Source organism: Paenibacillus solani, from assembly GCF_050475945.1.
In the GTDB taxonomy this organism is placed as follows: Bacteria; Bacillota; Bacilli; order Paenibacillales; family Paenibacillaceae; genus Paenibacillus_AQ; species Paenibacillus_AQ solani_A.
The window spans coordinates 230,687-346,029 of sequence record NZ_JBCMXJ010000010.1 but is presented as its reverse complement, the minus strand read 5'-3'; the positions used below and the strand labels follow the sequence as shown (position 1 = coordinate 346,029).

Annotated in this window: 102 protein-coding genes, 6 pseudogenes and 1 other annotated feature (2 of these 109 running past the window's edge); of the genes and pseudogenes, 17 read left to right on the top strand and 91 right to left on the bottom strand. The window is 45.2% G+C overall.

What is annotated here, in order from left to right; translation table 11 throughout:
* Together ABEQ74_RS12690 and ABEQ74_RS12685 are read left to right on the top strand one after the other, a co-directional pair.
* Positions 1 to 230 carry the 3' portion of a heme-binding protein gene (locus ABEQ74_RS12690; protein WP_430122535.1) on the top strand. The gene continues 229 nt to the left of window position 1, outside the view, so the window shows 230 of its 459 coding nt (coding positions 230-459); its start codon lies off the left edge, out of view; its stop codon occupies positions 228 to 230.
* A gap of 328 nt (positions 231 to 558) precedes the next feature.
* A complete protein-coding gene (locus ABEQ74_RS12685; RefSeq protein ID WP_430122534.1) occupies positions 559 to 1,293 on the top strand; it encodes an IclR family transcriptional regulator in 735 nt (244 codons plus the stop codon).
* Between the two features lie 441 nt (positions 1,294 to 1,734).
* Here ABEQ74_RS12685 and ABEQ74_RS12680 read toward each other — a convergent pair.
* Positions 1,735 to 1,893, bottom strand: a pseudogene (locus tag ABEQ74_RS12680) (tRNA-binding protein); the annotation flags it as partial.
* A gap of 37 nt (positions 1,894 to 1,930) precedes the next feature.
* The gene (locus tag ABEQ74_RS12675) at positions 1,931 to 2,842 is read right to left on the bottom strand and encodes a DMT family transporter (protein ID WP_430122533.1); all 912 of its coding nucleotides are present in this window, start codon (positions 2,840 to 2,842) and stop codon (positions 1,931 to 1,933) included.
* Positions 2,843 to 2,997: 155 nt separating this feature from the next.
* On the opposite strand from ABEQ74_RS12675, the gene ABEQ74_RS12670 reads away from it, so the two are divergent.
* Positions 2,998 to 3,891, top strand: coding sequence for an AraC family transcriptional regulator (locus ABEQ74_RS12670; protein WP_430122532.1), 894 nt, complete (start codon positions 2,998 to 3,000; stop codon positions 3,889 to 3,891).
* A gap of 510 nt (positions 3,892 to 4,401) precedes the next feature.
* Here the strand turns inward: ABEQ74_RS12670 and ABEQ74_RS12665 are convergent.
* The 6 genes from ABEQ74_RS12665 to ABEQ74_RS12640 form a co-directional block, all read right to left on the bottom strand.
* On the bottom strand, positions 4,402 to 5,733 hold the full coding sequence (locus ABEQ74_RS12665; protein WP_430122531.1) for a sensor histidine kinase: 1,332 nt from the start codon (positions 5,731 to 5,733) through the stop codon (positions 4,402 to 4,404).
* Positions 5,709 to 6,383, bottom strand: a complete 675-nt coding sequence (locus tag ABEQ74_RS12660; RefSeq protein WP_430122530.1) for a response regulator transcription factor — start codon at positions 6,381 to 6,383, stop codon at positions 5,709 to 5,711. The genes ABEQ74_RS12665 and ABEQ74_RS12660 overlap by 25 nt, the downstream gene beginning before the upstream one ends.
* Before the next feature lie 17 nt (positions 6,384 to 6,400).
* Positions 6,401 to 7,126: a lantibiotic immunity ABC transporter MutG family permease subunit gene (locus tag ABEQ74_RS12655; RefSeq protein WP_430122576.1), complete on the bottom strand. Its 726-nt coding sequence runs from the start codon at positions 7,124 to 7,126 to the stop codon at positions 6,401 to 6,403.
* Positions 7,127 to 7,128: 2 nt separating this feature from the next.
* Positions 7,129 to 7,905, bottom strand: coding sequence for a lantibiotic immunity ABC transporter MutE/EpiE family permease subunit (locus ABEQ74_RS12650; RefSeq protein ID WP_430122529.1), 777 nt, complete (start codon positions 7,903 to 7,905; stop codon positions 7,129 to 7,131).
* Positions 7,905 to 8,606 (bottom strand): lantibiotic protection ABC transporter ATP-binding protein, encoded by a 702-nt coding sequence (locus ABEQ74_RS12645; protein WP_430122575.1) that lies wholly within the window; start codon positions 8,604 to 8,606, stop codon positions 7,905 to 7,907. Before ABEQ74_RS12645 ends, ABEQ74_RS12650 begins: the two co-directional genes overlap by 1 nt.
* A 406-nt stretch (positions 8,607 to 9,012) precedes the next feature.
* Positions 9,013 to 10,884, bottom strand: coding sequence for an alanine--tRNA ligase (locus ABEQ74_RS12640; protein ID WP_430122528.1), 1,872 nt, complete (start codon positions 10,882 to 10,884; stop codon positions 9,013 to 9,015).
* Positions 10,885 to 10,981: 97 nt separating this feature from the next.
* Positions 10,982 to 11,225: a binding site (T-box leader), on the bottom strand.
* Positions 11,226 to 11,391: 166 nt separating this feature from the next.
* On the opposite strand from ABEQ74_RS12640, the gene ABEQ74_RS12635 reads away from it, so the two are divergent.
* From ABEQ74_RS12635 to ABEQ74_RS12615, 5 genes are read left to right on the top strand one after another with little or no spacing between them, the layout of a single operon-like run.
* Positions 11,392 to 11,634, top strand: coding sequence for a spore gernimation protein GerQ (locus ABEQ74_RS12635; RefSeq protein ID WP_430122527.1), 243 nt, complete (start codon positions 11,392 to 11,394; stop codon positions 11,632 to 11,634).
* Between the two features lie 11 nt (positions 11,635 to 11,645).
* Positions 11,646 to 12,032: a spore coat protein gene (locus ABEQ74_RS12630; RefSeq protein ID WP_430122526.1), complete on the top strand. Its 387-nt coding sequence runs from the start codon at positions 11,646 to 11,648 to the stop codon at positions 12,030 to 12,032.
* Positions 12,029 to 13,165 carry a zinc-dependent alcohol dehydrogenase gene (locus ABEQ74_RS12625; RefSeq protein ID WP_430122525.1) on the top strand — a complete coding sequence of 379 codons (1,137 nt, stop codon included), beginning with the start codon at positions 12,029 to 12,031 and terminating at the stop codon, positions 13,163 to 13,165. Before ABEQ74_RS12630 ends, ABEQ74_RS12625 begins: the two co-directional genes overlap by 4 nt.
* 32 nt (positions 13,166 to 13,197) lie before the next feature.
* On the top strand, positions 13,198 to 13,398 hold the full coding sequence (locus ABEQ74_RS12620) for a hypothetical protein (protein WP_430122524.1): 201 nt from the start codon (positions 13,198 to 13,200) through the stop codon (positions 13,396 to 13,398).
* Between the two features lie 10 nt (positions 13,399 to 13,408).
* Positions 13,409 to 13,705, top strand: a complete 297-nt coding sequence (locus tag ABEQ74_RS12615) for a spore coat protein (protein WP_430122523.1) — start codon at positions 13,409 to 13,411, stop codon at positions 13,703 to 13,705.
* A 152-nt stretch (positions 13,706 to 13,857) separates the two neighbouring features.
* On the opposite strand, the gene ABEQ74_RS12610 is transcribed toward ABEQ74_RS12615, so the two are convergent.
* The 6 genes from ABEQ74_RS12610 to ABEQ74_RS12585 form a co-directional block, all read right to left on the bottom strand.
* Positions 13,858 to 14,955, bottom strand: coding sequence for an L-dopachrome tautomerase-related protein (locus ABEQ74_RS12610; protein WP_430122522.1), 1,098 nt, complete (start codon positions 14,953 to 14,955; stop codon positions 13,858 to 13,860).
* Positions 14,956 to 15,350: 395 nt separating this feature from the next.
* On the bottom strand, positions 15,351 to 15,701 hold the full coding sequence (locus tag ABEQ74_RS12605; RefSeq protein WP_053493432.1) for a hypothetical protein: 351 nt from the start codon (positions 15,699 to 15,701) through the stop codon (positions 15,351 to 15,353).
* Between the two features lie 398 nt (positions 15,702 to 16,099).
* The gene (locus ABEQ74_RS12600) at positions 16,100 to 17,095 is read right to left on the bottom strand and encodes a LacI family DNA-binding transcriptional regulator (RefSeq protein WP_430122521.1); all 996 of its coding nucleotides are present in this window, start codon (positions 17,093 to 17,095) and stop codon (positions 16,100 to 16,102) included.
* 132 nt (positions 17,096 to 17,227) lie between these two features.
* Positions 17,228 to 18,613 (bottom strand): ABC transporter substrate-binding protein, encoded by a 1,386-nt coding sequence (locus ABEQ74_RS12595; RefSeq protein ID WP_430122520.1) that lies wholly within the window; start codon positions 18,611 to 18,613, stop codon positions 17,228 to 17,230.
* Positions 18,614 to 18,667: 54 nt separating this feature from the next.
* The gene (locus tag ABEQ74_RS12590; RefSeq protein WP_430122519.1) at positions 18,668 to 19,552 is read right to left on the bottom strand and encodes a carbohydrate ABC transporter permease; all 885 of its coding nucleotides are present in this window, start codon (positions 19,550 to 19,552) and stop codon (positions 18,668 to 18,670) included.
* A complete protein-coding gene (locus ABEQ74_RS12585; protein WP_076326042.1) occupies positions 19,549 to 20,406 on the bottom strand; it encodes a carbohydrate ABC transporter permease in 858 nt (285 codons plus the stop codon). The genes ABEQ74_RS12590 and ABEQ74_RS12585 overlap by 4 nt, the downstream gene beginning before the upstream one ends.
* Before the next feature lie 423 nt (positions 20,407 to 20,829).
* Here ABEQ74_RS12585 and ABEQ74_RS12580 point away from each other — a divergent pair.
* Positions 20,830 to 20,990, top strand: a pseudogene (locus tag ABEQ74_RS12580) (IS3 family transposase); the annotation flags it as partial.
* 145 nt (positions 20,991 to 21,135) lie between these two features.
* On the opposite strand, the gene ABEQ74_RS12575 reads toward ABEQ74_RS12580, so the two are convergent.
* The 18 genes from ABEQ74_RS12575 to ABEQ74_RS12490 form a co-directional block, all read right to left on the bottom strand.
* A complete protein-coding gene (locus ABEQ74_RS12575; RefSeq protein ID WP_430122518.1) occupies positions 21,136 to 22,839 on the bottom strand; it encodes an ABC transporter ATP-binding protein in 1,704 nt (567 codons plus the stop codon).
* Entirely contained in the window at positions 22,826 to 24,604 is a 1,779-nt protein-coding gene (locus ABEQ74_RS12570) for an ABC transporter ATP-binding protein (protein WP_430122517.1), read from the bottom strand. The genes ABEQ74_RS12575 and ABEQ74_RS12570 overlap by 14 nt, the downstream gene beginning before the upstream one ends.
* Before the next feature lie 88 nt (positions 24,605 to 24,692).
* Positions 24,693 to 25,976 carry a diaminobutyrate--2-oxoglutarate transaminase gene (ectB, locus tag ABEQ74_RS12565; protein ID WP_430122516.1) on the bottom strand — a complete coding sequence of 428 codons (1,284 nt, stop codon included), beginning with the start codon at positions 25,974 to 25,976 and terminating at the stop codon, positions 24,693 to 24,695.
* Positions 25,977 to 26,053: 77 nt separating this feature from the next.
* Entirely contained in the window at positions 26,054 to 26,557 is a 504-nt protein-coding gene (gene ectA, locus ABEQ74_RS12560; protein WP_430122515.1) for a diaminobutyrate acetyltransferase, read from the bottom strand.
* On the bottom strand, positions 26,550 to 26,978 hold the full coding sequence (locus ABEQ74_RS12555; RefSeq protein WP_430122514.1) for an ectoine synthase: 429 nt from the start codon (positions 26,976 to 26,978) through the stop codon (positions 26,550 to 26,552). The genes ectA and ABEQ74_RS12555 overlap by 8 nt, the downstream gene beginning before the upstream one ends.
* A gap of 63 nt (positions 26,979 to 27,041) precedes the next feature.
* A complete protein-coding gene (gene cysQ / locus ABEQ74_RS12550; protein ID WP_430122513.1) occupies positions 27,042 to 27,854 on the bottom strand; it encodes a 3'(2'),5'-bisphosphate nucleotidase CysQ in 813 nt (270 codons plus the stop codon).
* Positions 27,855 to 27,877: 23 nt separating this feature from the next.
* Positions 27,878 to 28,525 carry an adenylyl-sulfate kinase gene (gene cysC / locus ABEQ74_RS12545; protein WP_430122512.1) on the bottom strand — a complete coding sequence of 216 codons (648 nt, stop codon included), beginning with the start codon at positions 28,523 to 28,525 and terminating at the stop codon, positions 27,878 to 27,880.
* A gap of 67 nt (positions 28,526 to 28,592) precedes the next feature.
* The gene (locus tag ABEQ74_RS12540; RefSeq protein ID WP_430122511.1) at positions 28,593 to 29,120 is read right to left on the bottom strand and encodes a DinB family protein; all 528 of its coding nucleotides are present in this window, start codon (positions 29,118 to 29,120) and stop codon (positions 28,593 to 28,595) included.
* A gap of 49 nt (positions 29,121 to 29,169) precedes the next feature.
* Complete coding sequence (locus ABEQ74_RS12535) at positions 29,170 to 30,348, bottom strand: DUF4915 domain-containing protein (protein WP_430122510.1); 1,179 nt, start codon at positions 30,346 to 30,348, stop codon at positions 29,170 to 29,172.
* A 24-nt stretch (positions 30,349 to 30,372) separates the two neighbouring features.
* On the bottom strand, positions 30,373 to 31,116 hold the full coding sequence (locus tag ABEQ74_RS12530; RefSeq protein ID WP_430122509.1) for a YqcI/YcgG family protein: 744 nt from the start codon (positions 31,114 to 31,116) through the stop codon (positions 30,373 to 30,375).
* 48 nt (positions 31,117 to 31,164) lie between these two features.
* On the bottom strand, positions 31,165 to 32,052 hold the full coding sequence (locus ABEQ74_RS12525) for a phytanoyl-CoA dioxygenase family protein (protein ID WP_430122508.1): 888 nt from the start codon (positions 32,050 to 32,052) through the stop codon (positions 31,165 to 31,167).
* 19 nt (positions 32,053 to 32,071) lie between these two features.
* Entirely contained in the window at positions 32,072 to 33,118 is a 1,047-nt protein-coding gene (locus ABEQ74_RS12520) for a hypothetical protein (RefSeq protein WP_430122507.1), read from the bottom strand.
* 18 nt (positions 33,119 to 33,136) lie between these two features.
* Positions 33,137 to 33,397: a phosphopantetheine-binding protein gene (locus ABEQ74_RS12515; RefSeq protein WP_430122506.1), complete on the bottom strand. Its 261-nt coding sequence runs from the start codon at positions 33,395 to 33,397 to the stop codon at positions 33,137 to 33,139.
* Positions 33,398 to 33,443: 46 nt separating this feature from the next.
* Positions 33,444 to 34,976 (bottom strand): amino acid adenylation domain-containing protein, encoded by a 1,533-nt coding sequence (locus ABEQ74_RS12510; protein WP_430122505.1) that lies wholly within the window; start codon positions 34,974 to 34,976, stop codon positions 33,444 to 33,446.
* A gap of 51 nt (positions 34,977 to 35,027) precedes the next feature.
* Positions 35,028 to 36,605, bottom strand: coding sequence for a discoidin domain-containing protein (locus ABEQ74_RS12505; RefSeq protein WP_430122504.1), 1,578 nt, complete (start codon positions 36,603 to 36,605; stop codon positions 35,028 to 35,030).
* Between the two features lie 1,342 nt (positions 36,606 to 37,947).
* Complete coding sequence (locus ABEQ74_RS12500) at positions 37,948 to 38,664, bottom strand: hypothetical protein (protein WP_430122503.1); 717 nt, start codon at positions 38,662 to 38,664, stop codon at positions 37,948 to 37,950.
* 116 nt (positions 38,665 to 38,780) lie between these two features.
* Entirely contained in the window at positions 38,781 to 40,133 is a 1,353-nt protein-coding gene (locus ABEQ74_RS12495; RefSeq protein ID WP_430122502.1) for a sensor histidine kinase, read from the bottom strand.
* Between the two features lie 71 nt (positions 40,134 to 40,204).
* Entirely contained in the window at positions 40,205 to 40,912 is a 708-nt protein-coding gene (locus ABEQ74_RS12490; protein WP_430122501.1) for a response regulator transcription factor, read from the bottom strand.
* 155 nt (positions 40,913 to 41,067) lie between these two features.
* Between ABEQ74_RS12490 and ABEQ74_RS12485 the strand changes: the two are divergent.
* Positions 41,068 to 41,343: pseudogene (locus tag ABEQ74_RS12485) on the top strand (GlsB/YeaQ/YmgE family stress response membrane protein).
* 269 nt (positions 41,344 to 41,612) lie between these two features.
* Here ABEQ74_RS12485 and ABEQ74_RS12480 read toward each other — a convergent pair.
* The 18 genes and pseudogenes from ABEQ74_RS12480 to ABEQ74_RS12395 all read right to left on the bottom strand — a co-directional run bounded on the left by ABEQ74_RS12480 (position 41,613) and on the right by ABEQ74_RS12395 (position 61,403).
* The gene (locus ABEQ74_RS12480) at positions 41,613 to 43,352 is read right to left on the bottom strand and encodes an ABC-F family ATP-binding cassette domain-containing protein (RefSeq protein WP_430122500.1); all 1,740 of its coding nucleotides are present in this window, start codon (positions 43,350 to 43,352) and stop codon (positions 41,613 to 41,615) included.
* Positions 43,353 to 43,718: 366 nt separating this feature from the next.
* Positions 43,719 to 44,594 carry an aldose 1-epimerase family protein gene (locus tag ABEQ74_RS12475; RefSeq protein ID WP_430122499.1) on the bottom strand — a complete coding sequence of 292 codons (876 nt, stop codon included), beginning with the start codon at positions 44,592 to 44,594 and terminating at the stop codon, positions 43,719 to 43,721.
* 166 nt (positions 44,595 to 44,760) lie between these two features.
* Positions 44,761 to 46,488, bottom strand: a complete 1,728-nt coding sequence (cydC, locus tag ABEQ74_RS12470; protein WP_430122498.1) for a thiol reductant ABC exporter subunit CydC — start codon at positions 46,486 to 46,488, stop codon at positions 44,761 to 44,763.
* A complete protein-coding gene (gene cydD / locus ABEQ74_RS12465) occupies positions 46,485 to 48,260 on the bottom strand; it encodes a thiol reductant ABC exporter subunit CydD (protein ID WP_430122497.1) in 1,776 nt (591 codons plus the stop codon). Before cydD ends, cydC begins: the two co-directional genes overlap by 4 nt.
* 68 nt (positions 48,261 to 48,328) lie before the next feature.
* Positions 48,329 to 49,342, bottom strand: coding sequence for a cytochrome d ubiquinol oxidase subunit II (locus ABEQ74_RS12460; RefSeq protein ID WP_430122496.1), 1,014 nt, complete (start codon positions 49,340 to 49,342; stop codon positions 48,329 to 48,331).
* Positions 49,339 to 50,706, bottom strand: a complete 1,368-nt coding sequence (locus ABEQ74_RS12455) for a cytochrome ubiquinol oxidase subunit I (protein ID WP_430122495.1) — start codon at positions 50,704 to 50,706, stop codon at positions 49,339 to 49,341. Before ABEQ74_RS12455 ends, ABEQ74_RS12460 begins: the two co-directional genes overlap by 4 nt.
* 528 nt (positions 50,707 to 51,234) lie before the next feature.
* Positions 51,235 to 51,339: pseudogene (locus ABEQ74_RS12450) on the bottom strand (3-hydroxyacyl-ACP dehydratase FabZ); the annotation flags it as partial.
* Positions 51,340 to 52,035: 696 nt separating this feature from the next.
* Entirely contained in the window at positions 52,036 to 52,605 is a 570-nt protein-coding gene (gene ssuE, locus ABEQ74_RS12445) for an NADPH-dependent FMN reductase (protein ID WP_430122494.1), read from the bottom strand.
* Between the two features lie 75 nt (positions 52,606 to 52,680).
* Complete coding sequence (locus ABEQ74_RS12440) at positions 52,681 to 52,902, bottom strand: hypothetical protein (RefSeq protein ID WP_430122493.1); 222 nt, start codon at positions 52,900 to 52,902, stop codon at positions 52,681 to 52,683.
* Positions 52,903 to 53,022: 120 nt separating this feature from the next.
* Positions 53,023 to 54,360, bottom strand: a complete 1,338-nt coding sequence (locus ABEQ74_RS12435; protein ID WP_430122492.1) for an LLM class flavin-dependent oxidoreductase — start codon at positions 54,358 to 54,360, stop codon at positions 53,023 to 53,025.
* A gap of 36 nt (positions 54,361 to 54,396) precedes the next feature.
* Complete coding sequence (locus ABEQ74_RS12430) at positions 54,397 to 54,864, bottom strand: DinB family protein (RefSeq protein ID WP_430122491.1); 468 nt, start codon at positions 54,862 to 54,864, stop codon at positions 54,397 to 54,399.
* Between the two features lie 160 nt (positions 54,865 to 55,024).
* Complete coding sequence (locus ABEQ74_RS12425; RefSeq protein WP_430122490.1) at positions 55,025 to 56,200, bottom strand: M20 peptidase aminoacylase family protein; 1,176 nt, start codon at positions 56,198 to 56,200, stop codon at positions 55,025 to 55,027.
* Between the two features lie 43 nt (positions 56,201 to 56,243).
* On the bottom strand, positions 56,244 to 57,260 hold the full coding sequence (locus ABEQ74_RS12420) for an LLM class flavin-dependent oxidoreductase (RefSeq protein ID WP_430122489.1): 1,017 nt from the start codon (positions 57,258 to 57,260) through the stop codon (positions 56,244 to 56,246).
* A gap of 13 nt (positions 57,261 to 57,273) precedes the next feature.
* Positions 57,274 to 58,026 carry an amino acid ABC transporter ATP-binding protein gene (locus ABEQ74_RS12415; RefSeq protein WP_430122488.1) on the bottom strand — a complete coding sequence of 251 codons (753 nt, stop codon included), beginning with the start codon at positions 58,024 to 58,026 and terminating at the stop codon, positions 57,274 to 57,276.
* Entirely contained in the window at positions 58,023 to 58,733 is a 711-nt protein-coding gene (locus tag ABEQ74_RS12410; protein ID WP_430122487.1) for an amino acid ABC transporter permease, read from the bottom strand. The genes ABEQ74_RS12415 and ABEQ74_RS12410 overlap by 4 nt, the downstream gene beginning before the upstream one ends.
* A complete protein-coding gene (locus ABEQ74_RS12405; RefSeq protein ID WP_430122486.1) occupies positions 58,730 to 59,515 on the bottom strand; it encodes an amino acid ABC transporter permease in 786 nt (261 codons plus the stop codon). Before ABEQ74_RS12405 ends, ABEQ74_RS12410 begins: the two co-directional genes overlap by 4 nt.
* A gap of 33 nt (positions 59,516 to 59,548) precedes the next feature.
* Positions 59,549 to 60,385: a transporter substrate-binding domain-containing protein gene (locus ABEQ74_RS12400; RefSeq protein ID WP_430122485.1), complete on the bottom strand. Its 837-nt coding sequence runs from the start codon at positions 60,383 to 60,385 to the stop codon at positions 59,549 to 59,551.
* Between the two features lie 139 nt (positions 60,386 to 60,524).
* Positions 60,525 to 61,403, bottom strand: coding sequence for a LysR family transcriptional regulator (locus tag ABEQ74_RS12395; RefSeq protein ID WP_430122484.1), 879 nt, complete (start codon positions 61,401 to 61,403; stop codon positions 60,525 to 60,527).
* Between the two features lie 268 nt (positions 61,404 to 61,671).
* Here ABEQ74_RS12395 and ABEQ74_RS12390 point away from each other — a divergent pair, with 268 nt between their 5' ends.
* On the top strand, positions 61,672 to 62,214 hold the full coding sequence (locus tag ABEQ74_RS12390) for a GNAT family N-acetyltransferase (RefSeq protein WP_430122483.1): 543 nt from the start codon (positions 61,672 to 61,674) through the stop codon (positions 62,212 to 62,214).
* A gap of 291 nt (positions 62,215 to 62,505) precedes the next feature.
* Here the strand turns inward: ABEQ74_RS12390 and ABEQ74_RS12385 are convergent, their stop codons facing one another.
* The 8 genes from ABEQ74_RS12385 to ABEQ74_RS12350 are packed head-to-tail and all read right to left on the bottom strand — an operon-like array spanning position 62,506 to position 71,006.
* On the bottom strand, positions 62,506 to 63,072 hold the full coding sequence (locus ABEQ74_RS12385) for a GNAT family N-acetyltransferase (protein ID WP_430122482.1): 567 nt from the start codon (positions 63,070 to 63,072) through the stop codon (positions 62,506 to 62,508).
* A gap of 23 nt (positions 63,073 to 63,095) precedes the next feature.
* Complete coding sequence (locus tag ABEQ74_RS12380) at positions 63,096 to 64,109, bottom strand: ABC transporter ATP-binding protein (RefSeq protein ID WP_430122481.1); 1,014 nt, start codon at positions 64,107 to 64,109, stop codon at positions 63,096 to 63,098.
* Positions 64,096 to 65,109 (bottom strand): ABC transporter ATP-binding protein, encoded by a 1,014-nt coding sequence (locus ABEQ74_RS12375; RefSeq protein WP_430122480.1) that lies wholly within the window; start codon positions 65,107 to 65,109, stop codon positions 64,096 to 64,098. Before ABEQ74_RS12375 ends, ABEQ74_RS12380 begins: the two co-directional genes overlap by 14 nt.
* An 11-nt stretch (positions 65,110 to 65,120) precedes the next feature.
* Entirely contained in the window at positions 65,121 to 65,930 is an 810-nt protein-coding gene (locus ABEQ74_RS12370; protein WP_430122573.1) for an ABC transporter permease, read from the bottom strand.
* Between the two features lie 13 nt (positions 65,931 to 65,943).
* Complete coding sequence (locus ABEQ74_RS12365) at positions 65,944 to 66,885, bottom strand: ABC transporter permease (protein WP_430122479.1); 942 nt, start codon at positions 66,883 to 66,885, stop codon at positions 65,944 to 65,946.
* A gap of 18 nt (positions 66,886 to 66,903) precedes the next feature.
* Complete coding sequence (locus ABEQ74_RS12360; RefSeq protein ID WP_430122478.1) at positions 66,904 to 68,529, bottom strand: ABC transporter substrate-binding protein; 1,626 nt, start codon at positions 68,527 to 68,529, stop codon at positions 66,904 to 66,906.
* A 24-nt stretch (positions 68,530 to 68,553) separates the two neighbouring features.
* Positions 68,554 to 69,267, bottom strand: coding sequence for an HAD family hydrolase (locus tag ABEQ74_RS12355; protein ID WP_430122477.1), 714 nt, complete (start codon positions 69,265 to 69,267; stop codon positions 68,554 to 68,556).
* A gap of 20 nt (positions 69,268 to 69,287) precedes the next feature.
* The gene (locus ABEQ74_RS12350) at positions 69,288 to 71,006 is read right to left on the bottom strand and encodes a CocE/NonD family hydrolase (RefSeq protein WP_430122476.1); all 1,719 of its coding nucleotides are present in this window, start codon (positions 71,004 to 71,006) and stop codon (positions 69,288 to 69,290) included.
* A gap of 387 nt (positions 71,007 to 71,393) precedes the next feature.
* On the opposite strand from ABEQ74_RS12350, the gene ABEQ74_RS12345 reads away from it, so the two are divergent.
* Positions 71,394 to 72,749 carry an LLM class flavin-dependent oxidoreductase gene (locus ABEQ74_RS12345; protein WP_430122475.1) on the top strand — a complete coding sequence of 452 codons (1,356 nt, stop codon included), beginning with the start codon at positions 71,394 to 71,396 and terminating at the stop codon, positions 72,747 to 72,749.
* Between the two features lie 266 nt (positions 72,750 to 73,015).
* Here ABEQ74_RS12345 and ABEQ74_RS12340 read toward each other — a convergent pair whose 3' ends face one another.
* The gene (locus tag ABEQ74_RS12340; protein ID WP_430122474.1) at positions 73,016 to 74,359 is read right to left on the bottom strand and encodes an O-acetylhomoserine aminocarboxypropyltransferase/cysteine synthase family protein; all 1,344 of its coding nucleotides are present in this window, start codon (positions 74,357 to 74,359) and stop codon (positions 73,016 to 73,018) included.
* 474 nt (positions 74,360 to 74,833) lie between these two features.
* The gene (locus ABEQ74_RS12335) at positions 74,834 to 75,580 is read right to left on the bottom strand and encodes a hypothetical protein (RefSeq protein WP_430122473.1); all 747 of its coding nucleotides are present in this window, start codon (positions 75,578 to 75,580) and stop codon (positions 74,834 to 74,836) included.
* A gap of 119 nt (positions 75,581 to 75,699) precedes the next feature.
* Here ABEQ74_RS12335 and ABEQ74_RS12330 point away from each other — a divergent pair, with 119 nt between their 5' ends.
* The gene (locus ABEQ74_RS12330) at positions 75,700 to 76,074 is read left to right on the top strand and encodes a winged helix-turn-helix transcriptional regulator (RefSeq protein WP_430122472.1); all 375 of its coding nucleotides are present in this window, start codon (positions 75,700 to 75,702) and stop codon (positions 76,072 to 76,074) included.
* 4 nt (positions 76,075 to 76,078) lie between these two features.
* On the opposite strand, the gene ABEQ74_RS12325 is transcribed toward ABEQ74_RS12330, so the two are convergent.
* The 3 genes from ABEQ74_RS12325 to ABEQ74_RS12315 all read right to left on the bottom strand — a co-directional run bounded on the left by ABEQ74_RS12325 (position 76,079) and on the right by ABEQ74_RS12315 (position 81,252).
* Positions 76,079 to 77,485 carry a hypothetical protein gene (locus ABEQ74_RS12325; protein ID WP_430122471.1) on the bottom strand — a complete coding sequence of 469 codons (1,407 nt, stop codon included), beginning with the start codon at positions 77,483 to 77,485 and terminating at the stop codon, positions 76,079 to 76,081.
* An 816-nt stretch (positions 77,486 to 78,301) separates the two neighbouring features.
* Positions 78,302 to 80,428 (bottom strand): exosporium glycoprotein BclB-related protein, encoded by a 2,127-nt coding sequence (locus ABEQ74_RS12320; RefSeq protein ID WP_430122470.1) that lies wholly within the window; start codon positions 80,426 to 80,428, stop codon positions 78,302 to 78,304.
* A gap of 548 nt (positions 80,429 to 80,976) precedes the next feature.
* Positions 80,977 to 81,252 (bottom strand): YolD-like family protein, encoded by a 276-nt coding sequence (locus ABEQ74_RS12315; protein ID WP_430122469.1) that lies wholly within the window; start codon positions 81,250 to 81,252, stop codon positions 80,977 to 80,979.
* 163 nt (positions 81,253 to 81,415) lie between these two features.
* Here ABEQ74_RS12315 and ABEQ74_RS12310 point away from each other — a divergent pair.
* Positions 81,416 to 82,618 (top strand): annotated as a pseudogene (locus ABEQ74_RS12310) (IS3 family transposase).
* A gap of 142 nt (positions 82,619 to 82,760) precedes the next feature.
* Here ABEQ74_RS12310 and ABEQ74_RS12305 read toward each other — a convergent pair.
* The 4 genes from ABEQ74_RS12305 to ABEQ74_RS12290 form a co-directional block, all read right to left on the bottom strand.
* Positions 82,761 to 83,048: a hypothetical protein gene (locus ABEQ74_RS12305; protein ID WP_430122468.1), complete on the bottom strand. Its 288-nt coding sequence runs from the start codon at positions 83,046 to 83,048 to the stop codon at positions 82,761 to 82,763.
* A gap of 152 nt (positions 83,049 to 83,200) precedes the next feature.
* A complete protein-coding gene (locus ABEQ74_RS12300) occupies positions 83,201 to 84,196 on the bottom strand; it encodes a hypothetical protein (RefSeq protein WP_430122467.1) in 996 nt (331 codons plus the stop codon).
* Between the two features lie 66 nt (positions 84,197 to 84,262).
* Entirely contained in the window at positions 84,263 to 84,805 is a 543-nt protein-coding gene (locus tag ABEQ74_RS12295; protein ID WP_430122466.1) for an RNA polymerase sigma factor, read from the bottom strand.
* 493 nt (positions 84,806 to 85,298) lie between these two features.
* Positions 85,299 to 85,622: a hypothetical protein gene (locus tag ABEQ74_RS12290; protein WP_430122465.1), complete on the bottom strand. Its 324-nt coding sequence runs from the start codon at positions 85,620 to 85,622 to the stop codon at positions 85,299 to 85,301.
* Between the two features lie 67 nt (positions 85,623 to 85,689).
* On the opposite strand from ABEQ74_RS12290, the pseudogene ABEQ74_RS12285 reads away from it, so the two are divergent.
* Positions 85,690 to 86,001, top strand: a pseudogene (locus ABEQ74_RS12285) (TetR-like C-terminal domain-containing protein); the annotation flags it as partial.
* A gap of 269 nt (positions 86,002 to 86,270) precedes the next feature.
* On the opposite strand, the gene ppsA reads toward ABEQ74_RS12285, so the two are convergent.
* The 16 genes from ppsA to ABEQ74_RS12205 form a co-directional block, all read right to left on the bottom strand.
* Positions 86,271 to 88,889, bottom strand: coding sequence for a phosphoenolpyruvate synthase (gene ppsA, locus ABEQ74_RS12280; RefSeq protein ID WP_430122464.1), 2,619 nt, complete (start codon positions 88,887 to 88,889; stop codon positions 86,271 to 86,273).
* Positions 88,890 to 89,234: 345 nt separating this feature from the next.
* Positions 89,235 to 91,640, bottom strand: coding sequence for an RNA polymerase recycling motor HelD (gene helD / locus ABEQ74_RS12275; protein WP_430122463.1), 2,406 nt, complete (start codon positions 91,638 to 91,640; stop codon positions 89,235 to 89,237).
* Positions 91,641 to 91,907: 267 nt separating this feature from the next.
* The gene (locus tag ABEQ74_RS12270; protein WP_430122462.1) at positions 91,908 to 92,075 is read right to left on the bottom strand and encodes a hypothetical protein; all 168 of its coding nucleotides are present in this window, start codon (positions 92,073 to 92,075) and stop codon (positions 91,908 to 91,910) included.
* A 1,657-nt stretch (positions 92,076 to 93,732) separates the two neighbouring features.
* Complete coding sequence (locus tag ABEQ74_RS12265) at positions 93,733 to 93,942, bottom strand: hypothetical protein (RefSeq protein WP_430122461.1); 210 nt, start codon at positions 93,940 to 93,942, stop codon at positions 93,733 to 93,735.
* Positions 93,943 to 94,184: 242 nt separating this feature from the next.
* Positions 94,185 to 94,289, bottom strand: coding sequence for a hypothetical protein (locus tag ABEQ74_RS12260; protein WP_430122460.1), 105 nt, complete (start codon positions 94,287 to 94,289; stop codon positions 94,185 to 94,187).
* Positions 94,290 to 94,444: 155 nt separating this feature from the next.
* Positions 94,445 to 94,603, bottom strand: a complete 159-nt coding sequence (locus ABEQ74_RS12255) for a hypothetical protein (protein WP_430122459.1) — start codon at positions 94,601 to 94,603, stop codon at positions 94,445 to 94,447.
* Between the two features lie 230 nt (positions 94,604 to 94,833).
* Positions 94,834 to 95,448, bottom strand: coding sequence for a DUF1349 domain-containing protein (locus tag ABEQ74_RS12250; RefSeq protein WP_430122458.1), 615 nt, complete (start codon positions 95,446 to 95,448; stop codon positions 94,834 to 94,836).
* A gap of 571 nt (positions 95,449 to 96,019) precedes the next feature.
* Positions 96,020 to 96,247, bottom strand: coding sequence for a hypothetical protein (locus ABEQ74_RS12245; RefSeq protein ID WP_430122457.1), 228 nt, complete (start codon positions 96,245 to 96,247; stop codon positions 96,020 to 96,022).
* 509 nt (positions 96,248 to 96,756) lie between these two features.
* Positions 96,757 to 97,854 carry a PLP-dependent cysteine synthase family protein gene (locus tag ABEQ74_RS12240; RefSeq protein ID WP_430122456.1) on the bottom strand — a complete coding sequence of 366 codons (1,098 nt, stop codon included), beginning with the start codon at positions 97,852 to 97,854 and terminating at the stop codon, positions 96,757 to 96,759.
* Positions 97,855 to 97,945: 91 nt separating this feature from the next.
* The gene (cntE, locus tag ABEQ74_RS12235; RefSeq protein WP_430122455.1) at positions 97,946 to 99,172 is read right to left on the bottom strand and encodes a staphylopine family metallophore export MFS transporter CntE; all 1,227 of its coding nucleotides are present in this window, start codon (positions 99,170 to 99,172) and stop codon (positions 97,946 to 97,948) included.
* Entirely contained in the window at positions 99,163 to 100,812 is a 1,650-nt protein-coding gene (locus tag ABEQ74_RS12230; protein WP_430122454.1) for an ABC transporter ATP-binding protein, read from the bottom strand. Before ABEQ74_RS12230 ends, cntE begins: the two co-directional genes overlap by 10 nt.
* An 11-nt stretch (positions 100,813 to 100,823) precedes the next feature.
* Positions 100,824 to 101,660: an ABC transporter permease gene (locus ABEQ74_RS12225; RefSeq protein WP_430122453.1), complete on the bottom strand. Its 837-nt coding sequence runs from the start codon at positions 101,658 to 101,660 to the stop codon at positions 100,824 to 100,826.
* Complete coding sequence (locus ABEQ74_RS12220; RefSeq protein WP_430122452.1) at positions 101,644 to 102,615, bottom strand: ABC transporter permease; 972 nt, start codon at positions 102,613 to 102,615, stop codon at positions 101,644 to 101,646. The genes ABEQ74_RS12225 and ABEQ74_RS12220 overlap by 17 nt, the downstream gene beginning before the upstream one ends.
* Before the next feature lie 9 nt (positions 102,616 to 102,624).
* Positions 102,625 to 104,181 (bottom strand): ABC transporter substrate-binding protein, encoded by a 1,557-nt coding sequence (locus ABEQ74_RS12215; protein ID WP_430122451.1) that lies wholly within the window; start codon positions 104,179 to 104,181, stop codon positions 102,625 to 102,627.
* Between the two features lie 38 nt (positions 104,182 to 104,219).
* Complete coding sequence (locus ABEQ74_RS12210; protein ID WP_430122450.1) at positions 104,220 to 105,047, bottom strand: Rossmann-like domain-containing protein; 828 nt, start codon at positions 105,045 to 105,047, stop codon at positions 104,220 to 104,222.
* On the bottom strand, positions 105,047 to 106,309 hold the full coding sequence (locus tag ABEQ74_RS12205) for an ATP-grasp domain-containing protein (RefSeq protein ID WP_430122449.1): 1,263 nt from the start codon (positions 106,307 to 106,309) through the stop codon (positions 105,047 to 105,049). Before ABEQ74_RS12205 ends, ABEQ74_RS12210 begins: the two co-directional genes overlap by 1 nt.
* 1,174 nt (positions 106,310 to 107,483) lie before the next feature.
* On the opposite strand from ABEQ74_RS12205, the gene ABEQ74_RS12200 reads away from it, so the two are divergent.
* Both ABEQ74_RS12200 and ABEQ74_RS12195 read left to right on the top strand, forming a co-directional pair.
* Positions 107,484 to 108,851: a PepSY-associated TM helix domain-containing protein gene (locus tag ABEQ74_RS12200; protein WP_430122448.1), complete on the top strand. Its 1,368-nt coding sequence runs from the start codon at positions 107,484 to 107,486 to the stop codon at positions 108,849 to 108,851.
* Between the two features lie 415 nt (positions 108,852 to 109,266).
* Positions 109,267 to 109,935 (top strand): phosphatase PAP2 family protein, encoded by a 669-nt coding sequence (locus ABEQ74_RS12195; protein WP_430122447.1) that lies wholly within the window; start codon positions 109,267 to 109,269, stop codon positions 109,933 to 109,935.
* Positions 109,936 to 110,002: 67 nt separating this feature from the next.
* Here ABEQ74_RS12195 and ABEQ74_RS12190 read toward each other — a convergent pair whose 3' ends face one another.
* The 8 genes from ABEQ74_RS12190 to ABEQ74_RS12155 form a co-directional block, all read right to left on the bottom strand.
* Positions 110,003 to 110,335 (bottom strand): IS3 family transposase, encoded by a 333-nt coding sequence (locus tag ABEQ74_RS12190; protein WP_430122446.1) that lies wholly within the window; start codon positions 110,333 to 110,335, stop codon positions 110,003 to 110,005.
* Positions 110,336 to 110,680: 345 nt separating this feature from the next.
* The gene (locus ABEQ74_RS12185; protein ID WP_430122445.1) at positions 110,681 to 111,085 is read right to left on the bottom strand and encodes a hypothetical protein; all 405 of its coding nucleotides are present in this window, start codon (positions 111,083 to 111,085) and stop codon (positions 110,681 to 110,683) included.
* 105 nt (positions 111,086 to 111,190) lie between these two features.
* Positions 111,191 to 111,469, bottom strand: a complete 279-nt coding sequence (locus tag ABEQ74_RS12180) for a MerR family transcriptional regulator (RefSeq protein WP_430122444.1) — start codon at positions 111,467 to 111,469, stop codon at positions 111,191 to 111,193.
* A 27-nt stretch (positions 111,470 to 111,496) separates the two neighbouring features.
* Positions 111,497 to 112,804: an alpha/beta hydrolase family protein gene (locus tag ABEQ74_RS12175; protein ID WP_430122443.1), complete on the bottom strand. Its 1,308-nt coding sequence runs from the start codon at positions 112,802 to 112,804 to the stop codon at positions 111,497 to 111,499.
* Positions 112,805 to 112,982: 178 nt separating this feature from the next.
* Positions 112,983 to 113,411 carry a DUF3021 family protein gene (locus ABEQ74_RS12170; protein ID WP_430122442.1) on the bottom strand — a complete coding sequence of 143 codons (429 nt, stop codon included), beginning with the start codon at positions 113,409 to 113,411 and terminating at the stop codon, positions 112,983 to 112,985.
* A 14-nt stretch (positions 113,412 to 113,425) separates the two neighbouring features.
* Positions 113,426 to 113,872 carry a LytTR family DNA-binding domain-containing protein gene (locus tag ABEQ74_RS12165; RefSeq protein WP_430122441.1) on the bottom strand — a complete coding sequence of 149 codons (447 nt, stop codon included), beginning with the start codon at positions 113,870 to 113,872 and terminating at the stop codon, positions 113,426 to 113,428.
* Between the two features lie 326 nt (positions 113,873 to 114,198).
* On the bottom strand, positions 114,199 to 114,465 hold the full coding sequence (locus ABEQ74_RS12160) for a hypothetical protein (RefSeq protein ID WP_430122440.1): 267 nt from the start codon (positions 114,463 to 114,465) through the stop codon (positions 114,199 to 114,201).
* A gap of 93 nt (positions 114,466 to 114,558) precedes the next feature.
* Positions 114,559 to 115,343: the 3' portion of an alpha/beta hydrolase gene (locus ABEQ74_RS12155; RefSeq protein ID WP_430122439.1), read on the bottom strand. The gene runs 4 nt beyond the window's last position; the window shows 785 of its 789 coding nt (coding positions 5-789); its start codon lies off the right edge, out of view — the gene reads right to left on this strand; it ends in the stop codon at positions 114,559 to 114,561.

Sequence of the window (115,343 nt, the reverse complement as noted above, 5' to 3'; positions counted from 1 at the left end):
ACTATAACCGCAGTTCTGCCTACATTGAGGAGCGCTTTATCCAAGGTGGTGCTTCTCATGCAGAACATTCTCTGCTATCAACTGCAGAGTATCAAGCGGTGGGCGGTTCTATTCCCATTCGTGTTAAAGGTGTTGGCGTAGTCGGTTCTGTTACGGTCGGTGGATTAACCGGCGAGTTGGATCATGCTTATGCAGTAGAGGGCATCCGTCTGTTTCTGAATGGTAAATGAGTGGTCGTGGCTAAGCCATAGCCACTTTAAAATAGATAAGAGGGTTGGGCGTAAAGCTCTTGCCCTCTTTTTTTCATTTCGTTCATTAATGAGCAAGTATCTCCAAGTCGAAAATGCGTGAAGATATTCAACTTCAGACTATATGTGGACTAATTATCCAAAGTCAATTGTTATCCAAAATATATCCTAAATGCAAAGGTTTTATTTAATATGTCAATAATTAAATTAAAATATATTTGATTGTCGTTAAGAAGTATGCTTCCAGCAAACCTGGAATCAAAATGATAATCCTGAAGACAACATTAATTAAATGCTTAGAGGTGAATCAATGAATCAATATGAGGTTTCAACCCTAAAAAAAGGACTGCTCATTCTTGACGCGTTGCAGCAAGGTGAACCCATGAGACTGACTGAGATCATGCACCGGTTTAATCTTAACAAGTCTACAACCTTTCGTCTGCTATATACGCTGGAAATGACAGGTTTTATTCAAAAAGAAGGTCATACGTACAAAGCCTCTGAAATAAAGGGGCACCATTCATCGTCTGCTAACACTCGGCTTAATTGGTTAGTCGTTCCATCCCTGCATCAATTAGCACAGGAACTTGGCGAAACCGCATATATCGGGATATTAGATGGAATGAAAGTCATGACTGTACAAGTGGTGGAGGGCAATCATGCCATCCGTAGTCATACACGTGTAGGTGATTCCGCTTATGCCCATCTAAGTGCCTTTGGCAAAGTGATCCTGGCGCACCTAAGTGATGAACAACTAAAAAAAATGCTTATACATCTCACCCAGCACAAAGCAACAAAGCATACCTTTGACGACAACCATTTATTAAAAGAGCATCTGAACGTAATCCGCCAACAAGGATACGCCATTGATGATGAAGAAACAGAAGTGGGTTTACGCTGCGTTGCTGCACCAATATTTTATAATGGTAAAGTGATTGCAGCATTGGCTATATCCGGCCCTGCCGCACGATTAAGCCGAAAGAGAGACCGTGCGGTTAGTAAAAAATTGAAGGAATGCAGTGCACAGATTTCTGCTCTACTTTGACCCGCTCACCCGCTCAACTGCTCAATTTCGCGGATTCATCTTATTATGGGTGATGATTGCAGTCCCCAGAGAGTACGTAGACTGAATTGCATCGAGGAACGGATTTATGACCTGAACCTCTGTATCGTGTGAAATCTTTAAGTTCAAAAGAGCCTCCCTTTCAGAGAGGCTCTCAGATTGTCGAGAAACCCTGTACTTTTTTTCAAAGTACAGGGTTTCTTACATTTCAAGTGTCAACAATGTAGTCTTATTAGTGTCAAATTCCTACAATGTGCTCACTTTTGTGTCATTAGACATTTTTCTTCATTACTATCCATGACTAGTGACTCCTGTTCTCTCTCTTTCAACTTCCTACTGATGAATTAATAGCTCCTTGCCATGTTATCGTAATATCCCTTATTGAGGCATCAAGTAATATGATTAAAATAAATGGCAATCCTACCTGTTGGTGATCTGCGCGCTGGATGTTTTAACACCGATTTCCGACCCAAGGCCGATCTCCAGTTTTATAGCCGGGACTTTCGCTTTTGCAAAAAATTCGGCTTTAGTGATTGTGCCTACACGCATATCCAGTTTTAAAAAATCTTCGAATGTTGCCATGGTATTTCCCCCTAAATTATTCCCCTGCATTTCTGCGTTAATGCGAAAGACGATTCGCCGACGAATATTGCAGGGATTGCCGCCAAAAGTACATCAACATACCCAGCAACGTTATCAATCCGCCAACAAATTGAAAGAAAGAGATGGTTTCTCCCAGGAAGATATAAGCCAGTATAATAGCCAAAACGGGTTCTCCAATAATGCCTACAGACACAGTTGTAGCCCCTATCGACTTAAGCAGCTGATTGAAAATATTCTGACCAAATATGGTGGGAACGATCGCAAGCATTAGGAAATATGTCCAGTCCGATGAATCGTAATTGGTTAAGGAATAGCCGTTCAGCATGCTGTAGATGAGCAGCACACTTCCTCCGAGAAAGAAAACCACAACACTATACATATTAGCATCGAATTTCCGGCTCAACTTTTGTCCGACAAGCATATAGGCTGAAACCAGTATAGTTCCAATTAGAGATAATCCGTCCCCAATTAGTGCTTCTTTTGAAACCCCGATATCGCCCCAAGCGATGATCACTGAGCCAAGCAGCGCGCTCACTAAGCAAATCACACTCAGAAGGCTAGCTCTTTCCTTGAATACAAAATATGAACCGATCATGACAAATAGCGGCTGCAGCGCCAGGATCACCATGGAACTTGCCACCGAAGTATAGACAAGCGATTTCATCCAAAATAAGAAATACAGTCCTAGGAGCAGGCCGGCCAGAAAAAAAGTCCCCCACTCCTTGGCGCTCAAGCTTAAGGAGCGGATCGTTTTCCAAGGGACAAAAGGAAGCATGATGACAGCTGAAATATAAAGCCTATACATACCTGCTATGGCAGTTGGCGTTTCTGAAGATTTAATCATAATTGAAGAAACGGAAACCGATAGAATGGCGATAAAAAGCAGTGCGTAAGGATGCAGCAATAACGACGCTTTGCGTTCTTTCACTTAAAACCCTCCAAGAGGTCTTATCCGATCGTCTGTGCACAGGCTCAAGTGATAAGCCATAGATATGATATAATAATATCATCGTTCTTTAATTCAATGTGCAAATATATCACTAGATAATATGGATATATCGTCATAGAAAGAAGGTTTTTGACATGCCAAAACCGCTGTACGAGACAATCGCATATCCCGATCGTTCGTTTCCATACATTATGTACACCCATTCGCTCTATACGAGCATTCCTGAAGGACGGGGGTTTAACGATCTGCACTGGCACGAAGAACTGCAGATTACGCTAGTAACGAAAGGAACACTAGTTATTCAAGTAAACGGAATCGATCATGAGTTAAAGACCGGCCAGGCGATTCTGATCAACAAAGGAATTCTTCATGTCACGACACAACTGAGTCATGTTGGCGAATATGTAAGCTTTAACTTCCCCGAAAAGCTACTCGCCTTCCACGCAGACAGTACTATGGAAGAAAAGTATGTGCTTCCCTACACCCGCTCTTCTTTCGTTTCTATCGTTATTGCAGGAAACGCGGAGTGGGAAAAGCAGGTATTGAACATGCTTTGGAGCATGCAACGTGTATTTAATATGAAAAAGCGATGGGGATGGGAATACGAAATTTCGATCAAAACTGTACAGCTCTGGTTCATCTTAATATCTAACCTTTCGCTACCGAAAGAGGAGGCGCCAAAACACGCAAAACAGCAGCAGGAAAGATTGCAGCTTATGCTTAGCTTCATCCATCAGAACTACTCGAGTCCTATCACGCTTCGCGAAATTGCCGATACTGCGCATTTGAGCATTTCGGAATGTACCCGGAGTTTTAAAAAGACGGTTCGTATGACGCCATATGAGTACCTTATTAAATACCGGATCAGAAGAAGCTGCGAACTACTGGTATCCACGGACGATACTATAACCGATATATCCGGAAAAGTGGGCTTCAATCACGTAAATCACTTCATCCAGTCCTTTAAAAAAGATCAAGGACAAACACCTAGAAGCTTTAGGGAATTCAGAAGCGGCATGAAGAAATAATATGCAATGGAACAGGGTGTCTTGATCTTGCATATTTCGCTGGTATACCCAGAGTAACCAGGATCTAGATATGTGATCTTTTCGATCAGAGGTGCTGGAGCATAGACTCAATAGCCATAGATGGAATTCTCCTCGTTAAAATATTAATACCGTCATTCGATTCGTGTCCCAATGGGAATAGCTTCAGTTAGATATTTATCTAATCAGTAATCGGTACAAGTTCTTGTCCTTGGCTCGGGACAAGAACTTGTACCGATAAAATAAAGAAGCCTCTAGAATAGCGACTTTCAATGGGACGATGTTCTTGTCCCCCGACAATTCTCTTCATACGTCTGACGTTACGTCCCGACCGGCCATTGATTGAATATAGGTGTCAAACGCAGGATTCAAAGGCACCTCTACTTAGTAAATGTCAGAATAGCTGCCTCTATTTTGTTTATTCGCAATAGTAGGTATCTTAGGCAAACCTAGCTTCTCATATTTTCAAGTGTTCCGAATAATCCCTGGCGCTTAGCAGAACTTCATTGTAACCACCCCACCAGAATCACAGTTGCGCAGTTCTAGTTGTCCTCCGTGCGTTTTAGCTACTTGTGCTGCAAACCAAAGGCCAAGGCCATTGTGTCCATCGGCGCCACGTGCTACATCTCCGCGCCATAGACGCTCTGTCGCATGGTGTAACGCTTCCTCGCTAAAACCGGGGCCTTCATCGCACACAGTGACTTGCCAGCCGCCATCTATCATACTGCTTTCCAAATACACGTTTCCACCCGCCGGTGTATGCTCAATGGCATTCTGCACTACATTACCGAGGGCGCGAAGTAAATGATCTTTCTGAATGCTCGCAGTACCCTTCAGGCCGTTTTGGGTTTGCAAGCAAACCCTCTTGGCTTCTGCAATAACCATTGTGCTCTGGCAAAGCTCGTCAAACATGGCGGGCAGGCTGGTGTTTTCAAATGCCTCATTCGCACCGGTGGAGGTTTCTAACAAGCTGGCAACATACTGCTTGGCCCGGTCGTTGCTTGCCACAATGGTTTCCACCATTTTGCGGCTGCTCTCAGGCAGTTCTTCATCCAGCAGAAGCTCAGCGTTTCCTCCCACCAGGGTGAGCGGGGTTTTTAAATCATGCGCGAGTGCTGCTATTTCCGCATCGCGTTCTTGCTGTGCCTCCCATTGGGATGACAGGGATCTGTACAATGCCTCCCGCATTTGCTCCATAGCATCGAGCGCCTGATTGTACTCCCGTATGCCGGCGTGGGGAATTGTGAAATCCAGCTCCTGCGCGCCTACCTTCTTGCTCACCTCGCTGAACAGCTTCAGCTTGGAGGCGAGGCGCCGACGAAGCCACAGGGTGTTGAACAGCAGACAAAGCAACAATGCCACAACAAGTGTGGCCAGCCCCAGGTATTCCGCGGGGGGCAGCATGTCGCGCAGCACAGGATTGACAAACTCCGCCCTGAAATGCCAGCGAAGGATCACGGTGCTTCCATCCGCGTAGGTGTGCCGCGAAACATCTATGCTGTTGGCGTCCTCCTGTAAAAAACCGGCCAGGACTTCCAGCTTCTTTCCCTCTACGTTGCTTTCCAACACTTCGCCGTTCCGGCCAAACAAAGCGTATTCGGCCAGGAAATCATCACCAGGAGAAATAAAGGTTGTCGGCTTTCCAGCCAGCATTTGCTCCACCTGTTGGTTGGAGACGGCTCCCTGGTAAGTAACGCCAGTGTTTTGAAAGCGCACCATGACGAAATACCATACCAGGCAACATAACAGCATACAGCAAAGCATAACGATGGCAAAGCGTAAAAGCACAAAAGAAAGGCTTACCGAACGCTGTCTTTTCGCCATTTGTAGCCTACCCCCCAAACGGTTTCTATGGGGCTAAGTCCACCCGCTTTCAGCTTGGCGCGGATATTTTTGATGTGCTCCGCAACGGCCGACGAATCGCCTTCGGCGTCTAAGCCGAAAACAGCTTCGTATAATTGTTCTTTGGTAAACACCTGCCCGGCGTGCAGGACCAGGTGCTCACAGATGGCGTATTCTCCCTTGGTAAAAGGCAGTGTGTGTTCGCCCGCGATGGCCACTTTTGCCTGCATATCAAAGCGCACACCACCTTGACTCAGGGTGTGGGTCGGTTGCCGCACCTCCCGCCGCAGATGGGCGTTTACCCGTGCGCGCAGCTCCGCAATACTGAAGGGCTTTTTAATGTAATCATCGGCGCCCAAGCCAAAACCCTGAACAAGGGCCGCGTCTTCCGCCTTGGCGGTCAGGAACAGTATGGGGCAGTCCACCTCGGCACGAATACGGCTGCAAAGGGAAAAACCATCCTCAACGGGCATCATCACATCGAGCAGCAGCAGGTCATACAGATGGCATCGTGCGGGCTGCACGGTAGTGGAATCCGCCTCGGTGTCTACCTGGTGACCGTCCTTTTCCAGGGCAGCACGCACCAAGGCCAGCATATCAAGGTCATCATCGACCACTAACAGTTTCCGCATTGTCTATCCCCCTTGTTTTACTCTTGTATGACTTTACCTTCCCATCTACTAAACCATAGTATTGATAAAACTAGAATCATTGAAGTAATCATAATCAGAGAAATAATCCCCCAAAAAATAGGGGCACTTGAAAAGTCAAAAGTATTTTTTAAAAACCGAACACCCCATTCCCAAGGAATGATCGGCCAAATTTTATCACCAATCGCATTTTCGAAGAAACCCGCTAAAATTGTACCAGATATCCCTAGCAAAACAGAAATACTTGAACCAAACCTAAAAGCAATGGCTACGTGTAATAAATATAAAAATAAGTTGCTAAATAAAAATATATAAAACAGATCAATATATGAATCAAAGTGCGTTACGCTGATATCTAAAAACAAATGGACTCCAGTATAGAAACAAAGCTCATATGTTATGATACTTATGCTTGAAAGAAATAGTAGAAAGAACAATTTCCCCAGATATACACTTCTTCGAGACTCCACTAAACCTAGAGCATTTTGAATATTGTTTATATTCCGATCTAATTGAATTAATATTGGCACAACAATACCAACAAAAATCGGATAGCCTATTTGTAATATAACGAAAAATAACCTCACATCAGAAATAATATGATATCCAGCAAAAGCGTAATAAATTAAAAATAATGTTGTAATCACTATAGGCAGTAACAAGTGCAATAAAAATATTGGAGTTCGTTTGATTTTGGTAAAGTTAGAACAAAACTCCCTTATCATCGTCAATTGCGATACACCTGCCTTCTATACCAGCGCGATAATAAGGCGGAAAGAATCAGCATAGCAAGCACAGAAATCAATACCAGCAACGAGCATTCTCCTAAATTCAAAATGTATCTTGAATGGGCTTCGACCCATAATCCGTTTGGTAAGACTCCAAAACATGTAACCATAAACCTTGCAGACCAGCTATATGGGAAGAACCAAAACAAAGGCGTCAAGGAAAAAAACAATCCACCTAACGCACTAGCAAACAAATTAATGATCACAGAACCAATAAATCCGATTTTTTGATCCAAAAATAAACAGAAAGGAATCTGCCATAATAAAGAGAGCCACAATAAGCAGTATCCTAAAATATAATATCCTAAAATATAATATCCGCTATGACCCATTGAAACTAAAACACCTGACGATATGCCTTCGGAGATAATAGTGATAAGCGATAAGAATAATGAAATGATCAAATGATTAAGTGCTATCAAAATTGTTTTAGAAATAAATGTCTTCTTCAAGTCGATGGGCAAACTATAAATAGTTCGGTATTTGTGTTTTTGATCCTTCTTATTTACTAAATGACATAAAATCACTATGGACAAAGATGCAATCGGCATACTCCAATTGCTGACCATAGCACTTGAAAAACCGCCTAAACCAATACCAATAAATATGAAAACCATAGATATCATAATTAAAGCTGTCGGAATCAATATAATAAGTTTTCTGAACAGGGAGCGTTTATATTTTAGGTTTTCTGCTTTCAAATAAGTTTGCAACATCAGGAAACACGCACCTGTCTAATGATATCCATAAACAGTTGTTCCAGGTTTCCATTTACATCAATTTTATCTTGATACAACAGTGATCCATTGTATATGATCCCTATGTCATCGGCAACGTGCTCTACTTCGCTTAAAATATGACTGGATATAATCACAGATATCCCGGACTCCGCAAAAGTCCGAATCATTTTCCTTAATTCTTCAATACCAAAAGGGTCTAACCCGTTTGTAGGTTCATCTAAGACTAATAATTTGGGATTATTCAACAGCGCCAATGCGATACCCAACCTCTGTTTCATTCCCAACGAAAAATCGGATGTCTTTTTATTTTTAGCATCCATTAAGTCCATTGTTTGTAAAACTTCATTGCATTTATTTGTTGAAATCCCCAAAAGAGTCGCTCGCACTTTTAAATTTTCAAATGCCGTTAAATTCTCATACAGTGGAGGTGATTCGATTAATGAACCAATATTCAATAAATCTTTTCGAGTCCAAGGCTGGTTGTTGAATAATATTTCACCTGAAGTTGGTCTGATAATGCCTGTAATCATCTTCAATAATGTTGATTTTCCAGCACCATTAGGTCCTAATAAACCGTAGACAGAATTTTTTCTTACAGACATAGATAAATCTTTTATTGCATATGTCTTTTTGAATTTTTTAGAAACATTATTGGTTTTTATTATATACTCATACATCATAACTTCACTCCTATTGATTTGTTACTACTATGGTAACAGCCATCTTTAAGGAATTTATAAGGAAGAGGGCTACGGTATAAGGCGCCAGCGTTGAACTCCTGACGGAACCAAGGCATATTGATGTTGTGGTATGCATTTTTACATATTCCAGGGACCCGAGGGAAATCAGTTTGAACATATAGCTCGATTTTCGTTCTATTTTTTTATAAGTTCCCCTTTCTTCTTGCAGTAAAAAAGCAATTCGGATTAAATCCGAATTGCTTTTTCTTTGAATACTGTGCTCCGGTACCGCCAACGGAAAGGCCAAGCGATGTCAAACCCTCTTCGATTGCCGGATTTATCATTCATCCTGGATTCCCGGCAACTCATAACGTTGTTACAAATGGCAATCCTAAAACATCAGCTATTGTTCCGCGTTTTTATTAATTACTCCTTTAATCCTTCTGACTCCAGCAGCAGAAGATTGTTCTTTTTTAATACTGAACTTTCCTAAGTTTGTTGTATCTTCTACATGAGGTCCTCCACATACCTCTCGACTCCAAACTTTCCCTTCGTTATCTTTGATTGTATACACCTTAACGATATCCGGATATTTATCCCAAAAATTCCCTTCAACATTATTTTCTTTCGCTTCAATTTTAGGCATCTCTGAAATATAGGTAACTGCTTTTGATGAAATCGCATCATTCACATACTTTTCCACCTCAGCTATTTGCTCTGGCGTAAGTTTTTCATCATGGTTGAAGTCAAACCGTAATCGTTCTGAAGTAATATTACTTCCTTGTTGATGAACATGATCACCTAAAACTTCCCTTAAACCAGCAAGTAATAAATGAGATACCGTGTGCAGCGCTGTTGTTTCTGCTGAATGTTCAGCTAATCCACCTTTAAATTTACCCGCAGAAGCAGTTCTGCTCTTTTCAGCATGTTTCTTTGCCGCCTCTATATAAGACGCCTTGTCCTCCATGCTATATCCACTTTCAGTTAGAAACTCTTCCGTCAACTCCAAGGGAAACCCATATGTTTCGTAAAAATAAAAGGCATCTGCACCTGTAACTTTACCCTTATTCTTAAGATGTTTTTGTATTTCAAATTCTCCTTGCTGTAAAGTTCTATAGAAAAGATTTTCTTCCTTATTTACGATTTCGATAACTTTCTTTTTATTACCGATCAAATCTTCATAAGCTGTTGCTTCATCTATATAAACTTCAGACAACTCACCCACAAAACTTCCTTGTATACCTATTTTTTTACCTGCACGAATCGCCCTTCTTAATAACCTTCTTGTGATATACCCTGCATCACTATTAGCTGGCTCCGCACCATCATTAATTAAAAAAGTAGCCGCTCTCACATGATCAAGTATGATTCTAAACGACTTTAAATCGTCAGTATATTGTTTACCACTTAACTCCATCAATTTTTTCTTGGGATTTAGGAAAAAAGCCGTATTATAAATATCCTTGTCACCATTAAGAGCTGTTGCAACCCTTTCTAATCCGCCTCCATAATCAATATTGGGATTTTGCATTTTTACAAATCCTGTGTCTTCTTTTTGGTAACACATAAATACGTTGTTCCCAATTTCTAAAAACCTCTCGCTTTCAGAAGCAGGATGAGCAAGTAGGTCACCGCCTGGTTCAAGATCATAGAACATTTCACTATCAGGCCCACCTGGTTCACCAACAGGCATATCCAATGGACTTCCGGCTCGACTCCACCAATTTTCTTTTTCATCGTATAAGAATATTCTTCCACCTCTAGATACCCCATATTGATAGGGATCATCTTCAATGATAGGTTCTATACCAACTGATTTGAATTTTTCTGACCAGATTTGAATGGCTTCCGTATCTTTCTGTATATTCAAATCATCACTTCCTATAAAAGCACTGATATACAACCTGCCAGGATCCATTCCTAATTCGATAATATGCCAATTCCAAACGGCATCGATTTGCTTTTTCTTATAGTTATTTTCATTTGCTTTAAACTCCCATCGACCTACCATTTCAAAAAATGTCAGATGCGACGTATCTCCTACTTCATCAATATCCACTGTTCTTAAACACTTCTGAATATTAGTTATCTCATTACCTATCGGATGCTTTTCCCCCAATAAATATGGAACCATAGGTTGCATTCCACTTCCTGTAAACAACGTTGAGGGATCATTTTCTGGTAACAAGCTAGAAGAGGGCACTTGGCTAGCCCCTATTCCTTTCATAAAATCAATATATGATTTTCTTAACTCATCTGGTGTCATTTTCACCATGCTCAATACCTCCATTTTAATTATTATTTATTCTCGGAAAATTTTTTTCAAATATTCAAGCAAATAAAAAAGCCCTAAGCTGACATATTTCTTGTCAACTTAGGGCGAACTTTTATGTCCGTGTTACCACCTAATTTCAGATTACTCTGCACTCTATCAATACGGGATATCTCCGATATTGTTTCCTGAATAACGGTGGAACTCCGTTGAAGCCTACTAAGATTCCTCTGTTCGGTTCACAGCTCCGAGACTGCTTCACTATTAGATCAATGAAGATTCGCACCAACCATCTTCTCTCTGTGAGATCCCTAATAGCTACTATTTCTCATCATAGCCTTTTCGTTTTAAATTAAAGCGATTCTAACACATTCAACATACTCCGTCAATTAACATCTTTGTTAAATTCTGAAATGGAATAACCCTCATCTCCGGCGATCCATATTAGTATAAGATCCGATGCGTTGGAAAATCTAACGTTGATGAAATAGGGAGGTGACCATTTCTGAAATGAATAACTCAACGCTAGCGCCGCACGAATCAATGGAATTGCATGAAGCGTTAAACTTCAAAACGCTCTGCCTCGCGAAGTCAAAACTTATGCAAGGCCTGGTCTTTGACCAAGAGCTAAAAGCCTTAATGCAGAAAGACGTAATTCAATCCACACAACAGATTACCGAGCTGCAAGCAATCTACGCAAGAGCTCCTTTCCATGCGCCTGTTCCGAATAGTCCGACACCTATAACACATTAAGGGGAATTCAAATGAATACCGATTATTTAGACCCGATTAATTCATTAAATATGCCGGAAATGGCAGATATGACTTTTGCCATGGACTTCCTTCTTCGTGCCAAGGAGGGTGTGCGTAATTTGTCCATCGCCCTGACGGAAACGGCTTCTCCCGATGTAAGAGCGCTGCTGCACGATCATCTTAAGCAGGGGATTGCAATGCACCAAGAAATCACAGAGCTCATGATTCGCAAAAAATGGTTCCATCCTTATGAGCTGAACGAACAGTACCAACTCGACCAGCTTTCAGCGAAAAATACGGTGATGATCGGGCAGATGAATTTGTTCCCGGATGATACATCGCGTAAAGGGATGTTTGATCGGACCCCAGATGAACATATTGGAGGACATAAAGCATGAAGGCGGTAACGTATCAAGGGATTAAAAATGTCCTGGTCAAAGAGGTGCCGGATCCAAAGATTGAGAAACCGGACGATATGATCGTAAAGATCACCAGTACCGCCATTTGCGGTTCCGACCTTCATCTAATTCACGGGATGATCCCTAACCTTCAGGAAAACTATGTCATCGGGCATGAACCGATGGGGATTGTAGAAGAAGTAGGCCCTGGAGTGACCAAGGTAAAGAAAGGTGACCGGGTGATCATCCCTTTCAACATCGCTTGTGGAGAATGCTTTTTTTGCAAAAATCAGCTGGAAAGCCAATGTGATAATTCAAACGAAAACGGGGATATGGGTGCATATTTCGGCTACTCTGGAACAACCGGTGGTTACCCTGGAGGGCAAGCCGAGTATTTACGAGTTCCGTTTGCTAACTTCACCCACTTCAAGATTCCAGAAAACTGCGAGCAACCAGACGAAAAGCTAAGCTTGATCGCCGATGCCATGACGACGGCATTCTGGAGCGTAGATAACGCCGGCGTCAAGAATGGAGATACGGTTATCGTGCTCGGCTGCGGTCCGGTCGGGCTTCTGGCCCAGAAATTCTGCTGGCTGAAGGGAGCAAAGCGGGTCATCGCCGTTGACTATGTCGATTACCGCTTACAGCATGCGAAGCGAACAAACCATGTGGAAATCGTAAACTTCGAAAAGGATAAGAATATTGGCAACAGTCTCAAGGAAATGACCAAAGGCGGCGCCGATGTCGTGATTGATGCTGTTGGAATGGATGGCAAGATGAGCGATCTCGAATTTCTAGCCAGCGGTTTGAAACTGCAAGGCGGCACAATGAGCGCATTTATCATTGCTTCTCAGGCTGTCCGCAAAGGCGGGACTATCCAAGTCACTGGGGTATACGGTGGACGCTATAACGGATTCCCGCTCGGCGACATTATGCAGCGAAACGTGAATATCCGTTCCGGACAAGCTCCGGTCATTCACTACATGCCGTATATGTACGAGTTGGTTACATCTGGCAAAGTGGACCCTGGAGACATAGTTACGCACGTCATTCCGCTCAGCGAGGCCAAACGGGGCTATGAAGTGTTCGATACCAAAATGGACGATTGCATTAAAGTCATCTTAAAGCCTTAAATTATGGATAGATACACGGGAGGACAATCCGAATGAATTCCAATCACGCTTTGCATGAGATGCTGGAGGTTCATGAAATGGCTGCGTTCAAGACGGTTTGTATGACCAAATCCAAGACCATGCAAACTCTGGTAACCGACCCTGAGCTCATGCAAATTTTGCAACAAGACGTACAATTATCACAACAGCAGCTTCAGGAACTCGGTGGAGTGCTGTCTAAAGCGACCCTATAGGAGATAAAACATGAATCCAATAATAGAACACATAACAGGGCTTCATACGCTGACCGATGAAGTGATCGCAATGGACTTTTTGATGAACGCCAAGAGCGGAGTCAGAAACTACGCCATGGCCGTGACCGAATGTGCCACCCCCGAAATCAAGCAAATTTTGATGAAACAGCTTGACGAAGCTATAGACTCCCATGAAAAGATAACAAACTACATGATGCAGCGGGGCCTAAACCATCCCTACCATATTCCAGAGCAAATTCAGCTTGATCTGAAGAACATTCAGACCGCTATGAACATTCTGTCCTAACACCGTATTTCGTCCAGACAAAATGCAGATGCAAAATTACAAAAGTATTTTTTGAGATGGCCTTTCCGCAAAACTGCGGAGGGGCTTTTGCTTCTAGGAAGCAAAATAATTCCGCCAAGTACATCATCGTCATCCGACCTCAAAAAGCCCTTTTATGAAAAGGTAGGAGCAGGAAATTCATCAATTCTTATACGAAGTAAACTATATGGTTTTTGCCGCAGGTCTCTTCCATAATGAAATCTCGCCTGACGATGTAATTGATTCACAATGACATATAAGTATTGATCGGGGCCAATCGAAAAAGTATCCGGCCATAAAATTCTCGGGTCATGTGCGATGGTTTCCATTGCGCCATTCGGCAATATCTTCCGGATACTGTTATTTTCATAGTCTCCCGCATAAACGGTTCCTTTTGCGCCGGTGATCATTCCATCAGACGCACCTTTTTCTCCCCAATACTGCACATATTGTGATAAATTCATGTCCTGTATTCTTCTGTCTCTTAGGGCTTCCGTTGAGATTGAGAACAGCTGACGGCTGGTTAGCGGAGCATAAAATAAAACCTTTCCATCAGGAGAAATCGCTAAACTATCGGAAGCCAATCTAAATGGGAAAGTCGAGCCGTCCGGGTTTCGATTCATCAAAATTTCACCTTCTACTTTCGGTAAAAAATAGGGATCAGGTGAAGTTGATTCTGCCCCATTTAATCGTCTAAATGCGTTTCCATTTTCTAAATCTACGACAATAATTGCCCCTGGCCCTCTGGAAGAAGAATCCGTTATATATGCATATCCTGCGCTTCCCACCCGAAAATCCAAACGGACATCATTCAGATAAGTTGTTGGCAAGACAACATCTTCTGTAAAGGTATATACTCTCCTTATTGTATTCGTGCTTAAATCAACAGCAACTAATTTTGCTCCCCCTTGAATAGGTTCAGAAAAATTTGGTGCCCCTGTATCTAGTACCCAAAGTGTTCCTCTTCCATCAGCAACGATACTTTGGACACTGACAAAAGACATTGTAATATTGTCAGTATTAACCATATTGTTTTCTGAACTGGGATACGGCTGCAATTCACCCTCAACAATTTCCGCCACAGTAAATTGAACGTCGTCTCCCCATTTTGGAAAGCAAACAAAAATACGACCGGTTTCGGAAACGCTGACACCTGTAGGCATAGCCCCATAAAAAGCATGCACCAGTTCAAACTGCCCAAAATATTTTTCCATAGGTAACATAGGTTGCATAATATCCTCCTCATCAAATCCGAACGGATATCAACTATATATGATGGATTTTTTTTGTAATGCCTGGTTCTTGATAAATTTTTCTATCGTGATGGATGCTGTGGGTTTCAACTTCCCATTATTAAAAATGTTGGTTATATTAACGCTAGAATTACCGTTTAGCAGAATAGAAAGATTTATCAAATCGAAATTTGATCTAAAGGATACAAGATTTCTTACCCTTAATGCTAAGAAATCCAAATGTTGTCCTCACTAGTTACTAGAACTTGTACCGATAAAATAAAAAAGCCGCTCAAAAAGCGACTTTCTATGGGACCATGTTCTTGTCCACCGACATTTCACGTTCTAGCTTTCGTCTTTGAAGGTTAGACCGGAGAAATCCGTATACGATGATATTATTTTTTTTCGTAATAATAACCCTTTACTATCACCTGGTTTGTATCTTCGGTCACTTCCTCATCAATATCTAGGTTAGCGACTTCATCTCTTGGAAATTGTTTTGGAAAAGGAGCATAATAAAAATCTCCATATTCAGTTACTACCCTTTCCGCTGGTTCCGTTCGAGCTTTTCTTTCGTATTCAATTTGCCAATCCGGTAATGCTTTTTTTGGTGGGGTGGTGTCATTAATAGTCGAGTCTATAACTTGCTTATTATCTATAAGTTCTCTGATTATAAAAAAAGCGCTCATTAATACAAAACAACATGATGCAATGATTATAGTTCTTCTCAAATACTTCTTATTCATGATCACTCACCCCTTCTAAGATGTTATTTGTTGTTGAGAAATACTTATAAGATAGGATCAATATATCCATTCCCTGAAATTGCAATCGTTCAAATTTGTTACCATTACCCTTTTCATTCGTTGATCGGGATTAACCCTAACCATAATTACCCGATAATTAAACGTTATTATAACGAAGCAATGTCTCAAATGAATCACGAAAGCCTCTCGTTCAACAAACAATCGTATCTTTCCGACAACTCGGTGAAAAACAAGAAAATCACTCTATCGAGTCATTGATCTATTAACCGATGTATGGTATTTGAAGCTGCATGCTCATCTACTCGTACATTCGATAAAAAAGAAAAAGTCCCCGTAAATACGGGGACCAGGCACTCTTCTTTGAATGAAACAACTGACTATTCTGCAGATATAACCGTAGATTCTCTTACGATAAGTTCAGGGTCAATCCGAACATTGCCCCCACGTTTCATCGTACCATCCATACGCTTCAGCAGCATTTCCGCTGCGGCAAGCCCAATCCGGTCAGTAGGTTGCCGGACCGTTGTCAAATGGGGGCGCAGCTTAGATGAGATATACTGATCGTCATAGCCGACAATGGCTACCTGTTCTGGAACCCGGATGCCTTCTTCCAGAAGAGCGTTCATGACCCCTAGCGCGATATTGTCATCACCTGCGAATACGGCGGAAGGAAGTCGCCCATCCTGTAGCCATTTGCGGCAGATATCATAACCAAAGTCGATTTCGAAATCGCCCGTAATCATTTCGAACGGCGCCAGGCTCTTTTCCTTAAGTGCCTGCAGAAAGCCGCTTCGGCGTTCCCTCGTACTGCGGAACATATCCTGCCCGCTTAAATGCGCAATGGAAGTATGGCCGAGATCGAGCAGGTGCTTCGTTGCGGTATAACCGCCTTTGTAGTTGTCTATGGTGACGGAAAAAGCGTCATTATCTGGCTTCTGGTTGTCAATCAGGACATAAGGGATATTGCGTCGTTTCAATTCCACGATATAGTTGTCTTCTTCCATTGGCGAGAGCAGAATCAGTCCGTCCACGCGGTCTTCCTGAATCAGATAATGGGCTTCGTCAGAGCCTATGCCCGTAGAGACCGAAATGGCCAGGAAATAACCGTGAAGTGCCAGCACTTCATTCAACTCCTTGACTACAGCGTGGAAGAAGGAGTCTTGAAGGGTGGTCACGATCAAACCGACAATCCCTGTCTTACCGCGGGCTAAACTCCGAGCGGCAGCATTAGGACGATAATCAAGCTCCTTGATGGCTTCCAGAACCTTTTGTCTATTTTTCTCTCGAACAGATTCGGCACCGTTTAAGACACGTGACACCGTTACAACGGATAGGCCTGATTTTTTTGCTACGTCAAATATACTAACCTTCATTGTTTATACTCCTTGCGGCGGATTTTCCGTACGATTACATTGGCTTAACACTAGTATACATGGACGGAGGCCTGGCCGCGAAGCTAAATTAACAGATGTACCGCCCCTTTCGGGGCGGTACCATTGTCTGCATTAACGTTTGATAATTTCCATGACTTTTTTCTGAATCGTTGGCATCACTTCTTCAACGGTTTTGTGTCCGGTATCGATCGGCTGCATTTCGTTGATGAACATGTCATTGATTTGCGAGTAGTTTGTGATCAAGTGATTATAGGATTCAAAGCCGTATTTCACAGCGCCTTCATAAACCTTTTTCACTTCTTCCGGATCGATGCCCTCAAAATGCTTGTAATAAGCTTCAGCTGCCTTCGTATTGACAGGTGGATTGCCGCCGCTCAGGTCAATGGATTTTTCCTGAACTTCTTCGCTGACCAGATATTTGATCCATTCAAAAGCTTCCTTCGGATGCTTGGAACCTTTCAGAATAAAGAGTGGATCGACGAACAGCACGCTGCGGATCTTGTCGTTGCCGCCAGCAGGAACTGCAGCCACGCCGACCTCGAACGGAAAGTCATTGGAGCCTGCAAGGCTCCAGGAGCCGCTGACGGTCATGCCAACCTTGCCGGTTACGAATGCATCGCCATTTTGTCCGGCTACGCTCTTACTCCATTCCGTCGTCGGGGAAACCTTATCTTTCAAAATCAGGTCAAACAGTTTGTTGTAGGTTGCGATCACTTCAGGAGAATCAAAATGAGTCTCCGAAGGTACGCCGCCGTTGGTCCAGGTATCCTGGGAGTAGGGTTCAACGCCGAAATACAGCGGGCGCATATCGCGTTCGGACCATGTAAAGTCGACGCCATACTGCGTTTTAGCGATATCGTCGGATACATGCGTCATTTTCTTGGCTTCTTCAACCATTTTGTCAAACGTCCAGCTCTTGTCCTCGTAATCGCTTGGAGGATAAGGAACATTGGCAGCATCAAACATGTCTTTGTTATAGAGCATGAGGGTCACATACATATTGACCGGAATCCCGTATACATGGTCTTTGATGGTATAAATGTCCATGAGGTCTTCCGGGATGCTGTAATCGGATGCCTTAAAGCCGTCTTCCTTTATAATGTCGTTCATGTCAAGCAGCATATCTTTGTTGAAATATTCCGCAAAACCGCCGTAGCCATAATGGCTTGTCACGTCAGGCGATTTACCGCCAGCGATCAGCGTTTGCAGCTTGCTATCAAACTGCTCGTAAGGGGCCTTTTCTATTCGGACCTTGATGTTAGGGTGCTTGGCTTCAAAGTCCGGAACCAGCTTTTCAATAAAAGTCCGGTCTTCCGAATCCATCGTATAATGCGTAATGGTTACTTGCTTGCTTGAAGAACCGCCGCTGTCGCCTTTGCCTTCGGGAGCTACTTCCCCCGCTGATTTGCCGCCGGTGCATCCGGACAATGCCAATACGACGAGCATGCTGAACGCAAGCAGAAGTGCATAGGTCTTTTTAATCCTTCTTTTTTTCATGAACTACAGTCCCCCATATACTCAAGTTTGTTTGCCGCCGCTGCGGCAGGGTCTTTACTTGATGCCTGTAAGTACAATTCCTTCAACAAATCGTTTCTGGGCTATTGCAAATAAGGTGACAATCGGCAGCATGGCGAGCACGGAGGCAACCATGAGCAGATGCCACGGCGGAATGCGAAACCGTGACGAGGTGAAGGAAGACATACCGACCGGAAGCGTAAATTTATCTGATGAGCTTAGGTAGAGCACGGGTGTCAGCAGGTCGTTCCAGCTGTAAATGAAGGCAAAGATGGCAACGGTTGCAAGTGCCGGACCAGACAGAGGCAAGGCAATCCGCCACCACATCCGCAGCTCGCTGCAACCGTCCATGCGTCCGGCGTCAAACAACTCATCCGGCAGTGTGGAAAAGAACTGGCGCAGCAAAAAGATATTGTATGCCGAGCCGAAAAATGCAGGTACGATCAGCGGCAAGAACGTATCGATCCAGTTCAGCTTGGAAAAAAGAATGAACTGCGGGATCATAATCGCTGGATAAGGAAGCATCATGGTGCTGAGCATCAACATGAACCACAGGTTGCTGCCCTTGCCCCGGTATCTGGCGAAGCCGTAGGCTGCCAGGGCCGACGACAACAGAGTGCCGACCACGGTCAAAGTGCCGATAATGAGACTGTTCATGTACATTTGGCCGAAGTTTAGCGTTTCGAAAATTTCCTTGTAGTTGCTCCACTGCCAGGAATCCGGCAAAAAGGTTGGAGGAAACTTAAGGAGTTCCTTCTTCGATTTCAGCGAGGTCGAAACCATGAAAAACAAAGGCAGAAGCATGAGAAAGGTGGTGACCACTAAGGCAATAAAGCTGGCAATGCTTACGGCATCGATTTTGCGTCGGCGTTTATTCGTAGAAGGTGAAGCCGAAGGACTGGCTGTCGGCATGGTTCTCATTTGCGTCCGCCTCCTTCATAGTGAACATAACGGTTCGAGAATTTCATAATAAGTGCCGTAAACAGCATGACAACGATCAACAGAACCCACGCGAGAGCGGATGAGTATCCAGCCCGGTATTCTTTGAAGGCGCTGGTGTACAGGTTGTAAACATAGAACCATGTCGAGTAGTTAGGACCGCCTTGGGTCATGACGTACGCTTGCGTAAATACCTGGAAGGAGTCAATGACACCCATAATCAACTGGAACAACAGCACCGGTGATATCATGGGGAGCGTCACATTCAGAAAAATCCGGAAGCGTCCCGCACCGTCAAGCTTGGCGGCTTCCACGAGACTTGCAGGCACGCTCATGAGTCCTGCGAGGAACAGAATCATGCCTGAACCTACTGTCCAGAAGGACATAATCATCAGAGCGTAAAGCGCATAATCCGGACTCATAAGCCAGGACGGGCCACTGATGCCGAACCAGGACAGAACGTAGTTGAACAGACCGATCGATGGATTGAAAATCCAGTACCACAGCAGTGACATCGCCACGCCGGATACCATGCTCGGAAAATACATGGCGGTCCGAAAAAATCCGCGGAACGGTATTTTCGTATTGAGCAGGAGCGCAAACCCGAGTGCCAGCAACAGTTGGATCGGTACGCTTATAAACGTATACCGCACCGTTACCACAACGGATTTCCAAAACAGATCATCTTGAAACATTTCGGTGTAGTTCGCCAGGCCGACATATTTCGGTGGGTGGATAATGTCATAGTCCGTGAAACTGTAATAAAGGGATGACAGAATCGGATACAAGGCAAACACCAGGAAACCGATAAGCCATGGAGCGATGAAGAGGTACATGTATAACGTCTGCCGCCGGCTTTCGCGATGGGTCACGGAAACACCAACCTTTCTTTTTATTTTGAAAATTATAACGATTTAACTTTCAATATAAGATTCCCCCTGTTTTCAGGGTTTCATAGGATTATGTATGCATAAAAGTTAAAGTGCTTTAATTTTCATAACCGGTCTGATGACAATATCATAGAGGATGATTTCTCAATTATCAACTCTTTTTTTAAGAAAATGAAAGCGCTACATCGCTTGCCACTGCTGAAACCATTTGACGAGAAGTCTGCCAAAGGCTGATACAGAACGGTTTGTAACCGATATCCAGACTCTGAAACATCATGAAATTTTTGGTTGGGAAAACACCTACGCTGGAAGGTAATAGCCCCCCTTCTAAGATCAACTTACACAGAGGGAGCAAGTTTTGCTCTACTGTTTCATTCCAAGCTAAAGTCTGAAAAGTTCTATCTCGAAGGTTTAACCTGTACGACGACGGCAATCGTCGAGCAGACCATTCGAGACTACATAACTCAATTCGCATTCAAACAAAACTAAACAACCAGTCACCGGTTTATTTCCGGCAACTGGCTGCTTAAACTTGCAAGGTGTTTTGATCCCTGTCTCACAAACTGGGGTCAGTCCCTCATGATACCATGTGGACTTTTTTGAGTGTCTACTTGAAGGGGATAATACCAAACGGGCTATAGTCTTTTTTTCTAGTAACTTCGGGCTGGCTGGTGGTCATTGCGCATGAATGAGCTTATAATAGGCCTTTTTCTTGCTGATCAGTTCCTCATGATTCCCGCTTTCCGCTACCTGCCCTTTATTAATGACATATATAAGATCCGAATCAATTATGGTGGATAAGCGGTGAGCAACCATGATTGTGGTCGTATCTTTTCGAAATTGCTGAACGTTGAACAAGACTTGCCGCTCCGTTTCCAAATCCAAGGCTGAAGTCGCCTCATCCAATAATAATAGTTCCGGATTGCCGATCAAGGCTCTCGCAATCGCAATCCGTTGGCGTTGGCCGCCAGATAGCTTTACCCCTCTTTCCCCAATATTAGTGTCATATCCCTCTGGCAAACTACATATATAATCATGAATTTGTGCAACCCGGCATACTTCTATAATCTCATCATCCGTATACGAACGTCCGAGCAATATATTTTCTCGGATCGTATCTGAAAACATATAGGGATCCTGCGGGACAGTCGCTACTCTTGAAACCCATTCTTCCATAGAAATCTTATTCAATGGCACATTATTGACAAGGATTGAGCCCCCCGCAGGCTCATAATAACGGCTAAACAAATGAACAATCGTTGATTTTCCGCCGCCGCTCTCCCCGACTAAACTAATCTTTTTACCAATAGGAAAATTCAGATTCAATTGATTGAGAATAATTTTCTCCTGATTATATCGAAAAAGAACTTCTTTTAATTCCAGGTTTGTTATCGGGCCTTTAATCGCTTTACCATCATTCGAAATTTCAGGACTGCTTTCCAATGAACGAATTTTATCGATATAGGCCATGTCACCCGACACATTCATCAAAGATTGGAACACATTGATAAACAAATCAGTGAATTGCGTGCTGAATTGAATAAAGATCACCAGTGTTCCAATTGACATATTCCCTTTGATCGTTTGAAACCCGCCAAAGCCCAATACTGTAAGGCTCACCAGCCATTTCAGAGGGTCGGTATACAGCATTTGCCTATTGATTATTTTTCCTTCCTCAGTTACCTCCTTGAAATAACTTTTAAATAGACGATCATATAGCTTGCGTTCCCAGTCCATTCGATGATATGCAATGACTTCCCGAGTGGAAGATATGCCTTCTTCCATCCTCACAATCAGATCCTTTTTCCTCTTCAATATCTCGCTTCTGCTGTTCTTTAAAATCGGAGCAAAGTATCGTCCAACGTAAATATACACGATAGACACCGCACAAACAAAAACGAGAAACAGCGGAGAAATAGCTCCCAAAATGAATGTGATAATCAATAACTGAGTTGTCTCTGACAATATAATTCTTGGGAACTTCCAGCATAGTACTTTGCCCGCTTCTATCGCGCTTGTCGTCAGCGTCTGGATATATTCACCCGTTCGATTAGATTGAATAATGCTAATGGGCATGCGTTGAATTTTCCCCAGCAGTGTAAACACGATTGATTTGCTGACATGATACTCATTCCGTATGGCCACGTAACTGCTGAGCGAGAACATAATCGAATGTACAAGAGCAGCCAATAAAAAGCCGAGAAGCAGCAAAATGAATACTTGAAAATTGTTGGTAACAAAAACACTGTCAATCAAATACTTTTGCAAATAAACAACCGCGGCCGAAGATAAGGCGTCAATGACAACCAATAAAATGGCCAGTATATACCCCCACTTGATCATTTTACAGTATTGTGCTCCCCATTTAAGATACCCCATTTAATAGATTCTCCTTTGGGTTACTCCGTTGTCCTTCCACTAACTCGTATAATAGCCCCTTGCGTTTCATTAATTCCTCATATGTTCCAAACTCTGCTGCTCTTCCATCATGAATGACAACGATTTTGTCGTAATGAATGATTGTAGATAGCCGGTGGGCAATTACGATAGTCGTTTTATTCACTGCAATTTTCTCCAGCGCTTGCTTGATCATGTTTTCGCTGGAATTATCGAGAGCAGATGTCGCTTCATCCATTAATAAAATGGACGGCTGCATAAGAAATAACCGTGCAATCGAAATTCGTTGTTTCTGTCCGCCGGAAAGATTAATGCCTCGTTCGCCGACTATAGTGTCGTATTTTTGAGGCAGCCGCTTTATAAAATCGTCTGCAAAGGCAGCTTTTGCAGCATGATAGACCTGTTCATCAGTCGCTTCCGGCAGCCCAAAGCGAATATTTTCTTTAATGGTGCCCCCAAACAAATAGGCCTCCTGAAACACATAACCAATAGACGATCTCAATTGTTCAAAAGACAACTGGTCGATCGGAACCCCATCCAGTACAATTCGCCCCTCTGTTACGTCATAAAACCGCCCGATAAGCTTGAATAAGGTTGATTTGCCGTTGCCGCTTGTTCCTACAAAAGCTACTTTTTCACCGGGCTTTATATGCAGATCGAATCCTTTTATTAAAGGTTCGTCCTTGCTGTAGCCAAAGTGAACGTTATGAAATCGCAATTCCCCTTTGACATTGTCCAGCCTGGTCGGTGTTGCCGGTTCCGACACATCAACGGATCTAGTATAAAACTCATATAGCGTTCTAACCTGTGTAATAATGTTTTTCTGTTCGGTAATGGAGGTTACCAGGAATGTTAATTTTAGCATCGCGGTAAAATATAACAGAATAAATGCAACCAGTCCGCCGGACGAAATCATTCCCCGTTGAATAAACTGATATCCCAAGTAAAAAATAGCCACGGCTCCAATATAGGATACAAATCTTCGGTAGCTTCCGCGAATATTAGTCAGGATCATTCCCGATCGCACGCTTTTGGAAAAATCCTCAAAAGAGTCCACACATTTCTTTTTATCCCAAGCATCTGCGCCGAATGCTCTGAAGTCTCTAATTCCCGATAAGCTCTCGTAAATTTTTTGTCCAAAAACCATTCTTTCTTGCGAAACCTTCTGGAAGGCAATTGCTGTTTTTCTCTCTAAATAAGGGCCAAAAATGTAGTACATTAATAAGCATGGAATCATAATTATTGTTAAATAGAAATTGATCGACAACATGTAAATAACGGAAATCGCAACAAACAGGAAGTGGTTGATCATGGAGGGGAGATGCGTGCGATATAGCTCTAACACAGTTGCTACTTCCGTATTAAAAAAGGATAAAGTTTTGCCGGAAGGGTTTTGTTCATAATAAGAAAAGCCCAATTGTCTAAGCTTCAAAAAAATAGAATATTCGAGATCTCGCGAACTTTTTTCAGAAATGGAACGTTGCAAAATATTGCTAAAAGCTTTAGCCATATAAACTAGTACATAAGAGATAAACAAAACGAGCAGCAGCACCCCAAACAATTTCATATTTTGATGGGGCAATACCCGATCGATAAGTATTTGTACCAGTTTCGGAATTAAATTTTCCACAGATGTTGTGGCCACGATACAGATGATTAGAAAAACAATTTCTTTTTTATAGGACTTCAAATAGGATAAGGTCCAAAGATAGGATTTCCATGCCTGTCTTTTTTTCTTCTCTCGCATGTTCGATTTGTTCCCCATTCTCTAGTAATTAAGGCTCTTTATTGCGAAAGCGTATACGACTTCCCCCTAAGTATTTCCAAGGAATGGGCTAGTTGAGCTCCTTGCTGCAAGCCTCCACGCAGTCTGCCAATATGTTTAACCCTTTTACAAGCCCTTCGTGGTCAATCGTGAGCGGAGGCATAATTTTGGCAACCTCATTGTCAGCTCCTGCGGTCTCCATAATCAGCCCGCGCTCAAAAGCGATTCTACAAACTTTGTCCGCCAGTCCTTTAACTCCAAATGCAATTCCTTGCATAAGCCCTCTTCCCCGTACTTGCCCGTTCATATTGGGATATTTTTCCGCTAGTTTGTCTAAAAAAAGGCGGACGGTCTGTCCATTCTTCTCTACATGGTTATAAAGCTCATCATTTTCCCAGTAAGAAAGAGCCTCAGCAGCAGCGACAAACGCCATGTTGTTGCCGCGAAACGTTCCATTATGTTCGCCAGGCTTCCAAATGTCCAAATTTGGCTGAATCAGCGTAATGGCCATCGGCAGCCCATAGCCTCCAATTGATTTAGAAAGACAAACGATATCCGGAACAATTCCCGCCTTTTCAAAGCTGAAAAATGTTCCCGTTCTGCCGCAGCCTGCCTGCACGTCGTCAACGATCAGCAAAATATCTCTGTTTTTGCAAAGTTCAGCGATTCTTCTCAACCATTCATAACGAGCTACGTTGATGCCGCCTTCTCCCTGAACCGTTTCCAAAATAATCGCCGCAGGGATAGAAACACCGCTGGACTGGTCATCCAAAATTTTGGCGATAACCTCAACAGTGTCTACCTCTTCCCCGTAATATTTATCAAAAGGGACAAATACGCTATGTTGCAGGGGCACACCTGCCCCCTCTCTTTTGAATTTATTCCCCGTAACCGCAAGAGAGCCCAGCGACATGCCATGAAAGGCGTTCGTGAAGCTCATGATCGTCTCTCTGCCTTTCACTTTCCTTGCCAGCTTCAGTGCGCTTTCCACCGAATTTGTGCCTGTTGGGCCCGGAAACATAATCTTGTAGTCCAGCCCCCGGGGTTTTAAAATCACCTGATTAAATTTTTTGAGAAATTCCGCTTTGGCAGAAGTCGCCATGTCCAAGCTGTGCGTTATACCATTGTTCATCATATAATCGATCAGCTTTTTTTTCATTTTCGGATTGTTATGCCCGTAATTCAGAGCGCCGGCGCCGGCAAAAAAATCGATATATTCTTTGCCCGCAACATCACGAAGCTTATAGTTCTCCGCTTGAGTAAATACAGTTGGGAAGCTTCTGCAATAGCTTCTTACTTCAGATTCAAGCTCTTCGAAAATGCTTATGTTCGGCTTGTCCAACAACTCTCTCATGCTTGTTTCCTCCTAAAACGTTACTCGTGATTGTTATCATCATTTGAAAGGATACACTCTTCCTAAAACGTCCGGCCCTATCCATTGATCTGAATCCGAATCCAATTCTCGTCCTCGTGCGCATTTCCCGGAAATAAATGGGCAGAATATCCGTTGCCTTCCTCGCATGATGAGCCTAAATCTTTTGCCAAACGGGCGAATAACGATTGGGAAGGGATATTTGAAGTGGACACCGTTGCCTCAATCGTACGGATCCCGGCGTTTTCCTCACGCTCCAGAAGTTGCTTTAATAAGGATAGTCCTACTCCCTGCCCGCGCTCAGATTCAGCTACGGCTATTTGCCATATGAACAATGTATCCTTTCGTTCGCTTGGCTGAAAGGCGGATACAAAGCCAACCAGTTCCCCGTTCTGTTCAGCCACAGCGCAGGTCTCCTTAAACAGGTCACATAGCATAATGTAACAGTAGGATGAATTCAAATCCAAAACCGCAGTTTCCTTAATTAACCGCCAAACACGGGAACCATCTTCTGCCGAAGGTTTTCGGAACTGAAAGGCTTCATTTTGCGGGAAGTTATTCATGACCCGATATTCCACTGGATAATTCCGGCTCATCAACACTCGGTGCGTAGGCTCCATCCTCGTCATGAACCTCGCGTCCGGTGATTGGGGGATTAAATACGCAGACCATCCGCATGTCACTGTTGCTATGTGCTCTAAGGAAATGCTTTTCATTCCCATTCAACGCATACATCGTACCAGGCTTAATTGGATACGTTTTGTTCTCTTGGACAACCTCGATTTCCCCTTCTCCCTCAATACAATAAACCGCTTCTACATGATGTTTGTACCAGATCATTGTCTCGGTTCCTGCCTTAATGATCGTATCGTGCAGTGAAAATCCCATGCCGTCTTTTTTCAAAAGCAAACGGCGGCTATTCCATGTCGGAGTGTCTACGTCATTTTCCGTTCCTAAAATATCTTCAAGTTGCTTTACGATCATGTAAAATGCTCCTCTTATTTGGATTGGTAAGTGATTCTTAATAAACTTGAACCCTATTGTCTCCTAAGCGGATGAACCCTTTACTAGGAACCATCCATTCAACAAGTCTGCACGGTTATAATCGAATCGTTCATCGTCTTCATAGTGGGTCACTGTTCCGCCCGCTGCTTCAACAATAGCTTGTCCTGCTCCGGTATCCCATTCCATTGTCGGTGCATACCTTGGATAATAGTCTGCTTTCCCCTCTGCAACGAGGCAAAACTTTAAGGAGCTGCCGGATGAAACAACTTCTATGGCGCCATGCTTTGCTTCCAGATCTTTAATGAAAGCTTCCGTTTCCTGCGACATATGCGACCGGCTAGCGACCACGCGAATAGCTGAATGTTCTTTTAAATTCGGCAGCTTTGTACTTTTTCGGATCAGCTCTTCTTCATTGAGTACGGTTGCTTTCGAAGCGTGTTCCAGTTTGTAAGCAGCATCACCGTTGCGGCCAAAATAAATGACGTCTAATGCCGGGGCATAAATGATGCCGATAGTAGGATAATTCCCCTCAATAAAAGCAATATTTACAGTAAACTCTCCGTTTTTCTTGATGAACTCCTTTGTTCCATCGACTGGATCAACCAGCCAGAAACGAGTCCATGTACGGCGTTCACTATACGGAATTTGTCGTCCCTCTTCACTTAACACCGGAATAGTACAGTCTAGCTCATTCAAGCGCCTCATAATCAAAGCATGGGCCCGTCTATCCGCCTGTGTTAATGGGGAATCATCCTCTTTAAATTCCACGTAAAAATCTTGTGCATACACGTCCATTATTTCTTTGCCAGCTTCCAATGAGATATTAAATAGGTCGTATAAATGGGAATTCCCCACCTGCTTCCAGCCACCTTTTTCTGCTATTTATAATCTCGTTTTAAATATTGGGCAATTTTTTTCATCACATAATTCGTTGCGTCTTCCAAAGAATATTGACTCGTGTCAATTTCAATTTCAGGGTTTTTGGGCACTTCATACAGGCTAGATATGCCTGTAAAATTTGGAATCTCCCCCCTGCGCGCTTTTTTGTATAAGCCTTTCACATCGCGCCGTTCGCATTCTGCTAGCGGAGTGCTGACATAAATCTCTATATATTCTTTTCCGATAATGTCTCTGGCATTTTGACGATCTTTTTCGTAAGGCGATATAAACGATGCTAGAGTAATCAATCCTGCATCATTCATTAACTTAGCGGCTTCAGCAACGCGGCGAATATTTTCCACGCGGTCACTCTCTTCAAAGCCCAAGTTTTTATTTAAGCCGAGCCGGATATTATCGCCATCCAGCAGCATGGTATGGTTTCCGTTAAACAGTAATCTCTTTTCAACTTCGTTAGCAAGCGTCGATTTCCCTGAACCAGAAAGACCCGTAAACCATAATGTTAACGGTTGTTGTCCTTTTTGCTGCGAGCGGATTTCTCTCGTAATATCGGTCTCTTGCCATACAATATTGGCGGAGCTATGGAGAGAATGATGAATGCTTTCGCAATTCGCAGTAACATTTGTCATTCGATCGATTAGAATAACCCCCGATACTTTAAGGACTTCGATTAAATCAAACTTCTATTTCAAAGTGTTATGGCTTCAAATTTTCTTTATACCATTTTCTAAGCTGGTTGATATTCGCCTGATGATAACGGCTATGGTCGGCTATATGCCATATGCCCCAACGAACGGTTGCTTCCTTTTCATTTTCATGCCCAAAAGTCACGATTCGATTCAGGTCCTCATCCGTTAATTGCGCGCATGTATCCTTCAACATGGTGATGACCGCTTTATAATCGGATATAAGAGTAAGCAAAGGTTCTCCCTTAACCATTGGGAGTCTGCCATTCGCATCGATCATCGGGCCATGCTGCACTTTCAAAGAAAGAGGAAGCGGTTGTCCTTTTATCCGATAAACCCAGTTAAGGTCCACATACAAAATATGTTTGATCAACTGCGCCGTACTATTGCTGCAGCCATCGGGCCCCTTATAATCGACTTCTTCTTGCGACATGCCGGCAGTGACAAGCTGTAGCCGGTCGCTGTTTTCCTTTACGGCAGAATATAGCAGTCCCACAATGGGCGACATATTGATTTCGCCTTTCAAATCGTATCGCACTTAACGCTCCCCCCTTAATTTAAATGACGAGCAGGTCGTCCTCTTCAGATTACTTCACGAGCAGTATCCCATATACGTTGTCCGTGTCCAGTTTGATCATCCTTGTTGTTCTGTGCATCGGATCAAATATGTGGATACCCGCGTCCATCGAAACGCTTTTTACTGTATGCGCAATGGCATTTCGAAACGTGCTTTGTCCAATATAAAGCAAGCGGCCGTCAGACTCTATTCCTCTGGTAAATCCTCCATAGCTTACTAACTCTTCGTCTTTTTTCACTACATTGAAGTTTAGCGACTCACAGTAATACAGTTCTCCGTTATATACTTTTACGCTATGCGGAAAATTTAAATTTTGTTTGATAATGTTTTTTGGCTCCAGCGTTTTTTTGTCAAATTCGACGATCGCGCCATCTTGTCGATCTGTCCAAAGATTTTTAGTTAATCCTTTCATAGAAAGCATAGAGAGATATATGCTTTCTTCGCCAACAAAAATATCATTGATATGATTCAAATCTTCATCCGGCTTGCTTAAATTGAGCTGCTTTTCAATTTCCATGCTATGCTCGTCATATACCGTTAACGTATTGGTCGCGGTTTCAATGATAAAAAAGCGTCCATCATCATAAGCGATGCCATGCAAATCAAAATCACGATCATGCAATTTCTTTTCCTTGTATACGGCAAATTTTTCATCTAGAAAAAAGATTGAGGATTCATTCAATACGCAATAGCCATTCGGACCATAAGAAATCCCTCTAAAATCCCCGCTCATCAATTTGGTGATCGTATCATCTCGCAAATTGATATGAAATACGCCGCCCCCAGACCCGCAGCATGTCACAAGGATTTCCTGATTCGGATAAAGCCCTGTCGGCATTGGAACATTCGGGAGCGCATATACAAAATCAATATCTTCGCGAAAGCCCCAGTCCGTTAATTGTGAGCAGATCTCATAATATGAAGAAGAGGTGATGAGAATGAAAATATTGTCTTTTTTTTCTTCTAATAAATGGTTCGGACTTTTAATCTCCAGTCCTTGCTCGGTTATTGTCCCCCACTTACTCTCATCGGTGTCTACCACATATTTAATCGTATAAAAAGGTAAGCTTTTATAAACCTTGTCCAGCCCGGAACCTATGCCAAATAGAATAACTTCTTCTTTTCCTGAAGCTATTAGTTTTTGTTTCAGCTTCAACATATAATTGAAGTCCACAAACCTTTTATCCATTTCCTTCCTCCTGGTTGCGTTAAATTAAGTTTTATCCTTCATATGGAACGGGCAACCGCCCTGTATCGGCTCATTATCATCTGAAATAATGTATTGTTTCCAATAATAATCCTTTTTCTCTCCCAGCTTCGAACTATCCGCGGGAATTTCGACTTCGGGATCATCCCATTCCAATAAGCGGGTGCGGATAATGTTCCTTGCTTTTATTCCTTCGGGAACGTCGCTTTCGAAGCCGTTAAACAGCCTAGTCGGTTGAAAAAGTAAAATCAAGGAGTTGCCGTAGTTGCGGCTATGTCTTTTTTTGTATGCTGGAGAAGCTGAGAATACAAATACCGGCTCCCCGTCAAAACAAAATTCCCAAGATCGATTTTGCGAATCATAGGGGACTTCTTCCGGCCACGGGGCAGGATCGTGGCTATGCAGATATTGAAGAACTTCCCATGTCTTGTTTTTATAAAATTCTAACGACTGTTCTTTCTTCTCCGGCTCAAAAAAAACCGTTAAATTTTGACGTTTATCCGGGTTAGCACGCGATAATTCTAAAAAAGAAGCTAAAGTATGCGGTAATTTTCTGTAATCATCTTCCTCGATATAGGTATATCGGACTTCGCCCCTTTTTTCAGCGAGCGTCCCAAAATAACACGGAAATTTGGGAGCCAAAACAATGCTGCTAAACGTCTTGTACTCCCCTTCTAACCATTTAGGTATCTTGGTTAAATCACTCATTTCTTGTTGAGTAAACATCCGAATGTTCTCTTTCGTTTGCATGTGCCACTTCCTTATAAAAATATTAGTCCAGCAAGAGATACATGGGAATCACCGATTCAATGCTCGCCGGATGCTTTGCTCCAGTATAGAGTAGCCCAAATCCCCTTCCCGATTGAGGTCCATCTTCTCTTGGAGAGGAACGGGAAAGTTGCACATGATACGAGCTTTGCCCGAATGATTCTGAGATCCTGTGCGATAGATGAAGGGGTGAATCAAAAACACATCTCCTGCCTCGCCGGTGCATTCAATGACTTTAAGCTGAGCCCCCGACTCATCCAAATGCGCTCGTTCCATAAACTTGATGATTCGATCCTCGCCTGTAGCTCCCGCACAGTTTCCGGTTAGTTCAGCCAGCCAAGGATTGCTCTCATCTATGAGAGAGAGGGCATCTTCTTTGTACGCAATCATGCCGTCTGAATGGTTTTCGAGAAACTGGACAACCAGCTTATGCGTACCTTCAGCGAGCAGGGCCGCTCCGCCTCTAGGCTCAATATCCGAAAACAGCACAAACATTAACAATCCGTGGTCGGGATGTTTAACATGAGGACGGAAGTGAAGCCCGTCCCAATGCCATGCTTGAATTGGCACATTCCAATCTTCGTCAGCTCCTACCCCCACGTTGATAGGCCACCATCCAAAGGGAATGCCTTCTTTCTCATAACGCTCATCCAAACGATCGTGACCGATCAAATTTCTGATCGCATCCATCAATTCCGGGGTGCTGCACGGGCCGAATACACCGTGTCTATAATTTTCGGACAGCTGGTATGAGGGCAAGCTCCAAGATTGTCGATCTTTCGTAATGCCAAACTTTTTTTCGGCTATATTCCACAGCTCTTGTTGGGCTTCCAGTGTCAATTCCCTTGGAATGGCTCCTTTAATTTTGACCCAGCCCTTTTCCATGAAGTGTTCGACTTGTTCCTCGCTTAAGCTCACTTCAAACCGCACTCCATTTCTAATGGTTTATAGTAGACAAATAGTTAATCAAATCGGTTAGTACATTCCGTTCTTTTTCCTTCAGCTCAACCATTCCTTTTATAATCTTGGATAGAATAGCAGAGTTGCCGGTCAGTTCGAGCTTTATTCCGTTATTTCTTAATGTCTCGAAAGATTTTTTTAGATTTTCAAACGCTTCTATGAAAGCAGCCAGGTCAGCGTGAGGATATAGCTCGGCTATAAATTTCAGGCGCTCGACCATAATCTGTTTATGCTCCATAAGCAGGTGCAACGGGATGATTACCCTTTCTTGCAGCTTGGCAACAGGATCTTGAAGCAACTGGTTTAAATGGTCGATCATGCGATCATTAACGGCCAAACCATAGCTGTACTTGCAGTCCGCGTGATAATCCATCACGTTACAAATCGCCTGCTTCCCGCTCTGGTAATTCAGCAATTGCTCAATCACATAGTCAAGATCAAAGCTAAGCTTAAAATTGGAATCCTCACGTAACTTAAGAAAATACATTCTATTTTCGTTTCTTTCACAACTGTACGTATTATCGTAAAATGCCATTTCCAGTTCATTTACAGGTATGCTTCTTACAGTTAATGATCTATTCGTATCGTAGATGAGAAAAGATACTTCATCCGTCGCCTCGTTGTACCCATGGAGCAGGAGGTTATGATTAAAATCCATGCCTTTGGCATGCCATGCTGTTCCCGGTATATATTTCTCATTTACATATAAAAAAATATAGTTCTGATTAAAGATTGCATGTTTGACAAGCCCCTTAAAACTCAGGTTGCATTGTCTAATAAAATCTCTCGTAAATACGCTATATTCAAACCACGGCGTCAAACTGCTCCAATTGCAGCCCGAATAGTCCGGCAAATAGAAAGCAATGGGATCATTGCGGTTTCCTATTTCCGATACCAGGTTGATGTAATTCATAAAAACCCATGTTCGCGTTTCTTCTTTGCACGCCAGAATAGCTAGCTGATAAGCGTTATGAGAATAAGCTTTTGATAACGGCGCGCCTAGCGGAAGCAAAACCGATTGCAATTGAACCCCTCCAAAAATTTAAATCTTAGCTACCAATCTGTTCATTAATTCCGTAATCGTATTCATATTTTCGTAGTTTTCAATAAGCAAATCTTCATCTTCAATCTCAATATTGAACTCGTTTTCCAGCTCCACTATAATTCGCATGCACACAATAGAATCCATGCCTCGTTCTTTTAAGGAGTCCGTTTGCTTGATTTCTGTGCTTGATTGAAGATGCTGATTGACAATGCGCGTTACTGAATCGGTAATAGCTTGAGCGTTAATTTGTGTATTCATAAAAGTTCTCCACCTATTCTAAAAATATTAGGGTCTGCTTAAATAATCATTGTTCAGCCAGCAGCTTCAATTGTTCCTTGTCGGTTTTCCCATTTAGTGTCGTCGGAAATCTGCTGTATAGAGTTATAGAATTCGGGATCATATAATCAGGAAGCTTTTCCTTTAGTTGAGCCTTGAGCTGTTCTTCATTTGGGCCATGATCCCCATTTGAAAGCACAACATGACCGGATAAAAAAGCTCTCCCGCCAGACTCATGGTACAAAACAACTGCCGCAGAGACAGCTTCATTAGCCAGCAGAGCATTTTCGACCTCTCCCAGCTCTAATCTCATTCCGCGAAGCTTCACTTGCCCGTCTGTCCGGCCAACGTATACGATATTGCCATCTTCCAGTTGACGAACCAGATCTCCCGATCGGTATAATCTAGCATACGATGGCGCATTGTCATGGTTATGGGGATTAGAAACGAATTTCATATTGGTTACATCCGGTTTATTCAGGTATCCGCTAGACAGACAAATGCCAGATATGCATAGTTCTCCAATCTCGCCTTCCTTCACATACTCGAGCTGTTCATTCAAAACATAAAATTTTGTGTTCGCAATTGGTTTTCCAATTGGAACGAGCCGATCAGGATACATGCCGTCAAATTTCCAGTAAGCGACACCGACTGACGATTCCGTGGGACCGTAGCCGTTGTAAAGCTCTACATTTAGTTTTTCCAATGTCTTTTCCCCAAGAGAAAATGACCATTTCTCCCCGCCGCACACAAGTATTCTTAAAGACTCGCAATCGCCGGGTTTAATATAATCCAAGAAGAGGTCAAGCAAAGGCGGAATAAAATGAACCATGGTCACTTGGTTTTCTTTGATCTCTGAAATCAGCTTGCGAATATTTTTATTACTGTCCGGTTTAGCGACAGCCAATACAGCCCCGCTTGTCAAAGGATAAAATATTTCGCAAATCGATACGTCAAAGCCAATCGGAGCCTTGTGAAGCAAAACTTCATGGGGTTGTAATTGATAAGTTTCTTTCATCCATAAGAGCCGGTTGCAAATGCCTGAATGCTGGATAGCCACGCCTTTTGGATAGCCAGTCGTGCCCGAAGTATACAAAACATAGGCAGTATCGTCGGCATTGTAGGATTGTTGCTCTATTTTATGGTTAGACAATGGATGATATTGCCCTATGTCGTTTATATTCAACAGGGTAAGCCCTGTTATGTTTTCAAACATGGGCATTAAGTTCTCTTGCGTAATCACGATCTGGATTCCAGCATCTTCGATTATGTATCTGACTCGCTCTTCCGGATATTCTACTGAAAATGGAACATAAACCGCCCTGTTTTTTAGTATGCCGAGTATAGACGAGATCAACTGAAAGGATCTCTCTATGAATACCCCGACACAGTGCTGAGGCTTTACACCGATCTCCAGCAGCTTTCCCGCTACTTTATTTGCTTCATCATTTAACTCTTGATAAGACATGGACTGTTTATCAAACTGTACGGCTTTCCGATCTGGATAACGCGACACTATTTCTTCGAATAACTGCGGTATGCATGCTGTTGATGCACTCATAAATAGGAATCCTCCACTATAAAATGATAGTTCCTCTGTTTCTCACGAAGTTCAGAATACGGATATCTCCCATAGCGAATAGCCATATACCGAGGCTCTGCGTATTCCTAACACTTTGATATATCTAGCAGAAGCCTCTGCGAGGTTAATTTCAATAATTCCCGCTTTACCGTTTTGATTATGGTAAATATCGTTCCATTTTTCTCCATCGTTGGAGGTTTGCAATTTATATTCGGCAGCGCAAGCATTTTCCCAATTTAATAAAACACAGGAGAATTTTTTCACTCGCCCAAGATCAACATAAATCCATTCTGAATCGTTGTGCAAACTGCTCCAACGGGTAGCCCCTTGCTGGTCTACCGTGTTCGCAGCCACGAACAGATCATTTTCCTCCGACGATGCGTATACAGGCTTATACCGTGAAAGATTGCCCTCTTCTAACAATGGCGTCGTCTTAACTTGCACGCTAGCTCTTTCATTGCTGCTCTGATTCCATTTATTTACACTTTCGATACTAATGGAATAAACGCTGTCCGGGGAGAGGTTTCCGATGATAATGTTATCGGCGGCACAAGTTCCATAAAAAGTATGATCCACATAAATGTTATATTTTAACATCTCGATTTCGCCGCGGCTATTATCCCAAGTGAGCCATGCACTCGTATCCGTTAGATGTTTTACATTTATTTGTGCCGGTGCTGCCGGCTTTATGGACTTATAGTCCGTTTCAATCCCGGTAGCCAATTCACGCTTGAATTCTTCTAAAAACTCATGCTCCATTTTTTGAAGTTCTTCAATATTCGTTAAGATCTTTTCAATCTTGTAATTCTCGGAAACGGAAAGCCTGACCAATTTTTGCTTGATGATTTCGGCCAGATTAGAGATGCGCAGCAATCTTTCAAAATGTATGCGGGAGTACTCTTCTTTTTCGATATACTGAGAGAGCATTTTTCTAGATAATGCTACAACCCCAAAAAACGATATTAATGTTTTCGCTGCCGGGCAGCTGTCACTCATTACCTTTCGTAAACGTTCATAATAATGGAAGTTGCCATCGCTATTCAGCATCCATTGTTTAAAGTCATTTTTGGTATTTTGTTGAAACCTATCATATTCGTTTTTGTCGATTGTAATATAACTAAATTCTTTAATGGTTGAATGATTGCAAGCTTCCTGAATGATGTGTAGTTCGTACTCTTTATCAAAAGGATAATCCCACACTCTATAGATGTCCTCACCGGCATCGTGAGAAATTAGAGTTATTGAATGTGTACCTTCCAGCTCACTGCCGGTTAGAACCATATGGGGAACAAAACGATTCCGAATGTAGATAAAAATATGTTTGTTTTGGCTTAGTAAACGATCAATCTCATTCTTTGCTTCTTCAAAAGTGACGAATGGTTCAACAACTTCATGAACCCCCGCCTGCGGGGATATCGGATTCGTATTCCATGGATAGGTCCATCCGCTTCCCCCTTGCACAATAATATGCTCGTAGATTTCCTTGATATCTTCAAAGGAATTCCAGAAAAAAGGGGTAACGTCTACAGTGTGAGACAGGTTTTGGAAATATTGTCCTTTTCTGCAGCTAATAAAACTATAAAACAATGAGCTATCAATGATACTCAAGTGATTTTCCTCCATACGTCTCTATTCTTGGCCAAGTCTGATAGCGAGGGGCTAACGAAGAATGAAAAATAGCAGGTTGTGCCGCTCTTTTATAAACCAAACTTCCCCTTGAAAATTTTTATATTATCCTTTTCTTGTATACGATCTCTCAGAAAATCCAAATCTATACTTATATAGACTCATATCAATAAATATACTATTTTATCCATTGTATTAATATGACAGAATCCTACTATTTTTGTCACTTTTGAGGTTTTTTTACTCAGTTAAGCTTGCGTATAGGTTCATCGTATAAGTCGAGTTGTGCGTTCTTTGCTTGAATTTGGTTCTTGTCTAAGGCTCGGATCCCCGTACCAGTTGGTCGACTTGTCTGTCCAGCCTATAAGTTGTTTTTGTCGCCCAGTGCTCAGCAGCCGTTTCGATTACAATCTGGGATTCATTCGTGTTGACCTAAATAAAAAGTCGAACTCGCCATGTGTTGAACGAGTCAACATCTTGCATTCATACATGTATATTCAATTGAAAAATGGAGCAATTTTCGACTGATGATTCTGCTCCATTTGATTTAAGCTATTGTGTCACGTAAGCTGAAACTTTTTTGAGATACAATCACATTCCATGAGGTATCTTGCATTGCGTTCTACTGCCCGTTTGTCACCCGACAGCATTCCATCATGCCGGAGGACAAGAACTTGTACCCTTTCCCGTAATTTGCCCTTTTCTCTTTTTGATTTCTTCCACTAAATCGGTATAAAAAAAACCGTTGGAAACTTAATCATCAACGGTTTTTTTGAAAATTCAATTTTTTAACATATAGATCAACCGATTTTTTTGAGTTGTATATTCATCCTTATGGGCGTATTTAAATGCTATGTTAGGAAAACACAAATCCCTCATTAATTCGATATCATCCCAGCGAGGAACACTAGTTTCTTGACTTCTCTTCCCTGCTATACCCAACCATGCCTTAAAGGAATCGTTCGAGTTATTTTGAACCCTATTTAATATATTTTGATTTATACAGTCCGGTCCTCTTCATTCTTTCCAACTAGAAGAATGAAAATTAGCGAGTAAATGTCCACACTTACACATAAAAGCTTGATCCAACTGTTTATTGGTTAACAAAAAAGGTATCGTTTCTCTGCAATCAGGACATGAATTAATCAACTCACCTCCATGAAAAACACATTCATCAAGAAGTTAAGTTAACACCCAATGTTTGCTGAATTTGCTCATGATTGAAACCATTTAACTCCAAAAGGTCCCTTCTTTTATCTCCAATGTTACGCTAGCTATTAAAGGTGAATCGTACGAATGGCTTACCAACATCGATCACTAAATATTAGTCCAGAAGGCTGTAGATCTGAATGCTCTCCACCTTGGCATCCTTGATATGAAACGACATCACATCCACATAATTGGATGGCTCGTAACGGAAGTCATCCTCCTCATTAGATGCTCCATCACCAAGCAGTTTTCCCTCAGGGTAGGCGTTTTTGAGTGTATCCAGGCTATCTCCTGCTTTAATGTTTCGCACTGTCGCGTACTTAGAATCTGTAATTTCGATATGAAAGATGGAGTCTTGTTTCCCCTCCGGTATACTGATTGTTTTAATCTCCAGACCAGGATACGTATAAACCTTTTCTGTAAAACCGATTAATGTATCCATGTTTGTTCCATCGTCGGCACGGTACGTATGAGATTTCAGGTTATCCGGTTTGCCCAGCATCTGTTCCATCTGATCTTCATTCGCTGTATCCGAAATCGCAATGGTGTGCTCATTATAGACAAAAGCAAGCTCCTTCAGCACCACATTGCCTTCCTTCTTCATCGAACCTTCCTTAATAGCTTCAGCACTCTGTCCTTCCGAATTTTCTGAAGCAGGCGCAGTAGAATTGGATGCTCCTTCACCTTTGGTCTGTTCGTTGGGCGAGTTTTTTTCAGCCGAGTTCTGCGTCGCTTCTGGCGACTTGGCACCATTGAACTGACAGCCCGTCAGTGCCATCGTTAGTAAAATACTCAGCAGGATAACAGCTGTAGCTTTGTTTATCAATTTCATCATGATCCCTCCATAAATGTGTGATTTCTTCTTATGAAGTGATTATAAAAAAAGCATTTGTTAGTCTCATAACAGAATTGTATCAATCTTGTAACGTTAACTATTTACGCGCGTGTTTACGCACGGGGTAACACAATCGTAACGGTCGTTCCTTCCCCGATTTGACTTTCCATGTCGATATATCCATTAAACCGCTCTACAATCTCTTTGCAAATCGAAAGTCCAAGACCTGAACCGTTCGCTGTGCTTGCATTTTTCGCCCGGTAAAAGCGTTCCTGCACTCTCTCCAGCTCATCGCCCGCGATACCGATACCTTGATCACGTATCCGTATAACTACCTCGCTTGGTGTATGTGTAAGCTTCAATTCGATTAGCGATGGACTGCCTGAATATTTGATGGCATTGTCCACAAGGTTGGCGATCGCATGGGACATCAGCATTGGATTCACGTTGGCGTGGACTCTCGTCAGAAGCTTATCCTCCGGTTCCGCTTCCGCCTCCCTGAACATAATCTCGATTCCTTTATCTTTGGCCTTGGCACCCATACTCGTTGCGACTTGCTGAATCAGTTCGTTCATTTCCGTCTTCCGGGCTTCCAGTTCGTTAGAACCAGCCTTGTCGAATCGGGATAGCAACAACAGTTCATTAATCAAGCGCGTCAGCCGATCCGATTCCTGCAGCACATGAGCATAGATTTTTTGCAGCTCCTTGTTCTCGTTCTCCCCTTCATACAAGTATTGAGAGAAACCACGAATTGCTGCCAATGGTGTTTTTAACTCGTGAGATACGTTGGAGACAAATTGTTTCTGGTACTGAATGTAATCATGAAGCTGCCGCCCCATGGAATCCAGCCCATCTGCCAGCATGCCCAGCTCATCCTTCCGGTTTAGATGAACTCTCCGAAACTCCTGTCTAGAGAAACTTTGCGCAGCGCCAAGCAACAGCTTAATCGGCTTGGTTGTGCTCTGGGCAATCCACAGACTGGATAACGTAATCAGTACAATAAATCCGCCTGCACCCGCAAACAGGATATAACGGATTTGATCCATAATCGCATAAAAGTAGGAAATGTCCTCCACGAACTCATACACATAAGCGTTTTGGTAGTATTGATCCTGAATGGGAGTGGCAAAATAAAGCAGATGATCTTCCGTTACGGTGTAGGCATAACTGCCGCTCAGGGCTTTCTCAATATTCTTTTCAAAAATAAGAGGTTTGCCATCATTAATGATGATGCCATCCACAGCCAAGCCCAGCAACTGCTTGGAGGTATCATAGATACGTACTTCCTTGCCTGAAGCTTTCAGCTTCTCCAGAGCAAGTCTGACGATTTCTTTTGTCTGCGGCTCTCCTGTCGATGATCTATGCTGTGCCAACACCTCACGGAAGGACAACTCGGACAGATCCGCCTTCTCCATCATCTGTTTTTCAATGGTAATGAAGCTGTAGTAATCAATGGCTTTATTCACCGCAAAAATGATGATGCCAAAGGACAGCACGGAGAAAAATAAATAATTCAGCAGTAACCGGGTTGCATACTTCAGGCCTCACCACCTCCAAGTTGATAGCCAAATCCATAGATTGTCTTGACATACTTCGGTTCGTCCGCGTTATCCTCCAGCTTCTTCCGTAATCGCATGATGGTCATATCCACACTGCGACTGTCTCCCATAAAGTCATATCCCCATCCGATCTGCAGCAGCTCATCCCGGGTAAAGATTTTGTCTGGCCTTTTGAGTAACGTTTCCAGAATTTTAAACTCTTTGGCCGTTAAAGACACGGGTACACCGTTTTTCAGCACCCTTCGGCTTTCCAGATCAAATGTCAGTTCTTCATGAATGATGCGTGTAGATTTCACTTCTGTTCCTTCACTTGATTCCTCCTTGCTCTCGTTTCTTCTCAGAATCACCTTGATCCGAGCGAGCAATTCACGATTGTCAAAGGGTTTGGTCATGTAATCTTCCGCCCCTAGCTCTAGTCCCAACACCTTGTCGATTACCTCATTTTTGGCAGAGAGCATGATCACAGGAACGGCACGTTTCCCGGTGATTTCCTTGCACAGGTCATATCCGGAGCAGTCAGGCAGCATCAAATCAAGCACCACCAGGTCCGGCCCAAAAGCATCCAGCAGCTGCAGGGCTATTTTACCGTTTTCAGCCGTTTGAACGACGTAGTTTTCTCTTCTCAGTACGAGCTCAATTAAATCTCTGATTGCGACTTCATCGTCAATGACAAGTATTTTCTTCAATGTGCACCCCTTCTAGCCTTGTTCCCCAGCTTGAATCATAATTTACCCCTCATCTTAGCACAGACACTTTAAATTCCTCCACCAACTGGAAGATGGGGTACATTCCACTGAGCCCAACATAACTTGTAATAAACCCGAAGAAAAGAGAATAATCCATGGATCAGCTCTGGGTACTCATTGTTGGTGGACTTATTGGCTGGTTAAGCGGCAACTTGATTGGGACGTACCGGGCGGTGTACTTGTGAATTATTGCGGGTTTTATCGGTTCCTGGTTAGGAACGGGATTGCTGGGACCAAGGGGGCATGTGATTGGCGGATTTCATATTATTCCAGCCATCGTTGGCTCAATAATTGCACTGCTCATCTTCTTCGCTCTGGCACGCACCGATTTGAGATTTTATTGTGCGTTGATAAAAGAAAGTCTGCCATGAACCTTTCGATAATCAAACGGTTCACGGCAGACTTTTCATAAGTTTTTAATCCATACCAGACTTAAATTTATATATAATTAATGACTAAGAAACAAATTCAAGGTTTATGTCTCCATTATTCGAGCTGACATCTAAAGTCTTAGTACCTCCACTTTTACTTTCTGGGAGATTATTTTTCCCTTTGGAGGCTTTGCTTGAAATACTAAAGACAGCTACTCACTGTAACTGACTTCACTTTCTTGTAATCATTTCAATCAGAGAGTTGTAATTTAAAGCAACTTAATTAGCTCTTCTAGCTCATCAACCAATACTTTTGCAAATTCAAAATTAGTATCTTTTAAAGCCAATTCTATTTTCATTTCAACTGCTTTTTTATTTTGTTCCGCTTCTAAATAGTCTTTATCAAAGTGACTAGCATAAATCATCTGTTTAAATTTTTTCATAGTCATTTTTCTAATCGTCTTATTGTCAATGATTAATACATAATCCATACCATTTACAACAGAATAGAAATCATGAGATATCATGAGAATTGCACCTTTATAGTCTTCAATGGCTTTTTCCAGTGCAATTTGTGTATATGTGTCTAAGTGGCTTGTCGGTTCATCAAGAAGCAATACGTTTGCATTACTAGCAGAAACTTTAGCCAATTGAAGTATGTTTTTTTCTCCACCAGATAGTGATTCAATCTTTTGATTAACGATTTCGCCTTCAAAGCCATAGTTTGAAATATACGATCTAACTTCATCATAAGTTTTAAAACCAGCATCGATGAATTCTTCTAGTATTGTATTAGAATCTTTTAGTATTTCGCCTTGATTCTGTGATAAATAAGCCACTTTAACATCATCATTTATTTCAATGGAATCATGATTATTGTTAAAGATATCTCGGAGTAAAGTCGTTTTCCCTGTACCATTTGGACCAATAATGGCTACTTTATCCGTAGATTTTATCTCAAAGCTAACATTCTCTAAAAGCAGTTCATCAAAGGCAACACTATAATTATTGACTTTTACAACAATGCTGTCTTCAATTTCATTCTCAATACCGAAACTGATATTCGGTTGCTTAATATCAACAAATGGTGCCTTAATTCTACGCGCTTCCAATCTCTCTTGAAATCTAACTCTAGCTTTTAACGCTCTACCTCTAGATGCATCTGAATTAATAGTTGCGATAGCTCTAAGATTATCAATAATGTTATCGTATCTCTCAATTTCTTCAGCTTCAGCGACTGCGATTTCTTGCAACTCCATTTTTGTCTGAAGTAATGAGAAATTATACTCAATATATCGCCCATCAAACTCTTGGATCTCCGTGTTTTCAAGGTGAATAATTTTGTTGAAACAATGATTCAATAGATATCGATTGTGCGTAACAACTAGCAGTATGCCTTTGTGAGTATTAATAAGTTTTTTAAGCGCATTTAGGTTCTCAAAATCTAAAAATACATCCGGCTCGTCCATGATCATTAAGTCTGGACTATTAAGCATTTCCTTCATTACTTGAATAAGTTTGAATTCTCCGCCGCTCAGGTCGGATACCCTAACATCTTTTAGCTTCAAGAGGTTTGCTAGATTTAGCTTCTTATTAATGTTACTCTCAAAATTATCTCCGCCCATTGCATCAAATGCGTCTAAAGCGAATTGATACTTTTCGAGTAACGGCTCAATATCCGATGATGTTTCCATTTCATTACAAATAGATGTTATTTCATTTTGTAGCTTAATAAAATCTTCTCCGATATATTCAAAAACAGTTGTTTCTTTAGTTCTGTCTAGTTGGGAGAACTGACTTACATACCCAATTTTGCAGGTTGGATCTATCTCTAACTTGCCTTCGAACAAATATCTTTCTGGATCCATCAGTATATCGATCAGTGTACTTTTACCACTGCCACTTGTTCCAATAAAAGCGCAATGCTGTGACTCTTCTAACGTAAATGAAATGTCTTTATATAGTTCTTTTTGTGGAAATGAGAAGGATAAGTTTTCAACTTTTATCATAGTAGTGCCTTTCTTTATAACTAAAATGGTGACTATTTATGAAATGTATTGTCGAACACAGACTTTTAGAGTAACACTCTTTACTACCAAGTACAATTCATTTTTACCCCTTACCCTCACTTCGATATATCATGACAATGATCCACCCTACGCATCATGTTCTTGTCTCCCGACATTATTAATGAACAGATTGAAAACATAGGGACAAATTGAATAAAATAGAACTAAAAAAGAAGACATCCTTCCTAAAAATGGGGTTGAATGTCTTCTTTGTTCTTCAGTGCCCTCTCCTGTAGATTGAAGGTTTTTGCAATGGTCTGGAGCCGAGCTTAACCAGTTGAGATCCCTGCAGCTTCCTTCGGATCGTCAGTTGATTTCAATGGTCAGGGAGCTTGTGAAGTTCGCCCCCGGCTTCAGGGTGATTATTCCCTCTTTAGCTTGAAGTTCACCTTCGAAGACGTCCTTATCCGCTACTCCTTGCCAAGGCTCGATGCATATGAAGGGAGCGTTCAAAGGCTGCCAGATGCCGAGGTCAGGAAAACCCTTATAGGTGACAACTACGCTTTTGGCGGTTTGCTTGCTTCTAAGCGAAATCTGCCGAGAGCTCACATTTCGGAAAATCAATGCGCCTTCGGCGAACATTTCATGGGACAAAGGCAGGATGGTCTCTTGTTTCAGAACGGGCTCCGATTTGCCACTGATCAGCAGGCCGTCCGAAGTCAAGAACAACCTTTCAAGGTTTTCCGGTTCAGCGAACTCCAGATAGTAATCGCTCAGGCTACCGTTGTCATCAAGCGGACAATTGAACGCCGGGTGGGTCCCGAGCTGGAAGAAGATATCCTGATCATCGCTATTTTCCACCCGATAACTAAGTTCCAGTGTGCTTACATTCAGTTTATATGTAATATACAGGTTGAATTTATAAGGATAACTGGCCAGAGTTTTCTCATCATAAGAGAGGCGGTAAACCGCGTGGGTGTCGCTTTCTTGGATCAGCGTAAATTCGCTGCGTCTGGCGAATCCGTGATTGCCGATCTTATAGGCTTTACCATCCACCTTAATCTCTCCGTTCCGGGCCGCACCAATAATGGGAAACAGCACCGGAGAACGGCCTGTCCAATACGTGGCGTCACCGCTCCAGATGTATTCAGCTTCCGGATCCAGCTTTCGGAAGCTGATCAGTTCCGCCCCAAGGGTATTAATCTCAGCTTCCGTCGAACTGCTGCGCAAAATTTTATTCATTGTTGTACTCCCTTTCATACTTATAGATCAGATACCCATATTATATCAAAGTTCTTGAGGGAGTTGAGAAAACGACAGCCATTTCAATAGGGATGACGTTTTCGATAAAAACAAAGCCCAGTGATCGGGTCTTGAATCCAGATCACTGGGCTTTCTACTTTTTACGCTACACTGCAGCTTCTCCGATCATTTGCCGCTCGATTTGCTTCATCTCATAAAAATAGCCTCTTTGCTCCATCAACTCCGAATAGGAACCCGTTTCGACGACCTTGCCTTGGTCCATGACCACAATTCGATCCATCTCTTCCAATCCGGTAAGCCGATGACATATCATGATAAGTGTATCTTGAGCCGCCTGTGCGTAGAGATGCTTCATCACATGCTGCTCTGTCACATAATCCATCGATGAAGTGGGCTCATCCAGAAGCCACAGCCGTCCTTTGCGGAGCATTGCTCGCGCCAAAGCCAGTCGCTGCTTCTCCCCATCCGATAGATTCTCCCCTTTTTCATACACCATATCGGTTAACGATTTATCTGGCAGCTGCACTTTAGTCAACACATCCAACAATTGTTCGTCAGTATGCTCTTCCTCGCCGAGCAGCAAGTTATCGCGGATCGTTCCCCGGAAGAAATGACTTTGTTGCAAAACGACATTAGCCGCTTCCCAGATGCTCTTCTCGTCCAGTTCCATTACTGAAACGCCGTTTAGTTGTATATCGCCAGCCGTTGGTGTACGCAGCTTGAGCAGTAGTTCGATAATCGTTGACTTTCCTGATCCGCTCGGTCCGACAATCGCTGTTTTGGAGCCGGGTGAAATATGCAGGGAAATATCGTTAAGCGCCGGCCTCCACTCCCCTTCGTATTGAAACGTAACATCGGATAGCTCTATTGAAAAGATTTGATCAAGAGACAATGCGCCCGCTGGCTGCAAAGACTGCACGTCGGTGGGCTTAACCGTTTCCGTCAGTCGTTTGGCTGCGTGTTCGCTATCCTCCTTATACGCGGGTAATGTAGCCATCGCCGCCGCTTCTTCAAATACGGTTAACGAGGCCATGATAAGCATAGCAAGAAACACCCCGGCAAGCGCTCCGTCCATAATCAAGTAGGCTCCAAGCGCGAGTACCCCCCAGGAAATGAGAAAAGTAACCAAAGCGTGCATCGCTTGCCCGCGGAGCAAGTTCCCTGCTGCTTGCTTTTGCTCAGCTGCTAGTGTAGCGGAAGCCTGCTGAAGCTGCTGCTCCCGCTGTGCCAATTGCCCGTATACTTTTAAGTCCCGGAAACCATACAACACTTCGGTGACTTCCGTGGAAAGCTGCGCCCGCTGCTCGCGAACGCGTTCATGTATTCTCCGCTGCCCGAGCAAAACAATGCCCGGTACAACGAATCCCGCCGCGAGCATGCCTATTACAAACAGAAGAGCAATCCAGAACGAAAAGGCAGAGGTAAACAGCACGGTAGCCAAGAACACCATGACAACGATGATGGGGGGATAAGCCACTCGCAGGAAATAATTTTGCAAGCTCTCCACGTCCCCAACGATCCGTGCAAGCAAATCCCCGCTTCGATTTTTGTTCAATATACCTGGCGTTAAAGGAATAAGCTTGGCAAAAAAGGAGGTACGTAAACGAGAAAGCATTGAGAACGTCGCCCGGTGAGAATACAAGCGCTCTCCATAACGGCTTGCCGCCCGAAGCAGACCCAGCAGTTTGACCATCGAGGTGAGTACAATCAGAGTATAAAGCGGTGGCGCAAAAACGGTTTGCGAAACTAGATACCCGCTCGCGGAAAAGAGTGCCACCCCCGCTATGCCTGCGATGAATCCACCCAGAATCGAAAGCAGGATGTCTTTTCGCTCCTGAATCATCGCCTTCGACAGAACAACCAGTTCATTCATGATGCTTCCCCCCTTTTGCGCTCTATATCGATCATCTCGGCATACTGTGGCAGGCGCTCCAGAAGCTCATCATGCCGTCCGGCGTCCACTAACACGCCATGGTCCATAAACAAGATCTTGTCGGCTTGCTGAATGGTATATAATCGGTGAGCCACCGTTATCATCGTAGCCGTTTTTGCCAGTTTCGCAATGGAGCGTTGAAGTACCTGCTCTGTGTGCAAATCAAGTCCAACGGTAGGCTCATCAAACAGAATGATGGCAGGCTGCTTCAAAAAGGCTCGTGCCAAGGCAAGCCGCTGTCTTTCCCCGCCAGATAGTCCCCTGCCTCCTTCACCAACAAAGGTATCCAGTCCATGCTCCAATTGGGCTGTAAGCGTAGCAAGCCCGGCTTCCTCCGCTGCCCGCTCTATTTCAGCACGGGTAATGTTCCCACCAGCACCAATTGCAATATTTTCAGCCAATGTGCCTGCAAAAATATACGGATGCTGTGTAATGTAGCTAACATGCTTAAACCATGCATCCTCATCCAATTGGGGGAGCGGGCTTCCATTCACCCGAACCGTTCCCGATGCTGGCTTCAGCAAACCTGCAATGAGATGGAGCAAAGTCGTTTTGCCGGAGCCGCTTTTGCCAACGATAGCGATATGTTCTCCCGGACCCATCGTGATCTCTCCCGTCTTAAGCTCGAAAGAATCAGAAGCATATTGAAACCGGAGATGGTCCAGTTCCATGATTGGCGGCATGTTGTCGATCCGGGCGATTTTATCGGATGGTCCTGCACCTTCAGTGCTATTCGGGTCTTCGCTCATTCCTGCAGTTTCCTCAAGCATTTCCTCCACCTTATGAATAGCGCCCATACTTGTTCGACCGCTGTGAAAGGCGGTTCCCGTATTCTTTAACAGGCTGTAGAACTCGGGAACGAGCAGCAAAACAAGAAACGCGGTGTGGAACGTCATCGATTTGAAAACGAGCAGCTGGATGGCCAGTTCGAGCGCGACAATGCCGATACTTAGCATCACGATCGACTCCAGCATGAAGGTATTCGTAAATGCAATCTTCAAAATGCCCATCGTGGCATCTCGGTAGCCCAGACTGCTGCGTTCAATCTCCTGCTGCTGCCGGTGAGCACGTCCGAATATTTTTAGCGTCACCAGTCCTTGAAGAGAATCCAGAAATGTACCAGAGAACTCGGCCAGCTGTGCATATTTTTCTTCGGATTTGTTCTTCGTTTTAAGCCCCACCAAAATCATGAACAGCGGGATGAACGGGGCTGTAAACAGCATAATGAAACCTGTGTTGGCATGCTCAGTAAATGTAACGATGAGAATCAAAATAGGGATGATCGCCGCTTCCATCATACGGGGCATGTATTGACTGAAATAACTGTCAGCCTCATCCACAGCATCTAGTGCAAGACTGACCTTCCCTCCTGTCTGTCCACGAAGGGTTGAAGGCATGGAGGCATGAGTCAAGTTCTGCAATACGGCTGCTCGCATATTCGTCTTGGCCGTGGCAGCCATACGCAGTCCAACTTTACCGTTTCCATATGACAACAGCGTGCGTACAACCATAACAACCAGAAGCAGGCCAAGCAGCACGATAACCGATGAAAAGGTAGCACGCTCCACAAAAACCCGCTGGACTGCTTCAGCAAGTAATCCAGCCTGACTCAATATAGCTGCACCAAGCGCAAGTGAAATGACTGCGAGGAGAACTATATTTTTTCTTTGTGATGACATTTGCTGAGAAATCAGACTGGATTTCCTTTTCACAGTTTTCTCCTCCTTTATATACAGGCCTATGATGAATTCTCATCTACGATGTAATGGATAATTCCGCTTTATTTTTTTCCTTTTACATAATCCGCATCAAACAGGAATAATTTGAAGACCAATATCAGGGACGGGATTAACAGGAACAGACCACCAATAAATGCAGCAACTAACGCAAAGCCCATGGCTGGTGTAGTAGCGCTGCTCTGAACCGTGATGTATGGATCCAGAATATAAGGGTAGTGCCCGATTCCGTATGCGAAAAAAGCAGTGAAAAATTGCAGCATGACGCATATAAAAGCTAATCCATATCGGCGACCGTTGTATATCAGCCACATGGCGATCATGAAGAAAGCAACGGAAAGCCCTAATAGCCACCATAAATCCATCATATTTTGAAAATGCCGTTCATTGTGTTGACCCAAAAATATAAATGCTGTCAATGCAAGAATAATCGTCGGTGTGCTCCAGAATAGGGCATAGTTTCGCATCAGCTTCAGAGCAGCGTGATCCTCTGCCCGAGAAGCGTAAAATGCTAGAAATGATCCGCTAATGAACAGTACGGATACGATGGCGAGTCCAACGATGCTCCAGGATAACGGATGGGTAAACAGCTCCCAGTAATCCAGAGAAACCGTCTCACCCTGCTTCACAATAAAGCCGCCTTCAGATATCGTCAACGCCACGGATAACGAAGCCGGAATAAGTAACCCTGTAGCTCCGTATAAAAATAAATACACAAGGCTTTTCTTAGAACCGTAATTTTCAAATGCATAGAACGAGCCGCGAATGGCAAGCAGTATCACCGCTATGCTTGCTGGAACAAGCAGTGCGGCGCCATAATAATAGGCCGTGTCCGGAAAAAATCCGACGATACCAATATAGAAAAAAACAAAAAATACATTCGTGATCTCCCAAACGGGTGATAAATAGCGGGAAATCAGACGGTTAATCAAATGATCCTGCTTCGTCAAACGTGCATAGAAAGCGAAGAAGCCTGCTCCGAAATCAATTGAGGCTATAATTAAATAGCCGTACAAGAACAGCCAGAGCACCGTGATGCCAATCAATTCGTAACTCATTGTGCAGGATCCCCCTTTTCTATAGTCTGATTAGGCTTTTCTTTTAACCATTTCTCCATCTCAACTTCTGCCGGCTTATTGTTGAACAAGCGTCTTAACACAATTACACACATGATCCCAAGTAAGATGTACAGGAGCAAGAAGACGAAGAATAAAGTTCTTACCGTCGGTGAAGTCGTAGCGGCTTCCTCTACACGCATAACTCCACGGATAATCCATGGCTGTCGCCCAACTTCTGCATAAAACCAGCCGAGCTCAACACCCAGAAAGGCGAGCGGTGTGCTGAGTGCGATGAGTCGTAGCATCCATTTGTTCAGCTCATTGCGCTTTTTCCAGATCTTAAACAGGAAATAAAGCAGCGAAATGGCAACCAGAGCAAATCCAATTCCTGCCATTAAATCAAACAAGTAATGCACGAGCAGTGGTGGCCATTCATCCTGCGGGAATTCCTCCAGTCCCGTTACCTCTGCATTAAAATCGCCAAAGGCAAGGAAGCTAAGCAGTTTCGGCAGATGAAGAGCACCCAGTACTTCATGCTCGGCATTCAGCCACCCCATTAGAATCAGGTCCGCACCACTTTCTGTCTCAAAATGCCACTCTGCCGCCGCAAGCTTCTCCGGCTGGTGCTCAGCCAAAAACTTGGCGGACACATCCCCGGCGAGCGTGTTCAGCATGCCGAACAACAAAGCAACAGCCATCATGAGGTTCAAGGCTTTTTTGTGATAAGCGGAAACTCCTTTTCTTAGCATCGCAAAGGCTGCAATTCCGGCTAATAGAATCGCCCCTGTCAAATAGGCCGAGCTTAACACATGGAATACCTTGGAGAACGTCGCCGTATTCAGCATCGCTTGGACTGGATCAACCGCTGTGAATTGACCTGCTTCCAAGACAAAGCCTTCGGGCTGGTTCATAAATCCGTTGACCGTCGTAATAAACACAGCAGACATGCCTGCCCCCACCACAATCGGAATCGTCAGCATCCAGTGGATATACGGTTTTTTAAATCGATCCCAGGTGTACAAATAAATGCCAAGAAAGATAGCTTCAAAAAAGAATGCGAACACTTCCATGAATAACGGCAGTGCGATGACGTTCCCAGCCATCTTCATAAAGTTCGGCCACACCAGGGCCAGCTGCAGGGAGATGATTGTACCGGTCACGACACCAACCGCAACCGTAATGACAAATCCCCGTGCCCACCTCTTCGCCATCAATGTATAATGGGGATCTTTCTTGCGGATCCCGATGAACTCTGCAATTGCGATCATTAATGGTATACCAACGCCAATCGTTGCAAATATTACGTGGAATGCGAGTGTCAAACCTGTCACCAGCCTGCTCCACAGTACCGTGTCCATTTCCATAATAATACTGCCTCCTTTCAAACTTCTGTTTAATCCAGGGGTAAATTAATCTTTTGAACAGGCCTGCCGTCGTTCATCTGCAATCCATACTCGGGTGGAATAAGGTGTAGATCGATCTCAACTATGTAAAAAGAGATTTTTTTCACAAAGTAAGATGCTAAATTGGCTACGCCCACATCATTCTTGTGTCATACCGTACTTCGAACAGAGATCTGACGAACCTGTATAAACCTGGTACTGAATGCAGGCAAAAGTACGAGTGCGAAACCTGACCGTAAGGTTATTATATCTTTGTTCACCACGAATTCAATCAATGACACATGTTCGTCCTTGAATGTTCAAGAAAAGGTCAACCTTTTCCGACAACTTAGTGAAATACATCACAGTGGACAATAACATAACCGCAAAAAAATGGACCAGAGGAGTTTTGTACTCCTCTGGTCCACTGTTTCTTCCACCCGGTAGGTTCTTCAATTTCATTTAAACATCATCCTTAATCTAGCACACGAATGTGCATGGCTCAATATTTATTCCAACGGCTTTCTTTCCCTCAATAATTTCTAAGATTCTATCGACCAAAAGAAAGGGATATCTATGGGGAATAAGCTCTTTAATTTGATTAATATCAAGCATGAATTTCCTCCTCTAATATTGGCTTATAACCATTTTAACGTCATTTGGAGAAATCATCCATTATTATACTGATCTGCCCGTTAGCTTAATGAATTAGAGAAGTGTAAATAACTATAAACTTATCTAATCGGTAATCGGAATATGTTCTTGTCACCCGACAGATGATTTGTGTCACAATTGGCGTGTTTGCATCGGATCAATCAATTTATCACTCTCCTTCTCTTCAAAAATTAAAAAGCTGCTGATAGCCGATAACGAGCCGTCAATCTGTTCACCCATCCAGTTTGCAGCTATATATATGAATATTTTTATTTATGAAACTCATAGCGGTAACCATTTTTCTCATCAAGGTAGGTGTATTTATACCATCTTAATACCTACCTATGCTTAAATTTAGTATATAAAAAAGTCCTATCTCATAGCTCAAAACGATGAAAAAGAACAGGACTTCTTCTGTCCTTATCTTTAGATTTGATATATGATGTCACAACTCATGGAATTTAGCATCAACACTAGTATCTTTGATCCAATTAGTATGTGTATATTACATAGTATTTTGTACATAGGTATATCTTTGTCGTTCGAATAATTTAATTAGTTGCATAATTTTTTATTTAAATGTGTCAGATAACGATTAACAGCAAATAATTAGGAATTATGCAACTCCAAAACAAATACTTCTCCTCGGCCAATGCGTCAGACAACCTGCCCCTGACGCTCTGCCGGTGCAGCCGAATATCGGGCCAGCTCTGCCTGCAGCTCGTTCAGCGCGTCATCCAAGCGTTCTCTGAGCTGCTCCGTTATGTCGTAACCGCCGAGTTCTAGGCGGGTGACCCACTGATCTACGGCAAACACCCCGCTGAGAATGTTGGTTCCTCCGAGTACGGATAACACCGGCTTCAGTGCATAATCCACGGCAAGCAAATGCGCGATGGTGCCCCCGATAAACAGCGGAAGCACGACCTTACCCTGCAGGCCTTTTTGGGGAAGGAGATCCAGAATCGTCTTCAACGCTCCCGAGTAGGAAGCTTTATACACCGGGCTTGCAATGATTACGGCAGCTGCTCCTTCAACGGCCGCGATGGCCTGCTTGATGGCCGGACTGTTAAAATCGGCCCGCAGCAAATCCTCAGGCGGGAGATCCGCTGCCGAGACGAATTCGATTTCGTAGCCGGCAATGACCAAGCGGTCCTCTAAATATTGCGTCAGTCCGAACAAACGGGACTCTTGATTCGGGCTTCCCGCTATAAATGCAATTTTTGTCATGGTCTTCCTCCTTATTCGTAAACGTCATGTACGGCTAAGCGTACCCATATTCGCGTCCCATGCACCAGGACATCCTCATCCAGACGAATCGGGGCTGGTGTATCGCATGCACGATTCCCCGATCCGGATTCCCGCAGCCGATGAATCCAAAGGCACCAGGGACCTGATCCAGTACCAACCGAAATCCTCGCCCGCCAAGCTTGGTGAATGGAGCCCCTGCTCTTGCTCCTCACCCAGCACCTTCCCTGCGGCTTGCGTCATACGACGCAGCGCGGCTCCGTCATTGACCACGGCCATCCCTTCTCGAAGCTCCAGCTTTTATAGGTCCCTCCAGATCCTGGAGAGCTCTTCCCGAAGCTCCCCCGCAAAAACCATCATGTCATCACGCTCTACTGCAGCCTTCATGCGAATCGTCCCTTAGGAACGGGCAGCAACTACCTGAACCTTGCTGTACCGGTTCTCGGGTACGGGCAATCCCAAATTGCCGCGCAGCGTGTCGCTCTCGTACTCGGTTCTGTAGATGCCTCTCTCCTGCAGAATCGGCACGACATGATCCACAAAATCCTTCAGTCCGTTCGGCACCGCTGCGGTAATCATGAAGCCGTCGGCTGCCCCGGCTTCGAACCAAGCCTGGATCTTGTCTGCCACCTGCTCCGGCGTGCCGATAAACCCGCCGCGCGGCGTGGCCGACTGTAGCGCCACTTGCCGAAGAGTAAGCCCCTTCTCCTTGGCATCCCTTTTGATTTTGTCGGTACCGCTCTGGAAGCTGTTCTTGCCCAGGTCGCCCAGCTCAGGGAACGGCTCATCCAGCGGATACTGAGAGAAATCGTGATGCTCGAAGAATCGGCCGAGATAATCCAGGGCATTCTCGATGGTCACAAGGCTGGCCACCTCCTCATATTTGCGCTCGGCCTCCTCCGGCGTGCTGCCGATGATCGGGCTGATGCCGGGAAAGATCAGCACATCATCCGGATTCCGGCCGAATCCCGCCGCCCGCGCCTTCACGTCCTGATAAAAGGCTGCCGCAACCTCCACAAACTCATGTCCGGTGAATACCGCGTCGGCTTCCTTGGAGGCATAGTTCTTGCCGACCTCGGACGCGCCCGCTTGAAAAATGACCGGCTGCCCCTGCTTGGAACGGGCGATGTTCAGCGGCCCCTTCACGGAGAAGAACTCGCCTTCGTGATTCAGCGCGTGCATTTTCTCCGGATCGAAGAATACGCCCGTCTCCTTGTTCCGCACGAAGGCATCGTCCTCCCATGAATCCCACAGACCCCGGGCAACCTCCAAATACTCCGTTGCGATCCGGTATCGCTTATCGTGCTCCGGATGCTCCTTCTTGCCGTAATTCAAGGCAGAACCCTCCAGCGGAGAGGTAACGATATTCCAGCCTGCGCGTCCGCCGCTGATCTTGTCAAGCGACGCGAACTGCCGGGCCACGGTGAACGGCTCGCTGTACGAGGTGGACAACGTACCGACAAGACCGATGTTGGTGCTAACGGCGGCCAGAGCGCTTAGAATGGTGATCGGCTCAAAGCGGTTCAGAAAATGCGGTATCGATTTTTCGTTGATATACAAGCCGTCCGCGATGAAGATCAGGTCGAACTTGCCCTCTTCGGCTTTCTGAACCCACTGCTTATACAGATCAAAATTGACGCTTGCGTCGGGCTGCGCATCCGGATGCCGCCACATGGAGGTTCCTCCGCCCACACCGTGCAGGAGCGCCCCCAATTTCAATTGTCTTTGCTTTGCCATGTTCCATTCCTCCTTATCGATCTTAGCGCCCTCGTCTCACACGGGAGCGGCAGCCAGTTTAATGCGTTCGATCTGCCCAAGATGATTCTGTACGTGACGGGTAAAACCGCTGATGATATCCGAGACGCTGACGGTCTCCCCTTTGAAATTGATGCCGGTTTTGACCGCATCGGCCGCGCTCAAACGACGAAGCAACAAGCTGTTATAGTGCAGCAGCGCCCGGAATGTTTCCAAAATATCCGCGGCTCTGCCTTCGTTCGAATATTGACCGCTGACCCAGGCATCCTGATTAAACGAGGGCAGCTGGGCCGTCGTCCCGGCCAGAATGTCCCGGATTCGGAACGAGATCACGATGCTGTGATCCACCAGATGGGAGAGCACCTCCTGTACGCTCCATATGTGTGGTGCCTGCTTCCATTGGAGCTGATCCTCGCTAAGGCCGGCGACGGCGGCCAGCAGTTGATCATGCGTATTAACAAAGGCTTCAATAGGGAATTTGCTCATTCGATCTCCTCCAATACAAACTCGATAATGACCTGCCCCGATAGAAATAACGAGGAACTGCCCTTCGCATAACGCTACAGTCCGTGTTCAGGGCCTATTCATGGCGAAGCATGAAATAGGAGCAAGGCTTCCATTCCAACGACAATAACAAAAGAACTCCTTATCGCGAAGTCTCCCCGCCGGCATGATAATGCCGGAGCGCCTGCTCCGCCAGCCTCGTGAAGAAATCGATGCTGACCGGAATCGCCCGCTCATCCAGATCAAAAGCCGGATGGTGCCACTCCTGCGTGCCTGCGGTTCCCATGAAGACAAACAACCCGGGAACCTCGCGCTGGTACACCGCAAAATCCTCCCCGGCCGGCGAGGGAACCGGTATCACCGCCTCATATCCTGCTTCATCAGCAGCGGCATAACCGAGCTCCGCCAGCTTGCGGTCGTTATGGACCGGCGGCGGTCCTTCGATCCAGCGCACGGCAGCTGTCGCTCCGAAAGCTGCCGCCACGCCTTGAACGACTTGGTCAAATCGTTCGAGCACCTGCTGCCTGACGTCGTCGTCAAAGGTGCGGATGGTTCCTTCCAGCAGCGCTTTATCCGGAATCACGTTCCACGCGGTTCCGCTATGCAGCTTCGTCACGCTGATGACGGCACTCTTCAAGGGGCTCACATTGCGGCTTACAACGGACTGAAGGGCCGTAATGATATGCGACGCGGTCACGATCGGGTCAAGGCCCGCTTCGGGCACGGCCGCATGGGATCCCTTCCCCGCCACTTCAACCACGAAGCCGTCGGCGGCGGCCATCAGCGGACCTTCCTTAATGCCAATAGTCCCAACAGGCAGGTCCGGCTTGTTATGCATGCCGAAGATCGCCTGCACGCCTTCGAGCGCCCCGCTGTCGATCACCTGCTTCGCGCCCTTGGCCTTCTCTTCCGCAGGCTGAAAGATCAGCCGGACGGTTCCTTTCAGCTCCTGCTCCCGCTGCTTCAGGGCATACGCCGTTCCGATCAGGGCAGCCGTATGAAAATCGTGCCCGCAGGCATGCATTTTGCCGGGAATCGTCGAGGCGTACGGGAGTCCCGTCTCTTCCTGGACCGGCAGGGCGTCGATGTCCGCTCGCAGCGCTATGATCGGCCCCTCTTGAATTCCGCCGACTTCGGCGATTACGCCTGTCGCAAGCGGATACTCCGTGACCCGTATCCCGGCTTCCTCAAGCCAGCCCCTGATCAGCTGCGTCGTCTCGAACTCCTCGTTCGACAGCTCCGGATACCGGTGCAGATGGCGCCGAATCTCAATAAATCGATGGATGTCTATATTCGTGGATAGAACTTGGCTTGGCATTCGTAAAACCTCCTAAATAGTCACGGATCTATGGCCGTCTCGATTACGCCTCGGCAGGAACCTCAGCCAACGCCTCGCTCAGCAGCTCGAATGAGCGGATTCGCTTGTCAAAGGGCTGGATATTGCTGGTGACGATAATCTCGTCGACGCCCGAAGCTTGCTGAAGTCGGAGCAGCTGCCCACGCACGGTTTCCTTTGTCCCTTTGGTGATGAACGGCTCCTGTTCCACGATCGTGTACGGCTCTCCTGCCTGGCGACCGAATTCTTCGGCCTGTTCCCTCGTCCCCAGCGCCAGCGTCCGGCCGCTGGCCAGATGAATCTTCACCAGCTTCAGCGATCCTGCCAGCTCCGCCGCTTCCTCCTCCGAATCGGCCACGATCACGGACAGGGCGACAAGAATCTCCGGTTCTCTGCCATGGGAGTAGTCAAACGTGCTCCGGTAAACGCGAACGGCCTCCAGCGCTGCGGATTCATCCCCGTTGATGAAGAGGGAGAACACATAGGGCAGTCCGAGTCCGGCCGCAATTTCCGCGCTACCTGCGCTAGCACCCAGCACGTACAGCTCAGGCGCGGTCTCCGGCAGCGGAGCCGCGCGAAGCCCGGCGAGCGGATGATCCTCTTCCAGCGTGTTATGAACAAATTGGCGAAGCTCGACGATTTTATCCGTTAACGACGCGTCCTCCTGAACGCCCCGCTGCAGCGCCTGCGTACTGCGCGGCAAACCGCCCGGGGCGCGCCCGATGCCCAGATCCACGCGTCCCGGAGCGAGCGCGGCCAGCACGTTGAAATTCTCCGCTACCTTGTAGGGACTGTAATGCTGCAGCATGACGCCGCCGGATCCCACGCGGATGGTTTGGGTTTTGGCTAACAGGTAAGAGATGAGCACCTCCGGCGAAGACCCCGCCACATGGTCCGAATCGTGATGCTCGGATACCCAGAAGCGCCGGAAGCCGAGCTCCTCCGACTTTTGGGCAAGCAGCACGGTGTGCGCGAACGCCTCCGCTGCCGTTTCCCCGGGATATATTGGACTTTGGTCAAGCACGCTTATCGTAATTCCCATATTGGTTGGCCTCCTAAATGCTATAGTTAAGCTCAGGCGTGATCCGCTTCAGGAACTGCTTGGTCCGTTCTTCGCACGGATGATGGAATAGCTCGGACGGGGGGCCCTGCTCCACGATCACGCCATCGTCCATGAACACGACGTGGTTCGCCACATCCCTCGCGAAGCCCATCTCATGCGTTACCACGATCATGGTGATCCCCTCCTTCGCGATTTTGCGAATGACCGCAAGCACCTCGCCGACAAGCTCCGGGTCGAGCGCCGACGTCGGCTCATCGAACAGGATCACCTCCGGCTCCAGGGCGAGCGCCCTGGCAATGCCCACCCGCTGCTGCTGTCCGCCCGAGAGCTGACTCGGGTAGGCATCCAGCTTATCGGCCAGACCCACCTTTTCGAGCAAGGCGATGCTCTTCAGCCTTGCCTCGGCCTTTGGCATTTTTTTGACGACGACTAGGCCTTCCATCACGTTCTCGATCGCCGTCTTATGCTTGAACAGATTGTACTGCTGAAACACCATGGCCGATCTCTGGCGTAGTTCATGAATCTCCTTCTTGGTGGCGCGCTTGCACTGGACACGGTAATCGCCGATAGCAATCTCGCCGCCATTCGGCTTCTCGAGATAATTCACGCAGCGCAGCAGCGTGGTTTTGCCGGAACCGCTCGGCCCCAGAATGACCACCACTTCCCCTTTGTTTACCGTCAGATCAATGGATTTCAGCACCGGGTTCTTGCCGTATGACTTTGAAATATCGGTCAGTTGAATCATGCGACGCCCCCCCGATTGTAGAGATTGATTCGTCTCTCGATGATCGCGGTCAGTCTTTCGATGAGAAGCGTAAGCCCCCAGAAAATAGCTGCCGCCGCCAAGTACGATTCGAAGAACTTCCAGTTGGTCGAAGCCACGATCTGAGCCTGCGCGTTAATGTCCACAACCGACACGGTAAATGCCAAGGTCGAGCCATGAAGCATGCCGATCACCGAATTGGAGAGGTTTGGCAGGCTGACCGCCAAGGCTTGGGGGAATACGATCCTCCGCAGCGCCTGCCACGTCGTCATGCCGATCGAATAGGCTGCCTCCAGCTGCCCCCGGTTGACCGCGAGCAGGCCGGAACGGATCACTTCGGACATATACGCGCCTGCCGTAATCGAGAATGATATGAACGCAAACCAGATCATCGGAATGGAGGATGACTTAAAGCCCCAGCCCATCTGGGCGGACAGCGCATCCACCAGCACCGGCAGGCCGAAATAGATCAGCAGCAGATGCGTCAGCATGGGAGTGCCCCGGATAAAAGTCACGTAGGCAGTGGCGATCTGGCTGAGCACAGGCACCTTATAGATCTGGGCAAATGCCGCAATAAGCCCGATCATAAATCCGGCCGTGACCGATACGGCGGTGATCAACAGCGTTGTCGGGATCGCGGACAGCAAGTTTACAAATGCCGTCCATATGAAGGATGGATCGATTTTCACAGCTCCGCGCCTCCTTTTTCAGGTCGCATTCCGGCGATGATGCGGCGGTAGGACAATTTCTTTTGCATACGGAATCTTTCACGTGCCGCCGACTCCGGAGCCTCATGACGCATCAGGCGCCGCTCCGCTCCCAGCAGCAGTTTCTCCAGCGTAAAGCTGATGACTAGATAGATGAAAGCCAGCGCTAGATAAGCTTCGATAAAATGCTGGGTGATATTGCCCAGGGTTTGCGCTTTTCCCGTCATCTCCATGAGCCCGAGGGTAAACGCCAAGGAAGTATCCTTCAGCAGGGCAATCACCATATTCGAAAATACCGGAACCGCGATCGCGAGCGCTTGAGGGAGGACGATCCGAAGGAAGGCTTGATGTCCCTTCATCCCCATGGCGTACGCCGCCTCTACCTGGCCTCTGTCCACCGCCGTTACCGAAGCCCGGATCATCTCCGACATGAAGGCACCGGTATGAAGCCCGTAAGTCAGGATCACGAATACCATGACAGGCGCCCGTGACATGTCGATATGAACCAGCTTCAGCATCTCCGGCAGACCGTAATAGAACAAGAAGAGCTGGATCAGGATCGGCGTTCCCCTGAAGAACGAAATGTACACCTTGGAGAACGCGTTCAGCACCGGGATCCGGTAGAGGCGGGGAAGGGCAACCAGAAATCCGACGACGATTCCCACCAGCAGAGAGCCTGCCACGATCAGCATCGTGACGCCTAACGTCGACAAGAGCTTAGGCAGAAAGCTAAATACATACGAGAAATCGAACGGTGCACCCATGGACCCCGTCTCCCTTCTACTAGGTTTATCTCATCATGGATTCGACGACGTGAAGTCGTCCCCCAGCCATTCCTTGCTCAGCTTGGTCAGCGTTCCATCCGATTTTAGCTCCCTGATCGCATCGTCAACCGCATCCGACAGCTTCTGGCTGTCCGGGTCATCCTTGCGGAATACGAACAGGATGTCGGCCTCCGACAGGTGGTCGCCCGTTGTTTTCAGCTTTCCTTGCGGGTCGATCAGCGGCAATGTAAAGTCCGCCCCGACGGTTGCATCCACCCGGCCCGTCGTAATCTGGCTCACGGTATCATTCGCCGCGCCGTTCTGATAGACAATGTTGATCGCATCGTTATTTTCCTTGTTGTAGTTCTCCAGAATCTGAGCAGCCGCACTGGTTGCACCGGTCAGTACCTTTTTCCCCTTCAAATCATTCAGCGATTGAATGGAGTCGTTCTCCTTGGCGACGATGATCTTATTCCGCCAGTAGGCGTAAGGCTCTTTATTGAACAGGTACTTTTCCGTTCGCTCCGGATTCTTCTCCATCTGGTGGGCCACAAAATCAATTTTCTTCGTTTCCAGGCTAAGCAGCAGATTGGAAAACTCCTGGGTCTGCAGCTCGAACTCATACTCCGGCAAACGTTGATCAATCTCCCGTACCAGTTCAACGTCAAAGCCGGTCAGTTTTCCGTTCTCGTCAATAAAGCAGATTCTAGGAAAGGCCGTGCCCGTGCCGACAACAATCTTTGTTACTTTTCCTTCTGCCGCGTTCGCCGTGCTATCTTTTTGTGCCTCTCCACTCTTCGTGCCTGTTCCGCATCCGGCGATCACCCCTGCCAACGCGATTACAACGGCTGCCACGATTGATTTCTTCACGACCTCATCCCCCTTCACTCTTGTCCCGATCCGTAATTTAATAATTCCTATAGATTTAGTGAGGATTTTGTTGTCACTAACTTTACCGCGATTTGGGAAACGCGTCTAATAGAGTTTTTCTATTCATCCATGCAATTCATCAATAGGACAATTCACGGCCGAGCTCCAGCAAGGAGTCCAGAAACTCATTGTTCTGCCCTTTCAAGGAGATGAGATGGGTCTGCAGGGAAATGCCTGCCGTCTCGGCAATATCTACGGGAATCAGGCTTCCCTCGGCTACCTCCTGCTGAGCGCATAGACCCGGAAGAAAGCAGATGCCCACCCGCCCCAGCACAAGCTTCTTCGCCGTCTCGGAATTATCGACCTGGAACACGATATTCGGCGGCTGTTCCAGACTCTCGAATACCCGGTGAATCCGCAGCCAATCCAGCGAGCCGCATTCGAAGAAGACCAGCGTCTCGTGCCGGATATCCCGAATGGAGGCTCTCCCGGCAGCAGCAAGCGGATGATCCTTATATACATAGAGGCGGATGGGATCTTCAAAGAACGGATAGGATTGAAACGCCGGATTCATCAGCTTGCGGACGAAGGCCAGATCGATGTCCTTGGACGAGAGCTTGCCGGCCAGCTCTTCCGTGGGGCCGGTCGTCAGCTTGAAGTTCATCTCGGGAAACCGGCGGTTGAGCACTATAAGCAGATAGGGCATTAAGTAATTAGATACCGAAACCGTGCTTCCGATTCTGAGCTCATTGGGCATGGACGCTTTGGATTGAAGATGGTGTTTCCCTTTTTGGAAGGTTTGGAGGATCTGCTGGGCATAGGGAAGGAATTGTTTACCTTTGTCGGTCAGATGAATCTGTTTGCCCAAACGGTCGAACAGCCTGCAGTCGAGTTCCCTCTCCAGCGACTGGATGCGTGCAGTCACCGTCGGCTGGGATAGAAACAGAACGTCTGCCGCCTTGTTAAAGCTGCCATAGTGGTTGATGTAGACAAAAGCCTCGATGTTTTCAATGTTCAAGCTAACACCTCCGGGAACATAATTATACTCACTATTCCAATGAATATAGATGGTTTAAAAACTGCGATTTCCTTATAAATTATCCTTATCTTAGGCAGTTGACAAATTATTGTCAAACCAAATATGCTTATAGATTTTTTTAATGAAAGCATTAATATTTTTGTTTTCCAATGTGTTTAATCGGAATAAACTGCTATACTAATCTCACCTTATCAGGATATAGCCGTATCCTCTAAAGTTTAAATGACCGAAAAAAGGAGTGGTAACGTTGAATACAATCCAAGAAGTGATCGTACGGGATGCATATGAGTGGGAACGCGAGGCTATTGCCGCTGTGATGCTGGAATCCTATCAGCAGTACGCCTTCGATCTGTCTGCGGAGCGATGGGAGGAATATCGGGATTCCATTAGGAGTTCGGCGTACAGCGATGCGCCCTATGCCCGGATCGTCGCCGAGCTTGGCGGGGAAATCGTTGGCAGCGTCCAGCTCTTCCTCTCCTCGGAGGCCGCTTACGGAAAACCGGAGATGAGGATTCACTCGCCTATTATCCGCTTACTTGCCGTATCTCCGGGTTCCCGGGGACGCGGGATCGCCACGCTGCTGATTCAAGAGGCTGCCCGCAGATCGATCCAGCTTGGCGCAACCACGCTAAATCTCCATACTTCCGACATGATGGCCTCTGCGGTGAAGTTATATGAGCGGCTCGGATTTGAGCGGGCTTATGAAACGGATACGTCTAACGGCGAGCACCTTGTCAAAGGATACCGGATCAAACTGCCCGGCTCCCTGCTGCTGCATAGCGCCGTGTGAAAAATAGGGGCCCCTAGTTACTTGCTCCGGCTTTGCTTCCTACGTTTTGTTCAACCTGGAATTAGGCATAGTACCAGCACTGTTGACCAGTAAGTCAATCCACCTGTACTGTAAGCCATATTTATTAAATTCTTAAATATCTAGCCCAAAAGACATGCCATATACTAAGGTCAACACTTTACACGAACAAAAATCCCTTCTAAACGTTGGGCCAATGGTTCGTAACGATTTCATTAGATCTACTTAAAAGCCTTGAAAACTCCTAATTCCTTGCCATAAGAAGACCCGCCCTCAGCAAACTGGGCGGGTTCGATCATGAATGGAAGCAAGATCCTCGGGATGTTCCATGATGTATACCTCATACAGTGCGGGATCCAGTATTTTTCGCATAAGATGTATTACGCCGTCGCCGTTCTTGGGGTCGAAGTCCAGTATTGAAGCATAACCGTTGCGCCGATACATGTCAGCCAGCCAGGGATGCCGCGCGGCTGTCGCTAAAGTAACCGCAGGTGCTCCATGTTGTCCGAGAAGGACGGACCGTTCGACCCAATCCATTAACTTCGACCCAAGTCCTCTCGCTTGGAGCAAGGGATCCACCGCAAACCATTTAATGAAAGGCAGGGCCGTCACGTCCCGAACCTCTCCTTCCAGCGAATAGGTGAGCGTCGCCGCGATTTCACCGTCCTGCTCTAAGACATAACATTCATTGCGCTGGATATTGGACGCAACGAGTTCCGCTGTGGCGTTGGCGGCAGGCCATTTCAGTTCCAACTTCCGAATCGGTTCATAGGCACGGAAAAGGATATCCCTTACCGTCGCAGCATCCTCCGCAGCTGCCAACCGTATGGTATCACTCATCGAATATACCCCCTTCCATTCTTTCATGATAATATTTCGACAGGAGCGGCTTCCGGGCTTGCGTATTTGCCCTCCCACAAATGGCATCGTACGGCGTGACCTTCCCCGACGCCGGACCACCCCGGCATTTCAGACTCGCAGCGTTCGAAAGCATGCAGGCACCGTGACCGGAACGGGCACCCGCTGATATGAGCCGTTGGATCCGGCAAGTCTCCGCTAAGAATGATCTGCTCCCGCTTGGCACCGCCCCGTTCCGCCGGGATTGACGATACCAGCGCTTGCGTGTAAGGATGGAGCGGCCTGTCATACAGATCGTGCACATCCGCAATCTCCACAATGTTCCCCAGATACATCACGGCGACCCGGTCACTAACATAATGAACCACATTCAGATCATGGGAAATAAACAGGTAGGTTAAGGACAGTTCATGCTGCAGGGATTTCAGCAGATTCAAAATTTGAGCCTGAACGGAAACGTCCAGGGCGGACACGGGCTCATCCAGCACAACAAATTCCGGATTCATCATGAGGGCTCGCGCAATGCCAACCCTCTGACGCTGGCCGCCGCTTAGTTCATGGGGATACCGGTTCCTATACGAGGCGTTCAGGCCAATCCGGTCCAGCATCTCCAGCACATCGCGCTTACGCTTCAATCGGTTGCCCAGCCGATTGTACTTCAGCGGCTCCTCCAATAAGCGCCCAACGGTAAATCTCGGATTCAGCGAAGTGTACGGATCCTGAAACACATACTGGATTTCCTGACGCAGCTGTCGTAATGTCCTTCCCGCCGCATCTGTGATATCACTTCCTTTATAGTGAAGCTCTCCGGCACTCGGCTCAAGAAGGCGTGCTGTCATCTGTCCAACGGTGGACTTGCCGCAGCCGCTCTCGCCGACAAGTCCAAGAGTCTCTCCCCTCCTGATGGACAGCGAGACTCCGCGAACCGCCCGGAACTTCTTGCTGCCGGGCCAGGACTGCTGCGAGTAGGACTTCTCTATGTTTCTAAGCTCTAACAGCGGTGCTTCATACGACAGCATTAGCGTTCACCTCCTCGAGCAGGAAACAAGCAGCCGTATGCTGCTTCCCGACTTGGATAAGCGGAGGCTGCTCCTGCCGGCAGCGGTCGGTTGCGTATTCGCACCGGGAAGCGAACCGGCAGCCGGCTCCTCTTTCATGGAGGGCTGGGACGGTGCCGGGTATGGAGTACAGTCGATTGCCCTTTTTCCCGGGAGTCGGAATGGAATTGAGCAGACCTATCGTATACGGATGGCGGGGGTGATCAAAGATCTCCGATGCCGTTCCATGCTCCACCACTTTGCCGGCGTACATGACGATAATGCGATCGCACATATCGGCGATCATGCCGAGATCATGGGAAATGAGCAGAATCGCCGTACCGTCATCCTCGCGGATGCTGCGCATCAAGTCCAGAATCTGGGCCTGGATTGTAACATCCAGCGCTGTCGTCGGCTCATCCGCAATCAAGAGACCCGGGTTGCAGGAAATGGCGATCGCGATCATGACACGCTGCCGCATGCCACCCGACAGCTGATACGGATATTCGTGCAGCAGTTTTTCCGGCCGGGGAAGTCCCACCTTGCGAAACAGCATAATTGCGCGCTCCCGTGCCTCGCTCTTGGAACAGCCCAGATGGAGTCTCAGGCTCTCCGTCACCTGATAACCGACCGTCAAGCCATGGTTTAAGGAGCTCATCGGGTCCTGGAATACCATCGATATTTCCTTCCCTCGAACCCTTTGCAGCCTGCGGTTGTCATAAGCGTGAAGCGGCAGCTTATCCTTGTACCACAGTTCACCTCCGCCGATCCGCATAGCCGGAGGAAGTAAACCCAGCACGGAAAGTGACAGTATGCTTTTGCCGCAGCCCGATTCGCCGACAACGCCCACGATCTCTCCTTTTCCGATCTGAAGGGACACGTCCTCCAGCACATTCACGGCCGTCCTGCGGGACGTTTGCAATTCGATCCTCAAATTGCGGATATCAATAACCTGTTCGTCCGGTTTGGTTCCCAGTTCCATGCCAATCACCTCTATCCTCTCTTATCCCGGACATCGCGGACCCCGTCGCTTAGGAGATTAAAACCGAGCACGGTCAGCGTGATTATCAGCCCCGGTGCGAGGGTAAACCACGGTGCCTTGCCCAGAAAACTCTGCGATTCGTTCAGCATTCTTCCCCAGCTTGGGTCCGGCGGCTGCACGCCTAGTCCCAAATAACTGAGCGCGGCTTCCACCAGAATCGCGGTCGAGAAGCTTAAAGCTGCCGTAGTGACGATAGAGGACGCTATATTGGGAAGAATCTGAATGAAAATAATGTTCATGTGACCTGCGCCGATGCCTCTTGCAGCCTTCACATATTCCGCTTCGCGATGCTGCAGCACCCCGCTGCGAATGACCCGCGCAAACGACGGAATGGATAATATTCCGATGGCCAGCATCGTCTGGAACATGCTGGGCTGGTAAATCGTGACGAGTAGCAAAGCGATGAGTATGCCGGGGAATGCAAGCAATGCATCGGTCCCCCGCATGAGGAGCTCATCCAGCCATTTGCCCGCGTAACCGGCCAGGGTTCCGATGATTAATCCTCCGGTCAACCCGATTCCGACGGATACGGCTCCAACCATAAACGCGGTCTGAGCTCCGACCATGACGCGGCTAAGCACGTCTCTTCCGAAGTTGTCGGTTCCCAGCCAATGATTCCAGCTCGGCCCTTGCAGCCGATCCGCAATCTTCATGACGTTGACGGCGTGCGGGGTATAAAACAGGCTGATCAGCATGATTGCAAGCAGCAACGATACAAACGTCATCCCCAGCACCAAACTTAAGCTGTATTTTCTATTCATCATAGCTTCGCTCCTACTTTAATCGGATTTGCGGATCCAGCCAGCGGTAGGACAGATCAACCAAGAAATTAATCGTAATGACGGTAAAGGCAATGATCAGTACCAACCCTTGCACCAGCGGATAGTCGCGGTTTCCAATGGCCGTTATGAGCAGGCTGCCGAAGCCCGGGAGCGTAAATACCTGCTCAATGACCAGGCTGCCGGCGAGCAGCTCGCCAAAATGAATGCCGATAATCGTAATGACGGGCAGCAGCGCATTCTTCAGCACATGCCGGTAATGAACGTCTTTCTCAGGCAGCCCTTTGCTTCGAGCAGTCCTTACATAATCCAGGTTCAGCTGCTCCAGCATCGTCGTCCGCAAGTACCGCACCACGATAGCAATCTGCGGAATCGCGAGCGCGATGGCGGGAAGCAGCAAGGATCTGAGGGCTAATAGCGGACTCTCCGACCATCCGACGTACGTGCTGACCGACACCCATTTGAGGGTAAGGCCGAAGACTAAAATCAGAATGATCCCCATCCAGAACGAAGGAACGGCTAGACCGATCTGGGTACCTATCGATACAACCATATCCACGAGCTTGCCCTTGGTCCGGGCTGCCAGTATGCCCAGCGGTATGGCTACGCATACCGTAATAACCATAGCCAGCACAGCCAGGGAAAACGTGACCGGCAGACGGGCTGCAATTAAATCCAGAACCGGCTCGGAGAACCTTAAGGATTCCCCGAAGTCCAATATCGCAATGCCCTGAATCCAGTCGATAAATTGCTCGCCAAGCGGGCGATCCGTGCCGAGCTTCGCCTCCAGCATCGCAATTTGCTCATCCGTGGCCTCTACGCCAAGAATGGTAAGTGCCGGATTGCCGGGAATGATGCGGAACACGGAGAAGGTCAGCACCACAATAAACAGCATCGTCAGCAGCAGCGTGAACGTTCGTCTTGCATAGTAGTTCATCCGGGCACCTCCAGCCCCCTATTCCGTGAAGTAGACACTCGACAGATCTTGGACATAGAGCGGATACTGCTTGTAACCCGCAAGTTTCTTATTGAGCGCCACATTGGAATTCGGGTCCATGATGTAAATCGCAGCAGCATCTTCGGCTAGAATTTGTTGGGCTTTCTTATACAGCTCCACCCGTTTCGCATCATCCACTTCGGTTACCGCCGAACCGAGGACAGTATCGAATTCAGGGTTGTTATAATTGAAGAAATTGTTGGATGCATCGGAAATATATTTGTTCAGAATCTGATACGGATCCAGCTTGCCGTCAAGGCCAATGATCGTCAGCTCATAATCGCGGCCCTTATAGATCCGTTCGAGCCATACGGCCCACTCCACCGGTTCGATTTTGACTTTCACGCCGATCTGCTCCAGCTGCGCAGCGACGACCTGGGCCGTATCCACATGGAACTGGTAATTGGAAGGCACGGAGAGCGTTGTCTCAAACCCGTTCGGATAACCCGCTTCGGCAAGCAAAGCCTTGGCTTTCTCCAGATCGGTGGCATATTGATCTTCGAGACCTTCCTGATAATATTTTGCAAGCACGGGGCTCAGGTTCGAACCGATCTTCGTACCGTAACCGAGCGCAACCCCTTGAATGATTTCATCTTTGTTGATGGCATAATTCAAAGCCTGGCGCACTTTAATGTCACTGAACGGTTTCTTGGCGTTATTGAAGGCAACCAGCTGCACCAGATTTTGCGGCGCGCTCAGGGTGGTATAGTCGTTGGCTATCTCCTCCAGCCGCTCCGTCCCGATCCGCGGGAATACATCCACTTCTCCGGATTTCAAAGCCAGCAGTCCTGCTTCCGCATCCGTAATGATCCGGAATTCGACCTTGTCGAGCGAAGGCACATCCTTCACATAATAATCCGGGAACTTCTCGACAACGAGCCGCTGTCCGGGCAAGTACTCCTTAAACTTGAAAGGTCCTGTGCCAATCGGGTTCTTGTTGCTGTCTTCATACCCCTTCGGAATGACCGCAGAGGTCAATGCCGTCAAAAAGGAGGAGCTGTTCTGCTTCAATTGGATCTCGATCGTGGAAGCGTCCTTGGCCTCAATCGACTGAACGTCCTCGAAAGCCGACTGCAGCGGTTTTCCTGTATCCAGCCCAGCCAAGCGGGAATAAGAATACGCCACATCCTCTGCGGTTACCGGGTTCCCATTATGGAATTTTACCCCGCTTCGCAGCTTGAACGTATAGATCAGACCGTCATCCGACACTTCGTAAGATTCCGCAATAGCCGGATAAAGCTCGCCCTCCTCGTTTGGCTTCAGCAGCCCTTCGAACACATTAAACAGCACTTCATTCGTGCCAGCTGCCACCGCCAGGTGAGGATCGAGGAAATCAAGATCCTGCAAAATAATAACGACAACGTCGCCGCCCTGCACCTTGGCTCCGGCGGACTGCTCCGTCTTGATTTCCGGTGCCGGCGCAGATGACGTGTTGGCAACGCCGTCGCCGCCTCCATTGGTTCCCCCCTCTGGACTGCTGGTTGGAGCGGCAGCGTTGTTATTGCCGCAAGCGGCCGTAAACAGAATCAATAAAGCCATCGTTAAAATACCCATGCCATGACGCAATCTACGATTTTTTCTCATAGGTATGACCCCTCCCTTTCTAATTTAAGAGATGATTTTGGATGAAACGGATAATCGCTGCGGAAGCTCTTGTATGGATGAAATCAGCTGGACCGAATCCAGCTCCTCGATCCCCAGCGTACCGAACCGGTTGATCAGGTAACTCTGCATGCCCGCCCGCTCACTCCCGATGACGTCATCGTAATAATTATCACCGACGTACAGGCTTTCCTCGGGGGATATCCCGGCGCGCTCCAGCGCTAACTGAAATATTGCCCGATCGGGCTTCTCGATCCCCACTTCCGAAGAGATCACGATCTCATCAAGGAGCGGCAGCAAGCCATTTCTCTCCAGTACATCCCTTGCGGTATAATCCCAATTGCTGATAAGGCCCACCCCGTAGGAGTGCTCTTTCAAGTTCTCCAGTATGGGGAGGGTAAATGGAAACGAACGCCAGCCGACGCACTCCAGCTCCCGCTGAATCTCCAAAATCCGCCGGTATTGCTGCGTCAGATCAAAATGCAGGCCCAGCGAGTGATTGAGCACGCCCAAGTACCATGGGAAAAAGGTATCGCGTTCCTTGGCCAGCACCCCCGGGTAATCCCTCATGAAATGTTTATCCGCCAGATGGTACGCCTCTTCGACCCGCTTTTGCGGAATATTCACCCCTTGCTCCGCCAGGTAGCGGACATAAACCTGTTCCCTGTCCTGGTACACTAATGTGTATCCCAGGTCAAACCAAATGAAGTTGATCGCCAAATTCCTTGTACCTCCTTGTCTTATTCATGGATGATCGGCAGCCAAAGCTTCGATGGATGCAGCTCATCATGGTATATCGTCTGAGTCGCCGTCACGAAGTCGGCCTCCGTCGTCTCCCCCGGATTCATCACCCGGTTCGGATTGCGGTCAAAGGTCGGAAACAGCGAGCTTGTGACATGGAGACGGATGCGGTGGCCTGGCCGGAACACGGCTGCCGTCGGCCCAAGCGATATTTCGTATCGATGCACTTCACCCGGCACTACCGCCTCGGGAGCCAATAAACTCTGGCGGTAGCTCGCTCTTACGATGCCCTCCGCGATATTATAGGAACGCCCGTCCGGGTACGCATCGACAAGCTTTGCGACAAAATCCGTATCCTCGGCCGAAGTGGATGCATACAGCTCAACCGTCACCTCCCCGCTAAGAACCAGCTCCTCCTGGAGAGGCTCCGTCGAATAGACCAGCACATCATTCCGAACCTCATTCGGTATCTGATTGCGAGGACCCATCGGCGTTAAATCGGGCACGGCGCCGGATCGGCCGCCGAGTGCGGGCACCGGGATCGAAGGATGGTACACATACGTGTCCGGATACTCCTCAACCGGCGCGCTCGTGGTCAGCGTTCCATCACCATGGATCGAGTTCGCTCTCGACGCGCTGTGAAGATAATAAGCCGTATCCTGAGCATCGACCGGAGGCCACTGCTCCGCTTCGTGCCAGGTATTGCTTCCCATCCGAAAATAGGTGACCGGGGCCAGTTCATGAAGCGGCTCCTTCCCTTTCAGCCAACGCTCAAACCACCGGAGCTGCAGCTGATCTACCCGGTTGGCCGCTTCCGGTCCGAAATCCAGCTCCCCGACATATCTCGACCACGGCATGTGAAACCACGGCTCTATGTACAAATACTGATGTGCCTTTGCGTTCTCCGTGGCCCCCCGCTTACGGACCCCGATGAAGTTCTCGATCGTCCCGTCAATAAAAATGTCGTACCACCCGCCGATATGAAGTGCAGGCACCTCGACCGATTCATACTTTTCCTTCAAGGAAGTAGCCTGCCAATACTCGTCACGGGACGGATGCCTCAGCCATTCCAGATAGTAAGGCGCGAGCTCCTGAACCGGCTCGGGCGGATCGTTCAGCGGCAATCGCTTGTAAAAGGAAAACACGTCCCCGTATAACGCCGACAGCTCGGCGGCCCAGTCCCCGCGTCCGCGGCGAAGCGCGGTGTCCTGGGCCGCGAACAACATCCACGATTGCTGCAAGGCCAGGCTCAGCGCACCGTTTCGGTAGGCTTTGCCCTGATAGGAGTCGGAGCCGATCATAGCAGGTGCGATGCAGGCAAGATGAGGCGGCCTGCTGGTGGCCGCCAGCCACTGCGTGGCACCCGCGTATGAGAATCCGTACATGCCGACCTTCGGTATGGCGTACGGAAGTGAGGCTGCCCACTCAATGGTGTCATAGCCGTCCTCCGCCTCATGTATGTATGGATGAAACTCTCCCTCCGAGGACCATCGGCCTCTGGCATCCTGCACGACCACCACATACCCGTGCCGGGCATACCAGCTCGGATGCGCGTAATTCATCGTCTGCGCATCCTCCCTGTTGTACGGAGTTCGCAGCAGCAGCACAGGATAAGACTTGTCATCATTGGGCCGGTAAACATCCGCATACAGCCGGACGCCGTCCCGCATCGGAACGGGAATGCCCCGTTCCGTTCGGATTGAATCTTGAATGGACATCGATATTTCACCTTTCGACAGAAAATAAGGATAAAAAAAGAGATGCCGCGCTAATCTTCCGATTAGCAGCAGACATCTCCAGTTGACTGGTAAATGGCATTATTCCGACAATAAAAATTGGTTTTGTGTGATATCGTAACGCAGTTTGTACGTCTCGTCAATAACCTATTTTCGCTGGGGGATTTCCTCAAGTCAGCGATTCATATACTGAGAAAGTTACGGGTTGACAACGGCGGCATTGCTTATTAACATTCAGTTAAGCTTGTATAGTTCATTATTCCGATCTTGATAATGCAAGATTTAAGTCTACCAGTCAACTGGAGACACTTTTCCCCGATCCTTTGGAGGAAAGTGTCTTTTTTTATTCATCCATAAGGAGTGAAGACCGTGACACGGAAGAAAGAAATCAAATTATCGGCTTACCTTGTAGGCACCGGCATGCATGCCTCTTCTTGGCGGCGCGACGATGCAATGCCCGGGGCAAGCATCGACATCGATTATTACCGAACACTTGCCCAAACTGCGGAACGGGGCAAATTCGACATGGTGTTTCTCGCCGACAGTCTGGCCATTAACGAAGAGTCTCATCCCAACATCCTGAACCGGTTCGAGCCTATCACACTGATCTCCGCCCTGGCGGGCGCGACCTCCCGCATCGGGCTGGTCGCTACGGCTTCCACCTCTTACGTGGAGCCCTTCAACTTGGCGCGCCAGCTGATGTCAGCAGACCATATCAGCAAGGGGCGGGTAGGCTGGAACATTGTTACGACCCGGGACTTATCCGGCAATACGGCACGGAACTTCGGCGCTGCCGAGCATTATGAGCTGGAGCATCGCTACCTTAGAGCCGCCGAGTTCGTAGATGTCGTTCGCGGCCTCTGGGATTCTTGGGAGGATGACGCCTTTGTCTTCGACAAGTATTCCGGACGCTTCTTCGAGCCGGATAAGCTTCATCGCCTTCAACATCGGGGCGAATTCTTCTCCGTGGAGGGGCCACTTAACATCGCACGCTCCCCACAGGGGCAGCCGGTTCTGGTCCAAGCCGGCAATTCCGCCGCAGGTCAGCAGTTTGCCGCAAACGTGGGCGAAGTGATTTTCGCGATTAAATACAATTTCGAAGATGCGCGGGAATACTATCAAGCCTTCAAACAGAAGATTGCGGCTGCCGGCAGAAATCCGGACGACGTATCCATTATCCTCGGGATCTCGCCGGTCATCGGCGCGACAGAGAACGATGCGCTGCGCAAGCGCAAGCAGTTTGAGGAGCTGCTTACGGATGAGACGATTCTGGGTTTTCTGGCGGATTATTTTAAGGAAGTCGATTTTACCGGCTTCACGCCTGAAACCACCGCAAAGGAAGCCGGACTGGACATACTGCAGTCGAGGAATCCGGACTATCCCAAACATCAGCCCGTCATTGCAAGGGAGAATCCTACGCTGCGTGAAATCTATTCGCTCATTATCGGCTCCTTCAGCGGGGACCACTTGGTCGGTACGCCGGAGAAAATCGCGAATACCTTGGAACATTGGTTCAAGGAAGGCGCCGCGGATGGCTTCATGCTCTTGGCTCCCGGCCTTCCCGATGGGCTCGAGGATTTTGTGGACGGGGTTGTCCCGCTCCTCCAGGAACGGGGACTGTTCCGGCGGGAATATACCGGAACCACGTTACGGGAGCATTTCGGTCTGCCTATCCCTCCCAACCGCTTCCGTACAGCGTCTGAGGCGCAGGCTGCCAAGCGTTAAGCGATTGTTCGCACTAGAGGTGATCGAAAGAAACTGACAGATAACCTCCATGCCTCGATCGCTGGAGGAGGCATCGCCCAGCAACTAAAGCGCCCTCCCGTATTGAAACGGGGGGCGCTTCTTTGTACCAGGCCAATGTGATGATACCGTGGGCCGTTTCATTTACTCCATCAGAATAGCCGGACTACACCGGCCCCTCTGACGGTCCAATTTCATCTTCGTGAATAAGAAGCCAGTCAGCTTACGGACTGGCTTCGATCAGCTTCTTATGATTGCAGCGTTCCCGCTGGTTTCCCGGCTAAACTTCCGGCCTTCTGCAAGGCCTGCTCCAAATCGTCAATAAGATCCAGCGGATCCTCGATGCCGACGGACAGTCGGATCAGATCCGGCGTTATGCCGCCGGAGAGCTGCTGCTCCGGCGACAGCTGGGCATGGGTCGTACTGGCAGGGTGAATGACCAACGACTTGGCATCCGCGACATTGGCCAGATGGGAGAACAGCTCCAGGCTGTCAATAAATCGATTGGCTGCCTCAAACCCGCCTTTTAAGCCGAAGGTAAAAATAGAACCTGCACCTTTCGGGAAGTAGGTTTGACCCAGTTCATAGTAAGGGCTTGATGCAAGTCCCGGGTAATTGATCCAGGCCACTTCGGGATGCTCGTTCAGATACTGCACGATGCGATTCGTATTGGACAAATGCTTCTCCAGCCGCAGCGACAGCGTCTCGAGTCCTTGAAGCAGCAAGAAGGAGTTGAACGGGCTGATGGCTGCCCCGATGTCACGCAAAAATTGAACGCGCAGCTTCGTAATATAAGCGGTCTCGCCGAATTTCTCCAGGTACCGGATCCCGTTATAGCTTGGATCAGGCTCTGTAAGTCCCGGGAATTTGCCGCTCTCCCAATCAAACCTGCCGCCGTCCACAATCAGGCCGCCGATGGTGGTGCCATGGCCCCCGATATATTTCGTTGCCGAATGGACAACGATATCGGCGCCATGCTCAATCGGTCTGATCAGATACGGCGTTCCGAAGGTGTTGTCTACGATTAACGGGATTCCGTGTTCATGGGCTATATCCGCAATGCGCCTGAGGTCCGGCACGTTGAGCCCCGGATTTCCAATCGATTCAATGAAAAGGGCTTTCGTATGCTCATTGATGGCACGCCGGAAATTCTCGGGATCATCCGGGCTGACAAACGTCGTCCGGATGCCAAGCTTGGGCAGCGTGACGGCAAGCAAGTTGTAGGTTCCGCCATACAGGGTGTTCGCGGCTACAATCTCATCGCCGGCCCCTGCAATATTAAATATGGAATACGTGACGGCCGTCGAGCCCGAGGCCACAGCGAGCGCGCCAGAGCCACCCTCCAAGGCAGCTATTCGCTGCTCCAGTACCTCATTCGTCGGATTGCTGATTCGGGTATAGGTGTTCCCAGGTTCTTCAAAATTCAGCACAGCACGAGCGTGCTCCGTATTCTTGAATACAAAGGAAGAGCTTTGGTAAATAGGTACCGCTCTTGCGCCCGTCACCGGATCCGCCTCTTGCCCAGCGTGCACTTGCAACGTATCGAATCTCCATTTTTTTGAAAGGTTCTGCTGATCTGTCACATGGTTCATCTCCTTTTTCTCCTATACAAACCAAAAGGAGACTGAAGGCATGGTCCCCTTAGGAACCCCTTCAGTCTCCAGTATTTCTGGTCGACTTACTACACAATACTCATATCCAATTATTCCTACTAATATAGTAGTTATATTGTACTTCCAACCGTACAACGTGTCAATGTGATGCGTTGTGCTTTATGCATATTATTCCGCCGCATCCTCTTCCGTATCTTCTGCAGCCGCAGTCGACTTATCAACGTCATATCCCTGATTGTTAGACGAAAGCTCCATACTCTATTATTCATAACCTTCAGCTGATCCTAAATCGATTTACATGGCATTCTTAATATGATCCCTATCCCTTGACCGCTCCTAAGAAAGCACTCTTCACAAAATACTTCTGGAGAAACGGATAAATACACAGAATGGGCATAGTCGCAATCACGATTGTAGCATATTTGATAGTTTCTCCGATGTTTCGAGCTTCTCCTACACCTGCTCCAAAAGAAATGTTATCCGTCCCGCATGGGTTTGGCTGCTGAAAGTCAATGGCGCACGTACACCTTTTTGCTCCTTGAATGCTATCAACACTTGGTGCCATTCGTCGATCATTGTGGGGACATCCAAATTTAGTTCCTGAAGCCAATCCTTGCGCAGCACCGGACCTGCCCACTGTGTGGTCATGCCACCTTCTTTAAGAAACGGAAATGCATAATAGTCTCCGTTGTCCGTTTTCACCAATTTGTCGATATCGGGATGCTCCTGTAAATACTTTTTCAAGTTCGGCGCATGCCGGTCGATGTGTTCGTTCAGTCTTAAAATATATCCGTCTTTCAAGGCCTTTTCTGGTCCACCTGACATACCATCCAGCCAATTATATTCGATAATGTCGGGTAAATTTCCTGAAGCAAGCATTACGCTGAACGATTCCTTTGCCTGTGTTGCAGACACTTCAGAAAACCGAATCGGTACCCCAATCCGTTGCTGCCATTCCTGATAAAAAGGAATATCGTTAACGCTCGGTTTGAGCGTCGTCTGGCTTTGCAGCCAGTACGTCAGTTCGGCCCCATTTTGGATTGGGTAGACAGCCTGCCCGTCTACCGTTTCACCGTTCGAAGAACTGCTTGCCGATCCGGTGATTTGATCGGAGACTTCATCCCGTCCCGAGCAAGCTGAAATAAGGATCAATATCACAAGCACAAGCAGCAAAATGGCAACTTTTTTTATGGTCAACATATCTGGTTACTTCTTTTGAGCATGGGTTTCATACTTGAAACGATTGGTTCGATTTGATAATATTCATATTAAACAGGGTTGATTAGTCGATATTAATAACAAAAAAAGGGGGATTGAATATGATCGAATACCGCAATAGCGTTTTTCTTTGCACCTCCGAAATCACTCTCGGATTAATAAGTGGAAAATGGAAGCCTTTGATTTTAAGTCATTTATCGAAACAAACCTACCGGTTCAACGAACTTCAGAAGTTGATGCCCGGAGCTACGCAAAAAATGCTGACGGTGCAGTTAAGAGACTTGGAAAACGACGGATTAATCACCCGGAAAGTGTATGCGGTAGTTCCACCAAAGGTCGAATATTCGCTAACCCAATTGGGGGAGGCGCTCATGGTTATATTAATCCAGCTTCGCGACTTTGGGACAGATTATATGCGGCTATTTCCGGACGACGAACTGCCATCCACAATACAAGAGCATGAGGTTAACGGGTAACAACTTAACGAGAATAGCTTCCATTGAGCAGAATTAACCCTCTTAATTTACTACCTGCCAGAAGCGGCGCCCCCACCTCATCGGCTTGTTCGTCAATGATTACAACCACATTTAGCGGAAACAGTTTGCCAAGCAGTGCCCACACAACGAGCGGATTGCCTCCAACCGAAATGTAGTGAACGCCATCTTCATCAAACGTCGCGAGTCCTGTCACCCCCAATATATCCGAAGCAGAGTGTTCGATCCATTCGGAACGGGCCGGCCAGGCTGTACTTTCCGCGGATACGTGGATTTTCTCAGGACGATACATATATCGGTGTCCTCGCATAGCCTGCCCAACATCCACACAATACTCGTAATTCCCATCCGACAATCTCAGATTTAATATAACCCGACCTTGTTCATTTGCTTCGGGTACGATATCTATTTCGTTTTGGAAACTCACTTCATTGTTATTCTGTTGCTCTGATGTACGGGAACCGATCCAACTGCGGGTAACTGCGTAGTAATCCCCCTCAGCATAATCGAAGACAACAGAGTCTGCCTCCGCGTTCTTCTCATACGGCAATAGATGAGCGGGATGCCAGCAAAGTAAGCTTTTTGTGGCGGTAATCGGTTTTCCAATTGCCGCAGGCAGCACCATCCCGAGACGGTATTGGAATCCGTATCCAACCATGGAGAGTTCAGGGCTTAGGAAACTTTGCGCGAAGCGTACAACCTCTTTGTGTGGCATTTGTTTGACCAACAGTTCTGTAAGGAAACGATTCCGCGCCGGCTCGATAAAACGAAGTCCCTTCGCTTGATCCCCCTTCATGATCATAATAGGAACTTCCTCCCAGTTCTCAAAAGGCATCAACGCATCTCTCAGGAGGATAAGTTGGTGCAGATACTCATTAAATAACTGCATGATTTCGGGGCTACCCTCAGGCCCCATTAAAATGCTCACCACCTCTGGCGTCCACCGATGATTGTCACACTGGCTTCTATGAACAAGCTGGAGTAAGGCTTTTTCTCCGTACATCAGCCAAGCCGACTTCTCTAAATAAAATTCTCGAGCCCAGATTGACAATGTGTTTCCGATTTTTTGGGCCTGATCGAGGAACGGGCGTTTCGTTTTATCTTCCGAGGCGATTAAGGCCAACGGCAGCACGGCTTCTCTTCCGGAAACTCCTAAGCTGGATTGGAGATTCCTTAGCAGCGACTCAGCGGCTGCATAGTCCCCAAGCTGTAAGCAAACCGCCTCGAGTAAGGCGCTTGTTTTGCGGACGATATCTTTCGCGCGGTACACTCCTACTGGGAGTTCCCATTGCGGTTTCTCTTGAGAGTCTACAGCACGAAACGTGGTAGTCTCGATATCAATTCGCGACCCAAGTCGCAGGCTGCTATCCTCTATTTTGATCCGATAATCCAACTTAATCTCTCCCTTTCGTTATTTCTGACTCAGTATAAATTCAATTGACATACTTGAAAAGTACGCACTTTTGGGTATGTCAATCTCAATGAAGTGACTTAGTTTCATGAAGGAAACCTTAGTTAACATTAGGATAGAAGATACCCATAAATAGAGGTAGCACGGGTTTACAAGCCTAACATCATTCCATCATATAATTGCAAATTGATAGGATATTTATCTAATCGGTAATCAGACTATGTTCTTGTCCTTTACGGGAATCAGAATAAGTTCTTGTCATTGATTGTGTACATCGTGCGCACTGCTTCCTGTGCACATGATGCGTGGTTCGGGGCATGCTTGGATGGCTGTCGACCATATGCACTTGGGACAAGAACTTGTACCGATAAAAAAAGCCGCTTCTATAGCGACTTTCAATGAGAACATATTCTTGTCCCTCGATATTTAATGGGGCCACGTTCTTTTCCTCGACAATTCACTTTGCGTGATGCCAGACCGAGTTATATTGACCCGGCTACTCGACATCTGTCGCCGATTGTTTATATTAGAAAGTTACAAATCTCAAGAGTATAAAAAAGGGCCCCGATAGCATAAGCCTGGGGTCCTTCCTCCATATTTACCTTCATAGTAATTGGAGAGGAGTGATGCTTATTGGGAAGAAACACCACTTAATAATTTGTGTAACCATTATTATGAAGAATAATTAAGGTTAAAGGAACCCCCACAGATATTTCGTATATGACAGTTAGATGGTTCCTGTCTTTCATTCTATTCATCATCACTCAGTGCCCAAAAACAATATCCTTGCTCACTTTATTAAGGATTGATTAAAGAGCCTGTAAAAGTTATTCCTCCTATTGCCGTACCGGTTCCCACTATCATTAGAGCAGTTAATGAATACGTGACATTGCCAGTCCCTGGTGTTGTGTCTACGTGGTTAACGTTTGTTGTCGCAAATGCATTATTGGCTGCAGCATGGGCATTCGTACTGAAGATAACAGTTGCTCCGCGAAGAATCTGTAACTGAATTGATGAGGTTCCTGCAGTCGACTCCCAACCAACTATACCTGTTAACCATACCCTGCTTCCTGCAGGGATCGCGGTAACGGTAATCGTCTTAAGTGTAGTCGGTGCTGCAGTTAGTAAAATTGCAGAGCTTCCAGAGGTGTTAGGGGTATTCTCAGATACTTGAAATTGCTGGAATACACCTGTTGCTCCCGTTACCCCGGTGGCTCCTGTGGTTCCTGTGGTTCCTGTTACTCCTGTTACTCCTGTTGCACCTGTCGCTCCCGTTACACCTGTCGCTCCCGTTACTCCTGTCGCTCCCGTGGCACCTGTTGCTCCCGTGGCACCTGTTGCTCCTGTTACACCTGTCGCTCCCGTTACACCTGTCGCTCCCGTTACACCTGTCGCTCCTGTTGCACCTGTTGCACCTGTTGCACCTGTTGCACCTGTCACTCCCGTTGCCCCTGTGGCTCCCGTTGCCCCTGTGGCTCCTGTTACTCCTGTTGCACCTGTCGCTCCCGTTACACCTGTTGCTCCCGTTGCCCCTGTGGCTCCTGTTACTCCTGTTACTCCTGTTGCACCTGTCGCTCCCGTTACCCCTGTGGCTCCCGTTGCCCCTGTGGCTCCTGTTACTCCTGTGACTCCTGTTACTCCTGTTACTCCTGTTGCACCTGTCGCTCCCGTTACACCTGTCGCTCCCGTGGCACCTGTTGCTCCCGTTGCCCCTGTTGCTCCGGTTGCCCCTGTGACTCCTGTTGCACCTGTGGCTCCTGTTACTCCTGTTACTCCTGTTGCCCCTGTCGCTCCCGTTACACCTGTTGCTCCGGTTGCACCTGTGGCTCCGGTTTCTCCGGTTTCTCCTCTTTCCCCAGTCGCTCCCGTGGCACCTGTCACTCCCGTGGCACCTGTTACTCCTGTTGCCCCTGTGGCACCTGTCACTCCCGTGGCACCTGTTGCTCCGGTTGTTCCTGTGGCTCCCGTGACTCCGGTTTCTCCTCTTTCCCCAGTCGCTCCCGTTACACCTGTGGCTCCCGTTGCCCCTGTGGCTCCGGTTGCCCCTGTCGCTCCCGTGGCACCTGTGACTCCGGTTTCTCCTCTTTCCCCAGTCGCTCCCGTTACACCTGTGGCTCCAGTTGCCCCTGTGGCTCCGGTTGCTCCCGTGGTCCCTGTGGCTCCCGTTGCTCCGGTGGCTCCCGTGGCTCCTGTGACTCCTGTTGCACCTGTGACTCCTGTTGCCCCTGTGGCTCCGGTTTCTCCGGTTTCTCCTCTTTCCCCAGTCGCTCCCGTGGCACCTGTTGCTCCTGTTGCCCCTGTTACTCCTGTGGCTCCGGTTGCACCTGTGACTCCTGTTGCACCTGTTGCTCCTGCGGCACCTGTTGCACCTGTCCCTCCCGTTACACCTGTCACACCTGTGGCTCCTGTGGCTCCCGTTGCACCTGTGGCTCCAGTTGCACCTGTTGCGCCGGTTGTTCCTGTGGTGCCGGTTGTTCCTGTTGCTCCCTTGGCTCCTCTTTCCCCGACCGCTCCCGTTACTCCTGTGACTCCGGTTGCTCCTCTTTCCCCGACCGCTCCCGTTACTCCTGTGACTCCGGTTGCTCCTCTTTCCCCGGTCGCTCCTGTTGCACCTGTGACTCCGGTTGCTCCTCTTTCCCCAGTCGCTCCCGTTGCACCTGTTGCTCCGGTTGCTCCTCTTTCCCCAGTCGCTCCCGTTGCTCCTTCTGCTGCAAGTAACGTATAGTCTGGGGACATTCCGGGTAAACCTTCGGGATTAGTAACATTTGTCAAATACGTACTTCCGTTATTAGTAACCACTTGTCCTTGGGGATACAAATAACTCATATTAGGATCAAAAGGGACTACGCCGCTAAGTCCAATACCTGTTGCCCCTTTAGCTCCTTGTGCCCCAATAGAACCTATAGAACCTTGTTGTCCGCCCATACCTGTAGGCCCCGTAGCCCCAGTGGCTCCAGTAACACCTTTTGGCCCCAAAATGTATTTTTTATTGCGAACTAGATTGCATCGTTTTCTCTTTTGAGATAAACGCCTTTTTCTTATCGCATGTGCTTTATTTCTTCTAGAAATTGCATCTCTCCGATTTTGATACAATGCACACTTCAGTTTCCGAATCAACCTACGGCTAAGTTTAATCTCTTTCTGAATCCGCCTTAAGTTCGGCCGTGTGCGAATTGTTTTGATTTTTTTCAGACTTTTCCCCCCTCACGTTTATACATCTTATTTGTAATATATATGAGGTGATTCATCGACAATTGATCAATTCCAAAATTGTACAACCTCATTATGCATTAAAAGACAGTATAAACTTCTCCCAGTATGACAAAAAATGAGCTGCCTGGAAGCGGCTCATTTTTCTTGACACTGACTTATTCTAAACAGCAAGACAAGGCATGCTTTACTCGATCCTAATACACGAATCAGTACGGAAAGCTTTTCTTTAAGATATTCTTGCGGAAGTGATGTCATCAATTTTAATCCAACACTACTCCCCCTTCAGCCATGGACAATTTGATCTCTCGTCTGAATGTGTGAATTAGCACAACAATACCTGCTAACTCCTTATCCACGTATTCATCAAATAATCTTACTGTAACTGCACGGTGTACATGAAAGGACTCGGCCAGTGCTTGTTCGATTAATTCCATTTCTTGCGAATCAAGCGTTGGACGGTCTTTTCTCCCCTCTTCCAACTGCCGGCGAATTATTGTTTCCTTATGCCCTGGAACATCATGCGGCTGGACTCCCATAGTCTGTTTCCCTCGAGCTTTTTACGTGTTGTTGTCATTTATAATGACATCCTATCTTAGCCGATCGATCGAGTGCTTGACCCGCTGCCGTCACTGAGACCGACCGAATCACAATTGAATTTCCATATTTGTTTTTTAGACTAAGGTTAGCAAGTTGGCATTAATTCAAGGGTATGACTCTGATCTTCTATCTCAGACAGAATACGCAAATCAAATGGGCGTTATGGCTCAATCAGACGCTTCTCTCATGGATACCGCTGCTTTGTTTAAGCTTCCGGACTTCTCCATGTTGTATTCCTGGCAGAGAAAGATGGAGACAGGCGGTTTAGAAGCCCTTGAGCCAAAAAAGAAGGGGCGTCCATCCATGAAGAAAAATTCCAATTCGTCTACCAAACGATCCGTAGTTGAAGGGTCTGTCGAAGCACTCGAAGAACGTATCAAACAGCTTGAAATGGAAAATGAGTATCTAAAAAAATTGAATGCCTTAGTTCGAAACAAGGAAAAATCACCAAACAAGACAAAGAACAAGCCGTCTGGCAACTAAGGCATAAATATCCGGTGAAGGCACTCGTACAGCTGGCTGGTATCCCGCGCAGCACCTATTACAACCTTATAAAGCATGAACCAACTAGATCCGAATGCCGAGTTGGGTGCTGAAATCCAGTCCATTTACGTGAAACATGATGGACGTTACGGATATCGCCGCATTCGTGATGAACTGGCAGTGCGTGGGTGGAATGTTAACCACAAAAAGGTTCAGAGGCTCATGAAGAAGATGGGCCTTAAATGCCTGATTCGCATGAAAAAGTATAAGTCATATAAAGGGACCGGCGGCAAGATTACACCGAATCATCTGGACCGCCAGTTCTCGGCTGTGGCGCCAAATGAGAAATGGGTGACGGACATTACGGAGTTTAAGTTATTTGGAGAAAAGCTGTATCTATCGCCCATTTTGGACTTATTCAACGGGGAAATTATCACCTATACCATGGGTTCACGACCAACCTATTCTCTGGTATCCGAGATGCTGGATGCAGGACTGAAGCGTCTGCCGGAAGAACACCATCTTCTCCTTCATTCAGATCAAGGATGGCATTACCAAATGAAGCCGTATCGCCATGCGCTTAAGTCGAGAGGCATTCTCCAAAGCATGTCACGAAAAGGGAATTGTTACGACAATGCCGTCATAGAGAATTTCTTCGGCATTCTCAAGTCGGAGTTTCTGTACTACAAAGAGTTTGAAAGTGTGAAACATTTTAAGGAAGAACAGAAAAAATATATTGAATACTACAATACCAAACGGTTAAAGGCAAAATTAAAAATGAGTCCGGTACAGTACCGAACTCATTTTGAGAAAGCTGCCTAATGAAATAACCGTGTCTAACTTTTGGGGGTCACTTCAAATCAGCGGCTTCTAATGTTACTATGTTTTTGTCACCTGACAAAAATTCCTGCAAGCAACAAATCACCGTATTCTGACTGCATGCGGTGATTTGTTTTTCATCATTTTATGGTGTCCATTGATCGTGAGCTATTCCTACCAGTGCGTGATCCTGACCAATCTTCTCGAACACTAGACGAAGACTTCGCCAGTCCATTCCCTCAACAGCCCGGTCGATAGGCATTTCAATAAGTTCGCCACTACCAGGGAACGTCCTCCATACATATGAAGTCGTATCCTCCATCAAGCCTGCAACCTCATCCTTGGAAAAGTGTACGTCCTTCTTCAGGTCTACATATGCATAAGGGGAGAAACGCAGACCCTTGTCCCTGCTAACCCAGTTTATTTGTGCCAATACCTCATCTATTCCTAGTCGTTAGTTTATACTCCCTTTATGTTAAATCTAAAGGGTTCTTTTTTGTCAATCTATACTATATAAAGAATGTGTATATAGGGCAGAAGTCGTTGCTTCTGCCCTTTGATGCTTGCACCTGCCACCTATATATTTTACTTCAACTCCGTCACGTTGCCGTCAATGCTGATGCTTTTGATGTCCACATCCCCCAGAAAAACGAGATTATTCTTGCTGTCCAGATTATACAGCCACTGGAATCCACTCTTTGTGGTACTTGTCGAGCTGGCATTAAGCATCAGTTCTGATCCGTCCGTGGTAATAACCTTAACCTCCGGCGTATACTCTGGCAGATTATCCAGTTCACCGTCAGTACGCTTGCCTTCGATAGCTATACCGATGGAGGAAACACTAATAGTGCTGAGAGACAATACCTCCTCACCCTCATCGATTGTCAGATTCAGACTCTGCTCTCTCTGCTTCCCGGGAGAAATGGTGAACTGTACATCCCAAGGGCCTTCAACGGCTTGGGTGTTGTCCAATGACGTGATCCGATCGGCTGTGATTCGTGCTTTTAGCCCATCGAGTTCATTCATCGCATCAATCTCAAATACGCCGACAAGCTTTTTATTATCTTCAAAAAGCTGCTGCCCTACCATATAATTCACATTTTGTTCCGTTTTCAGTTCAAGAAGAGGTATGGATGCACCCACGGGGAATGGCGTGCTATCCTCTTTTGTGAAGCTGACCACCAAATAACCGCTGTTGCCAACATAAACCCCTTCTTCCACATTCATAGTTACCCCGGACACGGTATCTGTTCCTTGTATGGGTGATCGTTCGTCTTCCGCAATGGACGCCGATTGACCGAAGAACTGCTTCAAGCTATCCATGTATTGGCTCGCAAAAGCTGTCGTGCTAAGTATCATAATCATCGCGGCAGCGATAACGATACTGGCTTTATATTTTTTCACTTTCCTGTTTTTAAACATCATCGTTTCCTCCTCTTGAATACGGTTCATCGCTCGATTCTTAATGCGTTCCATACTGATTTGCTGTGTCAACTCGCGTTCCTCTTCCTCTGTAATGAGGAGATTCTCCAGCTCCTGATTGTCGATATTGGCCATGATATCTACAATTCGCCGCTTCACTTGCAACCATCTCCTTTCGTATCGATTCGAAGCTTCACTCCTATAGACACGGTACTTATAGAAATCCTACAGATTCTCCGTTTCATAATGAATGCGCAGTTTGTCTTTTGCCCGCCGAATCCGGGCAGTAACGGCTTTCTCCTGCATATTCAGCCTGCTTGCAATATCTCGGACTTTCTCCAAATAGAAATATCTGCGGATGAAGATTTCACGGTCCGGTTCCCCCATATCCTGGACCATGCCGCTAATCGCTTCCTTCTCCTGCCGCAGAATAGCCAATGCCTCTGCAGAAGGACAAGAAACTGCATCAGTTTCCAATTCCGATTCAATGACCCGCTGTCTTTTTCGCAAAACATTCAAAGTATGATTACGCGCGGCTATGGCCAGATAAGGCTTGAGGCTATCTCCTCGCAGCATGATTTTGGGCCCGTCTGTCCACAGCTTAACCAGCACATCCCCGGTGATTTCCTCCACATCGTAGGAATTAATCCGTCCACCAGCCACCTTAGCGATCACCGCGGCGATGTAGCGTGAATAGCGGTCAACCAATATTTCAAAACATTGCGGATCTTTCCGAGAAAGTCCGTCCAACAATGTCCGATCCTCCATGGATCCTCCCCCCTTTATAACCATCTCTTTTGGTTGATCCAAGCCATAAATCCGGTGCTACTATATAAGACACCTTTATTTCCGCAAACCCTACATGGAGTCCAATAAAAAATTAAAAAAACCGTTATCGGGATTCGATAACGGCTTAGCTGGAACGATGACTACCTGATTTGCTTATTTTTTATGTGAGCTTACTTCTTGCTCCCGCTCAGCGGACTCGTAGATGGCAGCAAGAATGCTTATCATGTCTACGTCGTGCACCCTCGGGACAGCGATCCAGCCTACGAAGAATACTACTGTAAAGAAGATCGCTTTTTTCCTATTAATAAAGCTAATGATACATCTGCTCCTGCACCTGTCCCAAAGAAACTGGTTATAACGGCCAGAAGAACTACAACAAGCACGTAAGACATGCCGTAAGTGCTGCCCTGCAAGTGCTTCAACACTTCCCGATATCACTCTTCACGATATATCACACGGCTTGCAGCAGTGACTATGATTGAATAAGCCAATCTGTCTCTAACGCATTCCAGTTTGGCGTAGGCACATCCGACCTTGCCCTCCATTCAGCAAAGTCCTTATTCAAGGCTGTCAGCTCAACTGCTGTCCCATCAATCAACCCGCTAACCGGAAGCATGAAGAAAATCTTCAACGCCCAGCGGATTAAGTTTGGATAGCCGGTAATCCAAGACGCCTGCTTCGCAGGGGTTAACGGGTACCCCAATGATTCAAGTACACTGAAGCCCTCTCCCATCGCCGCCACGAATGCAAATGACTCGTCCGTCGGTACGTGTACCTGCGGTAGCTTGGAATCCAAAAGCGACCTGTTTAGGCGACTGTCCATGTTTACTCAAATGGTCCTGCATGGCGTAGGTATTCATATGTCCCGGGACCTGCTGATTCGTGCGTTCACGTATCTGAAAGAGCATGCAGAAATCTATGGCGTTTTGAATACCAATAAAGGTATTCCGACGTTCAGACACCGTATGACACAGATGATTGAAGCGAATATCACCTTGGTGGTGAACCAAATGAAGCTAGAAACCGGTATCCACAGGGATGTATTGGCGCAATTCTTATCCGTTTCCATTACGGGGTTGATTGAGTGGTGGGTCGTCCAATCTATGCCATATACGCCAGAAGAGATGGTTGAACAGTTGGCTAGAATTTTGGAAGGAAGGCTGCAGCTATGGTAAACGAATTAAATTTGAAGTGTGATACCTTCATAAAAGTTTTGATAATAAATTTATATATTACATTTCACACGGGTTTACAGCCACATTTTAGGCAATGGGACCAAGTTCTTGTCCTGAGCCAAGGTCAAGAACTGGTCCTGGACTTCTGCTATATGAACACGTGATGCCAGAAAAACATCACCTGACAATTCATAAATCTTCAAACCAAAAACAGAATATTATGGATGCATCATCCTGATGAATACAATATTTCCGCTTCACTCTCAACATTACAATAATTCGATATACCCTTCTGTTCCATGCACGCGAATTCGTTGCCCATCATTTATCAATTTGGTCGCGTTCTCCACTCCGACAATCGCAGGCAGGCCATATTCACGGGCGATAACTGCTCCATGAGTCATCAGGCCGCCAACTTCGGTGATCAGGCCTTTGATGGATACAAACAATGGTGTCCAGCTAGGGTCGGTAAACTTCGTGACTAATATATCCCCCTCTTCAAGATTAGCAGCTTCCATATCTAAAATGACACGCGCTCGCCCCTCGATCACTCCGGAAGAAACAGCCAGACCCACAATAGCTCCCGCTGGGAGATTTTCTCGTTTATACTTGCCCGCAATGATTTCTCCATCAGAAGTGATCACACGCGGTGGGGTTAGTTTTTCATATAATTTATACTCGTCCTTCCGTTTGCTGATAATCTGGTAATCTAATTTATTTGTGCGAACAACTTCTTGAAGTTCTTCAAAAGCAAGATAGTAAATATCTTCTGTTTCATAAAAAACGCCCGCTTGTACGAGTCGTTCCGCTTCCTTAAGTAAAGCCTGTTTATAAATGAAGTAGCGACTAACAATGTCGTATTTCGGATATTCACGATAACCGCTGAAATTCCGGATCAGGTCAATCATTTGTTTTGTCTCTTCGGCTTTTTGTTCACCATCTGGTAATTGTTTCAATCGGGCCAATAAATCCTCTTCTTTCTCCAAAGCTTCCTGTCGCCCCTGCTCAAATTTTCTCTTGCTGGCGCCAGGCTCAAGGTTTTTGATGTTACTGAGGATCATAGGCACCAGTATACTTGGTTTTTCACTCCAGCGTGTTCTTGTAATATCGATCTCCCCGGCACATCGCATTCCATATTTGTCGAGAAAAGCAGCAATAGCATCACGTACCTGCTGCCCACCTTCGAATTGAACCAATTCATCTAAAAAGTTATCATCCTTTACCTGTTCTAGAAACTCAATTATTTCCGGATAGGGACGAATCACATCTGCAACATCCAGTAGCTCCATTCCCATTTCAGAAGTGACGTTGTTAGGTACAGATAGGGAAAGTGTGTCTGCTACGTTTTTTTCACCTAACCAGTCATCCATTTTTTCATTGATCCATGCAGAAGCATGCATAGCGGCCATAATCACATTCAAATTATTCAGATCTGACGCACGCTGCCTCCGTTGCTGCATATCTTCCAGGATACAATCAAATACATACAATCCTGATTTCGTTTGGAGGTTCTGTTTTAACGCTGATAACGATGTCTCACTGCTCTTAATCAAATTAGCAACAATTGCCGGATCGCTTCCTGCTTCTGCCAGAATATCCGTAGCTGACATACCTATATGGCTTTTGACGGGACCCGGTTCGCTCTGGTCATTCGGGTCTAACTTTATAAAATCTCCCCGCTCTATGATGGTAATAAGCGCGTCTTTTATGAGCGGATCGGAGTGTCCTAAAACACCCAATAAATTTTGCCTGCCAGTTGTCGAAGCCAAACCCTTCGTGATATCCACAAACAGCCTTCCGCCAGCCGTTTTAAACATGGGGCTGGCACCTGTTAACACCCAAACGGATATCCCAAGCGGTTTAAAAGGATCCGTCATCATTTGCTGATGGCCGACAGACACATACACGTGATTCTCCTGGTCATTCGCTTCAGGAATGGGATATAAAGTGGTGATCGGCCGGCTCTGGACAATATAAAGGGTGTCATCAGTCAAGCACCATTCGATGTCTTGGGGTTGGCCGAAATGAGCTTCGATCTGTCTTCCTATGCGTGCCAGTTGTAAAATTTGCTCATCCGTAAGGGCTTGAGTCTTTTGCTGATCAGGATTGAGCTGCCGGGTCTCTGTCCCACCTTCTTTCCGTCCATAGATCGCGATTTTTTTGGTTGCAATCCTCTTGTCGACGATTTGCTCATCCCGCACTTTATAAACATCGGCAGAAACCAAGCCGGAGACCAGCGCTTCTCCGAGTCCAAAACTGGCATCGATTGAAAGCAGCTTTCGGTTTCCGGTAATTGGATCAGCGGTAAATAAAATCCCTGAAGCCTGTGGGAAGACCATCCTTTGAACGATAACGGATAAGTATACTTGACGGTGATCAAATCCATTTTGCATGCGGTAGATGATCGCGCGATCCGTAAATAGGGAAGCCCAGCATTTGCTGATATGCTGCAAGATGGCATCGATGCCGATGATGTTTAAATAGGTGTCTTGTTGACCGGCAAAAGAGGCATGCGGCAAATCCTCAGCAGTCGCGCTGGAACGCACAGCATACGCATGTTCCTCGCCAAACCGGGAGAGATAGCGAGTAACAGCTTTTACTACATCGGAAGGAATTTCCACTTCCAAAATGATCTGCCGGATCTTCCTACTGATTTCCCCAATTTGGTCTCGATCATCTACTTTTAGCATGGTTAGGCGATCCAATAAAGCATGATACGCTTCGTTTTGTTCGATGGCTTTTTGATACGCCACGGTTGTAACGCAAAATCCCTCGGGTACTTGTATTCCTTCAATTTTTGATAATTTCCCCAAATTCAACCCTTTTCCGCCAACGAGTAAAAGCTGCGTTTTTTCCATTTCCTGAAAGCCGAGAACGAAAGTACTCATTCAATATCTCTCCTAACCATTAAATTGATATAAAAACATTTGACAAGAGTTTACCAGTGCGGTAATTGTCCAATTGATGCTGTAACGTTGGAGGGATTATCACGACGATTGTATGGGATGATGGAGCAGTTAAAGTGTCGTTATAAGCGATGGTTTTTTAGATCTACTGGGACCGCGGATAGATGGTGACGGTCTATTTATCATCTTCAGATCGGTGTCGAAGTATTATGAGTTTCGGATTGGCATTATTGACGACGGTGCTGTCCAAAATAACCATGATCATGGCGCCCAAAATTTGCAGAATCATGAGAGCAGCTTATGTCTGCCGATGTCATCCCCCATCCATTAATAGGGTGCTTTCTCGTACAAATTCGCAGGCAATGCCTGCACGAACGGCGACCAATCGCCCGTAGTGTAAAGATGAAGTCGGTGCATGGCCCGCGTACAAGCGGTATAAAGAAGCTTGAGTTCGTTGTCCCGGCCGTAAGCTTCGGACGAAGCATCATAGACCAAGACTGCATCGAACTCGACACCCTTGGCGAGATACACGGGAATGATCATCACTCCTTTTTCAAAGCCCGGCGTCTCCTTCGTAATGAGCTGCAGAGCTTCACCTCCATGAATCCGTAACGATTCATGGGCCTCCCGGCTTTCGGCTGCGGTCTTCGTAATGACGGCAATGGAATCGAAGCCCTCGGCCGTTAGCGCCGCGATGTCTGCCAGAATTTGTGCATCACGCTTCTCACCGCCGTCCAGTCTCGCCAGAAGGGGCTTTGGGCCACCCCTTTCAAACGGTGCAATGTCTTCCCCGCCCGGAAGCATCGATTTCGTAAATTCAACGATCTCCTTGGTTGAACGATAACTTCGTACAAGGCGGACAAGGCGTGTTTCGGTTTCACCGAAAAGGCGGACCAATGGCGAATCGGCTGCGTCCAAACTTGTAGACTGCATATAAATCGCTTGCCCGAAATCGCCGAGCACCGTCATTCGGGCACGGGGAAACAGCTTTTTTAGATATTCATATTGAAACGCCGAATAATCCTGTCCCTCGTCAACGAAGACATGCCGGATTTCCGAGTTTGTCCGGACGCCTTCAATCAGTTCTCTTAAATACAAATACGGAGTCGCATCCTCGTGGAGCAACTCGCTTCGCAGCAGCGCTTCCTTGGTTTGCCCGCATATTTCAGACCACAGCGGAGGGACGTCGGTCCCATTTGTTTTCTCCCGATAAGGGGCTTCGCCCTCAAATAGTTGCCCATATAAACTCTTGATATCGACGAACGAGAATTTCTTCGCGTTTTTCCTAAGCGCTTTAAAGCCTTCTTTCACGATCCTTCGGCGAAGCAGCTCTTCCTCCTTAAGGCCGAAGTCAAAGTCGCCTTCATCTCCCCGGCGTTCGTTCTCACGAGTGGCGTATTTTTCTGCAATTTCGAATACTTCCCTCTCTTTATGCAGCATCTCGAAGGCCTCCACGTACTGCTCGGTGTCAAGATAATTCAACTCTTCCTGTACCCAAGGAGCTTCTCGTTCCGCGCGTTCCAGCGAAGCAAGTTCATTCAGCAGCCATTCCTGCAAAAGTAGGACACGATTGAACAACGGCAGGGAGTGGTCATAGCCATAAAACTCCGCCTTCATTCGCTCCGCGGTAATCAAATCGCGGTCCCGAAACCGAATACCGTTGAACCGCATGCCTTCCCGTCCCAACCACACTGCATAGTTTTGCAGGGCTTGCATGAAAGCCTCGGATGCTTTATACCCGATCCCCTGAAGGCGAGCCTCGTACCCCGGCGCTCCTTGCGAGGTCAGCACATATTCGATCTGGTCAAAAGGATCCTCCGGCCGCAGCGAGGAGCCGAGCCAATAATCGAGATATTCCTGAAATGTCGTCTGCTGCATATTCTCTTCGCCGAGCTCCGGAAGGACGGTGGAGATATAACCGGCAAATATCGGATTCGGCGAGAAAAGAACGATCTGATCAGCCTTGATCGTCTGGCGGTGTTTGTACAGCAAGTACGCCACTCGCTGCAACGCCGCGGAAGTCTTTCCGCTACCGGCTGCCCCCTGCACGATAAGCATCCGGCTGCTGTCGTCGCGGATGATGGCGTTTTGTTCCTTCTGGATGGTTGCCACGATGCTCTTCATTTGCGAATCTGCGCCTTTGCCGAGCACCTGCTGCAGCAATTCGTCTCCGATCGTTTCACTCGCGTCAAACATGTTGCGGATTTGCCCGTTTTGAATCTGAAACTGCCGCTTGAGCTCCATCACCCCTTCGAATCGTCCGGACAGCGTGACATAAGACGCCGGGCCGGGGGGGTAGTCATAGTACAGGCTCGCGATTGGCGTGCGCCAGTCATAAATCAGAAAGCTCAATCCGTCTTCGTCGACGAAGGAAGAGACGCCGATATAAATCTCCTCGCTGAAGTCCAGACCATCCTCCTTAAAGTCGAAGCGTCCGAAATAAGGAGACGGGAGCAGACGGTTCATGCTTTTCCATTGCTCCGTCAGCAGCTTGTGTCGGCGCTCCCGTTCGGCCAATAATGCGGACTGCTGGTTAATTGTGTAGTAAGTCTCTTCGAAATCTCCGCCCGTACTTGTGTTAATCGTAAGATCTTCCCAAAACCGCTTGCGAATGTCTGAAGCCTGATTACGCACCCCCTCAACATCCGGCTCCAGTTCGGCGATTCTCGCCTGCAGCTTGTTCCGGACCTCTTCCAGCCGCTCCTGTTCCTCCTGCCAATCCTTCGCCTCCATTTCCCCCTCAACACACTCCTTTTTCCGTTTTTTTTGGAGTAAAAAAGATCATTGACAAATCAAAATTCCAGATGTACAATTAAAGTAGGGATAAAATATAATGTTATACATATTTTGATTGTCGATGACGCTAATGATCTTATCATAGCGTTAATTCGTATTCAATTGTTTTTTTTGTTGTTACTCTTCAGCAGCATTGAACACTGGCCCATATTGTGGACAGTTTCAACAAAACACCGCTAAGTTAAGCTGCCAGGAGATGCCCCTTTAATTCATCAGGGTCATCTTTTTTTTATGTCCACTGGCTCTGAATTGTAAGGGGTTATGTGGAAGCGGCATTTCAGACCTTACCGCAACGGACACCTCCGGAACCTTCCATGCCTTCATTTGCTTTTCGATATATGTATGGATGCCCTTCAATGATTCCACAGTCATTAATACCTCTCCCATATAATCCCCTTTCCTTTACCTATACAAATATATGGTACATAACACATGGGTTGATATCCTGTGTATATCATTCGATACTCCGATGCAAGATTCCTTACTATTCCGCACGTCACTCTCAAGTGCCTTAATCTTGTTCCCACTTAAGCAACATTCCTTATTGGACTAGCCCGGCAAGAAATACTTTTTCCATAATCCAGTTACTAAAGGAAAGCTCTCTTAGGGCGTCTGCCGCTGTCGATGTAATATATCATCATGTTAAGCAATTCAAATCTAAATAAAGCAGGACGAATGAATGTACTCAGATATTTTCATGAAAAGTGATTTAAAAGTATTGTTGTTTACTTTAATTTATCTATTGAAATACTTAGAGCACGAGTTTTCCACTATGCGTTTTCCAACTGTCATTATTATTAGGCGGTTCATATAATTAATCGCTCCGTTATGTTTTTGGTCAGGTTGTAATTTCATATATCGTGATATTCAGAAAGTTCGTAGCTACTCCATCTCGAAATGTATTCGAGGAACAATTGAAGCATCTTGCCCGTTAGCTTAATTAAGCATTGCTTTTAAAAATAGAATAGAAAAATATATCACTCCACCAACACCTAAAATCATTGATATCCCAAGCAATATGCACACTATTTTCACATCAGCATCACTAAGACCGTTACCTACTGGACCAACTTTTGGTTCAAAAAAAATGATTTAGTTTCCATATACCATAGAGAATGAGAAATATGGATGCGAACAATCCAACAAAATTTTTCTGTTTAATGTTACTCAGGCCCCCCATCCGTACTGACATCAAAGTAACACGGTCATTAAGTTAATAAACAGATAAACCACATATTGGAACTGAAGTACCCGTTAGTTTAATGAATTTGCATGGAAATCCAGTTAGATACTTATTGTCCTCAACTCGGGACAAGACCTTGTACCGATAAAATAAAAAAGCCGCTATAATAGCGACTCTCAATGAGACTATGTTCTTGTCCCTCGACAATTCCCAACGATTATATGTTAGCGTTGTATGCTGGAGAGAATTTTCAAAGTGAACAACTCCTTTTATTCAGCAAATTTGTAATGTTTGTTTCTTTCATTTTTCCTTATGTCCAGCTGATCGACTCCATCGCCGCTATATAAATAGCTTTAAAGCCTTCGCAGATCACCGCTTGTTAGAGCCTATATCATAAATGACAAGAACTTGAAATCTATTCCCCACCATCCCTCGAATCCGGGACTTAGTAAATCTCATCGGCACTGACGTATACAAGTGTAGAAGCTTGAATTAAAGTCTCGTTTGTAAAATTAGGATCTTCCCCGTACTGCTTCAAAACCTCCTGGATTATTAAAAGGGAGAATATAAAATAAATGATAAATAGAATAAATGCTGTCGTCCAAATCAAAAACCGCTTCGATGTAATATAGGCTGCCGGATTATCAACTCGGCAGCCTTTTGTGCTATGCTGCCCGTTAGCTTAAAAAGGCAACCGATCCTCTGACCAGCTGCCTCCACTTCTTTATTCAACTATCGTTTTCGTTAGCTTAACGGGCTACCGATCATCCCTACTCCTTTCTCCGCAATTTATCCGTTGTTCAAATTCTATTATTTTATCTTCACAGCGTTTTGGCAGCATGATGATTAGTTATTATTCTGTCTTTCTTTAGCCACTCTCGGTAATTGTTTCTCAAAAATGGATAAAACATTTGAAATCAAATGTTCGCTCGGACTTTTGTTGTCTTTTAAAAGTGCATATATAAGGTTCAAGAAAGTCTTTGCATCTTTCTCTGTTAAACTTTTGATTGATTCCATGGTGCTATCATTTGGAAAATTTTCTTCCTTCGTCTCCATATTAACTCCTCCATCTTTAAATATCATGTATTCTTCTGTTACAAAATATTAATGCGTTGTTTTCAAGCTACCTCCCTAATGAGTTAGAGTCTTTTTGAATTATTAAATCTATGTATCCCATATCCTGTGAAGTCGGAAATATTGCTTCCTTAAGTGGATATAAATTTGATGTGAATCTTAATTCAATTCCTTTTAGGAGTAATCTCTCCAACAAATTCTTATATTTTTTAACTGATTTGGTTTCACAAAACAATATCACTCTCTACTGTAACTATGGTATTGGCAATTGAATTATTAAAGAAGAGTTGTAAATATCGGTCTGTTGTCGCCTCATCTTTCCTGCACACAATTCGGGGGCAATCCCTAGAGAAATAGTACGTAAACTCGTGTCTTCATCAAGTGCGCAAACTACCGCAGGAAAATCCGGACGATTTTGCTTTTCTTTTGGTTATCCTGTCCGTTAGCTTAATGAATTTGCATGGAAACCGAGTTAGATACTTATCTAATCGGCAATCGGCTCATATTCTTGTCCTTTACGGTAATCGGTACAAGTTCTTGTCCCGAGTCGAGGACAAGAACTTGTACCGATATAAAACAAAAAAGCCGCTAAAGTTCCTGCCGCTTGAACAAGCTCTGTACAGCGGGCGGGCATAAAATACACGCCAAATACTCCGCTTTGCTCGATCAAAGAATAAGTACAGGTTTCCTTGCAAAGCAAAATCCCATAAATGCTGGGCGATGATCCAATAACGAATGCCAACCTAAAGCCATATCGTCCTGCTTGCCATTGTGACGTGCGGTGACGTACACAATCATTCCGGGATAAGAATACCACAATGGTTCGGCGGTAGATAATCTCATCTTTCAAACTATATAGTTTAGGCTATATCTTTATTGTAATGGTGGGTCAATATGAAGGTCTTCGTCAGGGGCAGTTACCTCCCAACGAGTAAACGTAGCCTCAAAGCCCTCGCGCTGGGGCGAGCAGGCAAAAGGACCGGCCTGGTTATTCGAAGGGTATGGGAATCTTGCGACCCGAATGGTCCGCCAAGCATGCTTATCGCTCCTTGCCCGAATAACCACAGCATCCTTAATGATCGATGCCCGCAAGGTAACTTCATCCCCCGCCCATTCCGGTACAGCCGCAAGCGACCAATCCGAATATCCGTCTGTAACCACAACGGCAAGTTGAGGAATCCCATCATTCATTTCAATGCCAGCTTTAATCCATTGTTCCTGACCATGATATAATAGCAGCCCCGCTTGATCGTATAACTCGACAAAGGAATTGAGCCGGAAAGAGACCTCAACTCCCGTGTTGCAATCCCATTTTGCCAACAATGCCGGTCCATCTTCAAATTCAAAACCATATAAAGTCTTTTTCCAGAAGTCTCTACCTTTTTCCGGCACAATCTTCAGTATTCCTTCTTCTATGCTAGAAGACTGAGGAGAGTTGAGCCATTCACCTGCATTCCAATCCATTTGGGTCCTATTTTGCCGGGACATCAATTAAACCTCCTAAGAATTAAATTCATTCACTACATCAGCCTATTTGGACACTTCCGTTATTTCAGCTTGACGTGTATCAAAACATCGTTATGCTACTTATATCATCGTTTATTAAGAGAAAGCAACCTCGTATCTCAAGTTGAGTTTTTGACTCATCGGATATTGATCAAAATGTGTTAAATGACCAGGGTTGTATTCCGAGTGTCCTTGTTCCTTAATCCAGGTAATCCAGGTAATAGATATTGTTATACGACTGGTCGATTTTCTGCCTTCTGCGATGGGATGTGGGGCATAAGTTAACGCAGGAACGGATATCGTAACCATCCCTTCTGATGCGTCCTCAATCCGTTGCACCACAGAAGATTCCGCCCGAGCACCCGAGCACTTCAGGCCTGGAGCTTAGAACCTCGGTGCATGCCTCCAACCCCCAATCTACATCCCTATAACCTGAGTGAATCAGGGGATTCTCCTTCTGGGAAATGGAATGCTACGGATAAGCATATTCCGTTTTAACCCCTTGATATAAAAAGCGAGCCTCGGATCATTTCCAGGGCTCGCTTTTGCTCAATTAAATAGCTTTCGGATTGTGAACCACAGGGTTCTCATCCGCCTGAATCCGCTGCGGCGCTATTTGGATCTTGATTATCTTGGCATCCACATAAGCATAATCATTTGTTTCTTTGATGTCATTTTTCTCAATTTGGGAAATACCTCTTTGCGCACTGATGGCGTTATACCGTATTTTAGCATACCTACAGATAATATTACTCCATCCTGTTCTATCCCGATTAACCAAGCAATTTCCCATTTGGAATAACCAAGTATGACACACTGCTCTCGCTGATAAACTACTACTCGCTGCCATAAATTCTTTGGCCGTTTACCTGGGTAATACCGGCTGTCTCTACGCTTAATAACGATTCCTTCCAGCTGCTGTTGTTTACAGAGATCAAACAAGGGTATGATACCGTGCTCCATATACCTTATCTTCTTGATCACTTCATTTTCTTTGACAGCCTCATCTAATAATAGTCTCACACCTAGTTAAAATCGAATGCACTCTTGCGAATGACTTTTTATGCTAATTCGTTTGTTGGATCAGTGAAAGTGATAGGATTAGGCAAACATTTGGCACTAATGTTATAACGTTTGCTTAGTCAACTGGTACATAATATGGATGTGAGCATAGGCGCTCGTATCGAAGTCGTCAAATGAGAAAAGTCGACGGAGTAAGTTGCATTCTTTGTTCTTATTTTATTTTTATTTAATCATTAAAATTAAAAATTGCCTCCAAACGCTCTTTCCCTAATTCGTTTGACTATCCAAAAAGTATTGTCGACTCGGCGAGTCCAAAAGACTTTCCAACTCCGGAATGTAATTCGCAGTTTCTATCGGATTCACACTGTATGCTTTCAGTTTTTTGACTCGCTCCCTCAATTCCAATGGATCTAAGGATAAAGTCATTGAACGTTCGTGCATCCACTCATCGTTATAAATAGTCGATAAATAGCGTTCGCCACTGTCTGAAGCAATGCAGACAATCCTTTTTTCCTTCCTGGACTGCATCGCCAGCTTTAAGGCTACAAGCATAGCTGCCCCTGTTGAACCTCCACAAAGAATTCCTTCATGACGAGCCAATATCCTACACATCATAAAAGAGTCTTCATCTGGAACTTTGTATACAGCATCAATCCGGTTCAGATCATCAATATTTGTCGGGGTCCAACTAAGTCCCATACCGGGAAGCAGATAAGAATGAGATGTTCCTCCGAAAATAGTGGAGCCAATCGCATCCACTGCTATAATCTTTACATGTGCCGCATTTTCTCGGAAAAACCGTGAAAATCCACCAATTTGCCCTCCCGTGCTTACCGAAAGAATAACCACGTCAAGATTTCTTTCACATTGTTCGAATAACTCAGCCGCAGTTTGGTTGAAATGCGCTTCACCATTTAAGTGATTAAAACACTGGTCGGGTCTGAAAGAATTAGTAATCTCGCGGTGCAACTTGTTTGCAAGAGCGATTCTCGTCTTATGATACGAACCGCTATCATCCTGTTCTGTAACCACAATAACCTCAGCACCATAAGCTTTTAACATAGCCAAGTTCGTTGGCGTTGTTTTCGGATCTACCAAAATGATAACACGATATCCACGAGCGGCACCAATCATGGCAAGAGAAATCCCAAAATTTCCAGAAGAGGATTCGATAAGTGTCCCCCCAGGTTTTAACCAACCTCTTCGTTCAGCCTCTTCAATAATATAAAGCGCAGGACGATCTTTAATGCTGCCTCCAGGATTTGTCCTTTCTAATTTCAATATTACATCGACTTCATCCCTAACTAAATTTCTAAGCTGCACCAATGGAGAGTTACCAACCGTATCCAAAATCGTGTTTATCATCAACTTATCACATCCTGTTCTCATACGAATTTTTCAATCATTTCAATCCTCTTTATTACAACTCTCCGCAGAAATGCGGCCTGCAAAGTACTCAATTTTTTTGGAAGATCTTTAACCGTATCTGATAATGTATGGCTAATATCGATGCGACAATTATAAGACCGGTACAGATAAGGTATACAGCAGAATAAGAGAGCTGATCAGCAATTGGCCCCATTGCTACACCACCTAGTGATATTCCGAGATCTGCAAAAGCAACAAACAAGCCTAATAACAAATTACGTGAAGAATTAGGGAGAACAAAAGTTAAGTAAGTCAGTAATGTTGGATACAGTAAAGCCTGCGCGATGCCCATTAATAGAGCAGCAGAGTATAAAAAGAATGGCCCCTGCTCTTCCGATAAAGACAACAACAATGCTGCAAGAGCTGCCAATAACAAGGTGACGAAAATAAATCGAAAGTTCCAATTCCCATCAGAAGGAATATATTTGCGTAGAAGGAAACGAGATAGCACAATAACTGATGCCTGGATCATTAAATAAATACCGGCATTCCCATACTCAACTTGATTTGCATAGAGGGGGATAAATACCGTTACAGCACCAAAAACAACAGAAGTAATAAGCATCAATAGACTACATACGACGAATGGAGTATGGGTTATTATTTGTCGAATCAATAATCGCTGACTTTTACTAGATTCATTACTAACTTGCTCTTGTTTCTCCTGGGACACATGAGTCATTGAGGTCCGATACCCGAACCAGCTAGTAATGACCACCATTACGATCATGGAAACTGTAAAAGCGTTCATCCCCCCCCACTGCCATATTCCAAAGGCCATCAAAGGCCCGACTATAGATGGCATATAGGTGGAAAGAGAGTACAATGAGACCCCTTGCGACCTTTCATTATCGGAGAGGGTATCAATAATCGTAATTTGTAATGTCATTGAAAAAAACGCTGTACATATTCCTTGCATAAAGCGAGCAATGAAAAATCCTTCTATTCCAGAAATCGTATACAACAATAAAGCAAGCCCATTAATGAATAGCAGCACTCGCAATACTTTAACGGGACCATATTTATTTACTAAATAACCGGCCCACGGACGAAAAAACATGCAAGTTAGCATATAAGTCCCCATGATTAAACCGATCATTGTGTTGTTTCCTCCAATACTTTCAATGCGTATTGGCATGATCACATTTAAGATTGAATTCGCACTAAAGAAAATGAAAGCAAGAATATACAAACGAATAAATGGCCACGAGGTAGCTTGTTGAATTGGGCGGTTTTGTTTAGTGTCTAGTTGCATATGCCCTCAAGCCCTGCTTCCATGTCTGCTGCACATTTTAGCAACAAGTTTGTATAGGAGTGTTTACTTGTGTAGAGCTGTGCAGCAGATCTTACTTCACAGAATGTTCCATGATTCATTACTGCAATATGTTGACAAAATAATTGAAGAACTCTAATATCGTGAGAGATCATCAGAATTGAAAACTTGAATTGATGAGTGAGCTTTTGTAATAATGCTAGAATTTGCCCCTGCACATACATATCTAGAGCAGATACCGCCTCATCGCAAATGAGAATATCAGGCTCCAGCACGAGTGCTCGTGCAATCGCAATTCGCTGGCATTGGCCAGAACTTAACTGTGGCGGTCGTCTGTTCTGTGCATCACCATGAATTCCCGTCTCATCAAGATAAAATCGAGCCTTCTCTTCTCTCTCTTTTTTTTGACCAATGTTTAAGTAATGTAGTGGTTCTTGTACTAACTGGACAGCTGTATATCTGGCATTTAAACTTGCTCGAGCATCTTGGAAAACCATTTGAATACGTTGGCATATTTGTCGTCTTGCATTTCCTTTTAGTTGACTTATATCTTGACCTCGATATAGAACACGCCCTTTATTAACTTGCTCTAAGCCGACTATACATCTCGCCAAAGTTGATTTTCCACATCCGCTTTGCCCAAGAATACCTAGAATTTCTCTACTATTTAATTTGAGATTTACATCATGCAACACATTTTTGCGGCCATTGAATTTTTTTTCCAACTGAATAATTTCGAGCAAAGGTACCTGATCTGATCGATTATTCTCATTCCCTTTCCCCTGCCGCAACTTTTCTGCTGATGTCGTAGGTTCAGCCGCATAGGAACGAGATGTGAGCAGCCGTTGAGTGTATTCATCTTGCGGTTTAGTAAATACCGATTTCGTATCCCCCACCTCAACAATTCGACCTTTGTTAATTACAATAACACGGTTACTGACGGCATTCGCTATCGCTATATCGTGTGTAATAAGTAGAACCGTTAACCCAAACTCTTCTTTCATTCTCATTAACAACTCGAGTACCTCTTTCTGAGCAATGGTATCTAGGGCTGATGTTGGTTCATCAGCAATGAGTACAGAAGGTTGTAAGCAAAGTGCTAACGCTAGACAAACACGTTGGCACATCCCGCCGCTGAGCTGAAAAGGGTAACAATCTAACACACGACGTCCATCTGAAAAATTCAATTTAGCAAGTAAAGTTGCGGCTATTAGCTCTACTTCATCAGATTTCGCAAGCTGATGATATAACAAGCATTCTTTAAAATGATCCCTTATTCTCAACAGCGGATTTAGTGCTTGTTGCGCGTCTTGAAAAAGCATAGCAATTTGTTTGCCTCGTATTCGATTCCAATGGATGTTGGAGTTTGAAAGTTGCTCCTCCGTGTTTGAATTAACTCGTAAGGTCCCACTACTAATATGAGCAGATTGTGGCAGTAAACCTGTAATCGCTTTGGCAATGGTTGACTTCCCCGAGCCGCTTTCTCCTAATATTGTAACTATTTCGCCTTTAGTCAAATGAAAAGACAGATTTTCCAGTATTGTCGTCGAAAGATCGTTTTGTTTGTAGGTAACTGTGAGGTTGTTAACTTGTATTATATTTTCTAGCTCCATTGTTACCATGTCAGATTCCCCTATCGTTTGGTGATTTCATAAGGATCAAGCCGATCTCGCAACCCCTCTCCAATGAGATTGAAAGCGAACACGGTAAGAATAATAGAAACGGTAGGGCCTATTAGAATATGTGGTGCTTGCAGAAAATGGTCACGTCCATCCGCTAATATACTTCCCCACTCTGGAGTTGGAGGCTGAGCTCCTAATCCTAAGAATGATAATGCAGATATAGATAAAATTAAACTGCCAAGCTCAAAAGTAGCCAAAATAAAGACAGGACTAAGTACTTTCGGTAATAACTCCCGAACAATAATGACACAGGGTCTTGCCCCAAGTATTCGTGCTGCGGCAAATGATGTATCATTTTGGGCAAACAAGACGACACTTCGAGTTAATCGAGCAAACGACACCCACCATACAGATACAACAGCAATAAGTAAATGTACAAAACTGGTACCGAATATTCCGGCTATAACCAGTGCAAGTACCATAAAGGGAAAAGCTAACAATACATCCATAAGTCGCATAAAGATGATATCAATAACTGAACCCCGAAACATCCCCGTTACTAAACCAATTACTAGTCCAATGAGGACAGCAGCACCAAGAGCAAGAAAAGCGGCGATTAATGTCGTCTTACCTCCATAAAGCGTTCTTGAAAACAAATCTCTTCCGAAACGGTCAGTCCCCAATGGATGTTCATTGCTCGGCTTTTGCAGTCGTTCTGATGAATTCTGTTCGATGGGGTCATGGGAAGCAATAATAGGTGCACCCAAAATTAAAAGTGTGATTATGCTTAAAATTACAATACCGACTTTAAAACTCGCCGGAAATTTGGCACTATTCAGACTTCTCAAAGATAACCGCTCCTTTGCGATTTAATCGAGGGTCTACTAGGGTATATAAAAGATCAATAATTAAGTTAATGATGATAACTAACGCCACCATAATAAAAGCATACCCTTTAATAACCGCATAATCTTTAACCAAAATGCTATCAAGAGCATATTTTCCAATACCCGGCCATGAAAAAATGGTTTCAATAACTACTGCACCGCTAATGAGTGATGTAAGTGACAACGCAATAACCGTTATAACAGGGAGCCAACAATTACGTAACACATGTCTAACGAGGTGTTTGCTCACTAATCCTCTCGAGAGAGCGGATGCTACATATAGTTTTCCAAATTCAGATAACATACTTGCTCTTACAACACGAATTAACTGCGGAGCACTAATAACACCTAATATAACGGCAGGCAGCCAAATTCGAGATAAACTTGCATCATTACTAATTTCATAGATATTAAACATAACTGCAAATAACGAAAGTGAAACCAATCCGATAACAAAACCAGGGAGAGAGGAAAACACTGCACAAATTACTCGAATGAGATGATCAAGCCACCTCCCGGAATGCAGAGCCGATACTATTCCCAGCAACATCCCCAATACAATTTGAAGGATAAGAGAAACAACAGACAAAGCTATTGTTGCCGGCAGCCTTTCCGCTATTTCTACACTTATTAGTCGGCCTGTGTGAAGCGAATTTCCTAAATCTAATTGCAGCAATTGTTTAATCCATGATACATATTGGACGATAAGATTTTGATCAAGCCCCCACTCCGCTCGAAGCGATGCTACCTTTTCTTGATAAGCTTCCGTATTCGTTAAGGCGATCTCTGCATGGTTATTCAGTAATAATTCTATTGGATCTCCGGGTGCAAAATAAGTTAGCAGAAAAATAATAAGTGTAGCCATAAATAAGGTCAGGCAAGCTTCCAAGCTCCTACGGAATATGATTTTATACATGTAAGTCACCTATTTCGATTCGGCATTGCCGAGTGACATGTCGGCATTCAAAATATACTCGAATTGTCTAAAATGTTCTTTGTAACCGCTTACAGACTTATTAACTACGGTAAGCTGCGGGCGTGGATATAAAGAAATCACTGGTGCTAATTGAGCGACACGTTCATTAATCTGAAGAGCTAGCTCATGAGCTTTATTACTATCCGATGTTTCTTTTAATTGTTGCAGTAACTGATTGGTTTGCTCATCGTTAAACTTGCCGTAATTTGCACTTCCATCAGGAGCAAATTGACTGGATAGTAACGTATATATATCTCCAAAGGTGCCCCATGCTTCAATACAAACGTCCCAATCATTTTTCTCACGAGCAGCCGTTATTAAGCTGTAATCCCCATGTAATACTTCAGCTTTCACACCGACTTTCGCCCATTGACTTTGTAATGTTTCTCCAGTAGCTTTCTCCCCTCCCCATGTCATTATGCGAATCGTTAATGGGGTTCCGTCTTTGTATCTAATTCCATCCGATTGTGTCAGCCAGCCTGCTTCATCTAGCAATTGATTAGCTCTGTCTGAATCGTACTTCGGATATACCGCAGATTTAGCTTCCGGGAATTTAGGATTCGAGCCTAACCAACTAGATACAGGTGTACTCTGTCCTTCGGTAGCTAACAAGACCAGCTCCTCACGGTCGATGGCCCAAGAAAGAGCTTGTCTAACTCTTACATCCTTTAATTGGGGTCTGCTCTGATTCGTATAAATCGTAAGTGTATTGGCTACCGGAACAACCGAGGTCTCCACTAATTTCTGATCCTTAAGCTGCGATACACTTGTTACAGGAATATTTATTGCGATATGACTGCTTCCACTTAAGGCAGATTGTACCCTCGTTTGACCGTCGCTTATCTCTTGGACAACTACCCTCTTGATCTTTGGCTTCTGTCCCCAATAGTTTTCATTTCGTTCTAACACTATTTTCTGTTTAGGTAAGAACTCTGCGACCTTATACATCCCCGTAAGATCCATTGTATCTACCGAATCCTGTTTAGCTTCAATATTCTGAATAACAGTCTGGTAGTAAGATAAATTTAATGGTGCTGAAATACTTGGACTGCTAGCCTGCACCAGAATCGTATACTCGTTAATTTCGGTAAATGTCAGATCATCGAGATAGGGCTTCGCTAGTAAATCCTTTTCTTTGGAATGTTCAAGAGATTGAATAACTGCCTTTGCATTAATAGCTTTGCCACTCCAGAACTTTGCATCTGGTCTTAGCTGAATTTCCCATTTCATTGCAGCAACTTCATTAATGCCTTCCGCCAGTGAAGGTTCAACTTCACCTTCTGCATTTACTTTGAATAAAGCCTCTGCAACACCAATACCTCTTAAATGAAAAGCAGCTTGAGGAATTAGCGGATCTAGACCAGGTGCAATTTCTTGATTAACGATACTCAGTTCTTGCTCATCAGCCAATTCTTTCTCCCCGCCTGTTGTCCCTGAATTGCTACTGCAGCCGATTATGATAGAGACGGTGATTAATGATAACAATAAAAGAAATAACTTCTTCATGGTTGACCTCCGTTCTAAAATGTAAACGCAATCAAGATTTATTCTTCATTTCCGGTATAACAGTAAATCTCCGAATCCGACGCACTGAATTGGGTAAACGGGAATGGTTCTGCAACTAGAGAAGTAACCCCCTGGTTAATAAACTGTGCGATAATTGCGCTTCCCGTTTGTGCATATATCGTCAATGGAACTCCTCTTTCTCGAACTCTTGTTAAAATATGGTCGAATGAAGTATTGCTTAAAGTCATCCCCGTACATATTACACGATCAGCGTGATCTAATACTTTGTCCATATCTTTCTCAACAATGTCACCCCACTGGGTTTTTTGCAGCTGCAAATCGCAAGGCAAGCAAGTTCCTCCACGCAGCCTAATCGCTTCCACTAAAGGATTAACAACACCGATTAAGGCGACCTTTTCTGCTGCGCCGATAGAAGCCACATTGGCTATAAGCTGATCTCTTTGCTTCGCCTTTTGAATCGGAGTTCCTGATGTAATGGTCACCTTTTGATTACAATTATCTTTATGCGGATAGAGCGCTCCTAAATATGCGTCCATCGCTGCTATTTGCACAGGTAACCTGGAATCCCTTAAGACTACATCTAGAGGTAACCCTGAAAATTGGTCTGCCGTTCCCATCGCTAACTGCTCGGAAAGGTGAGAACAAGCACCGAAGGAAGCCTCCACTCGAAATAACAAGTAATAATTGTGATACTTAGTCGTAGTGGATGCGAACTGTGTCGTCTGATAAATGTTTGAGGCCCCTGTAACCGTTAACATTTCTGGCTTCGGTCCTAACTTGCCGTCAAGAATCGCAGCAAGTAATGAAGAAACTGAGTTCCAATAATTTGTTGTGTTTGGTTTCATCATGTTCTCACCGTACTTTCAAATTTTAGTTCAATACGACTAAGCGCTTGCTCCGCATATTTTCTGGCATTTAAGGCTTTACGGTCTTGAGTAATCACATGGCCTAAATAACATGCATTATCAATCGGAGTTTCGACATATTGACCTCCACAGTTTTCAATCGAGTACCGCGCAACATGAGGATTTGTTTGAAGCGATTCAACTCCACTGATGCAAGAAATTACACCTTGATGAGGGGGAATCAAGAACATTACTGCGGCACTTGAAATTCCGGTATGTTGTGTAAGAACAGCAGGTTTATGTCCTAGAGAGAGTTCTACAAATGCTTGCAGTAAATCAATCGATGTTACTCGTTGTACAAGTTCGACAATATAATTACCCGCAGTTCTGGGGTTGATTTCGATAATACGAGGTCCGGAAGCCGTTATTTTCACTTCTGTATGTGCAATACCATGATCAAAATTAACGGCCTTAAGTACTTCTTGAACATATTGTGTAACTGCTAAGTAGGTTTCTTCGTTTAGTTGTGCAGGGAACATATGACCATTTTCAATAAAATAAGGGGCGCCTGTAATTGATTTGTCGGTAATGCCTAGAATCGTAGTTTCGCCTTGACAGGAAACGCTTTCAACACTGACTTCTTCGCCTACCATATAATTTTCAAGAAGATAGGCGCACTCTCGTTGCTGATCTCTAAAGTTAAGAGGGAACTCTTCGAGCGTATCATATGCAGCTTTTAATTCCTGTTCGTTGTGGACTAAGCTTACAAAAGCACTTGAAGCCAAATCTACCGGCTTGAATACGAGCGGATAACCGATCTTCTCTGCTGCTTCCCTTGCTTCAGTCCAACTATGTGTGAGTCGATATGAAGGATTAGCGATATCCGCTCTATCAAGCGCTTCACGCATAAGATGCTTATACCGAACGGTAGTGACATCCTCTGGAAATGGACATGGAAGCTGTAAGGCTATAGCAACTTCTCTTACGGTTTCTATATAATAATCACAAACTGTAATTACTCCATCAAATGGTTTAGGAGACTGACGTAATAATTCAATTAATAGTGGTACGTCATTCGTCTCAGCTACGATAATTTCATCAGCATGCTCAATCACAGGATGGTTGGCATCATTACTATCCTTTTTATAAAGCTTAACGTTACGCGTGACTAGTGTATAAGTGTGTCCCAAAGATTTGAGAAGCGGCGGAAGTAAACGCCCGCTTGCTCCTACCCAGCTTTCTATCATTAGCAGATGCGACATCATGATCCTCCTTTATTTAAGTACAAAATGTGGTCAATACTAAGTATCAATTCCCTCCTAATCTATCAAAAAATGTAAATAACAATAACAAGTATATTATGAAAAACTTTACATTGTAAATGACCCTAATGGGCTATCATTTAATCTCACAAGCTCTAACGATATATGTTCTTGTCATCCAATAAAAATGTTGAAATATAAGTTCCCCATTTTTTATGTGCAAACAAAAAAACACCGCTTTAAGCGGTGACGATCTGATTCTGAGAAATGACAAACTCCATATAAGCCAGCAACGGTTCGGTCATTTATTCCAGTTAATACCAGAATTAAAAAACCGTTGATCATGTTATGGTCAATGGTCTGTTTTTCAATTGCTAATTAGAATAATAACTTTCAGCCTTGATTTCCACTAACATTTTTATTTGAAGCGACTGCAAACTCAAAATGATCTCGAGTGATATTTAGTAGGTATCAGATCAGTATACAATAGAGGATTATCCATAGGGAAATATCCAACAAATACACCAGCTTCTGAAATTCAACCCTATTTTAGTGATATCGATAGAGGGTTATGTCAAGATATTAAATATTTATATATCGGGTTAGATTATAATGTTCAAAACGAAAATGGGTTTTTCTACAATGGAGTTAGGTATAAGCACTTAGCATTTCACCTATTCTCATTTTTCCATTCAGAAGAAGAGCTTCATCGGGTTCTGGCTATTCTGGCGGAATTGAAGTCCATCTCCGGTCAGGAACCAAAGGTAGTTCTCGAAGCCACTGGGAATTATTCAAAACCTCTTGCTTCCTTTCTTTTCTTTGGGCCAGCTCTTCTTGAAGAGCTGCTTTCATTTTCAACCAACCACTTTCATAAAAAAACCACATATGTAATTACCTTAATTTCCCTTGGGCAAATTGCGTTTTTTATCTTATCGTAAAAACGAAATCATTGATATAACCCGAAAGAGCTAGTTCATTTGAATGTAGGCACAATATCACAAGTGTAAAGAAATAAACTTTGTAACAAAGCCATCCTAAAAGGACGCATTTTTCACAATACTGAAACAATACTGGCCCGATCGAGTCATTTATTTTAATACACCATTACATTAGTATTATTTTGTTCTGATCGATACACAGTTGAAATTACTATAATCAATAGAAGGAGATAGATATGAAAAACAAGAACACATTTAATCCTTTCCGAAGACTTCATTTTTATGCTGCTTGGTTTATTACCCCCCTGCTTTTAACATTGACCCTATCGGGAATCGGTTATTTGTTTTTTACTGACGTCGAAAATAACATTTATCAAAGAGAATTTTTTGGACAAAGCGATATAAAAACAAAGCAAAGCATTGACGAGGCTATTAAGGAAATAAGCGACAAATACCCAAGTCATCAAATTGGAAAAATCAGCTTGATGCAGGAACCCTACAACCACAGAGTTACGATCAGTAATGATGAAGGCGACTCTCGCTATATATTTCTAGACAGCAACAACCAAATCGTCGCCAATCAAAATGTTAAATACACATACGCTAATTTTATGCGGAACTTTCATAGTTCCCTTTTTACTGAAAGTACATTTATACGATATTTGGTCGAATTGACTGCTTGTTGGACAATATTCCTGATCGTTTCAGGTATATATATGACTTTTAAAAAAAGGTTACTTGCAAACAAGACGGAACAAAGAACTAATAAGCTTAAATTTCAAAAGATTCACGCCATATTGGGACTTGTAATAGCAATACCTTTAGTTCTAATTGTATTAACAGGGATCCCTTGGTCCGTTTTTATGGGGAGTCACATTAGTACATTTGGACAAGAGCATCCTGAATTAGGTAGAACCGAATTACGTTATAACCCTCCGCTATCTGATGTAAATGAGATTCCTTGGGCTACAAGAAGCTTGGATCAACCTACCTCAAATCATGCAGGACATGCCGATCATCACTCTAATGTGATCGCAAGTATAAACAATCCGAATCAACAAAGCTTAGAATCTATCATTAACAAAGCTCAAAACGAAAATATTGTCAGACCGTTTTCGATCGTTTATCCTTCAAATGAACAAGGCGTATTTACGGTTTCCAAAGGAAGCAATACAGGCGTCACTGGGTTAGATGTTAGCCCGTACCAGGAAACAACCGCTTATTTCGATCAATATTCAGGTAAGTTAATTGCCAGAATAAACTTTGATGATTATGGGATTATAGGAAAGTGGTTTACTTGGGGGATTCCTCTCCATGAAGGTCACTTATTCGGCATGGCTAATAAAATTCTAAACTTGATTGTTTGTATCACATTCCTTGCTGCAATAGTTATGGGATTCGTATCATGGATGAAAAAAATTAAACCTGGAAATATGAATTGGCCTAAACGCACAAATAAACCGTGGTCTGTAGGAGTTATAGTCACCTTATTGGTACTAGGTATTCTAATGCCCCTGTTTGGTTTATCTATTCTAATCATTTTCATTATTGAAAGTATCATCTACAACTCTACTAAGAATAAAGACGTAAGAGCTGCAGGATAAATTGTTAAACATAACAGGCTAAGGATCCATTAAGCAAGCGACTTTGAATATATCACATATAATGTAGATTTATTTATGTGAAATTCCTACAATGTGATTATTTTTGTGCTTTTTTCATGACAAAGAAGAATATTCGCGTTTTGTTCAAAATACGTATAACAAGTCATTACATTTAAGAAAGCTAATCGACGATTTGTTTAAATATACTCGTCTTTCGACTGTGTAACGACACGAAGCGAAAGAAAATCGATTTATCCCAACTTGTAAAGTAAATGTTATTTGAATTCGAACCTAAAAAGAAAAAATGCCGTCATTTAATTCCTTAGATCTATAGAATTTCTTTAGAAAGTCCTTCCTAAATTCTTTAAATGATATTAATATTAATAGATTCATAAATCATTTTAGGAGTGAGAACGTGGCACGTCAAAAAAAAACAACATATAGATCAGCATGGTTATCTCTTTTATGGCTTCTTATTATTCCCATCCTGAACACCTTCTATGGTATTTTAAATCGGGCAGGAAATCATGTATTTAATCTTGAAATCATTATTGATCAATGGATACCCTTTACCCCAATATTCATAATTCCCTATATATTATGGTACCCATTTATAACAGGTATTCTTGCCTTACTTGCTTTCAAAAATAGGGTGACTTATTTTCAAACTTTGATCGCACTCTGCACGGGGTTAATCATATCGTACATTTTCTTTGCTCTATTTCAGTCAACCGTTCAGCGCCCAGACATTGGGAATGAAACGGGCCTTATCTACCGTTTAGTCGATGTCGTGTATCGCACGGATCAACCTTACAATTGTTTTCCAAGCATTCATGTATTAACTAGTTACCTTATACTTCGTGGTTCGCGCGTCTTCAATAAAATCATTTGGACGGTAACTGCATTTACATCTATTCTAATTATTATCTCTACCGTTTTCGTAAAACAACATGTAGTGGTAGATATTGTTGGTGGCATTCTAATTGGGGAACTGTGTTTTTATTTAGCAGGTGCCCTGGTTATGTTAAAACGAAAAAGAAAACAAGCTTCTGTACTAGAAAGAGGTTCGCGTATGTTTCTATAAAAAAGGAATTAATTCATTTCCATCCAAAACTGGTCAAGACCCCATTTAGTGGACATTGAAAAAACACCTAGACTGCGAACTGGCGTCGGTACTCTACCGGCGTCAGTTTATTTAATTTGCGCTGTGGTCGTCTTCGGTTGTAAAATCGTATGTATTTCTCAATTCGGCTTTGTGCCTCCGTCAAATTTCGGATATCATAGGGATAGAGCCCTTCCGTTTTGAGATGCGAGAAGAAGCTCTCCATGGATTTTCGCATCCAACGCTTCATTCGGTCTTTGTCTTGAATAGCAAGGTGTTCGTTGATTTGCCGATAAGTCCACTTCTCTTCGACATGAAGTCGAATCGCTTCTAACTTGAGCTCTTTTGAATATTGCTTTAACTTTTGTCCCTTCATTACCATAAAAATACACCCCCTAGAATTCATCGGAATAACCAGGGGTTTTTCCAATGTCTATTCTAAGGGGTGCACTTCAAACTGAGGTGGGAGTTAATTAATTCCTAGATGGCAGCAAGAATGCCATGTCTACGTCGTGCTGAGGCAGTATAGTTGGCTCGGCTCGTTTCAACAAGTTCAGGTTCACAAAAAGTAATTTCCTTCGTAGAATGTAGCAAATATCAAAACTTGGTTTGCTGATCTTTGTTTTAAGTTGGGTATCCTTGTACACTTAGGGTTCAACCAGGTCGGTAATCGGAATGTTTTCTTGTCCTTTTCGGAATCGACAATGCTGTATATATAAGCATCTTGCTATTGATAATAGATGTTTTTCTGCTTCCAAATGCCATTGTCATACTCTATGTTGGATCTTAACTCTACGTTTACAAAGTCTCCCCAATATCCCATTGTAATAGAGTTTTCAAGTAATGAGATCCACTGCAATGACACGATATAATTTTCTATTTTAACTTTTCTGTTTTCATATACCTCTTTACAATAAAGCTGCACTCCATTATCGAACACATCAATTTTAGATAGAAAGTGTTCAAATATTTGATGAGAGATATTTTGGATACCGTCTACTTCTATTGACCAATCCGACTTGGCGGATTCTAATAGTATTACATCTTTTGATTTATTCGCGTTTTCCCATGCTGTCAAAACTTCATTTGCTGAAAATCTGTTGAATTTAAATAACAGATGTTGTTTTATCATTAGTGTCACTTCCATTCAAACTTCAGTTACCTCTGCTCCTAGATTCATGAAGCATCTTCTTGCTTTCTCCTAATGAGCGAAGTTGGACAATATACCCTCTTTCATCTAAAGTAAAATGTCCTTTGAAAGTATCTGGCATTGCATTATATTGTTTTTCTTCCTCAAGTATACATATTTCTGAATTTGAGCAATCGGCATTCCTGTTGCTCTAAGCGCAGTAACGAAGTGAATCCAGCTTAAATCATCTTCGTCATATAATCGCTTCCCATTTTCATTTCTCTTCACATGTGGAAGTAGCCCCTCCTTTTCGTAGTATCGAAGTGTGGGAGCCGCTATTCCCGTCAATTCAGTAATTCCCCTTATAGTCACATAAATAAAATTCATCGCCTCCTATTAAAGTGAAACAGATACTCAATACGTCGCTTTTGGAGCAAACTGACCTTGATTCTTTAGAGCATAGTCAAAAAAACGAAGGATAAGCTCATTTTGTGTTTCAATCGCGTAATATTTATCGATATCTGCTTTTTTGCCTTGTTGCAACAGGTTTGCCAATATAGGCGAGAATAAAGGTAGATCGGTTAAACTTAAATGTTTTGCACCTTTAAAATGAACGGTGTATGCACCTTTAAAATTTTCATTCGAAATTCTATTCGCGATATACGAAGAACTGCTGTTGAGCTGTATCCACACATCATCCGAATAAATGTTAAGAAGCGGGATGGTGTAAGCTTCGGATTTTGCAGTTAATTCGTTTGTAACTTTATCATACACAAGCTCGCTAAAGAACGGAGCATCTATATTTACTACGGCGTCAATGTCATCGCGTTCTCTACTCAATGCTACGCTTGCCGCACCTCCCATAGAATGGCCGAACACGCCTATTTTCTGTGTATCGATGCGTTCATATACAGAATCTTTTTTTTGCTCGGCTTGATCCAAAATCGTATCCATGACAAAATCCATATCATCCGTTCGCAATTTCATCCATTTCTGATTAAGCTCGAAAAACTTACCAAGCGGATAAATCCCTTTTATATTTGCATTGTTGAATTCTTGCAAGTACTCGGGATTAATCGTCACGACCTTTCCATTCTCTGAAACTGTATAAAAAGAATGATAGGGATGGTCAATCGAAACGACGACATAACCGTGGCTCGCAAGTTCTGTAAAGGTAGAAGTGTTGCTTGTTTTGATACCGAATGCTCCATGGGAGAACACAAGCAAAGGATAGGTTCCGTCTGCCTGTTCAGGATACCAAAATTCCACGTTAACAGACCGATTGTCATCTTGATCCGTAAATTCTTCGATTCGATTCTTGTCCACATAGCTGTAAGTGGCGGTCGCCACTGCATACGGACCTGTCACTTGCGGCAGCCTATGCTGTGGAAAAAGTAAAACAGGAACAAGGGTAATGACTACCGTCAGTGCTAACAAAAGGAATTTCCATACCGTAGAGAAAGCTTTGTAACGCGGGGGGTGTGATTGTTTGCGCAGGAGTGCAACCATTTCCTTGAACGCTAATATAAAGAGCAAGCCTGCAAACAGTCCCCAAGTGTACTCCCATACGACAACTTTACCCAAGCTCAGTATCATGAATACTATAAATATTGCGATTCTCGTCCAACTCTTTATCTTGCTGCGGCTTTGCTTGGTTACAATGGAATAAACGGCAATTGCCAGCTCGAAGACCAACGTAACAACAAGTATTAATATCTCCATAAGACTTCTCTGCTCCTTCTCCAACTTTTTATGAGTTCATCATAATAAATGGAGGAGCAGGTGTATACGCATAAACGATAAGCTGTAGCTGAGAGCCAATAGGTTGTAAAAAACAACGCAAAGAATTGTACTCACGCTGTGAATACGACTTTATTAAGGAGCGGTTTGTGTATATCTTCTAAACCTCGTTTTTAAATGTTTTTAGTCTTTCATTGATCTTTTTGGCTTCCTTTTTGTCCTTCTTATACGTCAGCAGGCGAACGATAGCGTAAATTACGGCAATTTCCAAAGCCAATAATAGTATGTCGAAAGTGCCGTATACGAGATTCAATAGGACAGCCAGAGAAATTAATAGAGTTTCCAGAAAAAAGAAATGTAAAATCACTCGGAGGCGCATTTTATTCTCGCTAATCGCATGCGGCGTATATAAAATGATTCCGGTCAAAGCACCCAGAAAAGAGAAAGCCATAATTATAAAAATCGTATTTAATTCGAAACTTGCATCAGGAGCATAGATTTGCCGCAAAATAGTGATGATTATAATGGTAGAGGCAAATATAATTAAGAAATCTCTAAGCATTTCTTTTATGAGCTCGGAATACTTCATATAGTTCCCTCCTTTTATAATCCAAGCATATGTTTAAGTATTGGCACATACTGCCGTGAGATGACTACCTTTTCCCCGTTATCCAATAATGCTTGAAAACGACCGCTGATCGACGGATGAATACTGGAAATCTTGGCGATATTTAGAATAGTGGATTTGGAGGCGCGAAAACAATGTTTCTCTTTGCAAAGTTCCTCCAGTTCATAAAGCTTTTGTTTGACTTCATGAACGTTGTTCTTACAATACGCAAACACTTTTCCGTCAACAGCTTCAAAATAATAAATATCACTAATTTTAATGCGGCTGATCTTATCCTCATGATAACCAAGTATAATGAGTGTTTCGGTTTTTATTTTATTAACGAGCTCATGTATTTCTTCGTCTACTTGGTGACACCTGATGCGGATCTCCTCTTCTTCTGTATGGTCTATTACTTCGATGAAAATTTTGATGAAAATCACCCTCGAAAATTCGAATTAAAACTTGTTAACGTTTATAACGTGAATCATTCAACGAAAACGCTTAAGCTTCTACTTTAAGCAACTTAATTCCTAAAAGAGGATTTCGATCTGGTCTACGGGGGAAGGCTCTCCTCGCCGATCGGTCAATTGCAACCTCTCCTATCACAATAACATAAAAGAGGTCCCGAGCGATGTTCGCCACAGAACCCTTCACTGGCTCCCATACCACAATTATGTGAAGGTACATAGCAAAGATAATAAGAAAGAAGAATTTCACTATAAGGTATCCAATGTACTATTACTATGTTTTTGTCACCCGGCATCAACTATATTGAATTGAGATTTATTTTACCCTCCTGAATCAATTCAACGGCTAACATGTTGGCCCATCCTCTATCCAGATATGCAGAAAAAGAAATATGATCATAGCTGATAAAACTCTTAATTTCTTCTAATGATGCCGTCTTATCATGCGTTTTGTATTTATCACTCGAATATATTGCCGCAAATCTGTATGTCGTATCTATAAATATATCTCTGCACTCAAGAACACTTTCATGACCAGTAGTTGCTCTTTCCGCTAAAGGTAACATAAAATCCTCACCAAACCAATTCTTTTTCGATATAAACTTGAGTGTACAAACCCTCGGTGAATTGATAAATTCCTAGCCCATTTTCGATTATTTCTACAGCAGGCTCTTTCCTGCCAGCCATTTCAAATAATTTTCAACCGCCCGGTCCCAGTAAGGCCAAGTGTGATCGCCTGATTCTTCTATATAATGAAGTTCGCGTCCATGGTTTTGACATGCATTACGGAATGTAATATTGTGAGCATATAAAAAATCCCCCGTACCGCAATATTGATACAGCAAGGGAAGATTTATTCCTGTCGGCTGGCGGCCCAAAAGCGCCAATAAATCATCATCCGAGCCTGCAACCGTACGGTTTCCATAAATGGCCTGAACAGCTCTGCCGACAGGAGACCCCGCTTCATAATCTCGGGTTCGGACCGCCATATCAAGCTCTCCGGAAAAGCTTCCGGCAGAGGTAAACATCCCCGGTTTGCGCAAAGCCCATTTGAAAGCACCGTAGCCTCCCATGGACACCCCTGCTACAAAATTATCTTCCTTCTCACAAGAGAGCGGGAAAAGCGAACGGGCCACTGCAGGAAGCTCCTCGGATAGAAAGGTCCAATAATCGCCGCCATGCTCCATGTTAGAATAGAAGCTTGTATATCCATTAGGCATGACTATGGCAAGCCCAAATTCCGCTGCATATCGCTCAACCGACGTATATCTTAACCATGCCATATGATTATCCGAGAAACCATGCAGTAAATAAAGAGTTTTGTGCCTACCACCTTTGCTCACATTGGTAACTCCAATCTGGGGGCTGGTCTTCTGAGGCAAGATCACTGTCATGGAAGTAAAAGTTCCAAGTGTTTCTGAGAAAAACTTACAGTCAATTAGTG

Bases quoted from the DNA above. Each gene is read 5' to 3' on its own strand.
- ABEQ74_RS12595 (WP_430122520.1), bottom strand. From the start codon at position 18,613: ATGAAAAAAAGAAGGATTAAAAAGACCTATGCACTTCTGCTTGCGTTC.
- ABEQ74_RS12350 (WP_430122476.1), bottom strand. From the start codon at position 71,006: ATGTCCATTCAAGATTCAATCCGAACGGAACGGGGCATTCCCGTTCCG.
- ABEQ74_RS12315 (WP_430122469.1), bottom strand. From the start codon at position 81,252: ATGGGAGTCCAGCCGCATGATGTTCCAGGGCATAAGGAAACAATAATT.
- ABEQ74_RS12650 (WP_430122529.1), bottom strand. From the start codon at position 7,905: ATGTTGCAAACTTATTTGAAAGCAGAAAACCTAAAATATAAACGCTCC.
- ABEQ74_RS12365 (WP_430122479.1), bottom strand. From the start codon at position 66,885: ATGAACTACTATGCAAGACGAACGTTCACGCTGCTGCTGACGATGCTG.
- ABEQ74_RS12440 (WP_430122493.1), bottom strand. From the start codon at position 52,902: ATGGCCGTGGTCAATGACGGAGCCGCGCTGCGTCGTATGACGCAAGCC.
- ABEQ74_RS12455 (WP_430122495.1), bottom strand. From the start codon at position 50,706: ATGGAAATGGACACGGTACTGTGGAGCAGGCTGGTGACAGGTTTGACA.
- ABEQ74_RS12420 (WP_430122489.1), bottom strand. From the start codon at position 57,260: ATGGGAATTACGATAAGCGTGCTTGACCAAAGTCCAATATATCCCGGG.
- ABEQ74_RS12405 (WP_430122486.1), bottom strand. From the start codon at position 59,515: ATGGGTGCACCGTTCGATTTCTCGTATGTATTTAGCTTTCTGCCTAAG.
- ABEQ74_RS12630 (WP_430122526.1), top strand. From the start codon at position 11,646: ATGAATACCGATTATTTAGACCCGATTAATTCATTAAATATGCCGGAA.
- ABEQ74_RS12605 (WP_053493432.1), bottom strand. From the start codon at position 15,701: ATGAATAAGAAGTATTTGAGAAGAACTATAATCATTGCATCATGTTGT.
- ABEQ74_RS12375 (WP_430122480.1), bottom strand. From the start codon at position 65,109: ATGGAACTGGGAACCAAACCGGACGAACAGGTTATTGATATCCGCAAT.
- ABEQ74_RS12660 (WP_430122530.1), bottom strand. From the start codon at position 6,383: ATGCGGAAACTGTTAGTGGTCGATGATGACCTTGATATGCTGGCCTTG.
- ABEQ74_RS12180 (WP_430122444.1), bottom strand. From the start codon at position 111,469: ATGAATTTTATTTATGTGACTATAAGGGGAATTACTGAATTGACGGGA.
- ABEQ74_RS12615 (WP_430122523.1), top strand. From the start codon at position 13,409: ATGAATCCAATAATAGAACACATAACAGGGCTTCATACGCTGACCGAT.
- ABEQ74_RS12230 (WP_430122454.1), bottom strand. From the start codon at position 100,812: ATGGTAACAATGGAGCTAGAAAATATAATACAAGTTAACAACCTCACA.
- ABEQ74_RS12645 (WP_430122575.1), bottom strand. From the start codon at position 8,606: ATGTATGAGTATATAATAAAAACCAATAATGTTTCTAAAAAATTCAAA.
- ppsA (WP_430122464.1), bottom strand. From the start codon at position 88,889: ATGAGTACTTTCGTTCTCGGCTTTCAGGAAATGGAAAAAACGCAGCTT.
- ABEQ74_RS12535 (WP_430122510.1), bottom strand. From the start codon at position 30,348: ATGGATAAAAGGTTTGTGGACTTCAATTATATGTTGAAGCTGAAACAA.
- ABEQ74_RS12220 (WP_430122452.1), bottom strand. From the start codon at position 102,615: ATGTATAAAATCATATTCCGTAGGAGCTTGGAAGCTTGCCTGACCTTA.
- cydC (WP_430122498.1), bottom strand. From the start codon at position 46,488: ATGAATGAACTGGTTGTTCTGTCGAAGGCGATGATTCAGGAGCGAAAA.
- ABEQ74_RS12160 (WP_430122440.1), bottom strand. From the start codon at position 114,465: ATGTTACCTTTAGCGGAAAGAGCAACTACTGGTCATGAAAGTGTTCTT.
- ectB (WP_430122516.1), bottom strand. From the start codon at position 25,976: ATGAGAGAGTTGTTGGACAAGCCGAACATAAGCATTTTCGAAGAGCTT.
- ABEQ74_RS12385 (WP_430122482.1), bottom strand. From the start codon at position 63,072: ATGAGTGATACCATACGGTTGGCAGCTGCGGAGGATGCTGCGACGGTA.
- ABEQ74_RS12475 (WP_430122499.1), bottom strand. From the start codon at position 44,594: ATGAATAAAATTTTGCGCAGCAGTTCGACGGAAGCTGAGATTAATACC.
- ABEQ74_RS12190 (WP_430122446.1), bottom strand. From the start codon at position 110,335: ATGGTAATGAAGGGACAAAAGTTAAAGCAATATTCAAAAGAGCTCAAG.
- ABEQ74_RS12570 (WP_430122517.1), bottom strand. From the start codon at position 24,604: ATGCGAGAGAAGAAAAAAAGACAGGCATGGAAATCCTATCTTTGGACC.
- ABEQ74_RS12215 (WP_430122451.1), bottom strand. From the start codon at position 104,181: ATGAAGAAGTTATTTCTTTTATTGTTATCATTAATCACCGTCTCTATC.
- ssuE (WP_430122494.1), bottom strand. From the start codon at position 52,605: ATGACAAAAATTGCATTTATAGCGGGAAGCCCGAATCAAGAGTCCCGT.
- ABEQ74_RS12585 (WP_076326042.1), bottom strand. From the start codon at position 20,406: ATGTACCTCTTCATCGCTCCATGGCTTATCGGTTTCCTGGTGTTTGCC.
- ABEQ74_RS12175 (WP_430122443.1), bottom strand. From the start codon at position 112,804: ATGGAGATATTAATACTTGTTGTTACGTTGGTCTTCGAGCTGGCAATT.
- ABEQ74_RS12425 (WP_430122490.1), bottom strand. From the start codon at position 56,200: ATGCCAAGCCAAGTTCTATCCACGAATATAGACATCCATCGATTTATT.
- ABEQ74_RS12185 (WP_430122445.1), bottom strand. From the start codon at position 111,085: ATGATAAAACAACATCTGTTATTTAAATTCAACAGATTTTCAGCAAAT.
- ABEQ74_RS12270 (WP_430122462.1), bottom strand. From the start codon at position 92,075: ATGACTGTGGAATCATTGAAGGGCATCCATACATATATCGAAAAGCAA.
- cntE (WP_430122455.1), bottom strand. From the start codon at position 99,172: ATGCAACTAGACACTAAACAAAACCGCCCAATTCAACAAGCTACCTCG.
- ABEQ74_RS12250 (WP_430122458.1), bottom strand. From the start codon at position 95,448: ATGTCCCGGCAAAATAGGACCCAAATGGATTGGAATGCAGGTGAATGG.
- ABEQ74_RS12510 (WP_430122505.1), bottom strand. From the start codon at position 34,976: ATGAGTGCATCAACAGCATGCATACCGCAGTTATTCGAAGAAATAGTG.
- ABEQ74_RS12610 (WP_430122522.1), bottom strand. From the start codon at position 14,955: ATGCAACCTATGTTACCTATGGAAAAATATTTTGGGCAGTTTGAACTG.
- ABEQ74_RS12685 (WP_430122534.1), top strand. From the start codon at position 559: ATGAATCAATATGAGGTTTCAACCCTAAAAAAAGGACTGCTCATTCTT.
- ABEQ74_RS12205 (WP_430122449.1), bottom strand. From the start codon at position 106,309: ATGTCGCATCTGCTAATGATAGAAAGCTGGGTAGGAGCAAGCGGGCGT.
- ABEQ74_RS12655 (WP_430122576.1), bottom strand. From the start codon at position 7,126: ATGATAAGGGAGTTTTGTTCTAACTTTACCAAAATCAAACGAACTCCA.
- ABEQ74_RS12500 (WP_430122503.1), bottom strand. From the start codon at position 38,664: ATGAAATTGATAAACAAAGCTACAGCTGTTATCCTGCTGAGTATTTTA.
- ABEQ74_RS12335 (WP_430122473.1), bottom strand. From the start codon at position 75,580: ATGTTGACCATAAAAAAAGTTGCCATTTTGCTGCTTGTGCTTGTGATA.
- ABEQ74_RS12210 (WP_430122450.1), bottom strand. From the start codon at position 105,047: ATGAAACCAAACACAACAAATTATTGGAACTCAGTTTCTTCATTACTT.
- ABEQ74_RS12575 (WP_430122518.1), bottom strand. From the start codon at position 22,839: ATGGGGTATCTTAAATGGGGAGCACAATACTGTAAAATGATCAAGTGG.
- ABEQ74_RS12415 (WP_430122488.1), bottom strand. From the start codon at position 58,026: ATGATTCAACTGACCGATATTTCAAAGTCATACGGCAAGAACCCGGTG.
- cysC (WP_430122512.1), bottom strand. From the start codon at position 28,525: ATGACAAATGTTACTGCGAATTGCGAAAGCATTCATCATTCTCTCCAT.
- helD (WP_430122463.1), bottom strand. From the start codon at position 91,640: ATGGAGGCGAAGGATTGGCAGGAGGAACAGGAGCGGCTGGAAGAGGTC.
- ABEQ74_RS12555 (WP_430122514.1), bottom strand. From the start codon at position 26,978: ATGATCGTAAAGCAACTTGAAGATATTTTAGGAACGGAAAATGACGTA.
- ABEQ74_RS12600 (WP_430122521.1), bottom strand. From the start codon at position 17,095: ATGAAGGTTAGTATATTTGACGTAGCAAAAAAATCAGGCCTATCCGTT.
- ABEQ74_RS12330 (WP_430122472.1), top strand. From the start codon at position 75,700: ATGATCGAATACCGCAATAGCGTTTTTCTTTGCACCTCCGAAATCACT.
- ABEQ74_RS12635 (WP_430122527.1), top strand. From the start codon at position 11,392: ATGAATAACTCAACGCTAGCGCCGCACGAATCAATGGAATTGCATGAA.
- ABEQ74_RS12665 (WP_430122531.1), bottom strand. From the start codon at position 5,733: ATGGCGAAAAGACAGCGTTCGGTAAGCCTTTCTTTTGTGCTTTTACGC.
- ABEQ74_RS12380 (WP_430122481.1), bottom strand. From the start codon at position 64,109: ATGCTGTCGTATGAAGCACCGCTGTTAGAGCTTAGAAACATAGAGAAG.
- ABEQ74_RS12340 (WP_430122474.1), bottom strand. From the start codon at position 74,359: ATGAACCATGTGACAGATCAGCAGAACCTTTCAAAAAAATGGAGATTC.
- ABEQ74_RS12480 (WP_430122500.1), bottom strand. From the start codon at position 43,352: ATGATAAAAGTTGAAAACTTATCCTTCTCATTTCCACAAAAAGAACTA.
- ABEQ74_RS12620 (WP_430122524.1), top strand. From the start codon at position 13,198: ATGAATTCCAATCACGCTTTGCATGAGATGCTGGAGGTTCATGAAATG.
- ABEQ74_RS12320 (WP_430122470.1), bottom strand. From the start codon at position 80,428: ATGGGCGGACAACAAGGTTCTATAGGTTCTATTGGGGCACAAGGAGCT.
- ABEQ74_RS12590 (WP_430122519.1), bottom strand. From the start codon at position 19,552: ATGAGAACCATGCCGACAGCCAGTCCTTCGGCTTCACCTTCTACGAAT.
- ABEQ74_RS12370 (WP_430122573.1), bottom strand. From the start codon at position 65,930: ATGAATAGAAAATACAGCTTAAGTTTGGTGCTGGGGATGACGTTTGTA.
- ABEQ74_RS12670 (WP_430122532.1), top strand. From the start codon at position 2,998: ATGCCAAAACCGCTGTACGAGACAATCGCATATCCCGATCGTTCGTTT.
- ABEQ74_RS12435 (WP_430122492.1), bottom strand. From the start codon at position 54,360: ATGGCAAAGCAAAGACAATTGAAATTGGGGGCGCTCCTGCACGGTGTG.
- ABEQ74_RS12360 (WP_430122478.1), bottom strand. From the start codon at position 68,529: ATGAGAAAAAATCGTAGATTGCGTCATGGCATGGGTATTTTAACGATG.
- ABEQ74_RS12240 (WP_430122456.1), bottom strand. From the start codon at position 97,854: ATGATAAACACGATTTTGGATACGGTTGGTAACTCTCCATTGGTGCAG.
- ectA (WP_430122515.1), bottom strand. From the start codon at position 26,557: ATGAATAACTTCCCGCAAAATGAAGCCTTTCAGTTCCGAAAACCTTCG.
- ABEQ74_RS12295 (WP_430122466.1), bottom strand. From the start codon at position 84,805: ATGGAGGATCGGACATTGTTGGACGGACTTTCTCGGAAAGATCCGCAA.
- ABEQ74_RS12170 (WP_430122442.1), bottom strand. From the start codon at position 113,411: ATGAAGTATTCCGAGCTCATAAAAGAAATGCTTAGAGATTTCTTAATT.
- ABEQ74_RS12515 (WP_430122506.1), bottom strand. From the start codon at position 33,397: ATGAATACACAAATTAACGCTCAAGCTATTACCGATTCAGTAACGCGC.
- ABEQ74_RS12530 (WP_430122509.1), bottom strand. From the start codon at position 31,116: ATGCAAACGAAAGAGAACATTCGGATGTTTACTCAACAAGAAATGAGT.
- ABEQ74_RS12460 (WP_430122496.1), bottom strand. From the start codon at position 49,342: ATGAGTTACGAATTGATTGGCATCACGGTGCTCTGGCTGTTCTTGTAC.
- ABEQ74_RS12430 (WP_430122491.1), bottom strand. From the start codon at position 54,864: ATGAGCAAATTCCCTATTGAAGCCTTTGTTAATACGCATGATCAACTG.
- ABEQ74_RS12625 (WP_430122525.1), top strand. From the start codon at position 12,029: ATGAAGGCGGTAACGTATCAAGGGATTAAAAATGTCCTGGTCAAAGAG.
- ABEQ74_RS12640 (WP_430122528.1), bottom strand. From the start codon at position 10,884: ATGGTGAAAATGACACCAGATGAGTTAAGAAAATCATATATTGATTTT.
- ABEQ74_RS12265 (WP_430122461.1), bottom strand. From the start codon at position 93,942: ATGGAGACGAAGGAAGAAAATTTTCCAAATGATAGCACCATGGAATCA.
- ABEQ74_RS12200 (WP_430122448.1), top strand. From the start codon at position 107,484: ATGAAAAACAAGAACACATTTAATCCTTTCCGAAGACTTCATTTTTAT.